This window comes from Bradyrhizobium sp. MI1.4 (assembly GCF_055811315.1).
The window spans coordinates 1-84,764 of record NZ_JBVVPP010000027.1; the positions used below are offsets into that span (position 1 = coordinate 1).

Annotated in this window: 82 protein-coding genes and 1 pseudogene; 52 read left to right on the forward strand and 31 right to left on the reverse strand. The window is 64.4% G+C overall.

The window, feature by feature from the left end; translation table 11 throughout:
- Nucleotides 1-73: 73 nt before the first annotated feature.
- The 4 genes and pseudogenes from AC0L23_RS25035 to gltX all read right to left on the reverse strand — a co-directional run.
- A pseudogene (locus AC0L23_RS25035) lies at nucleotides 74-898 on the reverse strand (ABC transporter substrate-binding protein); the annotation flags it as partial.
- A gap of 57 nt (nucleotides 899-955) precedes the next feature.
- On the reverse strand, nucleotides 956-2,134 hold the full coding sequence (locus AC0L23_RS25040) for an ROK family transcriptional regulator (RefSeq protein ID WP_198957573.1): 1,179 nt from the start codon (nucleotides 2,132-2,134) through the stop codon (nucleotides 956-958).
- Nucleotides 2,135-2,311: 177 nt separating this feature from the next.
- A complete protein-coding gene (gene gltA, locus AC0L23_RS25045) occupies nucleotides 2,312-3,616 on the reverse strand; it encodes a citrate synthase (RefSeq protein ID WP_018458093.1) in 1,305 nt (434 codons plus the stop codon).
- A gap of 169 nt (nucleotides 3,617-3,785) precedes the next feature.
- Nucleotides 3,786-5,213 carry a glutamate--tRNA ligase gene (gltX, locus tag AC0L23_RS25050; protein WP_085353254.1) on the reverse strand — a complete coding sequence of 476 codons (1,428 nt, stop codon included), beginning with the start codon at nucleotides 5,211-5,213 and terminating at the stop codon, nucleotides 3,786-3,788.
- 166 nt (nucleotides 5,214-5,379) lie between these two features.
- Here gltX and AC0L23_RS25055 point away from each other — a divergent pair, with 166 nt between their 5' ends.
- The 4 genes from AC0L23_RS25055 to AC0L23_RS25070 all read left to right on the forward strand — a co-directional run bounded on the left by AC0L23_RS25055 (nucleotide 5,380) and on the right by AC0L23_RS25070 (nucleotide 10,155).
- Complete coding sequence (locus AC0L23_RS25055) at nucleotides 5,380-7,056, forward strand: glutamine--tRNA ligase/YqeY domain fusion protein (RefSeq protein WP_018458091.1); 1,677 nt, start codon at nucleotides 5,380-5,382, stop codon at nucleotides 7,054-7,056.
- 19 nt (nucleotides 7,057-7,075) lie between these two features.
- Entirely contained in the window at nucleotides 7,076-7,462 is a 387-nt protein-coding gene (locus tag AC0L23_RS25060) for a nuclear transport factor 2 family protein (RefSeq protein WP_018458090.1), read from the forward strand.
- A gap of 84 nt (nucleotides 7,463-7,546) precedes the next feature.
- A complete protein-coding gene (locus tag AC0L23_RS25065) occupies nucleotides 7,547-7,780 on the forward strand; it encodes a DUF2171 domain-containing protein (protein WP_007610829.1) in 234 nt (77 codons plus the stop codon).
- A gap of 95 nt (nucleotides 7,781-7,875) precedes the next feature.
- The gene (locus AC0L23_RS25070; RefSeq protein WP_018458089.1) at nucleotides 7,876-10,155 is read left to right on the forward strand and encodes a ComEC/Rec2 family competence protein; all 2,280 of its coding nucleotides are present in this window, start codon (nucleotides 7,876-7,878) and stop codon (nucleotides 10,153-10,155) included.
- Between the two features lie 138 nt (nucleotides 10,156-10,293).
- On the opposite strand, the gene AC0L23_RS25075 is transcribed toward AC0L23_RS25070, so the two are convergent.
- The 6 genes from AC0L23_RS25075 to AC0L23_RS25100 all read right to left on the reverse strand — a co-directional run bounded on the left by AC0L23_RS25075 (nucleotide 10,294) and on the right by AC0L23_RS25100 (nucleotide 15,682).
- On the reverse strand, nucleotides 10,294-10,728 hold the full coding sequence (locus AC0L23_RS25075; RefSeq protein WP_018458088.1) for a hypothetical protein: 435 nt from the start codon (nucleotides 10,726-10,728) through the stop codon (nucleotides 10,294-10,296).
- 493 nt (nucleotides 10,729-11,221) lie between these two features.
- Nucleotides 11,222-11,923: a transcriptional repressor LexA gene (gene lexA / locus AC0L23_RS25080; protein WP_026233499.1), complete on the reverse strand. Its 702-nt coding sequence runs from the start codon at nucleotides 11,921-11,923 to the stop codon at nucleotides 11,222-11,224.
- A 176-nt stretch (nucleotides 11,924-12,099) separates the two neighbouring features.
- Nucleotides 12,100-13,311 carry a molybdopterin molybdotransferase MoeA gene (locus tag AC0L23_RS25085; RefSeq protein WP_018458086.1) on the reverse strand — a complete coding sequence of 404 codons (1,212 nt, stop codon included), beginning with the start codon at nucleotides 13,309-13,311 and terminating at the stop codon, nucleotides 12,100-12,102.
- Between the two features lie 238 nt (nucleotides 13,312-13,549).
- Nucleotides 13,550-13,741 carry a hypothetical protein gene (locus AC0L23_RS25090; protein ID WP_026233498.1) on the reverse strand — a complete coding sequence of 64 codons (192 nt, stop codon included), beginning with the start codon at nucleotides 13,739-13,741 and terminating at the stop codon, nucleotides 13,550-13,552.
- Between the two features lie 166 nt (nucleotides 13,742-13,907).
- Complete coding sequence (locus tag AC0L23_RS25095) at nucleotides 13,908-14,534, reverse strand: HAD family hydrolase (RefSeq protein ID WP_018458084.1); 627 nt, start codon at nucleotides 14,532-14,534, stop codon at nucleotides 13,908-13,910.
- Between the two features lie 14 nt (nucleotides 14,535-14,548).
- On the reverse strand, nucleotides 14,549-15,682 hold the full coding sequence (locus tag AC0L23_RS25100) for an alpha-hydroxy acid oxidase (protein ID WP_018458083.1): 1,134 nt from the start codon (nucleotides 15,680-15,682) through the stop codon (nucleotides 14,549-14,551).
- Between the two features lie 304 nt (nucleotides 15,683-15,986).
- On the opposite strand from AC0L23_RS25100, the gene AC0L23_RS25105 reads away from it, so the two are divergent.
- The gene (locus AC0L23_RS25105; RefSeq protein ID WP_026233497.1) at nucleotides 15,987-17,324 is read left to right on the forward strand and encodes a S41 family peptidase; all 1,338 of its coding nucleotides are present in this window, start codon (nucleotides 15,987-15,989) and stop codon (nucleotides 17,322-17,324) included.
- A 277-nt stretch (nucleotides 17,325-17,601) separates the two neighbouring features.
- Here the strand turns inward: AC0L23_RS25105 and AC0L23_RS25110 are convergent, their stop codons facing one another.
- Nucleotides 17,602-20,334: a bifunctional diguanylate cyclase/phosphodiesterase gene (locus tag AC0L23_RS25110; RefSeq protein ID WP_085353250.1), complete on the reverse strand. Its 2,733-nt coding sequence runs from the start codon at nucleotides 20,332-20,334 to the stop codon at nucleotides 17,602-17,604.
- Nucleotides 20,335-20,476: 142 nt separating this feature from the next.
- Between AC0L23_RS25110 and AC0L23_RS25115 the strand changes: the two genes are divergently transcribed.
- Nucleotides 20,477-20,578, forward strand: a complete 102-nt coding sequence (locus tag AC0L23_RS25115) for a Flp family type IVb pilin (protein WP_085353576.1) — start codon at nucleotides 20,477-20,479, stop codon at nucleotides 20,576-20,578.
- A 9-nt stretch (nucleotides 20,579-20,587) separates the two neighbouring features.
- On the opposite strand, the gene moaC is transcribed toward AC0L23_RS25115, so the two are convergent.
- From moaC to AC0L23_RS25135, 4 genes are read right to left on the reverse strand one after another with little or no spacing between them, the layout of a single operon-like run.
- Complete coding sequence (moaC, locus tag AC0L23_RS25120; protein WP_085353249.1) at nucleotides 20,588-21,130, reverse strand: cyclic pyranopterin monophosphate synthase MoaC; 543 nt, start codon at nucleotides 21,128-21,130, stop codon at nucleotides 20,588-20,590.
- A 1-nt stretch (nucleotide 21,131) separates the two neighbouring features.
- Nucleotides 21,132-21,953 (reverse strand): indole-3-glycerol phosphate synthase TrpC, encoded by an 822-nt coding sequence (trpC, locus tag AC0L23_RS25125; protein WP_085353247.1) that lies wholly within the window; start codon nucleotides 21,951-21,953, stop codon nucleotides 21,132-21,134.
- Between the two features lie 7 nt (nucleotides 21,954-21,960).
- A complete protein-coding gene (gene trpD / locus AC0L23_RS25130; RefSeq protein ID WP_085362122.1) occupies nucleotides 21,961-22,974 on the reverse strand; it encodes an anthranilate phosphoribosyltransferase in 1,014 nt (337 codons plus the stop codon).
- A gap of 14 nt (nucleotides 22,975-22,988) precedes the next feature.
- Entirely contained in the window at nucleotides 22,989-24,887 is a 1,899-nt protein-coding gene (locus AC0L23_RS25135; protein ID WP_085353243.1) for a peptidylprolyl isomerase, read from the reverse strand.
- A 223-nt stretch (nucleotides 24,888-25,110) separates the two neighbouring features.
- On the opposite strand from AC0L23_RS25135, the gene tpiA reads away from it, so the two are divergent.
- From tpiA to AC0L23_RS25150, 3 genes are all read left to right on the forward strand, one after another.
- The gene (gene tpiA / locus AC0L23_RS25140; RefSeq protein ID WP_085353242.1) at nucleotides 25,111-25,869 is read left to right on the forward strand and encodes a triose-phosphate isomerase; all 759 of its coding nucleotides are present in this window, start codon (nucleotides 25,111-25,113) and stop codon (nucleotides 25,867-25,869) included.
- Between the two features lie 157 nt (nucleotides 25,870-26,026).
- Entirely contained in the window at nucleotides 26,027-26,413 is a 387-nt protein-coding gene (gene secG, locus AC0L23_RS25145) for a preprotein translocase subunit SecG (protein WP_007590603.1), read from the forward strand.
- Between the two features lie 166 nt (nucleotides 26,414-26,579).
- Nucleotides 26,580-28,211, forward strand: a complete 1,632-nt coding sequence (locus tag AC0L23_RS25150; RefSeq protein WP_007590604.1) for a CTP synthase — start codon at nucleotides 26,580-26,582, stop codon at nucleotides 28,209-28,211.
- Nucleotides 28,212-28,215: 4 nt separating this feature from the next.
- Here AC0L23_RS25150 and AC0L23_RS25155 read toward each other — a convergent pair whose 3' ends face one another.
- The 3 genes from AC0L23_RS25155 to AC0L23_RS25165 form a co-directional block, all read right to left on the reverse strand.
- Nucleotides 28,216-28,878, reverse strand: a complete 663-nt coding sequence (locus AC0L23_RS25155) for a class I SAM-dependent methyltransferase (RefSeq protein WP_018458074.1) — start codon at nucleotides 28,876-28,878, stop codon at nucleotides 28,216-28,218.
- Nucleotides 28,879-28,981: 103 nt separating this feature from the next.
- Nucleotides 28,982-30,358 (reverse strand): sensor histidine kinase, encoded by a 1,377-nt coding sequence (locus AC0L23_RS25160; RefSeq protein ID WP_085353239.1) that lies wholly within the window; start codon nucleotides 30,356-30,358, stop codon nucleotides 28,982-28,984.
- Nucleotides 30,355-31,029 (reverse strand): response regulator transcription factor, encoded by a 675-nt coding sequence (locus AC0L23_RS25165; RefSeq protein WP_085353237.1) that lies wholly within the window; start codon nucleotides 31,027-31,029, stop codon nucleotides 30,355-30,357. Before AC0L23_RS25165 ends, AC0L23_RS25160 begins: the two co-directional genes overlap by 4 nt.
- 196 nt (nucleotides 31,030-31,225) lie before the next feature.
- Between AC0L23_RS25165 and AC0L23_RS25170 the strand changes: the two genes are divergently transcribed.
- From AC0L23_RS25170 to AC0L23_RS25180, 3 genes are all read left to right on the forward strand, one after another.
- Complete coding sequence (locus AC0L23_RS25170; RefSeq protein ID WP_085353235.1) at nucleotides 31,226-31,552, forward strand: NIPSNAP family protein; 327 nt, start codon at nucleotides 31,226-31,228, stop codon at nucleotides 31,550-31,552.
- A 125-nt stretch (nucleotides 31,553-31,677) separates the two neighbouring features.
- On the forward strand, nucleotides 31,678-32,541 hold the full coding sequence (gene kdsA / locus AC0L23_RS25175; protein WP_018458071.1) for a 3-deoxy-8-phosphooctulonate synthase: 864 nt from the start codon (nucleotides 31,678-31,680) through the stop codon (nucleotides 32,539-32,541).
- A complete protein-coding gene (locus AC0L23_RS25180; protein WP_085353232.1) occupies nucleotides 32,541-33,749 on the forward strand; it encodes an MFS transporter in 1,209 nt (402 codons plus the stop codon). Before kdsA ends, AC0L23_RS25180 begins: the two co-directional genes overlap by 1 nt.
- Nucleotides 33,750-33,779: 30 nt before the next feature.
- On the opposite strand, the gene AC0L23_RS25185 is transcribed toward AC0L23_RS25180, so the two are convergent.
- Nucleotides 33,780-34,196, reverse strand: coding sequence for a winged helix-turn-helix transcriptional regulator (locus tag AC0L23_RS25185; protein WP_026233493.1), 417 nt, complete (start codon nucleotides 34,194-34,196; stop codon nucleotides 33,780-33,782).
- Between the two features lie 110 nt (nucleotides 34,197-34,306).
- Between AC0L23_RS25185 and AC0L23_RS25190 the strand changes: the two genes are divergently transcribed.
- Nucleotides 34,307-34,609, forward strand: a complete 303-nt coding sequence (locus AC0L23_RS25190; protein ID WP_143273393.1) for a hypothetical protein — start codon at nucleotides 34,307-34,309, stop codon at nucleotides 34,607-34,609.
- A 17-nt stretch (nucleotides 34,610-34,626) separates the two neighbouring features.
- Nucleotides 34,627-35,250 carry a dihydrofolate reductase family protein gene (locus AC0L23_RS25195; RefSeq protein ID WP_085353575.1) on the forward strand — a complete coding sequence of 208 codons (624 nt, stop codon included), beginning with the start codon at nucleotides 34,627-34,629 and terminating at the stop codon, nucleotides 35,248-35,250.
- Nucleotides 35,251-35,272: 22 nt separating this feature from the next.
- Here the strand turns inward: AC0L23_RS25195 and queF are convergent, their stop codons facing one another.
- Both queF and AC0L23_RS25205 read right to left on the reverse strand, forming a co-directional pair.
- Nucleotides 35,273-35,725: a preQ(1) synthase gene (gene queF, locus AC0L23_RS25200; protein WP_018458066.1), complete on the reverse strand. Its 453-nt coding sequence runs from the start codon at nucleotides 35,723-35,725 to the stop codon at nucleotides 35,273-35,275.
- 51 nt (nucleotides 35,726-35,776) lie between these two features.
- Nucleotides 35,777-36,754 (reverse strand): Vgb family protein, encoded by a 978-nt coding sequence (locus tag AC0L23_RS25205; protein ID WP_085353231.1) that lies wholly within the window; start codon nucleotides 36,752-36,754, stop codon nucleotides 35,777-35,779.
- A gap of 174 nt (nucleotides 36,755-36,928) precedes the next feature.
- On the opposite strand from AC0L23_RS25205, the gene eno reads away from it, so the two are divergent.
- The 14 genes from eno to AC0L23_RS25275 all read left to right on the forward strand — a co-directional run bounded on the left by eno (nucleotide 36,929) and on the right by AC0L23_RS25275 (nucleotide 50,808).
- Complete coding sequence (gene eno / locus AC0L23_RS25210) at nucleotides 36,929-38,212, forward strand: phosphopyruvate hydratase (RefSeq protein WP_018458064.1); 1,284 nt, start codon at nucleotides 36,929-36,931, stop codon at nucleotides 38,210-38,212.
- Nucleotides 38,213-38,246: 34 nt separating this feature from the next.
- Nucleotides 38,247-39,380 carry a zinc-binding dehydrogenase gene (locus tag AC0L23_RS25215; RefSeq protein WP_018458063.1) on the forward strand — a complete coding sequence of 378 codons (1,134 nt, stop codon included), beginning with the start codon at nucleotides 38,247-38,249 and terminating at the stop codon, nucleotides 39,378-39,380.
- Between the two features lie 116 nt (nucleotides 39,381-39,496).
- Nucleotides 39,497-40,495 (forward strand): MBL fold metallo-hydrolase, encoded by a 999-nt coding sequence (locus AC0L23_RS25220; RefSeq protein ID WP_085353228.1) that lies wholly within the window; start codon nucleotides 39,497-39,499, stop codon nucleotides 40,493-40,495.
- 175 nt (nucleotides 40,496-40,670) lie between these two features.
- Entirely contained in the window at nucleotides 40,671-41,222 is a 552-nt protein-coding gene (locus AC0L23_RS25225) for an NADPH-dependent FMN reductase (RefSeq protein ID WP_085353225.1), read from the forward strand.
- 209 nt (nucleotides 41,223-41,431) lie between these two features.
- Nucleotides 41,432-41,749: an FtsB family cell division protein gene (locus tag AC0L23_RS25230; RefSeq protein WP_007590617.1), complete on the forward strand. Its 318-nt coding sequence runs from the start codon at nucleotides 41,432-41,434 to the stop codon at nucleotides 41,747-41,749.
- 311 nt (nucleotides 41,750-42,060) lie between these two features.
- The gene (pdhA, locus tag AC0L23_RS25235) at nucleotides 42,061-43,083 is read left to right on the forward strand and encodes a pyruvate dehydrogenase (acetyl-transferring) E1 component subunit alpha (RefSeq protein ID WP_085353223.1); all 1,023 of its coding nucleotides are present in this window, start codon (nucleotides 42,061-42,063) and stop codon (nucleotides 43,081-43,083) included.
- A gap of 29 nt (nucleotides 43,084-43,112) precedes the next feature.
- The gene (locus tag AC0L23_RS25240) at nucleotides 43,113-44,501 is read left to right on the forward strand and encodes a pyruvate dehydrogenase complex E1 component subunit beta (RefSeq protein ID WP_026233491.1); all 1,389 of its coding nucleotides are present in this window, start codon (nucleotides 43,113-43,115) and stop codon (nucleotides 44,499-44,501) included.
- Nucleotides 44,502-44,504: 3 nt separating this feature from the next.
- Nucleotides 44,505-44,807 carry a DUF5076 domain-containing protein gene (locus tag AC0L23_RS25245; protein WP_007590623.1) on the forward strand — a complete coding sequence of 101 codons (303 nt, stop codon included), beginning with the start codon at nucleotides 44,505-44,507 and terminating at the stop codon, nucleotides 44,805-44,807.
- A gap of 2 nt (nucleotides 44,808-44,809) precedes the next feature.
- The gene (locus AC0L23_RS25250; RefSeq protein WP_085353221.1) at nucleotides 44,810-45,262 is read left to right on the forward strand and encodes a nucleoside deaminase; all 453 of its coding nucleotides are present in this window, start codon (nucleotides 44,810-44,812) and stop codon (nucleotides 45,260-45,262) included.
- A gap of 60 nt (nucleotides 45,263-45,322) precedes the next feature.
- Complete coding sequence (locus AC0L23_RS25255; RefSeq protein WP_085353220.1) at nucleotides 45,323-46,672, forward strand: pyruvate dehydrogenase complex dihydrolipoamide acetyltransferase; 1,350 nt, start codon at nucleotides 45,323-45,325, stop codon at nucleotides 46,670-46,672.
- A 48-nt stretch (nucleotides 46,673-46,720) separates the two neighbouring features.
- Nucleotides 46,721-46,927 (forward strand): hypothetical protein, encoded by a 207-nt coding sequence (locus tag AC0L23_RS25260; protein WP_018458056.1) that lies wholly within the window; start codon nucleotides 46,721-46,723, stop codon nucleotides 46,925-46,927.
- A 17-nt stretch (nucleotides 46,928-46,944) separates the two neighbouring features.
- On the forward strand, nucleotides 46,945-48,366 hold the full coding sequence (gene lpdA / locus AC0L23_RS25265) for a dihydrolipoyl dehydrogenase (RefSeq protein ID WP_085353218.1): 1,422 nt from the start codon (nucleotides 46,945-46,947) through the stop codon (nucleotides 48,364-48,366).
- Nucleotides 48,367-48,511: 145 nt separating this feature from the next.
- Nucleotides 48,512-49,753, forward strand: coding sequence for a threonine synthase (locus AC0L23_RS25270; RefSeq protein ID WP_085353217.1), 1,242 nt, complete (start codon nucleotides 48,512-48,514; stop codon nucleotides 49,751-49,753).
- 86 nt (nucleotides 49,754-49,839) lie between these two features.
- A complete protein-coding gene (locus tag AC0L23_RS25275) occupies nucleotides 49,840-50,808 on the forward strand; it encodes a tripartite tricarboxylate transporter substrate binding protein BugD (protein ID WP_085353215.1) in 969 nt (322 codons plus the stop codon).
- A gap of 32 nt (nucleotides 50,809-50,840) precedes the next feature.
- Here AC0L23_RS25275 and AC0L23_RS25280 read toward each other — a convergent pair whose 3' ends face one another.
- The 3 genes from AC0L23_RS25280 to AC0L23_RS25290 all read right to left on the reverse strand — a co-directional run bounded on the left by AC0L23_RS25280 (nucleotide 50,841) and on the right by AC0L23_RS25290 (nucleotide 54,416).
- Complete coding sequence (locus AC0L23_RS25280) at nucleotides 50,841-51,227, reverse strand: response regulator transcription factor (protein WP_018458052.1); 387 nt, start codon at nucleotides 51,225-51,227, stop codon at nucleotides 50,841-50,843.
- 85 nt (nucleotides 51,228-51,312) lie between these two features.
- A complete protein-coding gene (locus AC0L23_RS25285; protein WP_018458051.1) occupies nucleotides 51,313-51,984 on the reverse strand; it encodes a response regulator transcription factor in 672 nt (223 codons plus the stop codon).
- Nucleotides 51,981-54,416, reverse strand: a complete 2,436-nt coding sequence (locus AC0L23_RS25290) for a PAS domain-containing sensor histidine kinase (protein ID WP_085384619.1) — start codon at nucleotides 54,414-54,416, stop codon at nucleotides 51,981-51,983. The genes AC0L23_RS25285 and AC0L23_RS25290 overlap by 4 nt, the downstream gene beginning before the upstream one ends.
- Before the next feature lie 744 nt (nucleotides 54,417-55,160).
- On the opposite strand from AC0L23_RS25290, the gene AC0L23_RS25295 reads away from it, so the two are divergent.
- From AC0L23_RS25295 to AC0L23_RS25305, 3 genes are read left to right on the forward strand one after another with little or no spacing between them, the layout of a single operon-like run.
- On the forward strand, nucleotides 55,161-55,529 hold the full coding sequence (locus AC0L23_RS25295; RefSeq protein WP_240543376.1) for a hypothetical protein: 369 nt from the start codon (nucleotides 55,161-55,163) through the stop codon (nucleotides 55,527-55,529).
- Nucleotides 55,526-55,714, forward strand: coding sequence for a hypothetical protein (locus tag AC0L23_RS25300; RefSeq protein ID WP_039800268.1), 189 nt, complete (start codon nucleotides 55,526-55,528; stop codon nucleotides 55,712-55,714). The genes AC0L23_RS25295 and AC0L23_RS25300 overlap by 4 nt, the downstream gene beginning before the upstream one ends.
- A gap of 57 nt (nucleotides 55,715-55,771) precedes the next feature.
- On the forward strand, nucleotides 55,772-56,071 hold the full coding sequence (locus AC0L23_RS25305; RefSeq protein WP_018458047.1) for a hypothetical protein: 300 nt from the start codon (nucleotides 55,772-55,774) through the stop codon (nucleotides 56,069-56,071).
- A gap of 91 nt (nucleotides 56,072-56,162) precedes the next feature.
- Here the strand turns inward: AC0L23_RS25305 and AC0L23_RS25310 are convergent, their stop codons facing one another.
- The gene (locus AC0L23_RS25310; RefSeq protein WP_018458046.1) at nucleotides 56,163-58,352 is read right to left on the reverse strand and encodes a lytic transglycosylase domain-containing protein; all 2,190 of its coding nucleotides are present in this window, start codon (nucleotides 58,350-58,352) and stop codon (nucleotides 56,163-56,165) included.
- A gap of 324 nt (nucleotides 58,353-58,676) precedes the next feature.
- Here AC0L23_RS25310 and AC0L23_RS25315 point away from each other — a divergent pair, with 324 nt between their 5' ends.
- From AC0L23_RS25315 to AC0L23_RS25325, 3 genes are all read left to right on the forward strand, one after another.
- Nucleotides 58,677-60,413: an adenylate/guanylate cyclase domain-containing protein gene (locus tag AC0L23_RS25315; RefSeq protein ID WP_018458045.1), complete on the forward strand. Its 1,737-nt coding sequence runs from the start codon at nucleotides 58,677-58,679 to the stop codon at nucleotides 60,411-60,413.
- Between the two features lie 105 nt (nucleotides 60,414-60,518).
- Complete coding sequence (locus tag AC0L23_RS25320) at nucleotides 60,519-60,695, forward strand: hypothetical protein (RefSeq protein WP_018458044.1); 177 nt, start codon at nucleotides 60,519-60,521, stop codon at nucleotides 60,693-60,695.
- Nucleotides 60,696-60,844: 149 nt separating this feature from the next.
- Entirely contained in the window at nucleotides 60,845-61,057 is a 213-nt protein-coding gene (locus AC0L23_RS25325; protein ID WP_085353209.1) for a hypothetical protein, read from the forward strand.
- 151 nt (nucleotides 61,058-61,208) lie between these two features.
- Here the strand turns inward: AC0L23_RS25325 and AC0L23_RS25330 are convergent, their stop codons facing one another.
- Complete coding sequence (locus tag AC0L23_RS25330) at nucleotides 61,209-61,382, reverse strand: hypothetical protein (RefSeq protein ID WP_018458042.1); 174 nt, start codon at nucleotides 61,380-61,382, stop codon at nucleotides 61,209-61,211.
- Between the two features lie 199 nt (nucleotides 61,383-61,581).
- Between AC0L23_RS25330 and AC0L23_RS25335 the strand changes: the two genes are divergently transcribed.
- Nucleotides 61,582-62,151, forward strand: coding sequence for a hypothetical protein (locus AC0L23_RS25335; RefSeq protein WP_085353207.1), 570 nt, complete (start codon nucleotides 61,582-61,584; stop codon nucleotides 62,149-62,151).
- Nucleotides 62,152-62,177: 26 nt separating this feature from the next.
- Here AC0L23_RS25335 and AC0L23_RS25340 read toward each other — a convergent pair whose 3' ends face one another.
- Nucleotides 62,178-62,399: a hypothetical protein gene (locus AC0L23_RS25340; RefSeq protein ID WP_085353205.1), complete on the reverse strand. Its 222-nt coding sequence runs from the start codon at nucleotides 62,397-62,399 to the stop codon at nucleotides 62,178-62,180.
- Complete coding sequence (locus AC0L23_RS25345; protein WP_085353203.1) at nucleotides 62,399-62,665, reverse strand: hypothetical protein; 267 nt, start codon at nucleotides 62,663-62,665, stop codon at nucleotides 62,399-62,401. Before AC0L23_RS25345 ends, AC0L23_RS25340 begins: the two co-directional genes overlap by 1 nt.
- 700 nt (nucleotides 62,666-63,365) lie before the next feature.
- On the opposite strand from AC0L23_RS25345, the gene ilvD reads away from it, so the two are divergent.
- On the forward strand, nucleotides 63,366-65,090 hold the full coding sequence (gene ilvD, locus AC0L23_RS25350; RefSeq protein ID WP_027518135.1) for a dihydroxy-acid dehydratase: 1,725 nt from the start codon (nucleotides 63,366-63,368) through the stop codon (nucleotides 65,088-65,090).
- Nucleotides 65,077-65,898, forward strand: coding sequence for a tetratricopeptide repeat protein (locus AC0L23_RS25355; RefSeq protein WP_026233489.1), 822 nt, complete (start codon nucleotides 65,077-65,079; stop codon nucleotides 65,896-65,898). The genes ilvD and AC0L23_RS25355 overlap by 14 nt, the downstream gene beginning before the upstream one ends.
- A gap of 15 nt (nucleotides 65,899-65,913) precedes the next feature.
- On the opposite strand, the gene xth is transcribed toward AC0L23_RS25355, so the two are convergent.
- Nucleotides 65,914-66,711 carry an exodeoxyribonuclease III gene (gene xth, locus AC0L23_RS25360; protein WP_007610740.1) on the reverse strand — a complete coding sequence of 266 codons (798 nt, stop codon included), beginning with the start codon at nucleotides 66,709-66,711 and terminating at the stop codon, nucleotides 65,914-65,916.
- 133 nt (nucleotides 66,712-66,844) lie between these two features.
- Here xth and AC0L23_RS25365 point away from each other — a divergent pair, with 133 nt between their 5' ends.
- Nucleotides 66,845-69,172 carry a hybrid sensor histidine kinase/response regulator gene (locus AC0L23_RS25365; RefSeq protein WP_473357478.1) on the forward strand — a complete coding sequence of 776 codons (2,328 nt, stop codon included), beginning with the start codon at nucleotides 66,845-66,847 and terminating at the stop codon, nucleotides 69,170-69,172.
- Nucleotides 69,173-69,181: 9 nt separating this feature from the next.
- On the opposite strand, the gene erpA is transcribed toward AC0L23_RS25365, so the two are convergent.
- Nucleotides 69,182-69,511 carry an iron-sulfur cluster insertion protein ErpA gene (gene erpA, locus AC0L23_RS25370; RefSeq protein ID WP_007610737.1) on the reverse strand — a complete coding sequence of 110 codons (330 nt, stop codon included), beginning with the start codon at nucleotides 69,509-69,511 and terminating at the stop codon, nucleotides 69,182-69,184.
- Nucleotides 69,512-69,645: 134 nt separating this feature from the next.
- On the opposite strand from erpA, the gene AC0L23_RS25375 reads away from it, so the two are divergent.
- The 12 genes from AC0L23_RS25375 (at nucleotide 69,646) to surE (ending at nucleotide 81,760) form a co-directional block, all read left to right on the forward strand.
- On the forward strand, nucleotides 69,646-70,854 hold the full coding sequence (locus AC0L23_RS25375; protein WP_026233487.1) for a deoxyguanosinetriphosphate triphosphohydrolase: 1,209 nt from the start codon (nucleotides 69,646-69,648) through the stop codon (nucleotides 70,852-70,854).
- A 9-nt stretch (nucleotides 70,855-70,863) separates the two neighbouring features.
- Nucleotides 70,864-72,654, forward strand: coding sequence for an arginine--tRNA ligase (argS, locus tag AC0L23_RS25380; RefSeq protein ID WP_085384620.1), 1,791 nt, complete (start codon nucleotides 70,864-70,866; stop codon nucleotides 72,652-72,654).
- A 139-nt stretch (nucleotides 72,655-72,793) separates the two neighbouring features.
- Complete coding sequence (locus AC0L23_RS25385; protein WP_085353573.1) at nucleotides 72,794-74,365, forward strand: SPOR domain-containing protein; 1,572 nt, start codon at nucleotides 72,794-72,796, stop codon at nucleotides 74,363-74,365.
- 45 nt (nucleotides 74,366-74,410) lie between these two features.
- The gene (gene nagZ, locus AC0L23_RS25390) at nucleotides 74,411-75,439 is read left to right on the forward strand and encodes a beta-N-acetylhexosaminidase (RefSeq protein ID WP_018458031.1); all 1,029 of its coding nucleotides are present in this window, start codon (nucleotides 74,411-74,413) and stop codon (nucleotides 75,437-75,439) included.
- Nucleotides 75,436-76,275 carry a segregation and condensation protein A gene (locus AC0L23_RS25395; RefSeq protein ID WP_027518127.1) on the forward strand — a complete coding sequence of 280 codons (840 nt, stop codon included), beginning with the start codon at nucleotides 75,436-75,438 and terminating at the stop codon, nucleotides 76,273-76,275. The genes nagZ and AC0L23_RS25395 overlap by 4 nt, the downstream gene beginning before the upstream one ends.
- Nucleotides 76,276-76,296: 21 nt before the next feature.
- Nucleotides 76,297-77,049, forward strand: coding sequence for an SMC-Scp complex subunit ScpB (gene scpB, locus AC0L23_RS25400; RefSeq protein WP_027567087.1), 753 nt, complete (start codon nucleotides 76,297-76,299; stop codon nucleotides 77,047-77,049).
- A 166-nt stretch (nucleotides 77,050-77,215) separates the two neighbouring features.
- The gene (locus AC0L23_RS25405) at nucleotides 77,216-77,452 is read left to right on the forward strand and encodes a twin-arginine translocase TatA/TatE family subunit (protein WP_007610722.1); all 237 of its coding nucleotides are present in this window, start codon (nucleotides 77,216-77,218) and stop codon (nucleotides 77,450-77,452) included.
- An 88-nt stretch (nucleotides 77,453-77,540) separates the two neighbouring features.
- Entirely contained in the window at nucleotides 77,541-78,095 is a 555-nt protein-coding gene (gene tatB, locus AC0L23_RS25410; RefSeq protein WP_085353196.1) for a Sec-independent protein translocase protein TatB, read from the forward strand.
- Nucleotides 78,092-78,904 carry a twin-arginine translocase subunit TatC gene (tatC, locus tag AC0L23_RS25415; RefSeq protein WP_018458028.1) on the forward strand — a complete coding sequence of 271 codons (813 nt, stop codon included), beginning with the start codon at nucleotides 78,092-78,094 and terminating at the stop codon, nucleotides 78,902-78,904. The genes tatB and tatC overlap by 4 nt, the downstream gene beginning before the upstream one ends.
- 198 nt (nucleotides 78,905-79,102) lie before the next feature.
- A complete protein-coding gene (serS, locus tag AC0L23_RS25420; protein ID WP_018458027.1) occupies nucleotides 79,103-80,434 on the forward strand; it encodes a serine--tRNA ligase in 1,332 nt (443 codons plus the stop codon).
- A gap of 94 nt (nucleotides 80,435-80,528) precedes the next feature.
- Nucleotides 80,529-80,891, forward strand: coding sequence for a hypothetical protein (locus tag AC0L23_RS25425; protein ID WP_085353194.1), 363 nt, complete (start codon nucleotides 80,529-80,531; stop codon nucleotides 80,889-80,891).
- A gap of 101 nt (nucleotides 80,892-80,992) precedes the next feature.
- Nucleotides 80,993-81,760: a 5'/3'-nucleotidase SurE gene (surE, locus tag AC0L23_RS25430; protein ID WP_085353192.1), complete on the forward strand. Its 768-nt coding sequence runs from the start codon at nucleotides 80,993-80,995 to the stop codon at nucleotides 81,758-81,760.
- Between the two features lie 35 nt (nucleotides 81,761-81,795).
- Here surE and AC0L23_RS25435 read toward each other — a convergent pair whose 3' ends face one another.
- Complete coding sequence (locus tag AC0L23_RS25435) at nucleotides 81,796-82,167, reverse strand: response regulator (protein WP_007590670.1); 372 nt, start codon at nucleotides 82,165-82,167, stop codon at nucleotides 81,796-81,798.
- 225 nt (nucleotides 82,168-82,392) lie between these two features.
- Between AC0L23_RS25435 and AC0L23_RS25440 the strand changes: the two genes are divergently transcribed.
- Together AC0L23_RS25440 and AC0L23_RS25445 are read left to right on the forward strand one after the other, a co-directional pair.
- Nucleotides 82,393-83,043 (forward strand): protein-L-isoaspartate(D-aspartate) O-methyltransferase, encoded by a 651-nt coding sequence (locus tag AC0L23_RS25440; protein ID WP_026233485.1) that lies wholly within the window; start codon nucleotides 82,393-82,395, stop codon nucleotides 83,041-83,043.
- 109 nt (nucleotides 83,044-83,152) lie between these two features.
- The gene (locus AC0L23_RS25445) at nucleotides 83,153-84,538 is read left to right on the forward strand and encodes a LysM peptidoglycan-binding domain-containing M23 family metallopeptidase (protein ID WP_018458022.1); all 1,386 of its coding nucleotides are present in this window, start codon (nucleotides 83,153-83,155) and stop codon (nucleotides 84,536-84,538) included.
- Nucleotides 84,539-84,764 lie beyond the last annotated feature (226 nt).

Below are 84,764 nucleotides of genomic sequence, written 5' to 3' on the forward strand. Positions count from 1 at the left end.
CCTGCGACAAGCAGGACTTCCACGCGATCCCCGCGGGCATGGCGACATTCGAGAAGCTGCCGGGGCATTAGGGCGCCCACCCGCCCATGATCATCATCCCCATGTCGCCGTCGACAAAGCGCTTCAAGTTGGTCGAAAAGTGCTGGGCGCCGACGTTGGGGTCCATCCAGTCGGCAATCTTGCGCACCTGTACGAAGGCAGCCTTTATCTCGGGGCCCTCCAGGGCCTTCTTGTCGAGATTCATGATGGCTGCGCGGTAAGCGGTGGGGCTGATGCCCGCCAAAGCGGCCTCGAATTTCTGGCCGTCGTCCGGGCGGGTGCCACCGTTGGCGATGGGATAGGGGACGCCGCCTGCTTTCATCTTCTCGGCGAGGTCGTTGAACTCAGCCCATGTGACGGGGACCTTGTCGGCCTTGGCCTTGTCCATCGCGCGTTTGGAGAGAAACAGCATGTTGGTGCTGTAGATCTGCAACGGCAGTGCAATCCACTTGCCCCCCGGCTTGTGCAATTTTGCAAGATCCGGAGCGACAACCTTTTCGTAGCCGGCGGCAGCGACGACGGCATCGAGATCGACGGTTGGGGCAATCTTGGACCAGGCCGCGATCTCGGGACCTTTGAGCTGCGAGCAGGCCGGCGGATCGCCGGCCATGATCTGGGCACGCAGCTTGTTCATCATCTCGGTGGTGAAGCCGGGGACGGGCGAGTGCTGCCAAACCCCGCCTTTCTCCTCGAATTTCTTGCCGAGTGCCGTGATGGCCGCCCCATCGCTACCTGCGGACCATTGCGAGATCGCAGTCAGACGCGGCTTGATCGCGCCTTGCGCGCGGGCGAATGCCGGCAGCGCGAGCGCGGCCGCAGATCCGGCGAGCAGTTGGCGCCTTGTTGTCGTGATCGGCATGGCAATTTCCTCCCGGTGTGAACTCTTTCGCGCGAGAGCCGCGCGGCATCAGGTACGTCAGGCGGCCTCGGCCGATGCGGCCGGCATGCCGCCGCGGCAAGCGAGGCAGAAAGACGCGAATGCCAGCGCCGCCCGCGGATCGTTGCCGTTCGACGGCGGCACGAAAGCGAGCGACACTTGCGCGTGTTTGCGGCCGCCCAACAGGCTGGCGTCGATCCCCTCGACGAGCGCGTTGCGATCGTCCTCGGTGAGGAGCGACGGCCAGCCGCTGATCGCGACGCCCTTGCATGGCTTCACGTTCAGCGTATTGCCGATCGCAAGGCCAAGCCGGAACAGCCGCCGGCGCAATTCCTGCCGCACGCGCGACGAGAGCGGCATCGCGGTCACCCACTCGCTGCCGAGCTCAAGCAACTCGGCTTCCGCGACGCCAAGAAGCTCGGCCAAAGCGGGAAGCGACGTATAAGCCTCGACGCAGCCATGATGACCGCAGCGGCAAATTGGTCCGTCGGCTCCGAACACCATGTGGCCGAGCTCGACCGGCTGGAGGACATCGTCCTCGACCGCGTCATCCATCCAGGTGCCCGCGACGCCCTGACCGACGAAGACGAAGAGATGCGCGCCGCTGAATGGATAATGCTCCGTGCGGCAACGGTGAAAGATGGCGTGCGCGACGACCGAATTGGTGAACTCGACCCGCACGCCGGGAAGTGTCTCGCCGAACATCTCGCTGATCCGCCCGACATCGCAGGGAATGATCGGATTGCCTGACGCGCCCAGCCGGCCGAGACCCGGAATCGAGACGCCGATCTGTGCGAGGGGGATACGTCGACGCCGCGTCCACTCGCGCAGCAATGTCATCGCTTCGCGAAACGCCCGGCCGACCGTCGCGACGGTCGGCGTCTTCGGCAGCGGCACATGCCCGGTGTAGTGCAGTTCGCCCGACAGGCCCCCGACCCCGACGCTGAGCCGCTGAGTGGTCAGCTCGAACGCCGCGAGCGCCACCGCCTTATCGAGCGACACGAGACCCGTGGGGCCACCGACATAAGGGGCAGGGCGCCGCACTTCCTCGATCAGGCCTTCGGCCTTCAGATCGAACAGGATGCGCGACAGGCTCGCTTCCGACAGGCGCACGGCCTTGGCCAGCGGCGGGCGAAAAGACCCGCCTGACTGAAGCAGGTGAGTCAAAATGGCAGCGCGCGTCTGCCGCCGACTTCTCGGCTGCTCCGGCATTTCCATCCCTGTCGTCATTCTTACTTAGAGTAAGAATTTGCGCGCGAAGCGTTGCGACGTCAAGCGTCGGCCGAGATATTGCGCCGACTTGTTGTTGTGCACGGCAGCAGGGTTGTGTCCGTGCAAAACAAAACGGCGCCATCCGGAGATGGCGCCGCTTCGAAAGCCGTGATGGGCTCGATCTTACTTCCGGTTGTTGATCGCAACGTAGTCGCGGCGGGTGACGCCGGTGTAGAGCTGGCGCGGACGGCCGATCTTCTGCTGCGGATCCTCGATCATCTCGCTCCACTGGCTGATCCAGCCGACGGTGCGGGCGACCGCGAACAGCACGGTGAACATCGAGACCGGGAAGCCCATCGCCTTCAGCGTGATGCCCGAATAGAAGTCGACGTTCGGGTAGAGCTTGCGGTCGATGAAGTACTGGTCGCTGAGCGCGATCTTCTCGAGCTCGAGCGCCACCTTCAGCATCGGATCGTCGCCATGGCCGGTCTCCTTGAGCACGGCGTGACACATCTTCTGCATGATCTTGGCGCGCGGATCGTAGTTCTTGTAGACGCGGTGACCGAAGCCCATCAGGCGGACTTCAGAGTTCTTGTCCTTCACCTTGGCGATGAACTCGGGGATCTTGTCGACCGAGCCGATCTCGGCGAGCATCGCGAGCGCTGCTTCGTTGGCGCCGCCATGGGCCGGGCCCCACAGGCAGGCGATGCCGGCCGCGATGCAGGCGAACGGGTTGGCGCCGGAGGAGCCGGCGATACGCACGGTCGAGGTCGAGGCGTTCTGCTCGTGGTCGGCGTGCAGGATGAAGATCTTGTCCAGCGCGTCAGCCAGCACCGGGTTGATCTTGTAGTCCTCGCACGGCACGGCAAAGCACATGTGCAGGAAGTTCTCGGCGAACTTCAGCGAGTTTTTCGGATACACGAAGGGCTGGCCGACCGTGTATTTGTAGGCCATCGCAGCCAGCGTCGGGATCTTGGCGATCATGCGCATGGAGGCGATCATGCGCTGCTTCGGATCGTTGATGTCGGTTGAGTCGTGATAGAACGCGGCGAGCGCGCCGACAGCCGCTACCATGATCGCCATCGGATGGGCGTCGCGGCGGAAGCCCTGGAAGAAGCGGGCCATCTGCTCGTGCACCATCGTGTGATGGATCACGCGGTCGTCGAAATCCTTCTTCTGCGCGGCGGTCGGAAGCTCCCCGAACAGCAGCAGATAGCAGGTCTCGAGGAAGTCGCCATTCTCGGCGAGCTGTTCGATCGGATAGCCGCGGTATTCCAGCACGCCCGCGTCACCGTCGATATAGGTGATCTTGGACTGGCAGCTCGCGGTCGAGGTAAAGCCCGGATCGTAGGTGAACAGGCCGGACTGGCCGTAGAGCTTGCCGATATCGATGACGTCGGGCCCGACGCTGCCGCTGTGGATCGGAAGATCGAAATTCTTGTTTCCGACCGTCAGTGTGGCGGTCTTATTGCTTGGTTTGGCGTCCATCAGAGGTCCCCGATGTATGGTGAAACGGGCCGGACCCGGAGGCCCCGATGAGATATCGCGGGGCAGGCCGGATGTTCCAGAAGGTACGGGTGAGATGGGTATATTATTGCTGTGTGCGCTGCAAGATGGCGCCACGCATGGTCGACTTACGTCGTAGGCTGGCCCTCAGCTAGTCCTTAGCCTGATCCTTAAGCCGGCCCTGGCTTTCCTGGCGTCCCAGGACGTCCAAAACCTCGAATATGCCGGGCGACGTCGTCCGACCGGTCAGCGCGGCCCGCAGCGGCTGGGCGACCGCGCCGAGCTTGAGACTATTTTCCTCGGCAAAGGCGCGCAGCGCGGCTTCCGCATTGGCCGCGCTCCACGTCTCGACTTTCTCCAGCGCGGAATGAAGCTGGCCGATCAGCTTGCGGTTCTCAGGCGTCAGCAGCGCCGCCGCCTTCGGGTCAAGCTCCAGCGGCCGGTCCGCGAAAATGAAATAGGCGCTGTCGATCAGCTCGATCAGCGTCTTGGCGCGCTCCTTCAGGGCCGGCATGGCCTTCAGGAGCTGCGCGCGCGTGGTGTCGTTTAACTTGGCCTTAAGCTCGTCGCGGCTGGGCACGACGTGGTCGAGCACGTCCTCGAACATCTTCACGAGTGATTGATCGTCGGCATTGCGGATGTAGTGGCCGTTGAGGTTTTCCAGCTTGGCAAAATCGAAGCGCGCTGCTGCGCGGCCGACGCTGGCAAGATCGAACGCCGCGATCATCTCCTCCGTCGAGAAGATTTCCTGGTCGCCATGGCTCCAGCCGAGCCGGACGAGATAGTTGCGGAGCGCGGACGGGAGGTACCCCATGGCGCGGTAGGCATCGACGCCAAGCGCGCCGTGCCTCTTGGAGAGCTTTGAGCCGTCCGGGCCATGGATCAGGGGGATGTGGGACATGCTCGGCAGCGTCCAGCCCATCGCGTCGTAGATCTGCTTTTGGCGGGCCGCGTTGATCAAATGGTCGTCGCCGCGGATGACGTGGGTGACGCCCATGTCGTGGTCGTCGACCACGACAGCGAGCATGTAGGTCGGGTTGCCATCGCCGCGCAGCAGGACGAGGTCATCCAGATTCTCGTTCTGCCAGACCACGCGGCCCTGGACCTGGTCCTCGATCACGGTCTCGCCGGTCTGGGGCGCACGGAGCCGGATGGTGGGCTTTACGTCGGTCGGGGCCGTCGCCGGATCGCGGTCGCGCCACAGGCCGTCATAGAGGCGCGTGCGCCCCTCTGCGCGCGCCTTCTCGCGCATCGCGGTGAGCTCCTCGGCGGTGGCGTAGCAGCGATAGGCCTTGCCGTCGGCGAGCAGCTGCTCGGCGACCTCGCGGTGGCGGGCGGCGCGGCTGAACTGGTAGATGACGTCGCCATCCCAGCCGAGCTCCAGCCATTTCAGGCCGTCGAGGATGGCGCCGATCGCGGCCTCGGTGGAGCGCTCCCGGTCGGTGTCCTCGATCCGGAGCAGCATCTTGCCGCCGTGCTTCTTCGCATAGAGCCAGTTGAACAGCGCCGTGCGCGCGCCCCCGATATGGAGGAAGCCGGTCGGCGAAGGAGCGAAACGGGTGACGACGGGAGAGGTCATTCTTGGCAGGGCCTATGCATTGGAGGCGGTGGTATATAACAGGACCGGAGCATAACTAAAGCCCGGCAGCGGACCGCCAGGGGTTGCTTGAGACCTTGCTTAAGCCCTTGGCTCAGCCAAGGGAATTTGGCAGAAGGGCCGCTGATTTCCCTACAGGATTTTCGTAATGACAGAACCGGTGGCGAACGAGGTTGGGCGCGATTTCATTCGTGACATCATCCAGGCCGACCTCGAGCAGGCCAAATACAAGGAGATCGTGACCCGGTTCCCGCCGGAGCCGAACGGTTATCTCCATATCGGCCACGCCAAGTCGATCGCGCTCAATTTCGGCATCGCCCAAGAGTTTCCGGGCCGTTGCCATCTGCGCTTCGACGACACCAATCCGGTCAAGGAAGAGCAGGAATATATCGATTCCATCCAGGCCGACGTGCGCTGGCTCGGCTTCGACTGGGGCAAGAACCTGTTCTTCGCTTCGGACTATTTCGACCGCCTCTACGAATGGGCGGAGCAGCTGATCCGCGACGGGCTCGCCTATGTCGATGACCAGACCCAGGAGCAGATTCGTCTCGCGCGCGGCACGCTGACCGAGCCCGGCAAGAACTCGCCGTTCCGCGATCGCACCGTGGATGAAAACCTCGACCTGTTCCGTCGCATGAAGGCGGGCGAATTCCCGAACGGCGCGCGCGTGCTGCGGGCCAAGATCGACATGGGTGCGGGCAACATCAATCTGCGCGACCCCGTGCTGTACCGCATCCTGCATGCGCACCATCCGCGCACCGGGACCAAGTGGAGCATCTATCCAAGCTACGACTATGCCCACGGCCAGTCGGATGCCATCGAAGGCATCACGCACTCGATCTGCACGCTGGAGTTCGAGGACCATCGGCCGCTCTACGACTGGTTCATCGAGAAGCTGCCGGTGCCCTCGAAGCCGCACCAGTACGAATTCGCGCGTCTGAACCTGACCTACACGCTGCTGTCCAAGCGTGTGCTGACCCAGCTCGTCCGCGAGGGCCATGTCGCGGGCTGGGACGACCCGCGCATGCCCACCATGGCGGGCATGCGCCGCCGCGGCGTGCCGCCGGCCGCGCTTCGCGAATTCGTCAAGCGCATCGGCGTTGCGAAAGCCAATAGCGTGGTCGACGTCGGCATGCTGGAATTCTGCATCCGCGAGGAATTGAACCGCACGTCGCAGCGGCGCATGGCGGTGCTTAAGCCGCTCAAGGTCGTGATCGAGAATTATCCCGAGGGGCAGACCGAGGAGCTCGAGGCGATCAACCATCCGGATGATCCCTCCGCCGGCACCCGCAAGATCACGTTCGGTCGTGAGCTCTATATCGAGCAGGACGACTTCATGGAGAACCCGCCGAAAAAGTTCTTCCGTCTGTCGCCGGGTAACGAGGTGCGGCTGCGCTACGCCTATTTCGTCAAGTGCACCGGCGTGATCAAGAACGATGCCGGCGAGGTGGTGGAGCTGCGCTGCACCTACGATCCCGCGACCAAGGGCGGCAACGCGCCCGATGGCCGCAAGGTCAAGGCCACCATGCACTGGCTGCCGGCGGCGACATCCGTGCCCGCGGAAATCCGCATCTACAATCAGCTGTTTGCCAAACCGAGCCCGGACGCCTCGAACTTCGCCGCCGACCTCAATCCGCAGTCACTGGAAATTCTCGCTAATGCCCGCGTCGAGGCATCGGTCGCGGAAAGCAATTCGACCGAGCCGATGCAGTTCGAGCGCCAGGGCTATTTCGTGCGCGACAAGGACTCGACGTCCGACAGACCGGTATTTTCCAGGACTATCGGTCTGCGCGACACGTTCGCGAAGGAAGTTGCCAAAGGCTGAAAAGAGCTGCGAGACCACAATGAGCAACGAAGCCGACGCTATCGTTTCCGGCATCATCGCGAAATGGCGCGCCGGCTTCGCCACGCTCGATGCGGCCGCGCTCTCATCGCTCTATGCGAGGAATGCCTTCTTCTTCGGCTCCAACCCAAAGCTCTACCGGGGCAGGGCCGGCGTCGCAGACTATTTCAACGGCCTGCCGCGCTGGCGCAAGCCGAGCGCGGTGTTTTCCGAGGTGACGGCGGCGCAGGCAGGTCCTGATCTGATCAATATGGCCGCGACCATCTCGTTCGATCTCGCCGGCGAACGCCCCGATTTCTCGGTCAAGATGAGCTGGGTCATCATGCGCGAGGACGGCGAGTGGAAGATCGTCAATCACCATGCTTCGTCGCAGGCGCCGCTGATCTGACGAGCGGGCACACGGCTTCGTCATTCTCGTGAGAGAACGAACGTGCTCCCCGCGCGTTGGGGTGGGTCCAACAAGGAACCCACCATGCAGAACATCGCAGAGCATATGGAAGTGATCGGCGCCGACGGCGTCCACATCGGCACCGTCGACAAGGTCGAAGGCAATCGCATCAAGCTGACCAAGAAGGACAGCGGCGAGGGCAGCCACAAGGGCCATCATCACTTCATCGACAAGGGCCTCGTCGCCGATATCGAGGGCAACAAGGTCAGGCTGTCGGCCAAGGCGGATGTGGCCGTGACGATGGAAGAGGAAAAGTAGCGGCCGCGCCCCTTCGTTCCTGATCCGTACCGCTATCCGCCCACCTGCACGTTCCGGTAGCTTCTGGCTTCGTTGCGTATCATCGAGTGCAGGGAATGGCGGAGCCGGGCCGGTCGGTACGATCGCAGGGGATCGCGGGGACGTGGCCCGCGGGCCGCGCCGCGTCCGCGGGCGGCCTCGCGCCTGCAGGCCTCGACCTCTGGACATCGCTGGCCGAGACCCTCCGCGCCTGGCTGCGCGCCGAGGCGGGCGCCGGGCGGCTGTTGCCGTGGGTGCCCGTCGCGTTTGGCTGCGGCATCGCGCTTTATTTCTCTGCCGATCATGAGCCGGTGCTGTGGGTCGTTGCCACGACCGCCATCGCGCTCCTGCTTGGCGCGGCTCTGTTGCGGCGGAGCCGGCTGTTCGCCCCGGCCATCATGATCGCGGCGGTCGCGGCCGGCTTTGCCGTCGCAACCTGGAAGACGGCGCGCATCGCCCACCCGGTGCTGGCAAGGGCGCTCTATTCGGTGTCGTTGTCGGGCTTCGTCGAGGCTCGCGACATCCGCGAGCGTACCGATCGTTTCGTGCTGCGCGTCACGGCGATGGAGGCGCAGCGCAGCGACGTCAGGCTCGAGCGCGTGCGCCTGTCGGTCCGCAAGGGCACCGCGCCGGAGGTCGGTAGCTTCGTTCAGCTGAAGGCACGGCTGATGCCGCCACTCGCGCCGGTGCGGCCCGGCAGCTACGACTTTTCGCGTGACATGTTCTTCCAGGGCATCGGCGCCTCCGGCTTCGCGATGGGCGCCATCACGGTGGCGTCGCCGCCTGAGACCGGCGGCTTACGGCTGCGTTACGCGGCCTTCATGCAAGGCCTGCGCGATGCGATCGATGCCCGCATCCGGGCGACGCTCGACGGCGACAATCGGGCGATCGCGACCGCGCTGCTCACCGGGCGGCGCGATGCGATCACCACGCCCGTCAACGATGCGATGTTCATCTCCGGCCTCGGCCACGTGCTCTCGATCTCCGGTTATCACATGGCCGTCGTTGCCGGCGTCGTGTTCTTCGCGGTGCGCGCGCTGCTCGCTCTGATCCCCGGATTGGCGGCCGGCTTCGCCATCAAGAAATGGTCGGCCGCCGCCGCGCTGGTCGCCGCTGCGTTCTACCTGCTGCTGTCGGGCGCGGAGGTCGCCACGCAAAGGTCGTTCTTCATGACGGCGGTGGTGCTGATCGCGGTGATGGTCGATCGCCGCGCCATCACCTTCCGCACGCTTGCTGTGGCTGCGCTGATCGTGCTGGCGGTCGCGCCGGAAGCGCTGGTGCATCCGAGTTTTCAGATGTCGTTTGCGGCAACGCTCGGCTTGGTCGCACTGGTGCAGATCGGCATGCCCAATTTGTTTGCCTCGCCGGACAATTCGGCGACTGCGCGCATTGCGATGTGGGGTGGGCGCGAGATTGCGATGCTGTTCATGGCTTCGCTGATTGCGGGACTTGCGACGACGCCCTATGCCGCCTTTCATTTCCACCGTGTCACGCCGTTCGGCGTGCTCGCCAATCTCGGCGCGATGCCGGTGGTCTCTGCGCTGGTGATGCCGGCGGGGCTGTTGGGGCTGCTTGCTGCGCCGTTCGGGCTGGACAGCGTGTTCTGGTGGCTGATGGGGATTGGCATCGAGTGGATGGTCGCGGTCTCGCGCTGGGTCGCGGCCTTGCCGGGCGCGGTGGGCCGCATCCCGGCGTTCGGGATCGCGCCGCTGATCGCGGCGAGCCTGGGAATCATTGTGCTCGGCTTGTTGCGCACGCCGCTGCGCTGGTCCGGCGCCCTGGTGCTGCTGGCAGCGATCCTCTGGGGACTGTCGGCGCGGCAGCCCGACATTCTGATTGCCGGGGATGGCGCCAGCGTCGCGGTGCGGGGCAGGGACGGATATCTGCACCTGATCAGGACGAACAAGGACAGCTTTCTGCTCAAGGAATGGCTCGCTGCCGACGCCGATCCGCGCGATGCGGGCAGAGCCTCGCTTGCCGATGGCGTGTCCTGCGACGAATCCGGCTGCGTGACGCCACTGGCCGACGGGAGGCTGGTCGCGCTGGCACTGCGCGTCGACGCTCTCGCGGACGATTGCAGTCGGGCCGCGCTGGTGGTGACGACTCGTCCCGCACCGCCTGATTGCGCGGCGATGGTGGTCGATCGGCAGCGGCTCGCCAGCCAGAGCGCGCTGGCGCTGACGCAGCGTGGTGACGGTTTTGTGGTTCAGGCAGTGAGGGCGAGAGGCACGAGCCGCCCCTGGTTGCCGGCCGGCGCCGGCGAGGGTGATTTCGACGGCAGCCTCGCGCCAAAGTCGACCGCGCCTCGCATCAAGGACGCAACGCCGGCGGACACCGACCTGCAAGCCGACGATTGATCTGATGGTGCGGAGCAACGCAGTGGTTCGGTGCGTCCGTTCGGATTAGCGGGGTGCAAACCACACCATCTCGCCGGCCACGGCCGGCGATGGCGATTTAATCCTGACCTCCGACTTCGTAGCCGGAGGGCGGCTCTGTCAGCCGATCGGCAGGTGCGTGACGGTCGGCTGCCTGTCGGCGGTGATCTGCGCCTTGTGCTCGCGCTCGGTGACCGACTGAGTCACCGGCAGTTGCAGCACCGTCGCGCGCTGGCCTTCGACGAGCTGCGTCACCAGCACGTATTTGCCGTCGGGGAATTCGATCGCATCATGATGGCGGTCGGGAACGTGCGGATCGATCTTGCCGAACTTGCCCACGCGGGAATTGATGGTGCGCGTCCAGATCCAGCGATTGTCGTAGCGGACGTCGTCGGCGAAGGCGAGCTCCGTCCCCGGCAGCAGGCAGACGGCAACAGACGGATCGGCTGCAGAGGCGAAGCCGCGCGTCGAGGTGCCGCGGAAGCTTGTCGTGACGATCGTCTCGCCGACTTCGGCGGGGCGCGACGCGACGGCATGTAGGCTGTAGTCACACATCGGGTGCTCCTCATGCTGGGATAGCAACCCGCGTCTCTTATCGAGGCGCAGGCCTCTATCAGAGTGGAAGCACGAACGCTCTGCTTGGTTGTGGGCAAATCTGCGGCTGGCTTCCGCAAGCCGCGATCACATTATCTTTCCCGAATTCAATAGGAACAAAGCTCGCCGCGATGCATTCGGGAGGCGCGTACGCGAACATTGCCAACTTGGCTGCAACGGCCGAACTTGACCGCTGGTCGCTGTTTCCTCGAACAACCGAGCCGCGAAGCGGTGCTGCTTGAAGCGGTGCTGCTTCGTCGGCGTGGCGAGGAGCCAGCGTTGGAGGAGGGGCCGGATAGTCTGTGCAGAACCAGAAAGGCTATCCAGCCGGAGCGGACGATGATCCGCTCCAATCTCTGACCGGCGATGTCGATCGGAAGCGCGCGAGGCGCCAAGCACCTCCGGCATGAAGTGCTTCCGATATGAAGTACTGCCGATAGAAAGACTCCCGGTATCAGTACTTCCGGTAAAGCCCGATCAGCTTGCCCTGAATCTTCACCCGGTTGGGCGGCAGGATGCGGACCTCATAGGCCGCGTTGGCGGGCTCGAGCGCGATCGAGGCGCCGCGACGGCGGAAGCGCTTCAGTGTCGCTTCCTCGTCGTCGATCAGCGCCACCACGATGTCGCCGGTATCGGCGCTCTCGTTGCGCTGGATCAGGGCCATGTCGCCGTCGAGAATGCCGGCTTCGACCATCGAGTCGCCGCGCACTTCCAGCGCGTAATGCTCGCCCGAGCCGAGCATGTCAGGCGGTACGCTGATAGTATGGCTGCGGGTCTGCAACGCCTCGATCGGCGTGCCGGCCGCGATGCGGCCCATCACCGGCACCGCGACGGGACGTTCGCCCTCGTCAGCGGGCAGGCTCGCGCTCGCACGCACCTTGCCGAGATTGCCCTCGATGACGCTCGGCGTGAAGCCGCGGCGGCTGCCAGCGGCTGCCTGGAGCTCCGGCAGCTTGATGACTTCAATCGCACGGGCGCGGTTGGGCAGGCGTCGGATGAAGCCACGCTCCTCGAGCGCCGTGATCAGGCGATGGATGCCCGACTTCGAGCGCAGATCGAGCGCATCCTTCATCTCGTCGAAGGAGGGCGGCACGCCGCTTTCCTTCAGACGTTCACTGATGAACCGCAGAAGCTCGTATTGTTTGCGCGTTAACATCTCGACCAAAGTCCCCCGGTTGATGTCGTCCGATTCCGAGACGCTGAATTCGGCCATAAGCCGCTGCATGCTCGAAACAAATCATGAACAGACACTATATGTTCGATACATGTTCCGCAACTGCTTAATTTACCGTGAACAGAGCAAAGTGCGCGGAACGCGCGTTGCGGGGGCGCTCAGACGGGGAGCCGCAACACTTCGCAAGCCGTGCCGGCTTCGGCCTTCGGCGCGAATGGTGCGCGGACGAGAAGTACCTGTGCTGCAGCGAGATTCGCAAGCAGCGAAGAGTCCTGATGATTGACGGGAACAACGACGCGTGTGCCATCGTCACGCTCCTCAAGATGCGCGCGCAGATAGTCCTCGCGCTGGTCGTTGGCGCCGACGTCGCGGCCGAGCACGGCGCGTTCACGGCGATGGTGAATCACTGAACGGCCCGACAGGGCGCGAATCAGCGGCACCATGAACAGGAAAGCGCACACGTAGGACGATACGGGATTGCCCGGCAGGCCGATCACACCCATTGCGCCGAGTCGCCCGTGCATCATCGGCTTGCCTGGCCGCATCGCGATCTTCCAGAACGCCATCGCGATGCCTTCGTCCCGCAGTGCCTGCTGGACCAGATCGTGGTCGCCGACCGATGCGCCGCCGGTCGTGATCAGGACGTCGGCGCCGCTCTCGCGGGCGCGGCGGATGCCGGCGGTGGTGGCCTCGAGCGTGTCGGCGGCAATACCGAGGTCGATGGTCTCGGCGCCCTCGCTGCGGGCGAGCGCGTGCAGGGCGTAGCCGTTGGAATAGACGATCTGGCCGTGGCCGGGCGTGGTGCCCGGCATCACCAGCTCGTCGCCGGTGGCGAGAATCGCGACCTTCGGACGCCTGACAACGGCAAGGTGCGGATGATTCATCCCGGCGGCGAGCGCGAGGTCTCGCTCGGTCAGACGGCTTCCCTTGCGCAGGAGCACGTCGCCCTCGCGGAAATCGACGCCGGCGGGGCGGATGTGCCGGCCGGCGATCGCGGCTTCCTTGATCGTGATGCGCTTGCCGGCGGCGACCGTGTCCTCCTGGATCACGACGGCGTCCGCGCCAAAGGGAACGACGCCGCCGGTGAAGATCCGCACGGCCTCGCCGGCTCCGACCGTCCCCTCGAACGGTCGGCCCGCTGCGACTTCGCCGATGACGGTGAGCTCCGAATCGATCGTCGCGGCATCGGCCGCGCGCACCGCGTAGCCGTCCATCGCCGACATCGCTTGCGGCGGCTGCGTGCGCCGCGCCACGACGTCACGCGCGAGCACGCGATGGTAGGCCTCGTCGAGGGAAATCATTTCTTCCGGCAGCGGCTCTGCACCCGCCAGCACCGCGGCAAGCGCGTCAGAAACCGGCATCAAGGCCACGGCGAAAACTCCTGCTCGGCACGTTCGGGCGAATGTTCCGCACGTCTTCTAGCCGAGCGCAGGCGCAGAGGCAAAAGCGGCTGAGCAGGCACAGTCATCCCGCCCCTTCACATTGTTCCGGAAGGCAGGATCAAGCGCGTCGCGGCATGATCCGAAGGAGGTCACAGATCGGCAGGAGAGTGGTCATGGAAGCGACGAAAATCATGGCAAGGCGAGAACGCGCCATGGCCTGAATCGATCAGCTCCCTGCCTGCCCGGGAGTTACGTCGGGCGCCTTGGATCCCTGATCCTTGTCGGGCAGCGGGTCGGCTTGGGATTTCAGGTCGGCGGCCTTGCTCACAAGCTTGGCGGAAAGGTCCGAATCTGAAGTTGTCCTCGCGAATTCAAGAAGAAGAGAGGCCTGCTTGGTGAGGTAGGTTTTGCCCAGCACGATGATGCATCCGTCCGTAGAAGTCCCAACGGACTCTAAGAGTCCGGAAGGCGGTATTCCGTTCCCGGAACTCTGTATAAAAATGCACAAAGTGATCCGGTTCCTCAATTTTTCAAAATTGGTCCGTCGGGCCGTGCCGTCGTGGGTTTCGCGACAACGGACGTCGTCAAATGCCCAATGCCTTCAATGCGTTCCCGACGTCACGCGGCGAGGTCACATGCACCGTCATCAAGCCGCGCGCGCGCGCTCCCTCGATGTTTTCGGCAAGATCGTCGAAGAACACGATGCGCCCGGCGGGCACGCCGATCGCCGCAACGACGTGGTCGAAGGCCTCCGCATCCGGTTTGCGCAGGCCGATGCTGGACGACAAATACAGCTCGCGGAAATGGCCGAGGAGGTCGGCATATTCCCTCGAGAAATGGTCCACGTGCGGCCGGTTGGTGTTGGAGAAAGCATAGAGCGGCATCTGTTTCGCTGCGCGCGGCAGCAGCTCGGCGATGTCAGGCATTTCGCCGGCGAAAATCGCGTTCCAGCCTTCCAGGAATTGCGCGTCCGAAATGCCGATTCCGAGCGAGGCTCGCAATGAGGCGAAATAGTCCTCATCGCTGATCTTCCCCATCTCGTGCAACCGATAGGCTTCGCTGTCCCGCACATAGCGCGCGACGATGGCTTCGGGCTTGCAGCCGGCATGTCCCGCCCAGCAGGCGATCGCCTTGGAGAAATCGATATCGAGCACGACGCGGCCGAGATCGAACAGGAGCGCATCCGCGCTGCCGGGAGAGAGCGATGTCACCTGCGTCCTTTCACTCAGTATCGATACGGCTCGTGGTCGAACAGCGGAAACGCGCTGAACACACTCGGCGCGTTGGTTGCGGTCGCCTGGTGCAGGCAGGATTTGTTGACCTCGGCGAACGAGGTCGCACCCAAGAGGCCGAGGCAGCGCAGCACTTCGTCCTCGAGCAGTTCCAGCATGCGCGCCACGCCGGCTTCGCCGGCCGCCGCCAGCGCCCAGCATTGCAGCCGGCCGATGCCGACGAGGTCGGCGCCCGCCGCGATCGCCTTGACGATGTCGGTGCCGCGACAGACACCGCCATCGACCATGATCTTGGCGCGGCCGTTCACGGCGTCGACGATCTCGGGCAGCACGTGCATGGCGCCGCGACCGTGATCGAGCTGACGGCCGCCATGGTTGGAGACGTAGATCCATTCGACGCCGTGATCGATCGCGATCAGCGCGTCCTCTGGCGTCGCGATGCCCTTGAGGATCAGCGGGATCTTGAACTTGTCCTTGATCATCTTCACCGTCCGCCACTCCAGACCCTTCTGGTAATCGCCCCCGGTGGCGCGCAAGCGGCTCTCGCGAACGTAGCGCTTGGCGATGTCACGTTCGCGGCGGCTGTAGTGGGCGGTGTCGACGGTCAGGCAGAAGGCGGCGTAGGCGTTCTTCTCGGCCCGGCTGACGACGTCGGCGACGAAGGCGTCATCGCCGCGCACATAGAGCTGGTAGAGCCGCAGCGCGTCGGACGCAGCTTCGGCGGTCTTTTCTAGGCCGGGCTCGGACACCGAACTGAGCATGTGCGCCGCACCGAAAGTGCCGCAGGCGCGTGCCACGCTCGCCGCACCATCCGGATCGAAGATCTCGAGCGCGCCGACCGGGGCGAGGACCACGGGCAGGCGCATCTTGCGGCCGAACTGTTCGACCGAACCTGTAACCTTGCGAACATCGCGCAGCACGCGCGGGCGGAAAGCGATCTCGTCCAGCGCCATGCGGTTGCGACGCATCGTGGTCTCGGTCTCGGCCGCGCCGACGATATAGTCCCATGCATTCTGGTTGAGGTTGGCGCGGGCTTTCCGGATGAATTCATGCAGATTCTGGAACGGCTCGGTGCTGGCGCCGAGCTCGACGTTCCTTTCCGGTTGGATGCGGGGTGCTTCGTTCATTGTTATCCTCCCGAGAATTTGAAGCCTTCCCTGATCGCCTAACCCGTCCGGGGCGCCAAAACCATCCTAAAATGGCATGGCTGCGAGGCGCGGGCCGGCCGGCCGACCCCCGTTGCGCACGAACCGGTCCTGCAACGTTGCCGAAAGTTTAGGTCCGGACCAACCGATTTTTACGGTGTACCCGCCGGCGTGGCATCCCGGCCTTGAAGAAACCAGAATGGTATTGTGAGAAGCAGGCTGGATCGCCATTTGCATGGCGGCTCCCAGCCCCACCGAACCGCGAAGCAAAAAGGCCAGCCTATCCATGCGGAAAACCCTGCTGTTTCCACTGGGCGCGCTCACCGGAGCGTGTCTGACCCTTTTGGTAGCCAGTCCGCACGGCGGCGTATGGGCGGCACGGGCGGCAGCGAGCGCGGATGACGCCTATTCCAAGCTCAATCTGTTCGGCGAAGTGTTCGAGCGGGTGAAGGCGAGCTATGTCGAGAAGCCTGACAATGCCAAGCTGATCGAAGGCGCGATCACCGGCATGGTGACCTCGCTCGATCCGCACTCGCGCTACATGAACGACAAGGCCTGGACCGAGATGCAGGAGACCACCTCCGGCGAGTTCGGCGGGCTCGGCATCGAGGTCACGATGGAGGAGGGGCTGGTCAAGGTCGTCTCGCCGATCGACGACACGCCGGCATCCAAGGCCGGCATCATGTCGGGCGACCTCATCAGCAAGATCGACGGCGATGCCGTGCAGGGCATGACGCTCGAGCAGGCCGTCAACAAGATGAAGGGGCCGGTCGAGACCCAGACCAAGCTCACGATCGTGCGCAAGGGCGCCGACGCCCCGCTCGACGTCGCGATCAAGCGCGAGATCATCCATGTGCGTCCCGTGCGCTTCCACGTCGAGAACGGGGATATCGGCTATATCCGCGTCACCTCGTTCAACGAGCAGACCACCGATGGCCTGAAGAAGGCGATCGCATCGATCACCAAGGAGGTTCCGCCGGAGAAGCTGGTGGGCTACGTGATGGACCTGCGCAACAATCCGGGCGGATTGCTCGACCAGGCCGTGTCGGTGTCGAGCGCGTTCCTGCAGCGTGGCGAGGTCGTCTCGACCCGCGGCCGCAATCCGGAAGAGACCCAGCGCTTTACCGCCCATGGTGGCGACCTCACCAAGGGCAAGCCGCTGGTGGTTCTCGTCAACGGCGGCTCCGCCTCAGCCTCGGAGATCGTGGCCGGCGCGCTGCATGACCACAAGCGCGCGACGCTGATCGGCACGCGCTCGTTCGGCAAGGGCTCGGTGCAGACCATCATTCCGCTCGGCACCGGCAACGGCGCGCTGGCGCTGACCACGGCGCGCTACTACACGCCCTCGGGCCGCTCGATCCAGGCCCAGGGCATCGCGCCCGACATCGAGATCCTCCAAGACGTGCCGCCCGAGCTGAAGGGCCGGATGGACACCATGGCGGAGTCCCAGATGCGCGGTCATCTCCAGGCAGCCGACGGCACCGAGCAGACCGGATCGCAGTCCTATGTCCCACCGGAAGCGAAAGACGACAAGGCCCTGCATACGGCCTACGACTTCCTGCACGGCCAAACCGCGAATGCGGTCGCCGCCAAGCCGGCGTCGAAGGCTGCGGTGCCGAACTAGGCGCTCGCGACGGTAAGGTGTTGATCGCCCGAGAGCGGATAGCCGTTCCCGGGCGAACTTGTTTCGGGACGCTGTGTCAGCTCGGGTTCATGGCCGCGAAGGTGGCCTCGTTGCAGCCATCGCGCTCGGCCCAGCGGCGGGCGCGGTCGCGCTCGACCAGACCTCGCCGCCGGGATGAACCCGCAACTCCAGCAATTGCATGACCTCCGCGACACCTGCGTCGTGTGTATCGAGGAGAGCTTCTGGGAATGCCGCTGCGCCGACCACGAGGTCCGAACTAGCTTGCCTCGCGGCGCCGGCCTTCCTCGCCATTACGCCGGGCGAGACGGCTGCGATGAGCTGCGAACAGCTCCAGCACCTTGTCGGCGGGCTTTGCGGCGCTGAACAGATAGCCCTGCATCTCGGAGCAGCCGAGCGCGCGCAGCAACCGCTGCTGCTCCTCGGTCTCGACGCCCTCGGCCGTGGTGGTCATGCGGCGGGCGGCCGCGAGATTGACGACCGCCTGCACGATGCTGGCGGAGCCGTCAGGGCCGGCGATGTCGTTGACGAAGCAGCGGTCGATCTTGATCTTGTCGAAGGGGAAGCGGTGCAGATAGCTCAGCGAGGAGTAGCCGGTGCCGAAATCGTCGAGCGCAATGCGGACGCCGATGGCGCGGAGTTGATGCAGGATCGCAAGCGCGGTGTCGTCGTCGCGGATCAGCACCGCCTCGGTGATCTCGAGCTCGAGCCGGCTCGCCGGTAAATTGGAGGCGGCAAGCGCTGCCATGATCTTCAGCGCCAGCGTGCCGCTCTTGAACTGCACCGGCGAGACGTTGACGGCGAGGCGGATGTCGTCGGGCCAGTTCGCCGCATCCCGGCAGGCGGTCGCCAGCACCCATTCGCCGATCTCGTTGATCAGGCCGGTGTCTTCGGCGATCGGGATGAACTCCGCCGGCGAGACCATGCCGCGCTCGGCATGGCGCCAGCGCACCAGCGCCTCGCAGCCGGTGATGCGGTCGTCCTTCAGGCTGAGGCAGGGCTGGTAATACACCTCGAGGCCGCCTTCGAGCCCGCCTTGGGCGATGGCGTGGCGCAGGTCGATCTCGAGCTGCCGCCGCTCGTGGATCTTGGCGTCCATCTCCGACTCGAAAAAGCGATAGGTGCGGCGCCCCGCGGCTTTGGCGGCGTACATCGCCATGTCCGCGTTCTTCAGGATCTGATCCAGCGCCGTTCCATGTTGCGGCGCCAGCGCGATGCCGATGCTGGCGTCCGTGGCAAGATGATGCCCCATGCAGTCGAACGGCGCCCGGATGGCCTCGAAAACCCGCGCAACGAGCTCGTTGACCTGATCCGGCGATGTCACCGCGCTCTGGACGATGGCAAATTCGTCGCCACCGAGGCGCGCCACGAAGTCCGTCGGACCCGCACACCGGTGGAGGCTCTGCGCGACCGACTTCAGGAGCTCGTCGCCGACGAGATGCCCGAGCGCGTCGTTGACGCCCTTGAACTCGTCGATGTCGATGTAGTGCACCGCGAGTTGTTCGCCGCCGGCGACGAGATCGAGTTCCTGACGCAGATGCTCGTGGAACATGGTGCGGTTGGGCAGGTCGGTCAGTGCGTCGTAATGAGCGAGATGGGTGATGCGCTCCTCGATACGCCGGCGCTCCGTGATGTCCTCATGCGTCGCCACCCAGCCGCCATCCGTGAGCGGTTCGTTCACGATCTGGATCGAGCGACCGTCGGAGGTCTCGACCACCATGGAATTGCGCACGTGGACGTCGCGCAGGACCCGTGCGACATACTGGTCCGCATCGCCGGTGAACGAGCCGGTGGCTTTGCGGTGTGCAATGATGTCGTGAAAGCTGCAGCCGGGTCTCACGATTTCGGCCGACAGCCCGTACATCTCGATGTAGCGCTGATTGCAGATCACGAGCTGCTGCGAGGCGTCGAACAGCAGCAGGCCCTGGGTCATGTTGTTGACGGCGCGGTCGAGACGCTGCTTTTCCAGCGTCAGCCGTTCCCGCGAAAGACGATGCTGCTCCAGGAGCTTGCGAACGATCGCGATCAACACGCCCGCGATGGCGAGCGCGGAAGAGGCCGCGACCGAGATCAGGATGCCGATCTGCTCGCGCCAGTCCGTCAGGGCCGTCGCGCGCGTCGTGGTGGCCATCATCAGGATCGGGAAGTGAGGCAGGGCATGTGAGGAAATCAGCCGGTCCTCGCCGTCGACGGGGCTCATGAAGCGGCCGGTAAAATGGTCGAGCCCGAAAACCCTTTGATGCGCGAACGGACCGTTCTTGAAATTCCGTCCCATCAATTCACTGGAATGGGGATAACGGGCGAGCATCGTGCCGTCCCGGTGCAGCATCGAGATCGTCGTGCTTTCGCCGAGCACGGCGGACTCGAAGAATTTTTCGAAGTTTGCCGGCTCGATGCCGCGTCCGACCACACCCATGAATTCGCCGTTCGGTCCGACGACCTTGCGCACGATCAGGATGGTCCATGCGCCAGAGATGCGACTGTAGAGTGGCTCGATCAGGACGTCGGGAGCGTCGGGATCGTACCGGAAGGTCTGGAAATAGGCGCGATCGGCAACGTTCACGTTCGGGGCCGGCCATGCCGCCGACGAATTGATCAAATTGCCTTCGGCATCGATGATATTGACGCCGCCCATGTAGGGCAGTGCCTCGATCTTCGAACGCAGCATCCGGTGGAGGTCCTGGCCGGCGAGGCGCTTGCGATAGTCCGCCGCACTGGTGATGCCGCTTGCGCGGACGTAGTCGACAAAATCCTTCTGGATGACCGCGAAATCCTGCAATTGCTGGTCGAAATGATGGGCCAGCATCAGCACGGTGTTTTCCAGCTCGCGCCCGGAGCCGCGCAGCGCACGTTCGCGGAAATTCTGCGCCATCAGCGTCGCGCCGACGGCGATCGCAGCGATCAACAGCGTGCCGCCCACCACCAGCCAGCGGATCGGTCCGCTGCGCACGAAGGCTTGGTCAAAAAGGCGACTGCCGAATCCCGTCATCATGATCGATCGTTGTCGTGCACACGCCAGGGTCAATTCTTGGCCCCGGAAACATCCGTTGGTTTACGGGAACGGAGTGGAGGCGAAGTTAGCAAGCTGGGTTAATGGGCCGTGAAGGGACCCTCGCAAAAGCAATCAATATGCGATCGAGTATGGGCTGATTGCGCTCGCGATCGTCGCCGTGGTGGACGGCCTGGGCAGCAAGCTCAATTCAAAATTCGGGTCGATCAGCGCGTCGTTGAAGTAGCAGCCGCAATCAGACGCGGTAATGGCCGGACTTGCCGCCGAGCTTCTCGACCAGATGGATGCCTTCGATGCGCACGCCGCGCTCCACCGCCTTGATCATGTCGTAGATGGTGAGGCAGGCGACCGAGACGGCGGTGAGCGCTTCCATCTCGACGCCGGTCGGGCCCGTGACCTTCACGCTGGCGCGGACGAGGCAGCCCGGCAGCGTTGCGTCTGGCTCGATCTCGACCGTCACCTTCGACAGCGCGAGCGGATGGCAGAGCGGGATCAGCTCCGCGGTGCGCTTGGCGGCCATGATGCCGGCGATGCGGGCGGTGCCGAGCACGTCGCCCTTCTTGGCGTTGCCGGACACGATCAGGTCAAGCGTCGCCCTGGTCATGACGACGCGTCCTTCCGCGACCGCGAGCCGCTCGCTGGCGGGCTTGTCCGACACGTCAACCATCCGCGCCTCGCCGGAGGCGCCGATATGGGTGAGGGCAGGGCCGCTCTTGGTGTTGGACTGGGTCTTGGACTCGGACTTGGCTGGTTTCGTCGCGGTCGGCTTGCGGGCCATGTCAGCGCGTGCCCGTCGCGCGCGCCGTCGTCTCGCGCGCCAGCAATGTGCGCGTCGCAGCGGTAACATCGGCTTGCCGCATCAGGCTCTCGCCGACCAGGAAGGTCGACATGCCGACGCGCTCGAGCCGGGCGAGATCGGCGGGCGTGAAGATGCCGCTCTCGCCGACCATCAGCCGGTCGCCGGGGATCAGCGGCGCCAATGTTTCGCTGGTCGCAAGCGTGGTTTCGAAGGTGCGCAGATTGCGGTTGTTGACGCCGATCATCGGCGAACGCAGCTTCAGCGCGCGGTCAAGCTCGACGCGGTCGTGGATCTCGATCAGCACGTCCATGCCGTGGGCGATGGCGGCATCCTCGAGCTCTTTTGCCGCGGCATCATCGAGCGCCGCCATGATGATCAGGATGCAGTCGGCGCCGTGCGCCCGGGCCTCCGCCACCTGATAGATGTCGAACATGAAATCCTTGCGCAGCACCGGCAGTGACGTTGCCGCGCGGGCCGCCACCATGAAGTCGAGATGGCCCTGGAACGAGGGCGTGTCCGTCAGCACGGACAGGCAGGCAGCGCCGCCGGCCTCATAGGCCCTGGCCAACAGCGGCGGATCGAAATCGGCGCGGATCAGGCCCTTTGACGGCGACGCCTTCTTGACCTCCGCGATCAGCGCGTAGTCGCCATTGGCGTGCTTGGCCTTGATCGCGCGCAGGAAGCCGCGCGGTGCTGCTTGCGCCTTGGCCTTCGCCTCTACCGCCGACAGCGGCTGCGCGCGCTTGGCCGTAGCGATTTCTTCGCGCTTGTAGGCTTCGATCTTGGTCAAGATGTCCGACATGTCAGGCTCAGCCGTTCGAGACCGCGATCAAATGTTTCAGCCGCGCGCGCGCCGCGCCGCTGTCGAGCGATTTTGCGCCGATCACGACACCTTCCTTGAGATCCCCGGCACGCCCCGCCACGACCAATGCGGCAGCGGCGTTGATCAGCGCGACGTCACGGTAGGGGCTCGGTTTGCCGTCGAGCACGCCCTGCAAGGCGATAGCGTTGGCGTCGGCGTCGCCGCCTTTGAGTGCACCGGCCTCGCAGCGCGGCAGGCCCGCGTCCTCCGGCGTCACCTCGAAATTCCGGATCTCGCCATTGTGGAGCGCGGAGACGAAGGTCGGGCCGGTGAGGGTGATTTCGTCGAGGCCGTCTGAACCGTGCACGACCCAGGCGGATTCAGAGCCGAGGTTCTTGAGCACTTGCGCCAGCGGCTGCACCCATTGTCGGGAGAACACGCCGACCATCTGCCGTTTCACGCCGGCCGGATTGGACAAAGGACCGAGCAGGTTGAAGATCGTGCGTGTCGCAAGCTCCACCCGGGTCGGGCCGACGTTCTTCATGGCGGGATGATGGGCGGGCGCGAACATGAAGCCGATGCCGCATTCGCGTATGCAGCGGCCGACCTGTTCGGGCCTCAGATCGATCTTCACCCCGAGCGAAGCCAGCACGTCGGCAGCGCCCGAACGCGACGATAGCGCGCGGTTGCCGTGCTTGGCCACCGGCAGACCGGCGCCCGAAACGATGAAGGAGGCACAGGTCGAGACATTGACCGAGCCGGAGCCGTCGCCGCCGGTGCCGACAATGTCGACGGCGTCCGCGGGCGCATCGACCGTGAGCATCTTGGAGCGCATGGCCGAGACCGCGCCGGTGATCTCGTCCACGGTCTCGCCGCGCACCCGCAGCGCCATCAGGAGGCCGCCCATTTGCGAGGGCGTAGCCTCGCCGGACATCACGGCGTCGAAGGCGGAAGCCGCTTCGTCACGCGACAGGCTGGCGCCGGTCGCCACTTTTCCAATGATCGATTTCAGGTCGTCCATCGCGTGCTTTCAACTCACTGGTTCGCGCCGGTCACCTGCGCGAAGGCGGCCTGATTAATCGTGGTCCCGATGTCGGTTTCAAGCTTGTTGACGTAGGACGCGACCTGCTCCTCGGTCTGCGCGCGGTCGAGACTGTCCTTCAGCTTCTTGACCGCATCGGAAGCGGCATCGACGGTGGGATCGATGATCTCGGTAACGCGGAACACGATCACCTCGGTGCCGCCGGTCACTGCCGTCTGCCCGACGCCGTCCTTGGCGATGCGGAAGGCGGCCGACACGACGGCCGCGGGCACGCTGGCGGGCGAGTCGTCCCGCTTGAAGCCGGTGGCGGTCTCGACCTTGGCGCCGATCGCGGCTGCTTCGTCGGCGAGCTTGCCGCCAGATTCGAGCTTCTGCACCATCTCGGTCGCCTTGGCCTTCAGCTTGGTCGCGATCTGGTCCTGGCGCCAGCGCACCTCGACCTGGTCGCGAACCTCGTCGAGATTGCGGTCGCGCGAGGGCGTGATGGCAAGCACGTCGTACCAGACATAGCCGCCCTTGAACGAGATCGAGTCATTGTCGACGCCGACATCGGTGTTAAAGGCCTGCGACACCACGTCGAGGCCCTGCGGAATGCCGGAGACCGGCTGGCCGCTCGGCGCTCGGCCGGAACGGTCGACGGCGTCGATGGTCAAGGCGGTGAGGCCGAGCTTCTGCGCCGCGTCGATCACGCTGGCACCGCCGCCGCGCTCGTCTTCCATCTTGTCGCGGAGATCGGCGACCTTGACGCGCGCACGCTCGGTGGCGATCTCGCGCTTGATGTCGGCGGCAACGCTCGCGTAGTTCGCCTCAGTGCCCGGCTCGATCTTTTCGACCTTGACGATCGACGTGCCGAGACGGCCCTGGATCGGCTGGCTGATTTCACCGGCGGGAAGCGCGAAGACAGCGTCTCCAACGGCGGGATCGAGCGAGGATTTGGTCACGAGCCCGAGATCGACGTCAGACGCGCTCAGTCCGCGCTCCTTGCCGAGGTCCTCGAACGACGTCCCGCTGGTGAGCCGCTCGCGTGCGGCCTGTGCCTCGGCGGCGTTGGGGAATACGATCTGCTGGATCTGGCGCTTCTCCGGCGTGCCGAGCCGGTCCTTGCGCTGGTCGAATGCTTTCTTGGCGTCCTCGTCCGACACCTCGCTCCACTTGCCGATCTCCTCCGGCGAGACCACGACGAACGCGATCTTGCGATATTCGGGCGCGCGGAACTGGACCTTGTGATCCTCGAAATAGGCGGCGAGCGCCTCCGGCGATGGCGCGTCGATGGTGCCTGCCTGGGCTGCGTCGAGCCTGACGAATTCAATGGCGCGCTGCTCGTTCTGGAAGCGCGTCAGCACGTCGAGCATCGCCTTCGGCGGCTCGAGGCCGGCACCGATCGTGCCGGTGATCTGCCGACGCAGTGAGACCTTGCGCTGCTCCGAAACGTAGCGCTGCTCGGTATAGCCGAAATTGCGGATCACGGACTGAAAGCGGTTCGAATCGAAGTTGCCGCCGACGCCCTTGAAGTTCGGGTCGTTCATGATGAGCTGGCGGATCTGGTCGTCGGACTGGCCGAGCCCGAGCCGGCGCGCCTCTTCGTCGAGGGCGGCTTCCGCGATCGTCTGCTGGAGCACCTGACGGTCGAGGCCGAAGGCGCGCGCCTGCTCAGGCGACAGCGGCCGGCCGAACTGGCGGCTGATCTGCTGGAGGCGATCAGTGTAAATCTGGCGGAACTCGTTCAACGAAATCTCGGTGCCGCCGACCTTGGCCACGGTGGATTGCCCAAAACCCTTGAAGATGTCGGCAATGCCCCAAACGCCGAAACTGATGATCAGCACGCCCATCACAATGGCCATAATGGTCTTGCCGAGCCAGTTTGATGAGGCCTTGCGCATTCCTCGAAGCATTTGGTCCAACTTGTTTGGCAGGAGGGGAACGGGAGCGCGTCTTAATGCAGATTCCGCAAAAGCGCGTCACCAAATTGATCAATCATCATAAAGTGGTGGCTTTCCCCCCGCAACCTCGGGTCTAGCGGGCTTTCGATCCCTGCGGTTAAAAGCCCCTGGTCTCTGGAACTGCCACGGGACCTCTGCTAGCGCATGAACAAACCAAATTTTGCTGGAATTTGACATGACCGATGCCATCCGCCCCCTGATCGCCGGCAACTGGAAAATGAACGGCCTCAAGGCCTCGACTGCCGAATTCGACGCCATGCTCAATGGCGCGGCAGAGGTGGCCGGCAAAGCCGAGCTGCTGGTTTGCCCGCCGGCGACCCTGATCGCTGCCTTTGCCGAGAAGGCACGCGGCAAGAAGGTCGCGGTGGGGGCCCAGGATTGCCACCCCAAAGCCTCGGGCGCCCATACCGGCGACATCGCCGCCGAAATGCTAGCGGATTCGGGTGCGACCGCCGTCATCGTCGGCCATTCCGAGCGCCGCGCCGACCATGGCGAGGGCGATGCCCTGATCCGGCAGAAGGCTGAGGCCGCCTGGCGCGCCGGGGTGACGGCGATCGTCTGTATCGGAGAGACGCAGGGCCAGCGCGATGCGGGCCAGACCCTGGATATCCTGCGCGGCCAGCTCACCGGCTCGCTGCCGGATGGCTCGACCTCCGCCAATCTGGTCGTGGCCTATGAGCCGGTCTGGGCGATCGGCACCGGCCTGACCCCGACGTCTCGGGATGTCGAGCAGATTCATGGCTTTATCCGGGAATTCCTGACCTCCAGGTTCAAGGCCGACGGCGCCGGGATGCGCATTCTCTATGGCGGCTCGGTCAAGCCCTCGAACGCGGCCGAGCTGATGGCCGTGAAGAACGTCAATGGCGCGCTGGTCGGCGGGGCCAGTCTGAAGGCGGCCGATTTCCTTGCGATTGCGCAGGGCTGCCCTAATTAGGCAGGGCCGTCCCTGGCTGGTTCAAACCACTGGTCCGGGGCTGATCGGGGGTGGCAATGCCCCGTCCGATCGTGTAACACCGCGCAACTTCAGGAAAACCCCGCGAAGCACGATTGGCCGCCGTCTCGGCGCTGTCGGCTTGTGACGGAAGGACACTATGCAGACCGTTGTCATCGTCATTCACCTCATGATCGTCACCGTTATGATCGGCGCCGTCCTGCTCCAGAAGTCGGAAGGCGGGGGCCTCGGCATGGGAGGCGGCGCAGGCTTCATGTCGAGCCGCGGCACGGCGAACCTTCTGACGCGGACCACCGCGATACTGGCCGTCGGCTTCTTCCTCACCAGCCTGTTCCTGTCCTGGTATGCCGGCTACGACCGCAAGCCGTCGTCGATCATCGGTGCGCCGGCGTCGCAGACACAGCCGGCCGGTGGCGGACCGATCGCGCCGCCGACCTCGGGTGGCATCCTGGATTCGCTGAAGAAGGCCGACGAGCAGCAGCAGGCTCCGGCACCGAGCGGCCCGCAGGTACCGCGTTCGCAATAAAACAGGGGGGCCATGCAGGGCGGCTTCTACCGTCCTGGATCAACAATCCCTATCAAGGCTCTGTCACCACTTTCAGTTCTGGCTCACCCACAGCCCCGCAAAATGTTTGGGGCGGAATACGAATCGCTTTGGCGAATCGAATTCGAGGGATTAGAGGTTAAGCCCCATGGCGCGGTACATATTCATCACCGGCGGCGTGGTTTCTTCGCTCGGCAAGGGTCTGGCTTCAGCGGCACTCGGTGCCCTGTTGCAAGCTCGGGGCTACAAGGTCCGCCTCCGCAAGCTTGACCCCTATCTCAATCTCGATCCCGGAACGATGTCGCCGTATCAGCACGGCGAAGTGTTCGTGACCGATGACGGCGCGGAGACCGACCTCGATCTCGGTCACTATGAGCGCTTCACCGGGCGGCCGGCGACCAAGGCCGACAACATCACGACCGGGCGCATTTATCAGGACATCATCTCCAAGGAGCGGCGCGGCGATTATCTCGGCGCGACCATCCAGGTGGTTCCGCATGTCACCAACGCCATCAAGGATTTCGTCCTCGACGGCAACGACGATTACGACTTCGTGCTGGTCGAGATCGGTGGCACCGTCGGCGACATCGAGGGCCTGCCGTTCTTCGAGGCGATCCGCCAGCTCAAGAACGAGTTGCCGCGCGATCACGCCATCTACATTCATTTGACGCTGCTGCCTTACATCCCGAGCGCCGGTGAGCTGAAGACAAAGCCGACGCAGCACTCCGTCAAGGAGCTGCGCTCGATCGGCATCCAGCCGGACATCCTGCTCTGCCGTACCGATCGCGAGATCCCGAAGGAGGAACGGCGCAAGCTCGGGCTGTTCTGTAACGTGCGCGAGAGCGCCGTCATCGAGGCGCGCGACGCCGACAGCATCTACGCTGTCCCTCAGGCTTACCATGCGGCAGGCCTCGACGACGAAGTGCTTGCCGCCTTCGGCATCGGCTCGCGGATTCCGCCGGAGCTGCGGAGCTGGCAGCAGATCAACGAGCGCATCCGCAATCCCGAGGGCAACGTCACCATCGCCATCGTCGGTAAGTATACCGGCATGAAGGATGCGTATAAGTCGCTGATCGAGGCGCTCTCCCATGGCGGCATCGCCAACAAGGTGAAGGTCAATCTCGACTGGATCGAAAGCGAGATCTTCGAGAAGGAAGATCCCGCGCCGTTCCTCGAGCACGTCAACGGCATTCTGGTGCCCGGCGGCTTCGGCCAGCGCGGCGCCGAAGGCAAGATCCGCGCGGCGCAGTTCGCGCGCGAGCGCGACGTGCCGTATTTCGGCATCTGCTTCGGCATGCAGATGGCGGTGATCGAGGCAGCTCGGAATCTCGTCGGGATCGAGGAGGCCAACTCCACCGAGTTCGGCCCGACCAAGGAGCCCTTGGTCGGCCTGATGACGGAATGGCTGCGCGGCAACGAGCTCGAGAAGCGCACCAACGCCGGCGATCTCGGCGGCACGATGCGCTTGGGCGCCTATCCCGCGGCGCTCAATCGCGGCAGCCGCGTTTCGGAAGTCTATGGCGGCGCGACCGAGATTTCCGAGCGCCACCGCCATCGCTACGAGGTCAACACCGCCTATAAGGATCGCCTCGAGCAGCACGGGCTGAAATTCTCGGGCCTGTCGCCCGACGGCGTGCTGCCGGAGATCGTCGAGTACGAGGATCACCCCTGGTTCATCGGCGTCCAGTTCCATCCGGAACTGAAGTCGCGACCGTTCGAGCCGCATCCGCTGTTCGCGTCGTTCATTCGCGCGGCAATGGTTCAGAGCCGCCTGGTGTAATCGCTCAGCGCGTGGCGGTGCAGTCACCTGCAAGATGCATCGGCTCCGGCGCGGCCGGCATTGACGTATCAGGCGCAAGCGATCCCGTGACGAGCTTCATCTGCGGCCGTCGCGTCAGCTTGTAGACGGCGGCCGGCGGCACGTTCAGCAGGGCACGATCCACCAGCTTTGCGCGCAAGCCCAGCCGGTCGAGCACGGGCCGCGGGATCGGACAACTCATGCCGTAGGTGAACTGGTAGAAGGCGCCGCCGGGGCGGACATGACTGAACGCGCCACCGACGATCGAGACCACCTTGCGCGTCGACATGTTGAGCAGCGGCAGGCCGCTCACGACCGCGCCGACGGGCGCGCCGTCATAGAGGCGCTCCGTTGCGAGCCGCCCTGCATCCATCCACAAGACGCGCGCGTTCGGAAAACGCATCTGGAGCACCTTCATGAAGTCGGAGCCGTATTCGATCAGCGTGAGGTCCTGCTGGCGCACGCCGCGTTTGAGCAGCTTGTAGGTGAACGCGCCGGTGCCGGGGCCGAGCTCGAGAACAGGGCCGGTCGATGCGGTGATCTCGCGGGTGATGAGATCGGCCAGCGCCGCGCCTGACGGCGCGATCGCGCCGACGCGGCGCGGGGCTGACATCCATGACAGGAAGAACGAGAGGAAATCGTTGGGCATGCGCACTCCGGCATCTTGGTTGCGCCTCGCAGGTCAGAGGTGAGGCGGCCGAACAATCGCTTGAGTGCATTGCGACAGCATTGCGTGCCGCCTGTCGATTGCGTCAATTCTCCCGGACGGGCGGCAGTGACATCCTGAAGCACGCGCCGCCGATCGCTGTGTCCGCGACCGAGATGTGGCCGCCATGCAGGAGCACGATCTCGCGCACCATGTTGAGACCGAGGCCGGCACCGCGATCGAGCGGTGTCAGCCGGTAGAACGGTTCGAATATCTGTTCGCGCTGATCGGCCGGAATGCCGGCGCCTTCGTCCGTGACCTCGATGCTCGCGGGCCTGCTGACACGAATGCCTATGGTGCCGCGGCGCGGGCCGTGCTGGATCGCATTCTGCACAAGGTTGGTCAGCGCGCGCTCCAGCGCCGCCGCATCGCCGATCGTTTCGACCGGCGTGGAGGGGGCGTCGAGCGCCAACTCGTAGCCGGCGGCAATGGCCAGCGGCGCAAGATCTGCGGCCGCGCTTTGCGCGATTGCGACGAGGTCGACGCGCGTGAAGGGATGGCCGCAGCGGTCGAGCCTTTGAATGTCCAGCAGCTGCTCGGCAAGCGTTGCCAGGCGCGCGGAATCCTCCAGCAACCGGGTCTTGTCCGGCCCCGCTGGAAGCGACTCCAGCCGCGTGTTCAGGATCGCGATCGGTGTGCGCAACTCGTGTGCGGCATCGGCGACGAAGCGCTTGTGGCGGGCATAGCCCTGGTCTAGCCGCGCCAGCGCGTCGTTGACCGCGGTCACGAGCGGCACGACTTCCAGCGGAATCCGGTCCAGCGACAGCCGCGTGCCGCGTTGATGGATGTCGATGTGCCGCGCCTGGTCCGCCGTCGCATCGAGCGCCTCGAAGGCGCGCCGCACGATCATCGGCGTGGCGATGAACGTCGCCGTTCCCATGAGGAGCAGGCCAGGCAGGGCGATGCCGAGCAGTGCAAGCGATGTCATGATCAACGCCTTGGCGCCCGTGAGCTTGCCTTGCGTCGCCGTGATGATTTGCACATTGCCGGCGTCGGTATCGACCCGCTTCAGCCGCGCCGGGGGCTTGCGCGGATCGTCCTCGAACAGCTGCCAGCCGAGCCGGGCCTGGCTGATCTGGTCGAGGCCGCTGCCGATGGCGGCGAATTCGGCCGGCACGGCGCCTTCGCTGAGCGAATGTCCCTGTCTGTCGCGGACCAGGAACCAGAGATCGGGGGTCTCGCTGCGCAATTGTTTCAGCTCGGTCGTCGGCCGCAGGACCAGGTCGCCTTGCGCGTCGCGTCCGAGCGCGCGCTGGACGATATCGATCACGCGATCTTCGTCGCGCCCGGCGATCACGAATCCCGACACGCTCAACGCCCCGACGATGACGGCAACGAGCGCCGTGAGCAGCACCGCCTGGAGTGACAGCAGGCGCCAGCTCAGCCGCGAGCGCAGGCAATAGGGATCGTGGTGCTTGCTCATGGCAGCTTTTTCAGCAGATAGCCGACGCCGCGGATGCCATGGATCTCCACGCGCGCATCGGCTTCCGAGAGTTTGCGGCGCAGGCGCGACACGTGCGTATCGAGCGCGTTCGACTGGATTTCGTCGTCGAAACTGTAGACGGCTTCTTCCAGCGCGGAGCGCAGCACGGTCCGGCCCATGCGGCGGACCAGGGCTTCCAACACGAGGAGCTCGCGCCGCGGCAGCTCGAGCGGAGCCCCGTCGATGCTTGCCTCGCGATGGCCGAAATCGAAGGCGAGGCGGCCGGCGTGCATGATGTCGGGATGCAGCCCGGCGGGCCGGCGCAGCACGGCGCGCAGTCGCGCCAGCAATTCCTCCACCGCGAACGGCTTTGACAGATAATCATCCGCCCCGCAGTCGAGGCCGGCGACCCGGTCGGCGAGTTCGCCGCGCGCCGTCAACACGATGATCGGCACGCCGTCGGCGCGCGCCCGCAGTTTCGGGATCAGGGTGAGACCGTCGCCATCGGGAAGCTGGCGATCGAGCAGGACGGCGGCGTGGACGTCGGCAGAAATGGCCTCTTCCGCCTCGGCAAGCGTGGGGGCGTGGTCCACGACCATGTCGTAGCGCTTCAGCGCCGACGCCAGCGCGTCGGCCATTTCGGCCTCGTCCTCGACGAGCAAAATCCGCATGATCCCCACCTCAACCTCAATCGCGCCATTCTAGCGGCCGTATCATTGCGGCAGCATTGCGGGAACCCGCTCTCGATGAAGCGGCTTGAGCGGGCTCTAGCCATGCACGGAACGCTACCGGGGCGGCTGAGCGGGCCTCAAGACACCGTCGGGGCCGGCCGTTATAACCGCCGGACCTGATCAGGGAGGAATATGAATGATCTACGAAATGCGCATCTATCGCTGCGTGCCCGGCCGCCTGCCGGCACTGCTCAAGCGGTTCGAGACCGTCACGCTGAAGGTGTGGGAAAAGCACGGCATCAAGCAGGCCGGGTTCTTCACGACCGTGATCGGTGAATCCAACCAGGAGCTGACCTATTTCCTGGCCTGGGAGTCGCTCGCCGAGCGCGAGAAGAAGTGGGCCGCCTTCATGACCGATCCGGACTGGATGAAAGGGCGCGCCGAGAGCGAGGCGGACGGCCAGATCGTCGGCAACATCGTCAGCCAGATCCTGGCGCCGACCGCCTTCTCGTCGGTGAAGTAGAGACGGCCGGCGCGAGGGCGTCGCGGAGAGCCTGGGCGCAACCCTGATATTCTGGGAGCCCAGGCCGAATGGGGTTGATCCGCCCTTCATCGCGGCTATGGTCGCGCCGGAACGAGGGATTTGCCTTGAGCTCTTCGACGTCAGCGGCGCCGGTCGTCACCATTGGCAAGGTCAAATTCGGCAATGATCTGCCGATCTCGATCATTGCCGGGCCGTGTCAGCTCGAAAGCCGCCAGCATGCGCTGGAGGTGGCCTCCGCGCTGAAGGAGATCGCCGCGCGACTGCAGATCGGCCTCGTCTACAAGACCTCATTCGACAAGGCCAATCGCACCAGCGCGTCGGCCGCGCGTGGCCTCGGACTTGCACAATCGCTGCCGATCTTCGCCGAAATCCGATCGTCGCTCGGCCTGCCGGTCCTGACCGACGTGCATGACGCCGGGCAGTGTGCCGAGGTGGCGCAGGCGGTGGACGTGTTGCAGATTCCCGCCTTCCTATGTCGCCAGACCGATCTGCTGCTGGCGGCGGCCGCAACCGGCAAGGTCGTCAACGTCAAGAAGGGTCAGTTTCTTGCGCCCTGGGACATGGCCAACGTCGTGTCCAAGATCACGAGCGCGAACAATCCCAACGTGCTCGTCACCGAACGCGGCGCGTCCTTCGGCTACAACACCCTGGTCTCCGACATGCGCGCGCTGCCGATCCTGGCGCGCACCACCGGCGCCCCCGTGATCTTCGACGCGACTCATTCGGTGCAACAGCCGGGCGGGAAGGGGACGTCTTCCGGAGGCGAGCGCGAATTCGTGCCGGTGCTCGCACGCGCAGCCGTCGCCGTCGGTGTTGCCGGTATCTTCATCGAGACCCATCCCGATCCTGACAGCGCGCCGTCCGACGGACCCAACATGGTGCCGCTGCGCGAGTTCGAAGGGCTGATCCGAAGGCTGATGGCGTTCGACGCGCTCGCCAAGGATTCGACCAAAGCCGACCCGCGCTGATGCAGCAAGGCGAGGCGCGGGCGCACGATCACGGCCTGCCGGCCGCGCTTTACGTCATCTCCGGTGCAAGCTTCGCCGCGGCGCTCTCCGCGCGCGCGCTCGATCCGGTGCTGCCGCACGTCGCGGAGGACTTTGGCGTCAGCATCGCGACCGCTGCCGGTTTTGCCGCGGTGTTCGCCTTCACCTTCTCGATCATCCAGCCGATCGTCGGCGCCGCCGCCGATCTGTTCGGCAAGACGCGGCTGATGATCGGCTGCCTCGCGCTGCTCGGCCTTGCCAACATCCTGGGGGCGCTCTCGAGCTCATTCTCGGTTCTGTTCGCGACCCGTATCCTCGCCGGTATCGGCTCCGGCGGCGTGTTTCCGGTGGCGCTCAGCCTGACCAGCGATCTCGTCGGTCCGGAGAAGCGCCAGGTCGCGATCAGCCGCACGCTCGCCGGCGCGATGACGGGCAATCTCCTCGGCGCCTCGGCCTCCGGCTTGATCGGCGATTTCCTCGGCTGGCGCGGCGTGCTGGCGGTGCTCGGCGCGCTGGTGATCGTTGCCTCGATCGCGGTCGCCGCCGGTTTTCGTGGCGCCAAGGTCAAGCATCCGCCGAAGACGAGCCTGTCGGCGCTGAAGGCGGGCTATCGCACCATCTTCACCAACCCGAACGCCTATGTCTGTTATGCGGCGGTGTTCATCGAAGGCTGCTGCGTGCTCGGCCTGTTTCCCTACATCGCTTCGTTCCTGTTCGAGCTCGGTCAGACCTCGCTCTCGATCGCGGGCATCGTCATCGCGGGCTTTGCGGTCGGCGGCTTGTTCTACACGCTGACGGTGTCGCGCCTGCTGCCATGGCTGGGCATGAAGGGAATGATGATCGCGGGCATGACGCTGGTGGCTTCGCAGCTCGTTGCCGTCGGCTTCGGCCTGCGCTGGGAAGTGCAGGCGTTCAATCTCATCGTGATGGGATGGGGCTTCTACATCGCCCATGGCTGCCTTCAGATGTTTGCCAGCGAACTCTCGGTCGAGGCGCGCGCAACCGCGTTGTCGCTGCATTCGTTCTTCTTCTTCATGGGGCAGACGGTGGGGCCGCTCGCCTATGGACTTGGCCTCCAGCATGGCGGCAAGATGCCGACCCTGTTCGCGAGCGCCGCGATCATGGTCGCGCTGGGCTTCGCCTGTGCGCGGCTGTTGAAACAGCGGGCGCCATCGGATGCAGTCGCCTAAAAGATGTCTAGCGCCTGACGCGGCGTATCGTCATTTAGAACCTCCTTTCCTCAGTTTATGCTTCATCTGGGAAAGCATCTTGGGGCCCCCCGCCGATAGTCTCTCGGCAATCGCACCAAGATCCGGATCAGCATTACGATATTTGCTGCCCCATAAGCCAAGCTCGGCGAGGACAGGCAGCAGATCAATGCCCGCCTCCGTAAGGCGATAAATCGCCTTCAGTTTATGCGTAGGGTCGTCATGACGGGTAAGCACGCCGCCTTCTTGCAGCGTTTGAAGCCGCTCCGCAAGCGTCCGCGATGATATCGATTCATCGGACTGCAGAAATTCCCGGAAGTGCTGTTTCCCCGCGAAAACGATGTCACGCACAATCAGCAGCGTCCAGCGATCGCCGAGCAACTCCAGCGACAGACTGATTGGGCAACCTGATCGCTGTCTTCCCGACATCCGTAGTTCCCTTTGTAAATCGATTTACTATTGACATCATTCGAGGCTGACGTCAATGCTTCCAAATGTAAACCAATCATAAAGTCTCAATGCTGGAGGAGTGGTGGAAAATGCCCGCAGATATCCATCAGGTTGCAAGCGGCGGCTTTTACATATTTCAGAAGGTGACAGAGCTCCCGGGCAGGAAACTGCGCAAAGACGTGACTTATCGATCTGTCCCGCTCGATGACGCCCGCAGCAGCATGATCGCAAACGGGATATCAGCCAGCTTCACGGAAGCGTTGATCGAAACCCCAGCGAGCTTCAATCGCCAAGAGCGATGGGCACTCGACACGCCAGCTTCAGAAAACACAACTCGAACGACCTTCAAACAATGGGCTGCTGAATCGTTCGCAGCTTCGATCCTTGCATGATTCGAGAGAATAGACCGATGCGAAAACTTATCCTTCAGATGCAGGTGTCAGCCGATGGCTTTGTCGGCTCCTACGGAACGGTAAATTGGCAGCTATGGGGTTGGGGTGACAACAACTTTTGGGATGATGAACTGAAGCGCGATTTCAATGCACACTTCGAGCGCATCGGCACGATTCTTCTCAGTCGGAAGATGCTGAATGAAGGGTATCTACGGCATTGGGAGAACGCAGCGAACCGCTACCCAACTGAGCCATTCTACGCGTTCGCTAAGCGTATCACAGAAATGAGCAAAATGGTTCCGACGAATAAGCCAACGGAGCCGGCGTGGGAACGAACCACGCTTGTCAGCGGAGATTTGCACGAGGTGGTCGGCGCCTTAAAGAGCCAACGAGGGCGCGACATTGGCGTGTTCGGTGGCGCGGGGTTTGCCGCGGCGCTGATCGAACACGGTCTCGTTGACGAGTTTCAATTCTACGTCAACCCGGCGGTATTGGGTGACGGCGTCAGGATCTTCGCGGCGTCGGGGTTCAGGAAGCTAAAATTACTCGAGGCCAAGGCTTATTCGAGCGGCATGGTTGTTAGCCGCTATACCTCGTCCCCCGAGCGAGCAAATCTTCGCGGTCGAGACCGAACGCGGTGAGTCAGAAACGGTCTCTTCAAGCTCAGCCCCGGCCGCGATAGGGCGCGACGCCCTGCTCGGGCACCCACAATCCCTTCGGCGCGCGGCCCGTCTGCCAGAACACGTCGATTGGAATGCCGCCGCGCGGATACCAATAGCCCCCGATGCGCAGGAACTTCGGCTTGATCTCGCTCGCGATGCGCTTGCCGATCATCACGGTGCAGTCCTCGTGGAAGGCGCCGTGATTGCGGAAGCTCGCGATGTAGAGCTTGAGCGACTTCGATTCCAGCAACCATTGGCCGGGGGCGTAGTCGATCATCAGATGTGCGAAATCCGGTTGTCCCGTGACCGGGCAGAGCGAGGTGAATTCCGGCACGGTGAAGCGTACCAGATAGTCCGTGCCCTTTTGCGGGTTCGGCACGCGGTCGAGCTGCGCTTCTTCCGGTGTGTGCGGCCATTCGACCGCGCGGCCCAGCTGAAGGGATTTCTTCGCCATTGTCGTCACATCCTGTTCCGCGTGCCGGGATGGACGCAAATGCCGCTGTCGTCAACCGGCGGCGACCGTCTGGATCATGACGATCCGGTCGTTGCCGGATTCGCAGCCCCAGAGCTCGCCCGGCCTCCCGTCGAGCTGGCGCACATTGGCGTTAGCCTTGTCGCTGGCGAACACGTTGAAGCGCTCGGTGGCGGGATCGAAGCGGACGATGGCGTTGGCGGAGAAATCGGTCAGCCAGACTTTGTCCTTGTCATCGACATAGACCGCGTAGGTGCGGGGACGCTCGCCGGGCAGCTTCCAGGTATTCCAGGAGTCTTCCGCGGGATCGTGCACCGAGACGTGGCCACTGTTCCACTCGCTGACCCAGATCCGGCTTTTCGAATCCGACCAGACCCGTCGCGAACCCTGGCTCGGCGTCGGCGGCTCGACCACACTGGCGCTGCCCGTCGCCGGATCGATCCTGGCAATATAGCTGCCGGCAAGCGAGGCATACCAGACGTCGCCCTTGGGCGTGACGGTGATTCCGTAGGGGCCGACGCCCTTGGGCGCCCTGAACACGTCCATCCCGCCCGCGTTCGGCTTGAGGCGGCCGTAATAGCCGGACTGGCCGGTGAACCAATAGGTGCCGTCCTTGTCGAACACGCCGCTGTTGAGATTGGCGTAGGCGAACTTCTCGGGCAGGCGGAACAGGGTGACCTTGAGGTCGGAAGGATCGACGCGGGCGATCGCATTCTGGCCGCCCTCGGTGATCCAGGGCGCGCCGTCGGGGCCGATGGTCACGCCGTGCGGGGCGGCGCCCTGGCCGAGGCTGACCGTCTTATGGCTGCCATCCTTCGGATCGAGCCTGCCGAGCAGGCCCTTGCCCTGGGCCGTAAACCAGACCGTGCCATCGGGAGCGGGAGCGAGGTCGTGCAGACCGATGCCGGAGCTAATGGGGTAGTATTTTGTCCGGAACGGGCCTTCCTGCGCAAAACTCGGGCGGGTCGCGAGGAGGGCGATGCTCGAGGCAAGAAACTGGCGGCGATTCATGGCGTTACCCCGACTGTTTCAGATTGAGGTTTTGCGCGCAGACCAGATGCGGTCAACCTTAGTCCGAGCCGCTTCACGCGTCAGTCGAAGCCCACCCTCCAAGCGTTCACATTTGCTTGCGGTCCGTGTAAGACCCGCGGCACCGATCAGCTCTAACGAACGGAAGTGCACATCATGACCGCCATCATCGACATCATCGGCCGCGAAATTCTCGATAGCCGTGGCAATCCCACCGTCGAGGTCGACGTCGTGCTGGAAGATGGCGCGCTTGGCCGTGCTGCCGTGCCGTCCGGCGCCTCCACCGGCGCCCATGAGGCGGTGGAACTACGCGACGGTGACAAGACTCGCTATCTCGGCAAGGGCGTCACCAAGGCGGTCGGCGCCGTCAACGGCGAAATCTTCGAGGCCCTGAGCGGCCTCGATGTCGAGCAGCAGGCCCAGCTCGACCAGATCATGATCGACCTCGACGGTACGCCGAACAAGAGCCGGCTGGGCGCCAACGCCATCCTCGGCGTGTCGCTCGCCTGCGCCAAGGCGGCCGCGAACTCGCTCGACATGCCGCTCTATCGTTACGTTGGCGGCACCTCGGCGCGGCTGCTGCCGGTGCCGATGATGAACATCATCAATGGCGGCATGCACGCCGACAATCCGATCGACTTCCAGGAGTTCATGATCCTACCGGTTGGCGCGTCCTCCTTTGCCGAGGGCTTGCGCTATGGCGCGGAGGTCTTCCACACCCTGAAGTCCGAATTGAAGAAGGCCGGTCACAACACCAATGTCGGCGATGAGGGCGGCTTTGCCCCGAACCTGCCGTCGGCGGACGCCGCGCTCGAATTCGTCATGAACGCGATCGGCAAGGCCGGCTACAAGGCGGGCTCCGACATCGTCATTGGCCTCGACTGCGCCTCGACCGAGTTCTTCAAGGACGGCAAATACGTCTACGAGGGCGAGGGCAAGACCCGCTCGATCTCCGAGCAGGCCAAGTACCTTGCTGATCTCGTCTCGCGCTATCCGATCGTGACCATCGAGGACGGCATGTCGGAAGACGACATGGACGGCTGGAAGGAGCTGACCGACCTCGTCGGCAAGAAGTGCCAGCTCGTCGGTGACGATCTCTTCGTCACCAACGTCAAGCGCCTCGCCGAAGGCATCAAGGCCGGACGGGCCAATTCGATCCTGATCAAGGTCAACCAGATCGGCACGCTGACCGAGACGCTCGCCGCCGTCGAGATGGCGCACAAGGCCGGCTACACCTCGGTGATGTCGCACCGCTCCGGCGAGACCGAGGATTCTACCATCGCCGACCTCGCGGTCGCCACCAATTGCGGTCAGATCAAGACCGGCTCCCTTGCGCGCTCCGATCGCACCGCCAAATACAACCAGCTCCTGCGCATCGAGCAGCAGCTCGGCAAGCAGGCGCTCTACGGCGGCAAGGCGGCACTGAAGGCGCTGGCATAAGCCAGCGGTCGGACAAGAACAGGGGAGGATCGACATGAGCGACGGCAAGAACGGCCTGCAACTGCGTTCGCTGATCAAGAAGAGCGGTGAGCTCGAAATCTCGCTGCTCGACGTGCCGACCCCCGAACCCGCCGCGGACGAGGTTGTCGTCCGCGTCGAGGCCGCGCCGATCAACCCGTCCGACCTCGGGCTCTTGATCGGCGCGGCCGACATGAGCACGGCAAAGGCTTCGGGCACCAAAGAAGCTCCCGTCATCACCGCGAAAGTGCCGGAAGGCGCGATGCGGGCGATGGCAGGCCGGCTCGACGAATCCATGCCGGTCGGTAACGAAGGCGCGGGAGTCGTGATCAGGACCGGCTCCTCGGATGCCGCGAAGGCGCTGATGGGCAAGACCGTCGCCATGATCGGCGGCGCGATGTACACGCAGTATCGCACGTTGAAAGTGCGCGAGTGCCTGCCGCTGCCGGAAGGCACCACGCCGGCCGAAGGAGCCTCCTGCTTCGTCAATCCGCTGACCGCGCTCGGCATGACCGAGACCATGCGGCGCGAGGGTCACAAGGCGCTGGTGCACACTGCGGCCGCATCCAATCTCGGGCAGATGCTGAACAAGATCTGCATCAAGGACGGCATCCCGCTGGTCAACATTGTGCGCAGCAAGGAGCAGGCCGACATCCTGCACAAGATCGGCGCCAAATATGTCGTCGATTCCACCGCACCGAGCTTCCTCGGCGATCTCACCAATGCGCTGGTCGAGACCGGCGCCACCATCGCCTTCGACGCCATCGGTGGCGGGAAGCTCGCCGGCGACATCCTCAACTGCATGGAAGTCGCGATCAACAAGACCGCGAAGGAATACAGCCGCTACGGCTCCAACGTGCACAAGCAGGTCTATGTCTATGGCGCGCTCGATGTCCGCCCGATTGAGCTGCCGCGCGGCTTCGGCATGGCCTGGGGCGTCGGCGGCTGGCTGCTGTTTCCGTTCCTGATGAAGATCGGGCAGGCGGACGGGGCCAGGCTGCGCCAGCGCGTCGTCGACGAACTGAAGACCACGTTTGCCAGCCACTACACCAAGGTGGTGTCGCTTTCCGAGGCGCTCGATCCCGCCAACATCGCGGTGTACGCCAAACGCGCCACTGGCGAAAAATTCCTCATCAACCCGAACAAATAATCGGGACGTGCGACGGCACGTCACCGAAAGAAGGTCTTGCCTTCTGAGCGAAGCCGGGGATTATTCCGCCGCCATTTGCACGCGGGAAAACCGCGGGGCGCTCAGAAGGGGACCTCATGACCGATCTTAATCGCCGCCATTTGCTTGCAGGCGCCGCCACCTTCGGTGCGGCTGCCGTGACCGGCTTTGGGCCGACCGCCGCCAATGCCTCAGTACCGCAAGCCGGCACGCAGGCGCCGGGCTTCTACCGCTACAAGGTCGGCAGCTACGAGTGCACCTCCATCAATGACGGTGCGCGCACTTTCCCGATGCCGGACAAGTTCGTCGTCAACGCGCCGAAGGAGGAAGCGCTGGCCGCTGGCGAGGCGGCCTACATGCCGAAGGGCATGGTCACGGTGCCGTTCAACCCGCAGCTCATCAACACCGGCTCCAAGCTCGTGCTGATCGATACCGGCAACGGTGTCGCCAATCTCGAGCCCAGCAAGGGCGCGGTCGGCCGCACGCTGCAGAACCTCCAGGCCGCCGGCGTCGACCCCAAGAGCATCGACGTCGTGCTGCTCTCGCATCTGCATCCCGACCACACCAACGGCATTCGTCTCGCCGACGGCGCGCTTGCCTTCCCCAATGCGGAGATCATGGTGCCAGGCAAGGACTGGGAGTTCTGGACCAGCGAGGACAACGCCGCCAAGGCCGAGTCCAACGCGATGATGAAGAACTACTTCGCCAACGTGAAGAAGACCTTTGCCGGCCTCGAATCCAAGGTGACGAAGTACGAGTGGGGCAAGGAGGTCGCACCGGGCATCACCTCGATCGCGACGCCCGGTCACACCCCGGGGCACACCTCGTTCGCGGTCGCCTCAGGCGATTCCAAGGTGCTGATCCAGTCCGACGTCACCAACATCCCGGAGTTCTTCCTGCGCAATCCGAACTGGCATGTGGTGTTCGACACCGATGCAGCGCTGGCGCAGGAAACCCGCCACAAATTCTACGACATGGCGGCCGCCGAGAAGGCGACCGTGATCGGCTTCCACTTCACCTTCCCCTCGGTCGGCCATGTCGAGAAGGACGGCGCCAAATATCGTCTGATCCCGTCGGCGTGGAATCCGACCATCTGAGCCGATTTGCAGATTTGTACCAGGGATCGGGCCGCCACTTGGCGGCCTGATTGTTTGGGCAACCGTTCAGAAACCCAGCGTTTCCAAATCCGACCAGTCCATGCACTTGCATCTATCGGTCGAGATCGCTTAAGTGCCGACCCGGCACTCCCGCTGAAGATTTCGAGGACACTCTATGGCCTACAATATCGTCACGATCGCCGGCAGCCTGCGTAAGGACAGCTTTTCGCTCAAGATCGCCAATGCGCTCGCCAAGCTCGCGCCGGCCTCGCTCAAGCTCGAGGTCATCACGCCGGCCGGCATCTCGTTCTTCAACCAGGACCTCGAGGGAGCGCCGCCGGCGGATTGGCTGTCTTTCCGCGAAAAAATCCAGAAATCGGACGGCGTCATCTTCGTCACGCCGGAATACAATCGCGCGATCCCGGGGGTGCTGAAGAACGCCATCGACGTCGCCTCGCGGCCCTATGGCAAGAGCTCGTTCAACGACAAGCCAGTCGGCATCATCGCGAACTCGCCGGGCCCGCTCGGCGGCGTCAGTGCCGCCAAGACGCTCCAGAACATCCTGCCGGGCATTTCCGGCCCGATCATGCAGCAGCCGGAGGCCTATCTGAACGGGGTGGGCGACGCGTTCGATGCCGACGGCAACCTGACCAAGGAGTCCTTGAAGCCGGTGCTCCAGGCCTATATCGACGCGTTTGCGGTGCACGTCGCGAAGCATCACGGCTGAGGCCGCGAAACCCGGGTCTCCGTCATGGCCGGGCAAAAGCGCGAAGCGCGTCTTCGCGCTAGATGTCCCGGCCATCCACATCTTTGCCAAATTGACGAAGAACGTGGATGCCCGGCACAAGGCCGGGCATGACGGCTGAGCCAGGCATTGGAACGCCAAGCGGGCGGGCAATTAGCACGCCCTTAACCAACCTGTCCCATCTTCCCAGGATGGTCTCCCGCGCGCGCCTGAAATCGATCCTGACCGGTCTTGCCCTCTATGCGATGGCGGCCGCCATCGTCGGCTATTTCGGCGTCAACGCCTATACCGGCAAATACGGCCTCAACGCCCGCCAGGAGCTCGACCAGGAGATCGTGGCGCTGACCAGCGAACTGGCGCAGCTCAAGCGCGAGCGCGCCAGGAGCGAGCAGCGCGTTTCGCTGCTGCGCTCCGCGAAGATCGACCCCGACATGCTGGACGAGCGGGCGCGCTTCCAGCTCGACTACGTCAATCCGCGCGATCTCGTCCGGACGATCCCGGCGAACTGACACTCGAGCGGCACAAGCGCCATTTGCGGGGTTTGCGGTCTGCCGCTGACTCCATCGAGCCAGCGCGATTGCGATATGCAAGCAGCCCGTTGCTTCCTGCGGCTGACGTGAGCGGGTCTGCGATCGGTATTCCACACACGATGCGGGAGTCGGGGAGCTAAATGTTGCCCGATCCGCGTCAAAGATTTTGCAATATTACGATCGCGTTGCAGTGCGGCATAATGAAAGGCGTGCCATGCCGCCGCGGTGCTTTCCAAGGGCGTTTGACTTGGGTTAGACAGGGCTGAAGTTTTCTCTGACCCGGAATTCCCATGGCCGCACCCAAGAAAGCCGCCGCAAGTACTGCACAGGACAAGACCGACGGCGGTTCGCCCCCGGAATTCACCAGAGAGCAGGAGCTCAAGGCGCTCCGCGACATGCTCCTGATCCGGCGGTTCGAGGAAAAGGCCGGCCAGCTCTACGGCATGGGCGCGATCGGCGGCTTCTGCCACCTTTATATCGGCCAGGAGGCCGTGGTGGTCGGGATGCAGATGGCCCTGAAGCCGGGCGATCAGGTCATCACCGGCTATCGCGATCACGGCCATATGCTCGCCACCGGCATGGAGGCCAAAGGCGTCATGGCCGAGCTCACCGGCCGTCGTGGCGGCTATTCCAAGGGCAAGGGCGGCTCCATGCATATGTTCAGCAAGGAGAAGCACTTTTACGGCGGCCACGGCATCGTCGGCGCACAGGTCTCGCTCGGCACCGGGCTCGCTTTCGCCAATCACTATCGCGACAACGACAATGTCAGCGTCACCTATTTCGGCGACGGCGCGGCCAACCAGGGCCAGGTCTATGAGAGCTTCAACATGGCGGAGCTCTGGAAGCTGCCGGTGATCTACGTCATCGAGAACAACCGCTACGCCATGGGCACTTCGGTCTCACGCGCCTCGGCGCAGCAGGATTTCTCCAAGCGCGGCGCCTCCTTCAACATTCCCGGCCAGCAGGTCGACGGCATGGACGTCCGCGCCGTGAAGGCCGCCGGCGACGAGGCGGCGGCCTGGTGCCGCGCCGGCAAGGGACCCTTCATCCTGGAGATGCAGACCTACCGTTATCGCGGCCACTCGATGTCCGATCCCGCAAAGTACAGAACGCGCGAGGAGGTCGAAAAAGTCCGCCACGACCAGGATCCGATCGAGCAGGTGCGCAACCGCCTGTTGGCCGCCAAGGTCAGCGAGCAGGATCTGAAGGCGATCGACGCCGAGGTGCGCGACATCGTCAACGCGTCCGCCGATTTCGCCCAGCATGATCCCGAGCCGGATGCCGCCGAGCTCTGGACCGATATTTACCGCTGAACGCGCGCAAGCTTTCTTTTGGAGCCGATATGCCAATTCAAGTGCTGATGCCCGCGTTGTCGCCCACGATGGAGAAGGGCAACCTTTCCAAATGGCTGAAAAAAGAGGGTGAGACGATCAAGTCCGGCGACGTCATCGCCGAGATCGAGACCGACAAGGCGACCATGGAGGTCGAGGCGACCGATGAAGGTACGCTCGGCAAGATCCTGATCCCCGAGGGCACCGCCGACGTGGCCGTGAACACACCGATCGCGACAATTCTGGCCGATGGCGAAAGTGCCGCCGATCTCGCCAAGGCGCCCGCGCCTGCCCAGCAGCAGAAGGCTGCCGAATCCGTAGCCCCTGCCGCCGCGAAGACCGAGGCTCCAGCTCCCAAGGCTGCGCCGGCGCCGCAGGCCGTCGCAGAACCCGACCCGGAAGTGCCCGCCGGCACCGAGATGGTGACGCAGACCATCCGCGAAGCCCTGCGCGATGCTATGGCCGAAGAGATGCGCCGCGACGCCGACGTCTTCGTGATGGGCGAAGAGGTTGCCGAATACCAAGGCGCCTACAAGGTGACGCAAGGGCTGCTTCAGGAATTCGGCGCCAAGCGCGTCATCGACACGCCAATCACGGAGCACGGCTTTGCCGGCATCGGCGTCGGCGCCGCGATGACCGGGTTGAAGCCGATTGTCGAGTTCATGACCTTCAACTTCGCTATGCAGGCGATCGACCAGATCATCAACTCCGCGGCCAAGACGCTCTATATGTCCGGCGGCCAGATGGGCTGCTCCATCGTATTCCGCGGGCCCAACGGCGCCGCTTCCCGCGTGGCCGCCCAGCACAGCCAGGATTATTCGTCCTGGTATTCCAACGTCCCGGGCCTCAAGGTCGTCGCGCCGTTCTCGGCCGCTGATTACAAGGGCCTGCTCAAGGCTGCGATCCGCGATCCCAATCCGGTGATCTTCCTCGAGAACGAGATGCTCTACGGCCACACTGGCGAGGTGCCGAAGCTCGACGATTTCGTGATTCCGATCGGCAAGGCGCGCATCGTGCGCTCCGGCAGCCATGTCACGATCATCTCGTGGTCGAACGGCATGAGCTACGCGCTGAAGGCCGCCGACGAACTCGCCAAGGACGGCATCGAGGCCGAAGTGATCGACCTGCGCACGCTGCGTCCGATGGACACCGACACCATCGTCAACTCCGTCAAAAAGACGGGACGTGCCGTCACGGTGGAAGAGGGCTGGGCCCAGAGCGGTGTCGGCGCCGAGATCGCCGCGCGGATCATGGAGCATGCCTTCGACTATCTGGATGCGCCTGTAACCCGGGTCTCCGGCAAGGACGTGCCGATGCCGTATGCCGCGAACCTGGAAAAGCTCGCGCTGCCTTCGGCTGCCGAAGTGGTCGAGGCCGCCAAAGCCGTCTGCTACAGGTAGACCATGGCGGGTCCGAAGGAGCAGCCATTGCCACCCGACGTCCTCGTCCGCGATGATGCGGTCGAGATCCTGCGCGTGTTCGTGCTGGACGGCGGGCTGTCGATGGCGTTCCAGCGGGCCTTCGACGAGCCCGACATGTGGGGCCTGCTGCTCGTCGATCTCGCCCGTCACGCCGCGCGCGCCTATGCGCGCGAGAGCGAATACACCGAGGAGGACGCGCTGAACCGGATCATCGAGATGTTCCAGGCCGAGATCGAGCGTCCCACCGACACCGGCACCACGACGCCGCGCGGGAAGGGGCACTGACCGTGGCGATCGAAGCCTATCATTTCGATTTCATGCTGGAGGCGATCCGCGAGGCGGAAGCCTCGATCGTGCAAGGCGGCCTGCCGATCGGCGCCGTGCTGACCCGCGACAACAAGGTCATTGCCCGCGGCCACAACAACCGCGTGCAGGAAAACAACCCGATCCTGCACGGCGAGATGAGTTGCCTGCGCGAGGCGGGTGCGATTTCGTTCCACGATACCGTCATGTACACCACGCTGTCGCCATGCGCGATGTGTGCCGGTGCGCTCGCACTGTTCAAGGTGAAGCTCGTGGTGATTGGAGAGTCCGTTACCTTCGAGGGCTCCAAGGACATTCTCGACAAGTTCGGCATCCCGTGGATCGACCTTGCCGACGACCGCTCCATCACCATGATGAAGAATTGGCGTTCCATCCCTGCCAATGAGCGCCTGTGGCAGGGCGACATCGGCAACTAACGTGGTCTGTTCGTCTTCGGTCCGGAGACGGATTTTTGCAAAGTTCTTCTTGAGGTCAGCATGCCCATCAACATCCTGATGCCCGCTCTTTCGCCGACGATGGAGAAGGGCAACCTCGCCAAGTGGCTGAAGAAGGAAGGCGACAAGGTCAAATCCGGCGACATCATCGCCGAGATCGAGACCGACAAGGCGACCATGGAGGTCGAGGCCATCGACGAGGGCACGATCGCCAGGATCCTCGTGCCCGAGGGCACGCAGGACGTCCCGGTCAACGACGTGATCGCGGTGCTGGCCGGCGAGGGCGAGGACGTGAAGGCGGCAGGTGCCGCCAAACCGAGCGCTTCGGCCGCACCTCCGAAAGCTGCTGAAACTCGCGCTGCTGCGCCGGCTCCTGCGCCTGCTGCGCCCAAGGCCGCGCCGGCGCCCGCCGCAGCACCTGCACCGCAGGCCGCAGCACCGGCTGCGCAGAGCAACGGCCATGCCGGCCGCGTGTTCTCCTCGCCGCTGGCGCGCCGGCTCGCCAAGGAAGCTGGCGTCGATGTTGCGATGGTGACCGGCACCGGCCCGCACGGCCGCGTGGTCGCGCGCGACGTGGAGCAGGCCAAGTCCGGCAAGGGCCTCAAGGCTCCCGCGGCGGCGCCGTCAGGTGCACCCTCGGGCGCGCCGACCATGTCGGACAAGCAGATCCTGGCGCTGTTCGAGCCGGGCTCCTACGAGGTGGTCCCGCATGACGGCATGCGCCGCACGATTGCGCAGCGTCTGACCGCGTCGATCCAGAACGTCCCGCACTTCTATCTCACCATCGACTGCGACATCGGCAAGCTGCTCGCCGCGCGCGAGGAGATCAATGCGGCTGCTCCCAAGGATAAGGAGAAGAAGCCGCTCTACAAGATCTCGGTCAACGACTTCGTCATCAAGGCGATGGCGGTGGCGCTGCAGAAGATCCCGAATTGCAATGTGAGCTGGACCGAATCCGGCATGGTCAAGCATCACCATTCCGACGTCGGCGTCGCCGTGGCGATGCCGGGCGGCCTGATCACGCCGATCATCCGCAAGGCCGAGACCAAGACGCTGTCGACCATCTCCAACGAGATGAAGGATTTTGCGGCACGCGCGCGCTCGCGCAAGCTGAAGCCCGAAGAGTACCAGGGCGGCACGACGGCCGTCTCGAACCTCGGCATGTTCGGCATCAGCCACTTCACTGCCGTGATCAATCCGCCGCATGCGACCATCCTCGCGGTCGGCACCAGCGAGGAGCGGCCTGTAGTCCGCGGCGGCAAGATCGAGATCGCGAACATGATGAGCGTGACCCTGTCCTGCGATCACCGCGCCATCGACGGCGCGCTCGGCGCGGAACTGATCGGCGCCTTCAAGCAGCTGATCGAAAATCCCGTCATGATGATGGTCTGACGCGCGGTAGAGGGGGCACCGTTGCATGTCCGTACCCGCTGGCCATGGATGTCGCTGCTGCTTGGAGCAGTCGTCGCGCTCAACCCGATTGGGCTCGATCTTCTTTACTCCGCGTTCTTTGCCGGTGAACAACTGGCACGGAACATCGCCCAGCCGGTCGTGCTGATCGCCTTGGCCGTAATGGCTTTGGCGACGATGCTCGAATGGCTGGTGAGGTCTTTTCTGATCAAGCGCCGCGCCCGCGGCGCCTCTTGAGTTGAATGGGAGCCGCCATGGCCGACACATCCTTCGACATCATCATCATCGGCTCCGGTCCGGGCGGCTATGTCACCGCAATCCGCGCCGCCCAGCTCGGCTTCAAGGTCGCGATCGTCGAGAAATCCTATCTCGGCGGCATCTGCCTCAACTGGGGCTGCATCCCGACCAAGGCGCTGCTGCGCTCGGCCGAGATCTACCACTACATGCAGCACGCCAAGGATTACGGCCTGTCCGCCGAAAACGTCTCGTTCGACCCGAAGGCGGTGGTGCAGCGCTCGCGCGGTGTCTCGAAGCGGCTGAACGATGGCGTTGGCTTCCTGATGAAGAAGAACAAGGTCAGCGTGATCTGGGGCGCGGCCTCGATCGACGCGCCCGGCAAAGTCACCGTGAAGAAGTCGGACGTCGAGGGCCCCAAGGGTGCGCTGGGCGAGGGAACGTATCAGGCCAAACACATTATCGTCGCGACCGGCGCGCGGCCGCGGGTGCTGCCGGGCCTCGAACCCGACAAGAAGCTGATCTGGACTTATTTCGAGGCGATGGTGCCGGAGCGGATGCCGAAATCGCTGCTGGTCGTCGGCTCCGGCGCGATCGGCATCGAGTTCGCCTCCTTCTTCCACACCATGGGCTCGGACGTCACCGTGGTCGAAGTGCTGCCGCAGATCCTGCCGGTGGAGGACGCCGAGATCGCCGGCCTGGCCCGCAAGCGTTTCGAGAAGCAGGGCATCAAGATCCTGTCCTCGACCAAGGTGACCAAGCTCGAGAAGAAGGCCGACAGCGTCGTCGCTACCATTGACGACGGCAAGGGCAAGCCTGTGACGACCGAGTTCGAGCGTGTGATCTCGGCGGTCGGCGTCGTCGGCAACATCGAGAACCTTGGACTCGAGAAGCTCGGCGTGAAAACGGATCGCGGCGTCATCGTGATCGACGGCTACGGCAAGACCAACATCCCCGGCATCTATGCCATCGGCGATGTCGCGGGGCCGCCGATGCTGGCTCACAAGGCCGAACATGAAGGCGTGATTTGCGTCGAGGCGATCAAGGGCCTGCATCCGCACGCCATGGACAAGAACCTGATCCCGGGCTGCACCTATTGTCAGCCGCAGGTGGCCTCCGTCGGCCTCACCGAAGCCAAGGCCAAGGAGAACGGCCGCGAGATCCGCGTCGGCCGCTTCCCCTTCGTCGGCAACGGCAAGGCCATCGCGCTCGGCGAGGACCAGGGCTTGGTCAAGGTGATCTTCGACAAGAAGACCGGCCAGCTGCTTGGCGTCCACATGATCGGCGCGGAGGTCACCGAGCTGATCCAGGGCTACGTCGTCGCCATGAACCTTGAGACCACGGAAGAGGAGCTGATGCACACGGTGTTCCCGCATCCGACCCTGTCGGAGATGATGAAGGAAGCCGTGCTGGATGCGTATGGACGGGTGCTGAATATTTGACGGGCGCGCATCGCCGCCCACCACCGTCATTGCGAGCGAAGCGAAGCAATCCAGACTGCCTCCGCGGAAAGACTCTGGATTGCTTCGCTGCGCTCGCAATGACGAGCGGAGGGATCTGTTTGCAAAACAAGAAGGAAATCACCCCATGCAAGACAACGACAACCTCACCATCGAACGCCCGACCTTCGTCACCCATCTCGAATGCGCGATGGAGGGCGATCATTACGCCGCCGACCGGGTCCACAACCTCTCCAAGGCCGGCAAGCCGCTGCTGGTGCGCTACGACCTTGCCGGTGTGAAGACGGCGCTGACGAAAGACGCGCTCGCCCAGCGCCCCGCCGACATGTGGCGCTACCGCGAGCTTTTGCCGGTGCGTAAATGTCAGGATATCGTCTCGCTCGGCGAGGTCACGACGCCGCTGATCCGGCTGCCCAAGCTCGGTGCAAAACTCGGCGGCGGCGAGATCATCGTCAAGGACGAGGGGCGCTTGCCGACCGGCTCGTTCAAGGCGCGCGGCCTCGTGATGGCGGTGTCGATGGGCAAGGCGCTCGGCATCAAGCATATGGCGATGCCGACCAACGGCAATGCCGGCGCGGCGCTCGCGGCTTATGCGACCTCCTGCGGCATCAAGACCACGATCTTCTGCCCGGCCGATACGCCGGAGGTGAACGTCAGCGAGATCGAGCTGCAGGGCGCCACCGTCTACCGCGTCAACGGCTATATCGACGATTGCGGCAAGATCGTCGGCGAGGGCAAGGCGAAAGTCGGCTGGTTCGACACCTCGACCTTGAAGGAGCCGTACCGCATCGAAGGCAAGAAGACGATGGGGCTCGAACTCGCCGAGCAGCTCGGCTGGGACGTGCCCGACGTGATCTTCTATCCGACCGGCGGCGGCACCGGCCTGATCGGCATGTGGAAGGCGTTCGACGAACTAGAGAAGATCGGCTTCATCGGCAGCAAGCGCCCGCGCATGGTCGCGGTGCAAGCCTCCGGCTGCGCCCCCATGGTGCGCGCCTATGAGGCCGGCACCGAGCATGCGACGCGCTGGGAGGACGCTCACACCATCGCGTCAGGCATTCGCGTGCCGCAGGCGATCGGCGACTTTCTCATTTTGCGCGCGGTGCGGCAGAGCAACGGTTTTGCCATTGCCGTCGACGACGATAAGATCTCATCGGCGCTCAGCGAGGTCGCGCGCGAGGAGGGGCTGTTGCTCTGCCCCGAAGGTGCTGCCACCTACGCCGCCTACAAGGACAGCCTCGCCGACGGCCGCGTCAGCAAGTCCGACCGCGTGATGCTGTTCAACTGCGCCACCGGCCTGAAATACCCGCTGCCGCCGGTCACCCGCACGCTCGATCGCCACAAGCCGATCGACTATTCGCAGTTCTAGCGCGGCATTTCGTCCCTTCAGGAACGATCCCTCTTCCCGTACGCGGGAAGAGACTAAAACAACAATGACATTGCTGGGAGAAGACAATGAAGGCCGCCTGGGCTGCGCTGATTGCTATTCTCGCTGTTGCAGGCGCCGCGCGCGCCGACGACTATCCCTCGCGTCCCATCACCATCATCGTTCCCTTCGCCGCCGGCGGTCCGTCGGATGCGATGGCGCGAGTGCTTGCCGAGCGGATGCGGACATCGCTTGGGCAGCCGCTGGTGATCGAGAACGTCACCGGCGCGGGCGGCTCGATCGGCGTCGGCCGCGCCGTGCATTCGGCCCCCGACGGCTACACGATCTCGTTCGGCCATCTCGGCACCCACGTTGCCAACGGCGCCGTCTACAAGCTCAATTACGACCTGGTCGCGGACCTGGAGCCGGTGGTGCTGCTGCCGAGCAATCCGATGATCGTCGTCAGCAAGAACGCGGTGCCCGCGACCTCGCTGAAGGAGCTGCTGGACTGGCTGAAGTCGCGACCGTCGCCGCCGACCGCCGGCACCGCCGGCGCGGGCTCGGGTAGCCACATCGCCGGGGTCTATTTCGAGAGCGTCAGCGGCATCAAGCTGCAATACGTACCGTATCGCGGCACCGCGCCCGCCCTGAACGATCTCATTGCCGGCCAGATCGACGTCATCGTCGACCAGACCTCGAACTCCATCAACCAGGTCCGCGCCGGCACCATTCGCGCCTACGCCATCACCGATGACAGGCGCCTGTCGTCGGCGCCCGACATCCCGACGGCGGAGGAGGCGGGCCTGAAGGGCTTCAACATGACGCTCTGGTCCGGCATGTGGGTGCCGAAGGGCACGCCAAAGGCGATCGTCGCCAAGCTCAATGCCGCTGCCGTGGAAGCGCTGAACGATCCCGGCGTGAAGAAGCAGCTCGAAAGTCAGGGGCTTGAGATGACACCCCAGGATCAGCTCACGCCCGAGGCCCTGGGCGCCCGCCAGAAGGCGGAGATCGCGAAGTGGTGGCCAATGATCAAGGCGGCGAACATCAAGGTGGAGTGAGCGCCGTGTCGCCAGGGCTCGGCGCCAGCGTATCACGTCTCGGTTTGATCGGAGCCGGACAGGGCCATCCGCAGACATTCAAGCAGAGCGGGCGTGGAGAACGGCTTCGCCAGAAAGCAGATAGCGCCCGCTTTCAGCGCGCGGTCGCGCACGGCATCGTCGGGAAAAGCCGTCATGAAAATGAAGGGCGTGTGGTGACCAAGGCTGCGCATGTGCGTCAAGAGCTCAAGGCCGCCCATCAACGACATCTGCACATCCGCGATCACGCAGGACGTCGTCTTCAGTTCGGCCGATTGAAGAAATTCGTCAGCGGAGCGAAAGATGTTGACCGTGTATCCCCGCGACGTCAGCAGATTATTGGTCGCAAGGCGGACTGATCGATCATCGTCGATGACGGAAATGGCCGAGGGGATTGACAAGATGATCGCTCCTGATCGGGGAGCCGCCGATCACGGTGCCGCACTTGACGAAAGTGAGCCCTTGGAGCGAGCTTGAAAAGCATACTTAGGTTTGCACCTTTCCGCCCGGGCGTGAGATTCCGAGCGCCTCCACCATTCTGACGAGATCGGCCAACGACTTGGCGCCCATTTTCCGCATGATCTGCCCGCGGTAGATCTTGACGGTAATCTCAGCCAATCCGAGCTCGGCAGCGACTTGCTTGTTCATCAGGCCGGACGCCACCAGGGCGAGGATGTCGCGCTGGCGCGCGCTCAAACCCTCGAATCGGGACCGCACTCCCGCGACCGACTCCTCGGCATTGCGTCGCTTGCGATCCCGTTCGATCGCGGCCTGAACCGCATCCAGCATGTCCTGGTCGCGCACCGGCTTGGTCAGAAAATCGATGGCGCCGCTCTTCATGGCCCTGACGGTCATCGGAATATCACCATGACCGGTGATGAAGATAATGGGCGTGTGAATGTTCGCCTTCGCTAGGTCCGACTGCAGGTCAAAGCCGCTTGAGCCCGGCAGGCGGATGTCGAGCACAAGGCAGCTGGGGACCGCCGGTGGCTTGGCTTCCATGATCTCCGCCGCGGAGCCGAAAGCCTCGACCTTGAGGCCGACGGATTGAAAGAGGTTGGTGAGCGCACGGCGCATCGATGGATCGTCGTCGACGATCAAGACGATCGGATCGTCGGAACTCGTCTGCACCGTCGCCACCTTGGGAAGGTCGGTCACGACGTGTCCTCGATCGGCAAGGGCAGGGCAATCTGGAATGTTGCTCCGCTTCCGTCATTGGGGAAGGCCGAGAGCCGGCCCGCATGAGCCTCGATGATCGATCGGCAGATCGACAGTCCCATCCCCAGGCCGCTCGGCTTTGTCGTGAAGAAAGGTGTGAAGATGCGCTCCGTCGCGCCGTCCCCGAGGCCGACCCCGCTGTCTGTCACGATCAGGAGCATGCGGCCTTCGCCGTGCTCGCTCGCCTGGCTGGAGCGGATCGCAAGCTCGCGCGGACGGTCCACATTGGCGTGCATGGCTTCAATCCCGTTCATGACCAGGTTGATCAGCACCTGCTGCAGCTGGATCCGGTCGCCGCAAACGCTGGGTAGAGCGGACGCCAGCTCCATTCGTACCGACACGGCATGGGTGGCAAGCTCGCGGCGGACGAGCGCCACCGTCTCCCTGACGAGCTGGTTCATGTCGACCGGAGCCATCTCGATCTCGGTCTTCTTCGCAAGCGTTCTGATCCGGCGGATCACCTCGCTGGCGCGATTGGCGTCCTCGACGATCCATTCCACGGAACGGCGTGCGGCATTCAGTTGGGCTGGTTCGCGGCCGAGCCATCCGATACAGGCATCCGCATTGGAGATCACGGCGGCCAAGGGCTGATTGATCTCGTGGGCGATCGAGGCCGTGAGTTCGCCGAGCATCGTGACGCGCGTCACGTGAGCTAGTTCGGCTTGCGCCTTGCGCAGTGCTTCTTCGGCCTGCTCGGCGCGGATGGCCGCCGTCACGTCGCTGCTGACGCCACGATAACCGAGAAAGTTGCCGTTCGCGTCGTGCAAGGGCTTGCCGCTGGTGCGCACGTAGATCGGAGATCCGTTGCGATCCTTGCTTCGGTAGACCAGGTCGCGAAACGGAAGGTGGGCATCGAGCGTCGCGCGATGCCGCTCCCACTTCTCGGGCTCGAGCTCGGCATCGGGTGGAATGTCCCAACGGGCGAGGCCGATCACGCCCGTGGGCACGGGACCGGCCGTGTCGGCATGTTCCGAAATCCGTGTGATACGGTGGTCCGGCCCGCTCTCCCAAAACCAGTCCGAGGCGGTTTCGGCATAGTCGCGAAATCGCTGCTCGGACAGCTTGAGCTCGTCAAAGGCTTTTTGCAGCGCTTGTCTGGCGGCAAACTGCTCGGTGACATCGACGTGGGTGCCAATGATTTCCGTGACATCGCCGTCCCCGCCGACGACGGGATGCCCCTCCGTATGGACGTGTCGTACGGAACCGTCCGGACGCAAAATCCGAAAATCAACTTCGAAAGGCTGCTTTTGCCGGATTGCCTGACGTTCCACATCGACGATCCGGCGAAAGTCTTCGGCGAGGATCCGTTGTTGGAAAGCCTGCGCCGACAGATCGATCTGGTCCGGGTTGAATCCGAACAGGCGATAGAGTTCGGCCGATCGGTAGGCAAACTCCTGACTGCGCACGTTCCAGGCCCAGCTGCTCGTGTGGCTGAGGCGCTGGGCTTCGGTCAGATAGGCTTCGCTGCGACGCAGCCGCTGTTCGGTTTCCTTTGCCGTAGTGACGTCAGTGACCGCTCCGACAAACTCGATGTGGCCGGATCCATGTCTCACCACGCGTGCCACGGAATGGAGATATTTGATGGTTCCATCGGGCATCAGCAGGCGATACTCATGGTCGAAATCGCCGACCTCACGGAAGGCCCGATCAAGGGTCTTGCTGACCGCATTGCGATCTTCCGGATGAATGCGCTGGAAAACGAAATCGAGCGTCGGTTTGACCTGCGGGTCACATTGGAAGATGCGAAAGGTCTCCCTGGACCAGACGGCCTCGCGGGTTGCCAGGCTCAGGCCGAAGCTGCCGGTGCGGCTCAACTCCTGCGCTTGGGCAAGGTAGGCCTCGCTCTGCCGCAGCGCATCCTCCGCCTCCTTGCGCTGGGTGATGTTTTCGCAGGCGACCAGCACGATCGGCGTGCCGTCGCCGCGTCGCATGGCCTTGGCGTTCTCACGGACCCAGAGAACCGAGCCGTCCTTCCGGATCTTGCGAATCTCCCAGGTGTGCGACTGGTCCACGGTTTCCAGGCACAGCCCGACACAGCGACGGACGAAATCGCGGTCCTCTTCGAAAAAGACGTTCAGCACAGATTGGCCGGTCAACTCGGCCGCCGTGTAGCCCAGTTGCGCGGCGCCAAATGTATTTACGTTGAGCACCGTTCCGGCCGGATCGACCATGAAATACATGACCGGATTGTGCTCGAACACTTGTCGCCATTGCTTCACGGCGTCGCGCAGGTCGGCATTGTCCTGCCGCCAGCCATCCCCAGTCGCGGGCTCGCCTTTCCCCGCATTGCCGAGAGATCGAAGCGCCGCAAGGCCGCCGAGCAGGAATTGCGCGGCCGAATTCCCTAGTTTTGCGATCTGGCCAGGCATCATCGCAAGCGTCCCGGCCCGCGTGGGGCAGGGAGAGTAGAGCACTTTGCGACAGCAGGGGCAATTCCCTGATCAAAGCAGGATTCCGCATCGAAAGTTCGCGGGCTCCGTGCAGCTTGCCAGCGTTGCGCCGTCTCGTTGCGAGCGGACGAAACTCCGGTAAATCACCGGACAAACCTATGTATAGGTCGCGCAATCCTAGTCATACGCTGCATTTACCTCCGTACAATTGAGCGGCCCGTCACATGGGGACTAGTCTCACCGGCAATCCAGTGGTGTCGATCGCAACGCTTGAACAGTTGAGTAGCGCGGGGTCGTGCACTCAAGAGGCCAGCTTCGCCTCCGCCGGCGCTGACTTGCCGATGATCTGGTCACGATTGAGAAGCCGCATTTCGTTGACGAACGTGATGATTGTGCATCAGCGCCCGTGGGGATCCTCGACCGTCAGAGGCGCCCATCAGAGGCCAGGAGGAGAGGATCATGTGCGATAAGCCCGAACACTCCGAGCGCCCTTCCGCCGCAAAAAGCTGCGCCGTCTGCAGCGGGAAGTTCGGCCTGATCCGGTATTATTCCTGGCGAGCGCCGCTTTGCTCCCGGAAATGTCTCGATCGCTTCAGAGCGCGCCGCGAACGCGATCGCCGATGGCTGTTTCGGTCTCAGGCGGCGTAAGCACCAGTCACCGGATCCGCTGCGTTCGGCAATTCTGTATCGGGAGGCTGCGCGTTGAACCGTTGTTGCAAGCTCCTCTTGGCGATCACGCTGCCGCTTTCGTTGATGACTGGAGCGGAGGCGGACGAGGCTGGACAGGATGGCGCACATCGTCATCCGCCTCGGGATCTGCTCCTCCACGAGCAGTTCTATTCGAGTTGGCACATGCCGGACAATCCGGTGCTGACTTGCTGCAGCAACGCCGACTGCTACCCGACCGAGATACGGCGGGTCGAGGGGAGCATCTACGCGCTGCGCCGGGAAGACGGGAAATACATCCTCATTCCGCCTCAGAAGGTCGAGCGAAACAGGGATAATCCCGACGGCCGCAACCATCTTTGCGCGCCGCCGCCGTCCGCCTCTCTCGTCGACACGGTCTACTGCTTTGCGCTCGGAGGTGCCACATGAGGTTCATATTGGTGAACGGCAGGACCCCTTTTCGCAAAACGTCCTGCCTCTGGTGCTGCGAGGAGATCAGCGGCGGCTATCTGCGCGATGCGAAGACGCTGCTGCCCTACTGCGGCTACGAGTGTTACGCGCTTCATGGCGAAGCTGCGCCGCTGATCGAGGGGCGCACACGAGCGGCGTCTTGAGCGGATAGGAGGGCGAAACGGGCGGTGGATTTGCCGTCCGGGCGAGAGGACATCGCGATGAGATTCATGTTCGTCAATCAGGAAGGGCCTCGCCACGGCGGTACCTGCAGCGCGTGCGCGCAGCCGCTGGGCGCGAGTTACGTCCGCCATGTGCCCGCTGAGCGGCGGTACTGCGACTATGATTGCTACCGTCGATATCAGCAGACGGCGGTGGAAATGCTCTGGCCTTACCGCAGTTCGCTCGAAGCGATCACGGTGTCGAGCTGGAACTGGATACTGCAGACGGGCGCGCTCTCGCGCTCGCTGACGGAAGCATTTCTGCGCGCGTACGAACCCTCTGACCACGGAAGGAGGTGACGGCTCGCCAAACGATGCGGACCCGCGCAGAGAGGTCGGTCGCAGTCACTGCATCCAGCTTCACGCCGCGTCCAGCCCCGGCGTCGCGAAGCTAGGGCGCGGCGGCTGCGGCCGATGCCGTCGGCATCGCGCCCCTGTTCGGCGTCGTAACGCGCTGCTCGGACTTCCCCGCGACGACGCTGCTGGCCTCAAACCTCGCACGATAGACCAGCACGTTCTCGATCACGCGCTGGACGTAGTTGCGCGTCTCCGACAGCGGGATGCGCTCGACCCAGTCGACCGGATCGACCTTGGGATCCCTGGGGTCGCCGCGCGCCTGCACCCATTCGCGCACGCGGCCCCGGCCGGCATTGTAGCCGGCGAAGGTCATGATCTGGTTGCCGCGATATTCCGACATGAGCGCACTGAGCTCGGCCGCGCCCATCTGCGTGTTGTAGACGGGATCGGAGACCATCTTGTCCCAGTCATAGGTCAGGCCGAAGCGCTTTGCGGTGTCGCGGCCCGCTTCCGGCGTCACCTGCATCAGCCCGACTGCGTTGGCGGCCGATTTGTCGCGCTGGTCGAACGAGCTTTCGGTGCGCGCCACCGAATAGATCACGCTGGGATCGATCGCGGGCGCCACCTGCTTATGTTCAGGGATGCCGATGGTCGGGAAGGCGTAGTGATCGAGCGCGAGCCCGCGCGCCAGCGCCGACTTGCCGACCTCCAGCATCACGCGCGCATCGTTGCGCCGGCCGGCGAGCTCGCCGAGCGCTTCGAGTGCGGCGACGTCGGTGCTCTCCTTGGCAAAATCCTCGGCGAAGTAAAACACCATGTCGCGCTCACCGACGCCGTAGAGCATGTCGGCGGCGCGCACGCGCTCGTCCGCGGGCGGCGCGTCGACTGCTGCCAGCACGGGCGAGGGCGCACGCAGCTCGATGCGGTCGAGACCGAGCCTGGCGCGGGCGAGCTGGCCGTAATAGGCGGTCGGATAGCGCGCCGCCGCCTGATAGCTCAGGCGCGCATCGGCCGGTGCGTTCATTGCCTCGGCCGCGCGGCCGCGCCAATAATGCGCGCGCGACAGCGCGATCGGATTGGCGGAGCCTTCGTCGATCGCGGCGAAATGCGTCATCGCCGCCTTGGGATCATCGAGATAGCGCAGCGCGATCCAGCCGCACATGAAGTGATAGTCGGCGCGATAGACCTCCATCGCGGGCACGGCTGCCGAGCGCACCAAATCATAGGCGGTTTTGAACTTGCCCTGGTCGAGCAGCTTTCGCGCGAGCAGGCGGCGCTCGCGCCACCAGGCGTCGGTGTCTTGCGCCGCCATCGTATCGGGCGCGGCGGCCAGGATCACCTCGGCCGCGTCGTCGATGCGGTCATTCTGGAGATGCCATTGCGCGCGGCACAGCACATAGCCGAGGTCGCGGCGCGCCTCGGCCGAAATGTCCTCCAGGTAATCCTTGGCCTTGCTGGCCTTGCCGGTGACTGCGGCGCAGGCCTTGACGATCGCGAGCGCATCCTCGCCGAGCCGCTTGGCTGCGCGCCGCGCCCCCGCATAGTCCTTGGCGCCGAGCCGCTTGTCCATGCGGGCGCGATGATCCTCGGCGGTCAGGAGATCGCGGAACGCTTGGTAGGAATCCTCCTCACTGCGCTCGGACAATTCGTCCGTGCGCCAGGCATCGCGCACGAGACGCGCGGCCCTGTCGCTGTCGCCCTCGGTCATCAGCACGCGGGCGAGCGCGAACTTGCCCTTGGCGCTGGTCGGCCGGTCCATCGTGAATTTGTGCACGGTCGCCGCGTTGGCCTTCTCCTGCCACAGCCGCGCCTCGGCGCGGCGGCGGAGCAGCGCGCTGCTCGGCCAGTCCGGATTGGCGGCGAGGAAGGCGGCGTAGCGCTTGAAATTCGCCGTGCTTTCGGAATGGCGCAGCATAAACCAGTCGGCGAGTTTCTGTCCGGCCGGGTCGGCAATGCGGTCGCGCGCCGCGCTGGCGTCCTCGGTCTTGCCCTTCCGCGCGAGATCGATGGCATCCTTCAGCGCGGCGAGATCGCCAGTCAGCGGCGGGGCTGCCGGCTTGTCCGAGGGCGCGTCGTCCTGCTTCTTCGACTTGCGCTTGGCCTCGGCATGCTTGCCGTGCCGCGCCTTGCCGGCGGAGGCGTGGCGCTGCTTGCCGGTTTTCGCCTCATGCGTCTTCTTCGGCGCGGACGATTTGTGACCGCTCTTCGCTGCCAGCTCTGTAGGGATGAAGGCCAAAGCGGCCACGGCAACGACACACGCGAGCGAGCGTAGGCACTGGTTCATTCCGTGGTCCCCCTGCGAAACCAGTACAAACCAAAGTCCGCGACGAGATGCGGCTCGAGAATCAAAACGGCGTCAAAATGGTGACACGACGTCGTTTCGCATCCTGAAGCTGTTCCAACAATGCGGCGAAATACGGATGGAGCCAGGGAACCTGTGCAACGGCGGGGCGAGCGGGTCTCTTAACCTTCATTAACGAATACGGCTCGCGCGACGGTTGCGGCGGTTCAGGACGCCTCGAAGCGGCCAAATTGCGCGTATTCCCGGCGGCAAATCCGTTGTATTGGGTTCCAAAGCCTTTCCCCTTCAGCCCATTGTCCCGCGCCCATGCCGATTTTCAACCAGTCGATCCGGCGCAAGATCGTCGGGATTGCGCTCGGCCTCATCATCCTGATGGTCGTCACCGCGATCCTGTCGATGGTGATGTCCAGCCGCGTCGGCCATCTTCTGGATGAGCTGACCGCGCGGTATATTCCGGCTTACGGCCACCTGGCGCGGTCCAATGTGCGTTCGCTGGAGCGGGCGCTGGCGATGCGGCGCATGGTGATCGCCAAAATGCAAACGCCGCCGGACGAGGAGGGCTTTGCGGCGCGGCTGAAGATCTTCAGGGAAACGGACGCCCAGGTCGAGCAGGAGGCCGAAGCCGCGCGAAAGCTGATCAACGCGATCATCGACGATGAGAGCACACCGTCGGACAACGCGGCACTCGCCCGGATCGAGACGCGCATCGAGAATGCAGTCAAGGAGCTTCGCCGCGAACTCGACGAGGAGGACGCCAAGCTGCTCCGGCTGCTCGATGCCAAGGACTTTGCGGCCACGCGCGACGTGCTCGTCCATGTGGACGCGCTCCGCGATCTCTTCACCCAGCGGATCGATGCGATCCGCGCCGAGATGCTCTCGCAGGTGTTCGTGAGCACCGCGCAGGTGATCCGCCATCAGCGCCAGGCGATCATCGTCTCGGGCATCGTGACCATCCTCGCGGCGATCGTCGGACTTGCCTTTGCGATCATGGTCTCCACCGGGATCACGCGACCGGTCCGGCTCTTGCTGGCCGGCACCCGCGAAGTCGAGGCGGGCCGCTTCGACAAGACCATCAGTGTCTCGACGCAGGACGAGATTGGCGAACTCGCCTCCGCCTTCAATCGCATGGTCGAGCAATTGCGCCAGAACGAGCGCATCCGCGAGACCTTTGGCCGCTACATCGATCCCAAGGTGGTGCAGGGGCTGATTGACCGGCCGGAGGTCGCCGTCGACGGCCAGCGCCGGGTGATGACCATCATGTTCTGCGACATGAGCGGCTTCACCGCGATGAGCGAGGGCATGACCCCGCGCGGCCTGGTCAAGGTGATGAACCACTATTTTACCGTCATGTCCGGTCCGATCAGGAGCAACCGCGGCATCATCGACAAATATATCGGCGACGCCATCATGGCCTATTGGGGCCCTCCCTTCATCGAGGAGGAAGAGCCGGCGCTGCTCGCAGGCCTTGCTGCGATCGAAATGGCCGATCAGGTGCCCGCGCTGCAGAAGCAATTGCCGGATCTGCTCGGCATCCGCGCCATGCCCGGGCTTTGCGATCTGCGGATCGGCATCGCCACCGGCGAGGTCCTGACCGGCAGCATCGGCTCCGAGCTGATGATGAGCTTCACCGTGATGGGCGACGCCGTGAACCTCGCCTCACGACTGGAGGCCGTCAACAAGACCTATGGCACCCGTATCCTGATCTCGCAGGCGACGGCGGACGCGATCGGCTCGCACCTCGGATTGCGCGAGGTCGACCGTCTTGCGGTCGCCGGCCAGAGCGCGCCGCAAACGATCTTCGAGGTGATGGGCCGGGCAGGCGCACTCACGGCCGCGCATGAGAGCCTGCGTTCTCACTACGCCGAAGGCCTCGCCGCCTATCGCGCCCGCCGCTTCGACGAGGCCCGCGCCGGCTTCAACGCGGCACTTGAAGCCGTCCCAGGCGACGGCCCCTCGCGGGCAATGCTTGCTCGTATCACGCGGTTCGAGGCCCATCCGCCGGACGAGGGCTGGGACGGCGCCTGGCGGTTGGAGCAGAAATAGTCGGCCGCGCGGGAAAAATTGATTCTACTCGATAACGATGTTCGCAGTGACCTATTTCCCGGGCTTAGGTTTGGTGTCCTTGAGGCGTTTGATGGGGACACGCCGATGACAGAACTTGAGAACAGGCTCGAACGGTTCGAGACGCTCACCGCCGAATGCGAGCTGATCGCCAGGCTCGCCACCGACAGCACCAAGCGTGAGTTTTATCTGAAGCTCTCGGAGCGGTATCGCCAGCTGGCGGTGGACATGCGGCAGGCCATAGCGAGCCAAGCTGCGGCCTGACGCCGGCAATCCGTTCTTAACACTTGGCGCGCATCCTCAATGCAGATGCGGGGACGCCTGCGGCGATTTTCCGCAGTGGAAATGCCGGCGCCCGCTGCGGTGCAGCGCGCCTCGCGAGATTGTTTTGTCGTGCCTCACAGGGCGATCCCATGCGCCTCCTTGCGGTCATCATGTTTGGACTCATGACGGCAGCCTGCAACCAGGAGCAGGAGATCACCGGCTCGACCCCGGTCTGCGCGATGCGGAACTTTACCTCCTTCAATCCCCGCGACATGACCCAGTGCGTTGCCGCCTGCAAGGCGTGCGACCACGGCAACACGGTCACCTGCAGCACGTCGTGCACGCTCAAGGGCGCCCGCTGAGCGGCTCCGCCCCTGGTTCGGGGCCGACGGTGTCTCGACGGTGTTTTGGCACCGGAACGATTCACATGGATCAATCATTGAAGGGATGGCAGGACGCGGAGTCCTTTGGAATGGGTATGCTCGATCCCGGTCGGTTCCTGGTCTCATGCTCTCACTGCGCAGCCTGGCCGATGGCCGCCAATGTAAGACGTTCGAGCTGGTCGGCTTCGCCGAACGAGGTCCGCTTCGTTTGCCCGCGCTGCCGCCGCGAGGAGACCGCGATCATCTCCGCCTCCGGCGAGTTGACGCCGATCCGGCGCGTCGACGTCCCGCCGCGCGACGTCACCGCGGCCTGGGCTCAGGCCCAGCGCCCAAGAGGGCGAGCGTAGCCCGCCGTTTAAGGAGAAGAGGGCCGAGCGCAGCCAGCTGAGGGCAAGAGGGCGCGCGTCACCATCCGTCGGGACCTCTGATGAGGCAGTTGAACTGCCGCGGGAGGTGATCCAAGCAGGTGCAAATGTGCTAGGATCGTCGGCATGAGTTCATCCATGCCCCGTCCAATCCTGCCGCCCCTCCGCGACCGTTTCCGCCTTACCCCGGTCGCGGCGCGTCTTGCGCCGCTGTTCGGCTTCGCGCTGCTGATCGTGTCATGCGCGCTGGCAAGCTTTGCATTCGCCTGTGCCACGCCGTTTGCGGCTTGCGCGGTTGTCGCCGCCGCCATGCTGCCGCTGCGTCCGGCGCTGCTCGTCGTCACCGGCGCCTGGCTGGTGAACCAGGGCATCGGCTTCGGCGCGCTGCACTATCCGATCGACCCCAGCACTATCGCCTGGGGCTTCGTCATCGGCGCTGCTGCGCTGCTATCGACCGCAGCAGCATCGACGGTCCTCCGTAGGCTGCCGCAAGGCCGCACGCCGCTGATGCTTGCGATTGCATTCGTTGCCGCCTACGCGGTCTATGAGTTCGCCGCGACGCCGGTCCTGGGCGGCGAGGGCGCCTTCACCGCCGCCATCGTGACCCGGATCGGGCTGACCAGCGCCATCTGGCTCGCCGGCCTCGTCGCCGCCTGTGAGATCGTCCGTCTGGCCGATCCGTTCGGGCGCGCGATGCGGAACGCCTGAGCGCCAACCAAGGCACTGAAGTCCGGTCATGCCGATAACCGGACCTTTGCCCAGCGCTGCAAGGCGACCGCTGTCCAAACCGTCTCGACAAACCCGAACGGCCAGGCGCCCTGGAGAAAGCCATAGACCCCGCTGAGCGCGCAGGCTGCCGCGAAGGCCAGCACGAAATGCGGTCCGCGCGGCTCGAGCGCGTAAAACAGCAGCATCGCACTGACCGACAGCAGTCCGAAGATTGTGATTGCGTCCATCAGCCGGCCGGAGGCTTCGGCTTCTTGGCGACACCGCGGGTGTGGAAGACGGCGGGCCCCATCACCGGCCACAGCGCGGCCGTCGCGGTCAGAACGGTCGCGGCGCACATTGCAGCCAGCACGGACGATCGGATTTTCAAGCCGCGCGTCCGCGATCGACAGACGATCCAGACCCAGGCGCAGACCACGACGGCGATGGACAGTTTCGTCATCAGCCCGTGCGCATGGTCGAGCACCGCGATCAGGCTGCCCACGCTGGCGAGCACGACAGCGGGTACCCTGCGCCCTCTTGGACAAGAGGGTGAAGCGACGAAGCAAAGCTCGGGCGGAATCAGCCGCGAGAACGCGAAGCGTGTCTGCAAGTTGAATCTGCATTGGCGGATGGCGATTGCTGCCCCTTGCTCCGTCATTGCGAGCGCAGCGAAGCGATCCAGAGTCTTTCCGCGGAGGATTCTGGATTGCTTCCGCCTTCGCTAAAGCTTCGGCGGACAAGTCGCTCCGCTCGCAAAGACGATGTGGAGAGAGTGTGCACAACACTTCGATCTGTGGCCTGGACGCAGCGCCCTTGCGGCGCGTCCGGACAGGCGGGGAGATGATGAAGCGCCGACTCACCTTGGCTGCGCCTCGTCGTCGCGCCGAAGTTGCAACGCAGGCACGCACCGGAAACTTGAAGTTGTGGGATTGTCCTCCCGCCGGGGGTATCGCAGTAAGCTCGATCGTGTCCTCACGGCCACGATTGTGCCGTCCGTGCAACACTCGTCACGGATTTAACCATCTTCTCTGTCCGTTCGCATCGACGCCGCTTTTTGGCCACACCCGAACATGAATAAAATCACTCGAATATTTTAGCGGCAGCGGTGATCCTGGAAGACGACGGAAATCCCCAAGGTCGATTCAAAAGGTCGATTCAAATCTTGGCTCTGATTTTTCGGGTCTGAAAGGGTTGGCCGGGGAAACTGGTTTGCGATGGACGCGAAGAGCAACATCAAGCAGAGGCTGCCGAGCCGTCACGTGACGGAAGGTCCTGCGCGCGCGCCCCATCGCTCCTACCTCTACGCCATGGGTCTGACCACCGACCAGATCCACCAGCCCTTCGTCGGCGTCGCCTCGTGCTGGAACGAGGCCGCGCCCTGCAACATCTCCCTGATGCGCCAGGCGCAGGCGGTGAAGAAGGGCGTCGCAGCCGCCGGCGGCACGCCGCGCGAGTTCTGCACCATCACCGTGACCGACGGCATCGCCATGGGGCATGACGGCATGCGCTCCTCGCTGCCGTCGCGCGAATGCATCGCCGATTCCGTCGAATTGACGATCCGCGGCCACGCCTATGACGCTCTCGTTGGCCTGGCCGGCTGCGACAAGTCGCTGCCGGGCATGATGATGGCGATGGTCCGTCTCAACGTGCCCTCGATCTTCATCTATGGCGGCTCGATCCTGCCCGGCAATTTCCGGGGCCAGCAGGTGACCGTGCAGGACATGTTCGAAGCCGTCGGCAAGCACTCGGTCGGCGCAATGTCGGACGAGGACCTCGACGAGATCGAGCGCGTGGCGTGCCCCTCGGCGGGTGCCTGCGGCGCGCAGTTCACCGCCAACACGATGGCGACCGTCTCCGAGGCGATCGGGCTGGCCTTGCCGTACTCGGCCGGTGCTCCGGCACCCTATGAAATTCGCGACGCCTTCTGCATGACCGCGGGCGAGCAGGTCATGGAGCTGATCGCCCAAAACATCCGGCCACGCGACATCGTCACCCTCAAGGCGCTGGAGAATGCCGCCGCCGTGGTCGCCGCGTCCGGTGGCTCGACTAATGCTGCACTGCACCTGCCGGCAATCGCGCACGAGTGCGGCATCAAGTTCGACCTGTTCGACGTCGCCGAAATCTTCAAAAAGACACCGTACGTCGCGGATTTGAAGCCAGGCGGCCGTTATGTCGCCAAAGACATGTTTGAAGTAGGTGGCATACCGCTTCTGATGAAGACGCTGCTCGACAACGGATTTCTCCACGGTGACTGCATGACCGTCACCGGTCGAACGATCGCCGAAAACCTCAAAAGCGTGAAGTGGAATCCGCACCAGGACGTGGTGCACCCGGCAGACAAGCCCATCACCGTCACCGGCGGTGTGGTCGGTCTGAAGGGCAATCTGGCGCCAGAAGGTGCGATCGTGAAAGTCGCGGGAATGTCCAACCTCAGGTTCACCGGTCCGGCCAGGTGCTTCGACCGTGAGGAGGATGCTTTCGAGGCCGTCCAGAAGCGCACCTACCGCGAAGGCGAAGTCATCGTGATCCGCTACGAGGGGCCGAAGGGCGGTCCCGGCATGCGGGAAATGCTCCAGACCACCGCGGCGCTGACCGGCCAGGGCATGGGCGGCAAGATCGCGCTCATCACCGACGGCCGCTTCTCCGGCGCCACCCGCGGCTTCTGCATCGGCCATGTCGGGCCGGAAGCCGCCATCGGCGGCCCGATCGGGTTGCTGGAGGACGGCGATATCATCGAAATCGACGCGGTCGCCGGTACCCTTAACGTAAAATTGAGCGACCAGGAGCTTGCCCAACGCAAGACCAAATGGACCGCTCGCGCGACTAACCACACGACGGGCGCGCTCTGGAAATATGCTCAGCAGGTTGGACCAGCGGTCGGTGGGGCAGTGACCCATCCGGGCGGCGCGCACGAGAAACAGTGCTATGCGGACATCTAGGCGTACCATCGTTGCGTTTGTGTTGGGGGCTGCCGCGCTGGCCGCGCCGGCTCTCGCCTTTGACGGCGCACCCGTCAGCCAGAAGGATGCGACCATCCCGGTGGTCACGACCTTGCCGGGCGCAGCAGGCAAGGTGCGCAATGTACCGCCAGTCGTGCCCCAGGAAACCTCGCTCAGCGCCCTGCAATATGCCGCGGAGGGTGGCCACCCCATCGCGCAGTGGAAGCTCGGCCGCATGTACGCCAATGGCGACGGCGTCGCCCAGGACGATGTGCGTGCGTTCGAGTATTTCACCCGCATCGCCAACGCGCACGCCGAAGACAGCCCGTCCGCGCCGCAGGCGCAGATCGTCGCCAACGCCTTTGTGGCGCTCGGCCGCTATTATCTCAGCGGCATCCCGAATTCGAAGGTCAAGCCGGACCAGGAGCGGGCGCGGGAGATGTTTTCCTATGCCGCGTCCTATTTCGGCAATGCGGATGCGCAATACGATCTCGCCCGCCTGTACCTGAAGACGCCGGACGCTTCGCGCGAGGATTTCCGCTACGGCGCGCGCTGGCTTGGGCTCGCCGCGCAGAAGGGCCAGCACGAGGCCCAGGCGCTGCTCGGCCAGATGCTGTTCAACGGCGACCGCCTGCCGCGGCAGGCCGCCCGCGGCCTGATGTGGTTGACGCTGGCGCGCGACAGCGCCGGCAGCGACGAGACCTGGATCAAGGAAAACTACAACCGCGCCTTCGCAAAGGCCTCCGACGACGATCGCGCCATGTGCCTGCAGATGCTGGAGCAATGGGTGCAGGGTCGACGGGAGTGATGGGTTGAGGCGGCCTCACGCCGCCTCAAGATCGAGATCCGCCCACACCGGCACGTGGTCCGACGGCTTCTCCCAGCTGCGCACATAGCTGTCGATGCCGACATTGGCGAGCCGGTCGCTGGCCTGTGGCGACAGCAGAAGGTGGTCGATCCGCAGGCCGTGGTTCTTCTGCCAGGCGCCGGCCTGGTAGTCCCAGAAAGTGTAGAGCCCGGGCTCGTCGGTGACGGCCCGAAGCGCATCGGTCAGGCCGAGGCCGAGCAGGGACTGAAAACTCTCCCGCGTCTCGGCCTTGAACAGGGCGTCCTCGGTCCAGGCGGCGGGATTATGGACGTCCCGGGCATGCGGGATAACGTTGAAGTCGCCTGCGAGGATCAGCGGCTCCTCGGTCTTGAGGCGCTCCTTCGAATACTCAAGAAGCCGCGACATCCATTTGAGCTTGTAGGGATATTTCTCGGTGCCGACCGGATTGCCATTGGGCAGATAGAGGCAGGCGATGCGCAGCACGCCGGACTTGAGCGTCACCACGCCTTCGAGGAAGCGAGCATGGGCGTCCTCGTCGTCGCCGGCCAGCCCCGACTTGGTCTCGTCGAACCGGAGCTTCGAGAGCAGAGCGACACCGTTGAACGTCTTCTGGCCGTGGGTGACCACGTTGTAGCCGAGCGCCTCGATCTCCAGCCGCGGGAAGGCCTCGTCGACGCATTTGATCTCCTGGAGGCAGACGATGTCCGGCTGGCACTCCTTCAGCCAGGTCAGGAGGAGATCGATGCGCTGCCGGACCGAGTTCACGTTCCAGGTGGCTATTCTGATGGGCATCTTGGCGGCTCCGGGCAGGGGCCATGGTTAGAACAAAATGCAAACGCGCCCGTCAAGGACGCTGCGAAATCTCCCACAAAATTAACCCGGCTTAAGTCGGGCCCGGGCCATTGATCGTGAAAAGGTTTTTCGAATGGGACGGCCGAACAAAGCCATGAAGCGAACCGAGCCCCGCGACGGGTTGATCGGCGCGTTCCTGTACTGGCTCGGCGGCTACGAGATCGAGGACGGCCTGACCGCCGGTCTCAGCGAGCGCGAGCTGAGCCGCATCCGTGCCAAGCAGATCGACGCGGTGATACGCCTGATCCCGGTGACGATGGCCGTCACCATGCTCAACGTCGCCGTTGTGCTGATTTTGTTCTGGGGTCGTGGCTGGAACGACTTTCTCGCGATCTGGGGCATGACCCTCGCGACCGCCGCCTCGCTCGCGGTGCGCGCGTGGCGGCGCTCCCACCAGAGCCCGGCGCAAGAAGTCTCGCCCCGTGCCGTGCGGCAGATGTTGCGGCAGGCGTTTTTCCTCGCCGCAATCTGGGGCACGCTGCCGGTCGCGCTGTTCAGCCGCATCGAGCCGACCAGCCAGCTCATTCTGGCCTGCCTTATGGTCGGCATGATGTCCGGCGGTGCCTTCACGCTCTCGACCTTCCCGCGTGCGGGCCTTGTCTATCTTGCGACGACGACGATCGCCTGCGCCGGTGCGTTGCTGTTATGCGGCACCGGGCCTTACCTCGTGACCGCCGTGTTCCTGCTGCTGTTCGCGTTCTTCATGGCGCGCAACATCGTCTCGCAAGGCAATCTGTTCCTTGGCAATCTCAAGGCCCAGCTTGAGCTCGAGCGCCAGACCGAGATCATCTCACTATTGCTGAAAGATTTTCAGGAGAACGCCAGCGACTGGCTGTGGCAGACCGACGCCGAAGGGCATTTGGTCGACGTGCCCGAGCGCTTCGCCGCGGTCGCACAGCTGCCACTGCCCTTGCTGAAGGGCTCGCATTTCGCCGACGTGCTCGACATGCTGTGCCCCGAAGACAAGAGCGCGGCCTACAATGTCGTCGGCCTGATGGAGCACGCCGAACCGCTGCACGAGATGAACCTCAAGGTCGTCGCCGGCGGCGAGGCGCGGCTGTGGTCGCTCACCGCGAAGCCGGCCTACGACCGCGACGGTCAATTCCTCGGCTATCGCGGCTTCGGCCGCGACGTGACCGAGCGCTGGCGCGCGGAAAAGGCCGAGGCCGAGAGCCGCGCCAAATCGGATTTCCTCGCGGTGATGAGCCACGAGATCCGCACGCCGATGAACGGCGTGCTCGGGCTTGCCAGCATGCTGCTGGAGACAAAACTCGATCCGGAGCAGCACGAGGCCGTCACCACGATCCGCGAGTCCGGCGACAATCTCCAGCGCATCCTCAACGACATCCTGGACCTCTCCAAGCTCGAGGCTGGACGCTTCGCGTTCGAGGTGATCGACTTCGCGCCGCAGGCGCTGGTAGAGACATTGGCGACCGTCGTGCGCGCGAGTGCCAAGAGCAAGGGGCTCGCGGTCAAGGTCAAGCTCGATCCGAACCTGCCGCCGACGCTGCGCGGCGATGTCGCGCGTATCCGCCAGGTCCTGCTCAACCTCGCATCCAACGCGGTGAAGTTCACCGACCAAGGCGAAGTCACGATCGCAGCCGTCTGTCAGGCCCGCCGCGATCTGCTCGCCACCGTCGAATGGAGCGTGACCGACAGCGGTATCGGCATCGCCCCCGAGAAGCTTGGCCAGCTCTTCTCCGACTTCGCGCAGGCCGACGCCTCGATCAGCCGCCGCTTCGGCGGGACCGGGCTTGGGCTTGCGATCCGGCGCATCATCGAACAGATGGGCGGCACCATCCGCGTCACCTCGACGCCGGGCGAGGGCTCGACATTCAGCTTCACGCTGGTGCTGCCCTGGAGCCAGGAGAAGGCATCCGACTACATTGCCGACCGCGACGAAGCCGACTACCTCAAGGCGCGTATCGCGAGTCTCGACCGACCGCTGAGGGTGCTGATCGCCGAGGACGACGCCGTCAACCGCATGGTCGTGAGCAAGATGTTAGGGGCCTTCGACGTCGAGCTGCGCGTCGTCACCGACGGCGTCGAGGCCGTCGCGGCGGCCTCGGAGGAAGACTACGATCTCGTGCTGATGGACGTGCGGATGCCCGACATAGACGGCCTTGCCGCAACCCGGGCGATCCGTGCGCAAGGTGGCCGATTCGAATCCTTGCCGATCATCGCGCTCACCGCCAATGCCTTCCCCGAGGACGTCAAGATCTGCCGCGAGGCCGGCATGTCGGACTTCCTGGCCAAGCCGCTACGCAAACCCGCGCTGCTGGCGGCGCTGCTGCGCGCGCTCGATGGACATGTGATGGCGGGAGACGCACCACTTCAGCCGGAGCTCATGTCGGTCGACGTGGAGTGGACGGACGAGGAAAGGCAGATGACCGGCGCCTAGCCGGCGACGTCAGATCGAGAAGCTGGTCCCGCAGCCGCAGGACGCCGTGGCGTTCGGATTGTTGACGCGGAACGAGGCGCCGATCAGATCGTCGACGAAATCGACCTGCGACCCCGCCAGGAACGGCTGCGAGGCGGAATCGACCAGCACCACCGCATTGTCCTGCTCGATCACGAGATCGTCGTCAGTGCGGGCACGGTCAATGTCGAACTTGTACTGGAAGCCGGAACAGCCTCCGCCCTCGACCGAGATCCGCAGCATCGCGCCAGACCCTTCGCCCTTGAGGATCTCCCCAATCCGGCGTGCGGCCTTGTCACTGATGGTCACGTCAGTCGTCATCGTTCGTCTCCGATAGGCCCGCGGTCACACCAAGGTCACCTGAAGGTCACGTGCCCTATTCAGTTGGTATCCCGCGTCCGGCATAGTTAAGTGCCACCATACGCAGAATCAAATGGATAGAGACTAAATTCGCCGTGTCCGTCGGAATGGCTGCCCCCCACGCGCCCTATGCCTGCGATCCCGAGCGCAGTCGCGGCCGATTGGTCGCGGAACCGCCAAGCCGGACCCGCAGCCCGTTTCGACGGGATTGCGACCGGGTGATCCATTCCACCGCGTTCCGCCGGCTGAAATACAAGACCCAGGTGTTCGTGTTCCACGAGGGCGACCACTACCGCACCCGGCTGACCCATTCGCTGGAGGTGGCGCAGATCGCCCGCGCGCTGGCCCGGCAGCTCGGGCTGGACGAGGACCTCACGGAAACCCTGGCGCTCGCCCACGATCTCGGCCATCCGCCGTTCGGGCACGCCGGCGAGCGGGCGCTGGACGCCTGCCTGAAGGATTTTGGCGGCTTCGATCACAACGCCCAGACGCTCCGCGTCGTTGCGGCCCTGGAACAGCGCTATCCCGAATTCGACGGGCTCAACCTGACCTGGGAAGCGCTGGAGGGCATCGTCAAGCACAACGGCCCGCTGACCGATCGCAGCGGTGCGCCGGCCGGGCGTTATCGCGAGCGCGGCGTTCCCGTCGGCATCGCCGACTACATCAAGATCTATGATCTCGAATTGTGGAGTTTCGCCTCGCTGGAGGCACAGGTCGCCGCGATCGCGGACGACATCGCCTATGATGCCCACGATATCGACGACGGTCTGCGCGCCGGCCTGTTTCACCTCGACGACCTCAAGGTGATGCCGCTGACCGCGGAGATCATCGCCGAGACTTCTGCGCATTACCCCGATCTCGAAGACGTCAGGCGCGGCGCCGAGCTGGTGCGCGAGCTGATCTCACACTTGATCGGTGCCGTGTTCGCCGAGGCCCAGATAAACCTTGCCGCCGTGAAACCGCAATCCGCACAGGACGTGCGCCAGCAGAGCCGGGCATTGATCGCATTCCCCGCCGCGGTCGCCGAGGAGGAGGCCGCCATCAAGCGCTTTCTCTATCAGCACATGTACCGCCACAAGCGGGTCATGCGGGTGATGGGCGAGGCGGAACAGATCCTGTTCGACCTGTTCGCAAAATACCTCACCTCGCCCGGCGAGCTGCCGCCGGAATGGCTGGTCGGGGCGGAGGCGGACAATGAGGGCGACCGGGCCCGCCGGATCGGGAATTTCATTGCCGGAATGACCGACCGTTTCGCCCTGACCGAGCACCAGCGGCTCTTTGACTCGACCCCGGATTTGCGTTAGGCGGCGCCCATGCCCGACACATCCTCAGCACTGCACCTGTTCGCCGACGTGCTCGCACGCGTGCACGCGGTCTGCCGCGCGCTCGCGGCGGAAGCCAACTGGCCCGAGGGCATCGATTTCTCGCGCGTGGTGGTCGAGCCGCCGCGCGATGCTTCCCATGGCGACATGGCGACCAACGCAGCCATGGTGCTTGCGAAAGAGGCAAAGGCAAAGCCGCGCGACCTCGCCGAGCAGATCGCCGAACGGCTGCGCGCGGACCCGTTGATCGCCAAGGTCGACGTCGCAGGTCCAGGCTTCATCAACCTGACGCTGGAGCCGGCCGCATGGGCCGAGGCGCTACGGACCGTGCTGCGCGAGGGCGCCGATTACGGCCGCGTCCGCGGCGGCTCCAAGGTCAACGTCGAATATGTCTCCGCCAACCCCACCGGACCGATGCATGTCGGCCATTGCCGCGGCGCCGTGTTCGGCGATGCGCTGGCGAGCCTGCTTGAATTCGCAGGCCGTGACGTCACGCGCGAATATTACATCAACGACGCCGGCGCGCAGGTCGACGTGCTCGCCCGCTCCGCGTTCCTCCGGTATCGCGAGGCGCTCGGCGAAGACATCGGCGCGATGCCGGAAGGCCTTTATCCCGGCGACTATCTGAAGCCGGTCGGGCAGGCGCTGGCGCAGGAGCACGGCGACAAGCTCCTCGCCGTGAGCGAGGGCGCGTGGCTACCGACGGTGCGCGCCAAGGCGATCGCGATGATGATGGACGAGATCAAGGATGATCTCGCCGCGCTCAACATCCGCCACGACGTGTTCTTCTCCGAGCGCTCGCTGCAGGACGCCGGCAACAACAAGGTCGCCGAGACCATCGATTTCCTGCGCGCCAAGGGCGACGTCTACCAGGGCCGTCTGCCGCCCCCAAAGGGGGCTCCGGCCGAGGATTGGGAAGATCGCGAGCAGTTGCTGTTCAAGGCGACCGCCTATGGCGACGACGTTGATCGCCCGCTGGTCAAGTCGGATAGTTCCTACACCTACTTCGCCGCCGACATCGCCTACCACAAGAACAAGTTCGACCGTGGTTTCGCGGAGATGATCGACGTCTGGGGCGCCGACCATGGCGGCTACATCAAGCGCATGCAGGCGGCGGTGAAGGCGACCACCTCCGGCAAGGGGGCGCTCGACGTCAAGATCGTCCAGCTGGTGAAGTTGCTGCGCAACGGCGAGCCGGTGAAAATGTCCAAGCGGAGCGGGGACTTCGTCACCTTGCGTGAGGTGGTGGATGAAGTCGGCCAGGACGCCGTCCGCTTCATGATGCTCTACCGCAAGAACGACGCGGTGCTCGACTTCGACCTCGCCAAGGTCATGGAACAGTCACGCGACAACCCGGTGTTCTACGTGCAGTACGGCCACGCCCGCGGCCACTCGATCTTCCGCAACGCCCGGGCCGAGGTGTTCCCGGAACTCCCGGAGGAAACGGAAAAGCGCATCGCCTGGCTGGGTGAGTCGGCGGTGGAACGGCTGTCGGACCCGGCTGAACTCGACCTTCTTAAGCGGCTCGCAATATTTCCGCGCATGCTGGAAGCGGCCGCAACCGCCCACGAGCCCCACCGAATTGCCTTCTATCTCTATGATTTAGCCAGCGAATTTCATGCACTTTGGACGAAGGGGCGCGATTTGCCCTATTTACGCTTCATTATCAATAATGATGCAGATCTAACGAAGGCGCGGCTGGCCATGGTCCAGGGCGTCGTCTCTGTCCTGGCATCGGGCCTCGCCATCCTCGGCGTCCATGCTCCGGACGAGATGCGGTAGTTTGGGGCGAACTACTTAAGGGATTTCGGGGGTAACCGGCAGAAGCCGGATCGCTTAGACTTGGTTGAAAGCCTTGTGGGTCGAAAGCCGCGCCTTGGTCGAGGGGCGCGCGGCTTTCCCGAAGGGACGCATCATCACGATGGCCGAACGATATCAGGACAGACCGTTTCCTTCCGATGACTATCGCGGTGGCGATCAGCATGGGAGGGCGGAGAGCGGTGATCCCTTGGCCGAACTTGCCCGCCTGATCGGGCAGACCGATCCGTTCGCAGCGCAAGGGCGGCCGGGCGTGCACCCGCCTGCAGCACCTGCGCCTGCCCAGAGCTATCAGGACGACGACTATCGCCAGGACGATGGCCAGCAGGACTATGCCGAGCAGGCCCCGCCGCCCGGGCCACCCTCATGGATGCGGCGCGCCAATGTGCAGCCGCAGACGGTGCCAGCTGAGCCTGCCTATCCCGCTTCCGTAAACCCGGTTCATCCACTGCATCGTTATTCAGCCCAGCCGACTGCGCCCGAGCCTGAACCTGATTATCGTCAGCCGCAGGCCTATCCGGATCAGGCCTATCAAGCTCGCACCCATCAGGGGCAGGCCTATCAGGATCAGGCATATCAGCAGCCCGATCAGGCTTACCAGGAGCAAGCCCACCAGCAGCCCGATCCGGCGCGCTACGACGAGGCGCTCTACGGACGGCTGGAGGCGGGCGAGCAGGACTATCAGCGCGATCCCGCCTATCCCGACGATCCTTACGCGTTCCAGAGCGACTATCCCGAGGCCGATCTCGACGAGCCGAAGAAGCAGCGCGGCGGCATGATGACCGTCGCGGCGATCCTGGCCCTTGCCGTGGTCGGGACCGGCGCTGCGTTCGCTTACAAGACCTATGTGGGCTCGCCCCGCAGCGGCGAGCCGCCGATCATCAAGGCCGACAACACGCCGACCAAAATCGTGCCGGCGCCGTCGGACTCCTCGGCCAAGGTACCGGACCGCATGGTCACCGGAGATGGCGCCGAGAAGATCGTGCCGCGCGAGGAGGCGCCTGTCGACGTCAACGCCAAGGCGGGAGGTCCCCGCGTGGTGTTCCCGGCGCTGAACCAGAACGCGAACCCGCCGCCAGTCGCGAGCGTGTCGCCGTCCAGCATTCCGCTGTCGAGTGCGGGCCCGAATCCGAGCAACGGCACGCTGCCGAACAATTCGCCGCGCGCGATCAGGACCGTGGCCGTGAAGGGCGATCAGACCGACGCCACCGCGTCGCAAGCGGCCACGGCCGCGAAGCCGACAGCTCTCCCGAAGCCCGTTGCGGCACCAGCTGCACCACGCACGCCGCCGACCTCGGCCAATGCCAGTGCCAATCAGCCGCTCTCGCTTGCGCCGCAATCGGCGCCGGCCGCGGAGCCACCGCAGCGGATGGCTGCGACCAATCCGACGCAAATTGCGCCCGCGAGCAGCGGTGGCGGCGGCTACGTCGTGCAGGTCTCCTCGCAGCAGACCGAGGATAGCGCCCACGCCTCGTACCGGGTGCTTCAGAGCAAGTACGGCAGCGTGCTTGGCTCCCGCGCACCCGTGGTCAAGCGGGTCGACCTGACCGACAAGGGCAAGGGAATCGTCTACCGCGCCTTCGCTGGGCCGTACGGATCGCTCGAAGAGGCGAACCAGGCCTGCAACAGTTTGAAATCCGCTGGCCTGTCTGCCTGCTTCGTCCAGAGGAATTAACGGCCGTTTCCTTGACCCTCTCGCGGGTCAGGGTTAATCGGCCGTATGAGCACGCGGGCCTTCATTACCGGCGTTTCCGGAACGGAACTAACCGCCGCCGAGCGGGAGTTTATCCGCAGCGAACGCCCGTGGGGCTTCATCCTCTTCAAGCGCAATGTCGAGACGCCGGCTCAAGTTGCTGCACTCGTTGCGGAATTGCGGGCGGTTGCGGGTTTCGCTGATGCCCCTGTCCTGATCGATCAGGAGGGTGGGCGGGTGCAGCGCCTGACGCCGCCGCATTGGCCGGTCTATCCGCCGGGCGCTATTTTCGCAGGCCTCTACGATACTGATTCGGCGCTCGGGCTGACCGCGGCGCGCCTCAGCGCCCGGCTGATCGCGTGCGATCTCGCAGATCTCGGCATTACCGTGGATTGCTTGCCGCTGGCCGACGTGCCGGTGGCTGGCGCCAACGCCGTCATCGGGAACAGGGCTTACGGCACCGAACCGGGAAAGGTCGCCGCGATCGCCCGCGCGGTCACCGAGGGCCTGGAACAGGGTGGCGTGTTGCCGGTGCTCAAGCACATCCCCGGCCATGGCCGAGCTACGGCCGATACCCATTTCAATCTGCCGACGGTCGACACGTCGCGCGACGAACTGGATCGCACCGACTTCGCGGCATTCAAGCCTTTGGCGGATTTGCCGATGGCCATGACTGCACATGTTGTGTTTAGCGCGGTCGACCCCGCCCATCCGGCGACGACATCTGCGACAATGATCGCTGAGGTGATTCGCGGCGCAATCGGGTTCCAGGGTTTGTTAATGAGTGATGACGTGTCGATGAACGCGCTGTCGGGCAACATCGCCGAACGGACCCGCGCCATTTTTGCGGCCGGCTGCGACATGGCCCTGCATTGCAACGGCAACATCGAGGAAATGCGTGAGGTCGCCGGCCAGACACCCGAACTGGCGGGCAGGGCGCTGGAGCGGGCGAACGCCGCGCTCGCTGCGCGTAAAGGACCGCAACCGTTCGATCGCGCGGCCGCGCGCGCCGAACTGGAGGCATTGATCGCACGGGCAAACACGGCATCGGCATGACCGCAGAAATCCTATCGTTTGAAACCGGGCGGCCCGCAGAGCTCGCCGAGGGTGAGCCGGCGTTGGTGGTGGACGTCGAGGGTTATGAAGGTCCGCTCGACCTGCTGCTCGCACTGGCGCGGCAGCAGAAGGTAGATCTCGCCAAGATCTCGATCCTGGCGCTCGCCGACCAATATCTCCACTTCATCGAAGCCGCGCGAAAGATCCGCCTCGAGCTCGCCGCCGACTATCTCGTGATGGCGGCATGGCTCGCCTTCTTGAAATCGCGTCTGCTGCTGCCGGAGCCGCCGAGTGCGGAAGGCCCGAGCGCGGAGCAGATGGCGACGGCGCTCGCCAACCGCCTGCGCCGGCTGGAGGCGATTCGTGAAGCCGCCAACCGGCTGATGAACCGGCAGCAATTGCTGCGCGACATCTTCCCGCGCGGCGAGCCCGAGCAGATCGCCGAGATCAGGCATCCGAAATACACGGCAACGCTCTATGACCTGCTCACCGCCTATGCCGCGCAGCGCCAGTCGCGCGTGCTGGCGAGCGTGCATCTGGCCAAGCGCACGGTGTGGTCGCTCGCCGAGGCGCGCGCCACGCTGGAGCGGCTGGTCGGCAGCATCAGCGAGCAAGACGATTGGGGCGTTCTCGACGATTTTCTGCTTCAGCATGTCGCCGATCCGACGCAGCGCGCGACGGTGCTCGCCTCGAGTTTCGCGGCTGCGCTCGAGCTGGTGCGCGAAGGTCAGCTCGAGCTGAATCAGAAAGAGGCGTTTGCGCCCATCTATTTCCGGAAGGGGCGCCCCAAGCCGGTCATGGACGCAGCTCCTGCGCCCGATGCGCCGGTCGCTTAAGTGCAACAAGGAGAATCTGCCATGGCAAGCCTGGCTGAAGTGCGGGTAGAAGAGGCCGAGCCGATGGAGAACGAGTCCCAGGCACGTCCCGAAGAATTGCGGCTGCTGGAAGCGCTGCTGTTCGCTTCGAATGAACCGCTGGATACCGCGACGCTGGCCAAGCGCATGCCCGAGGGCGTCGACGTGAAGGCCGCGCTCGAGCAGTTGCAGGCCGACTACTCCCTGCGCGGCGTGAATCTCGTGCGGGTCGCTAACAAATGGACCTTCCGCACCGCGGGCGATCTCGCCTGGCTGATGACCCGCGAGAGCACCGAAACCCGCCGCCTGTCGCGCGCCGCGATCGAGGTGCTGGCGATCATCGCCTATCACCAGCCGGTGACGCGCGCCGAGATCGAGGAGATCCGCGGCGTCGTCACCTCGAAGGGCACGCTGGACGTGCTGCTGGAAACCGGCTGGATCAAGCCGCGCGGTCGTCGCAAGACGCCGGGCCGTCCCTTGACCTTCGGAACCACCGAGGACTTCCTGTCGCAGTTTACTCTGGAACAGCTCGGCGATTTGCCGGGCCTGGAGGAGCTGAAGGGCACGGGCCTGCTGGATTCGCGCCTGCCGACCGGATTCAGCGTGCCGACGCCGTCGGATGACCCGACTTTGCGGGAAGACGAGGATCCGCTGGAGCCGGGCGAGGACCTTGATCTGGCGCTGGCGCCCGCGGTCGAGCCCGAGACGCCGCCGGAAGGCGGCCATGAGGGGGGCGAGGGTGGCAGCGAGGACTGACGTCCCGGCCTTTTACCGGCCGCCTGCGACCAGTTAACACTAGCAAAATTACGTAGCGCCAACAGCGAATTGGCGCTGCCTTGGTCCTTGTTTTTGACACCTGCCAAGCCTAGGTTTCGGTGAAGATCGGCCGGTCCCCGGCCATGCGCGTTTGGAGGGTTGCAGGATGGGTTCACTCAGCATTTGGCACTGGGTCCTGGTGATCGCAGTGGTCCTGCTGCTGTTCGGTCGCGGCAAGATCTCGGATCTGATGGGCGACGTGGCGCAGGGCATCAAGGCGTTCAAGAAGGGCATGCAGGACGACGACAAGGTCGCCGACAAGCCCGAGCCGGCCAAGTCCATCGAGCACAACAATGCCGCGCCGACCGCGGCACGGTCGGACGTCGGCAGCAAGGCCGTCTGAGCCAGAGAGCACGCGAGACGCGGGTAGCGGACCCGATCCTGCGCGCGAGGGATTGGGCCGGCTGCGGCTGGCGTGAACGGAAGACCTCATGTTCGACATCGGGTGGAGTGAACTGGTCCTGATCGGGGTCGTGGCCCTGATCGCCATCGGCCCGAAAGAGCTGCCGGGCGTGCTGCGCATGGTCGGGCAGTGGATGGGCAAGGCGCGCAAGATGGCCGCCGAATTCCAGGGCCAATTCCAGGAAGCGATGCGCGAGGCCGAAATGGCCGACCTCAAGAAGAGCTTCGACGAGGTCAAGGAAGCGGCTTCCGGCTTCGCCGGCAACAATTTGATGACCTCGCTCCAGAAAGACGTCAGCGACGCGCTCCGCGTCGATGCGCTGGACAAGCCCGCCGAGACCTCGATCTCCACCGCTGTCGAACCGTCGGCGACTTCAAGCGAAGCGCTGACGACGCCCACCACGCCGGAAGCGCCGACGCCGGAGACCTTCGTGGAAGCCGAGGCACATGCGGCCGTGAACGAGCCGCTCGCCATCACCCGTGAGGTCGAGCAGGCGCAGGTCGCTCAAGGTTCGGGCACGCAAGATTCCGTCACCCAGGACACTGCGCCGGCCGAGGCGATTAAGGACGCCAAAGCGTCATGAGCGCCGCCGATATCGAGGCCAGCAAAGCTCCCCTGATGGACCATTTGATCGAGCTGCGTTCGCGGCTGATCAAAGCGCTGCTCGGCTTCGGCATTGCCTTCATCTTCTGCTTCTTCTTCGCCAAGCAGATCTACAACGTGCTGGTCTGGCCGTTCGTGTGGATCGCGGGTCCCGAGAACTCGAAATTCATCTACACCGCGCTGCTGGAATATTTCATCACCCAGCTCAAGCTCGCGCTGTTCGGCGCCGGCTTCATCTCGTTCCCGATCGTCGCGACACAAATCTATAAGTTCGTCGCTCCCGGACTCTACAAGCACGAGAAGCAGGCCTTCCTGCCGTATCTGGTCGCGACCCCGTTCTTCTTCGTGCTGGGCGCAGCACTGGTCTATTTCGTCGTGCTGCCCATGCTGGTCCGCTTCTCGCTCGGCATGCAGCAGGCCGGCAGTGACGAGACCGCGCAGATCCAGCTGCTGCCCAAGGTCGGCGAATATCTGTCGCTGATGATGTCGCTGATCTTCGCCTTCGGCATCGCCTTCCAGCTTCCGGTGATCCTGACGCTGCTGGGGCGCATCGGCATCGTCACTTCTAAAATGCTGCGCGAGAAGCGCCGCTATTTCATCGTCGTTGCCTTCGTCATCGCGGCCGTTCTGACCCCGCCCGATGTGCTCAGCCAGTGCTCGCTCGCGATTCCCTTGCTCGCGCTCTACGAGGGCTCGATCATCGCGGTGGGAATTGTGGAGAAGAAGGCTGCAGCTTCGCAAGCCTCTAGCGGCACCGACGTATCGACGCCGGCCAATCCGGCAGAGTAGGGCGCCCCATACTCCGGTGTCATTCCCCGCGAAAGCGGGGAATCCAGTACGCCGCGGCCTATGGGGAATCAGTGATGTTTCTGGAATACTGGATCGGCCGCCTTCGCGGACGATGACAGCCGGGGGTGGGGGAGCAGCCAATTTGATAAAATAAAAAAAAGGGTTTTGAGGGGTGGGAAAAGCCCCCGGGCCAGGGGCATGCACGACATCAAATCGATCCGCGACAACCCGCAAGCCTTCGACGCCGGCCTCGCACGACGCGGCCTGAAGCCGATGTCGGCGTCGCTGCTTGCGATCGACGAGACCCGGCGTGCGGCGATCCTGGCTTCCGAGCAGGCGCAGGCGCGGCGCAATGCGGCCTCAAAGGAAATCGGCGATGCCAAGAAGACGAAGGACGAGGCGCGCGCGGCGAAGCTGATGGCGGAGGTCGCCGAGCTCAAGACCACCATGCCGGAGCTCGAGGCGACCGCGAAGGCTGCCGACGAGGAGCTCGCCAAGGAGCTGGCGGCGATCCCCAATCTGCCGCTCGGCGAGGTGCCCGATGGTGTCGACGAGCACGGCAATGTGCAGCGCCATGTCTTCGGCAACAGGCGCAACTACGCGTTCGTGCCAAAACCCCATGACGATCTCGGCGCCGCGCTCGGTGACATGGATTTCGAGACCGCAGCGAAGCTCTCCGGCGCGCGCTTCGTCGTGTTGAAGAAGGGACTGGCGCGGCTCGAACGCGCGCTCGGCCAGTTCATGCTGAATCTACACGTTGACGAGCACGGCTATACCGAGATCAATCCGCCGCTGCTCGTGCGCAACGAGATCATGTTCGGCACCGGACAATTGCCGAAGTTCGAGGACGACCAGTTCTGGGCGATCAAGGGCGAATTGCTCGCCGCGCCCGACCATGAGCGGCTCCGGACCGAGCGTCTCGGGATCATTCCGACCGCGGAGGTGGCGCTCACCAATCTCGTCCGAGAATCCATCCTCGACGAAAAGCAGCTGCCGATGCGGCTGACTGCGCTGACGCCGTGTTTTCGCGCGGAGGCGGGCGCCGCAGGGCGCGACACCCGCGGCATGATCCGGCAGCACCAGTTCACCAAGGTCGAACTGGTCTCGATCACGACGCCGGAGACGAGCAAGGACGAGCACGAGCGCATGCTCGCCTGTGCCGAGGAAGTGCTGCGACGGCTCGAGCTGCATTACCGCGTGATGACGCTGTGCACCGGGGATATGGGTTTCTCGTCGCAAAAAACCTATGACATCGAGGTCTGGATGCCGGGTCAGGGCGACGGCGGGGCATTCCGCGAGATCTCAAGCTGCTCGGTTTGCGGCGATTTCCAGGCCCGCCGGATGGACGCGCGCTCGCGCGGCCCCGATGGCAAGCCGCGGTTCGTGCACACGCTCAACGGCTCCGGCACAGCGCTAGGCCGCGCGTTGATCGCCGTGATGGAGACCTATCAGCAAGAGGACGGCTCGATTGCGGTCCCCAGCGTGCTCCAGCCCTATATGGGCGGGCTGAAGGTGGTCGCACGCGACTAGGCGTGCCGCCAATCTGAAACGGAGAAACGTTTGGTTGCGAAGATCGGGCGGCCGGTTATCCTGCCGGCCACCCGACAACGCGAACCGATCGTTCATGGCCTTGCACCGCGATATCTTCTGGGTCGGCAGACAATGGGCGGTGACGGGTGCCGGTATCCAGGCCGTCGATCAGCGGCTGCGTGGCGTGCTCGACATCGCGATCACGCGGCTCTGGGACGACGATCTGGTCCAGAGCCGGCGGGCCAAGCCCGGTGTGAATGCAGCCGATTTCGACCAGGCGCTAACGCTGGCACGTGACCGCTTTCCACAGGCGCCGGTGCCGGACCCATTCGTCGCGCAGCTGGAGGCGCTCGGCGTGATTGAGGCGCCGATGGTGAGCCCGGTCGTGCCGGCGATGAGATTGCACGCGGAGGGCCGGCTTGCGCGCTTTCTGCCGCAATGGCGAGTTCGCCGATAACCGCCAAGCCGGCGACCAGGTGCCGCCCGGTCGGCCGGTTTGCCTGATCGGCCCCGGCCGGATAAGACGGCTCAGACCCGCTTCAGGAATCGACCTTTCCCATGCGCATTCTCTGCACCAATGACGACGGCATCCACGCCCCCGGCCTCAAGGTCCTGGAGGAGATCGCGCGCGCATTGTCCGATGACGTCTGGGTGGTCGCGCCTGAGCTCGACCAGTCCGGCGTGTCGCATTCGCTGTCGCTCAACGATCCGCTGCGCCTGCGCGAGGTCGGTCCGCGGCATTTCGCGGTGCGCGGCACGCCGACCGACTGCGTCATCATGGGCGCGCGCCACATCCTCGGCGCCAAGCTGCCCGATGTCGTGCTGTCCGGCGTCAACAAGGGCCGCAACGTCGCCGAGGACGTGGTCTATTCCGGCACCATCGCCGGTGCGCTGGAGGGCACCATCCTGGGGCTGCCGTCCTTCGCCCTGTCGCAGGAGTTCAGCGTGGAGACCCGCGACCGGCCGCTGTGGGACACGGCCCGCAAATTCGGGCCCGACATCCTGCGCAAGGTGATCGCCGCCGGCATCCCGAAGGACACCGTCATCAACGTCAACTTCCCGGCCTGCGCGCCGGAGGATGTGCTGGGCATCCGCGTGACGCGGCAAGGCAAGCGCAATCTCGGCTTCCTTAGGATCGACGAGCGCAGGGACGGCCGTGGCAATCCGTATTTCTGGATCGGCTTCGAGCGCACCGCGATGATGGATACGCCGGCCGACGGCACCGATCTCGCGGCGCTCCGCGAACGCTACGTCTCCGTCACGCCGCTCAGGCTCGACCGGACCAACGAGGCGTTTTCCGAGGCGCTGAGTGCGACGCTGAAGTAAGTCCGACGCTGAAGTAATCCGACCTGGAATGGGGCCTAGCCGCCGCGAAGCGCGGCTTCGATGGTCTTGCCGAGGGCGTCGAGCTGAAATGGCTTCTGAAGCGCCGGCCGATCGCGGTACTGCTCGGGCAGGCCCGAGGAACCGTATCCGGTGGCGAAGATGAACGGGCAGCCCTTCGCCTTGATGACATCGGCGACCGGCGAGATGACCTTGCCGTTGACGTTGACGTCGAGAATGGCGATGTCGAACTCGGTTGCCTGGGCGAGCCGCATGGCTTCGGTGATGTCGCCCGCCTCGGCTGCGATCTTGTAGCCAAGCTCTTCGAGCATGTCCGCGACCATCATCCTGATCATCACCTCGTCTTCGACGAGGAATACAGAGCGGCCAGTAAGCCCCGTCGCGGTCATGGTCGAGTCCTTGCCCATTGCCAAAAACGTTCGCAGATAACATGAATCGACGCAATGCGCGTTTCGACGAACGGATGCCTGAAAATGGCCATCGCGGCTCGCCCGTTGCAAGCCAATTTATGGTCAACTACGCCATCCGAAGCCTATCATGGGTTCCCTGAGCCGGAACAGGAATCTCGCGCCCGGGTTGGGCGTCCCGGACCGCAAACACAGCACAAGCAGGCAATGACCCCCCATCAGCACCCGCCGGAAAAGATGATGTTTCAGCTCACGCTGAGGCGTCGGGGCATCAGCGACCAGGCGGTCCTGAGGGCCATGGAGGAGGTGCCGCGCGATCAATTCGTCGACGACGCCGATCGGGACGGCGCATATCGCGACAGCGCGCTCCCGATCGCCTGCGGGCAGACCATCAGCCAGCCCTTTGTCGTCGCCTACATGACCGAGCAGCTCCAGCTTCAGAAGAAGCACCGCGTCCTCGAGATCGGCGCCGGCTCGGGCTACCAGGCGGCGGTGCTGTCGCGGCTCGCCGGCCAGGTGTTGACGGTCGAGCGCTACCGCAAGCTTGCGGATGCCGCACGTATCAGGCTTGAAAAACTCAACTATCACAACGTCGAGGTGATGCTGGGCGACGGACTCAATCTGCCCCCCAATATTGGCCCGTTCGATCGCATCATCGTCACGGCCGCGATGGAGCAGCTCCCGGAGAACCTGGTCGAGCGGCTGGAGGTGGGTGGCATCCTGATCGCGCCCGTCGGCCCGCATCAGGGGGTGCAGACGCTGATCCGGCTGAGCCGGACCGAAGCCGGGATCGAGCGCAAGGAACTCGTCGAGGTCCGCTTCGTGCCGGCGCTGCCCGGCGTGGCGCGGGAGCTGTAGAATTCCAGATTGGCTGCGCTGCCAACATCTTATTGGGAGGGTTAAGCCGTTATTTACTCGGCGCGTGTTTACTTAAAACACCAGTTCTGTTGCGTACGAGTGAGTAACCATGTCCGTTGCCGCCGAGTTGCTTTACTCGCGCCGTGTGCCGCAGGTCGCGGTGCTGGCGCTGATCTCCTTCAGCTTCGCAGGGTGCAGCGCCGACATGTCGTCGCGCATGTCCCAGTCGAACTTCTCCAATCCCTTCGCGCAGGAATCGACCGGTTCGGTGCAGCAGGCCCCGCCGCCGCAGCGTGAGTTGCCGCAATATTCGCGGCCGCAGACGCAGTCCGGTTATTATCAGTCGCAGCCTTTGCCGCCGGCGGTATCCACGCCGCAATCCTACCCCGTTGCAGCAGGCGGTGTGTCCGGAGGCGGACGCGGCGTGGGCTCCTACGCACCCCCGGCGCAGCCGCATCTCGAGACCACGGCCACCGTGCCGCCACGCTCGGTTGCAGCCGCCCAGCCGGTCGGCGGAACCAAGATCATCGTCGGCACCAGCGATACGCTCGACCTGCTTGCCAAACGCTATCGCGTCACGCCGCAGGCGATCCTCGCCGCCAACGGCTATAAGGGGCCGCGCGCGCTCTCGCCCGGCCAGCAACTGATCATTCCGCACCAAGCTACGGCGGCTGCGCCCGCGCCGCTCATGGCTTCCGTTGCCGCTGCCCCAGCGCCCGCTGCGAAGCCGGTTGCGGCCGTTGCCGCGCCGTCAAGCACGCACTTCGTGAACCACGGCGACACGCTCGCCAGCATTGCCCGCAAGAACCATATCTCGGCGGCCGAATTGGCCCGCGCCAACGGCCTCGATCCCTCTGCAAAACTCAAGCTCGGCGCCAGGCTGGCCGTGCCCGGGGCCAAGACCGCCGCTGTCGCAGCACCGCTTGCCGCGGCTCCGGTCGGAGCCGCTCCCGTCGCGGGGACGCTGCAGCCGGTTGCTGCCGCGCCTGCGCCCGCCACCAAGATGGCCGCCGTCGCCGCGCCGGTGCAGAGCGCGCGCCTGGCCCAGGCCACCGCCAACGTCGAAGACAAGGCCGCGGACACTCCCGCGAAAGCTGCGGAGACCACCAGCGCGCTGCCGACTTTCCGCTGGCCGGTGCGCGGCAAGGTGGTCACGAGCTACGGCGCCAAGACCAATGGCAAATCCAACGACGGCATCAATCTCGCGGTGCCCGAGGGCACGCCGGTCAAGGCGGCCGAAGACGGTGTCGTTGCCTATTCCGGCAACGAGCTGAAAGGTTACGGCAATCTGGTCCTGGTTCGGCACTCCAACGGCTACGTCACCGCATATGCCCATGCGAGTGAGCTGATGGTGAAGCGCGGCGATACCATCAAGCGCGGCCAGGTCATTGCCAAGTCGGGTCAATCCGGGGAGGTGGCGTCGCCGCAGCTCCACTTCGAGATCCGCAAGGGATCGAGCCCGGTTGATCCGCTTCAATTCCTGAACGGGGCGTGATGAGGCCTACATTGTCTCCCAACTGAAGCTGTCGTCGCCCCGCGTGACCCGGCGCTCCACTAAGCCCCGGCGTATCGGCGTGAGCCGCCCCCGCGCGGGGTTATGGATACCCCCGCCCCGGGGGGAATTGGGCCGGGGCTTCCCCCTGCACGACGGCGGCACTTAATGCCACCGCGTTCCAGACAACGGCCGCCTACGCCGCATCCACCTTCAGCACCCCGCGCCG

Excerpts from the sequence above, each read along its gene's own strand:
- AC0L23_RS25040 (WP_198957573.1), bottom strand. The coding sequence starts at position 2,134 with ATGGAAATGCCGGAGCAGCCGAGAAGTCGGCGGCAGACGCGCGCTGCC.
- gltA (WP_018458093.1), bottom strand. The coding sequence starts at position 3,616 with ATGGACGCCAAACCAAGCAATAAGACCGCCACACTGACGGTCGGAAAC.
- gltX (WP_085353254.1), bottom strand. The coding sequence starts at position 5,213 with ATGACCTCTCCCGTCGTCACCCGTTTCGCTCCTTCGCCGACCGGCTTC.
- AC0L23_RS25055 (WP_018458091.1), top strand. The coding sequence starts at position 5,380 with ATGACAGAACCGGTGGCGAACGAGGTTGGGCGCGATTTCATTCGTGAC.
- AC0L23_RS25060 (WP_018458090.1), top strand. The coding sequence starts at position 7,076 with ATGAGCAACGAAGCCGACGCTATCGTTTCCGGCATCATCGCGAAATGG.
- AC0L23_RS25065 (WP_007610829.1), top strand. The coding sequence starts at position 7,547 with ATGCAGAACATCGCAGAGCATATGGAAGTGATCGGCGCCGACGGCGTC.
- AC0L23_RS25070 (WP_018458089.1), top strand. The coding sequence starts at position 7,876 with ATGGCGGAGCCGGGCCGGTCGGTACGATCGCAGGGGATCGCGGGGACG.
- AC0L23_RS25075 (WP_018458088.1), bottom strand. The coding sequence starts at position 10,728 with ATGTGTGACTACAGCCTACATGCCGTCGCGTCGCGCCCCGCCGAAGTC.
- lexA (WP_026233499.1), bottom strand. The coding sequence starts at position 11,923 with ATGTTAACGCGCAAACAATACGAGCTTCTGCGGTTCATCAGTGAACGT.
- AC0L23_RS25100 (WP_018458083.1), bottom strand. The coding sequence starts at position 15,682 with ATGAACGAAGCACCCCGCATCCAACCGGAAAGGAACGTCGAGCTCGGC.
- AC0L23_RS25105 (WP_026233497.1), top strand. The coding sequence starts at position 15,987 with ATGCGGAAAACCCTGCTGTTTCCACTGGGCGCGCTCACCGGAGCGTGT.
- AC0L23_RS25110 (WP_085353250.1), bottom strand. The coding sequence starts at position 20,334 with ATGATGACGGGATTCGGCAGTCGCCTTTTTGACCAAGCCTTCGTGCGC.
- moaC (WP_085353249.1), bottom strand. The coding sequence starts at position 21,130 with ATGGCCCGCAAGCCGACCGCGACGAAACCAGCCAAGTCCGAGTCCAAG.
- trpC (WP_085353247.1), bottom strand. The coding sequence starts at position 21,953 with ATGTCGGACATCTTGACCAAGATCGAAGCCTACAAGCGCGAAGAAATC.
- trpD (WP_085362122.1), bottom strand. The coding sequence starts at position 22,974 with ATGGACGACCTGAAATCGATCATTGGAAAAGTGGCGACCGGCGCCAGC.
- AC0L23_RS25135 (WP_085353243.1), bottom strand. The coding sequence starts at position 24,887 with ATGCTTCGAGGAATGCGCAAGGCCTCATCAAACTGGCTCGGCAAGACC.
- tpiA (WP_085353242.1), top strand. The coding sequence starts at position 25,111 with ATGACCGATGCCATCCGCCCCCTGATCGCCGGCAACTGGAAAATGAAC.
- secG (WP_007590603.1), top strand. The coding sequence starts at position 26,027 with ATGCAGACCGTTGTCATCGTCATTCACCTCATGATCGTCACCGTTATG.
- AC0L23_RS25150 (WP_007590604.1), top strand. The coding sequence starts at position 26,580 with ATGGCGCGGTACATATTCATCACCGGCGGCGTGGTTTCTTCGCTCGGC.
- AC0L23_RS25155 (WP_018458074.1), bottom strand. The coding sequence starts at position 28,878 with ATGCCCAACGATTTCCTCTCGTTCTTCCTGTCATGGATGTCAGCCCCG.
- AC0L23_RS25160 (WP_085353239.1), bottom strand. The coding sequence starts at position 30,358 with ATGAGCAAGCACCACGATCCCTATTGCCTGCGCTCGCGGCTGAGCTGG.
- AC0L23_RS25165 (WP_085353237.1), bottom strand. The coding sequence starts at position 31,029 with ATGCGGATTTTGCTCGTCGAGGACGAGGCCGAAATGGCCGACGCGCTG.
- AC0L23_RS25170 (WP_085353235.1), top strand. The coding sequence starts at position 31,226 with ATGATCTACGAAATGCGCATCTATCGCTGCGTGCCCGGCCGCCTGCCG.
- AC0L23_RS25180 (WP_085353232.1), top strand. The coding sequence starts at position 32,541 with ATGCAGCAAGGCGAGGCGCGGGCGCACGATCACGGCCTGCCGGCCGCG.
- AC0L23_RS25185 (WP_026233493.1), bottom strand. The coding sequence starts at position 34,196 with ATGTCGGGAAGACAGCGATCAGGTTGCCCAATCAGTCTGTCGCTGGAG.
- AC0L23_RS25190 (WP_143273393.1), top strand. The coding sequence starts at position 34,307 with ATGCCCGCAGATATCCATCAGGTTGCAAGCGGCGGCTTTTACATATTT.
- AC0L23_RS25195 (WP_085353575.1), top strand. The coding sequence starts at position 34,627 with ATGCGAAAACTTATCCTTCAGATGCAGGTGTCAGCCGATGGCTTTGTC.
- queF (WP_018458066.1), bottom strand. The coding sequence starts at position 35,725 with ATGGCGAAGAAATCCCTTCAGCTGGGCCGCGCGGTCGAATGGCCGCAC.
- AC0L23_RS25205 (WP_085353231.1), bottom strand. The coding sequence starts at position 36,754 with ATGAATCGCCGCCAGTTTCTTGCCTCGAGCATCGCCCTCCTCGCGACC.
- eno (WP_018458064.1), top strand. The coding sequence starts at position 36,929 with ATGACCGCCATCATCGACATCATCGGCCGCGAAATTCTCGATAGCCGT.
- AC0L23_RS25215 (WP_018458063.1), top strand. The coding sequence starts at position 38,247 with ATGAGCGACGGCAAGAACGGCCTGCAACTGCGTTCGCTGATCAAGAAG.
- AC0L23_RS25220 (WP_085353228.1), top strand. The coding sequence starts at position 39,497 with ATGACCGATCTTAATCGCCGCCATTTGCTTGCAGGCGCCGCCACCTTC.
- AC0L23_RS25225 (WP_085353225.1), top strand. The coding sequence starts at position 40,671 with ATGGCCTACAATATCGTCACGATCGCCGGCAGCCTGCGTAAGGACAGC.
- AC0L23_RS25230 (WP_007590617.1), top strand. The coding sequence starts at position 41,432 with ATGGTCTCCCGCGCGCGCCTGAAATCGATCCTGACCGGTCTTGCCCTC.
- pdhA (WP_085353223.1), top strand. The coding sequence starts at position 42,061 with ATGGCCGCACCCAAGAAAGCCGCCGCAAGTACTGCACAGGACAAGACC.
- AC0L23_RS25240 (WP_026233491.1), top strand. The coding sequence starts at position 43,113 with ATGCCAATTCAAGTGCTGATGCCCGCGTTGTCGCCCACGATGGAGAAG.
- AC0L23_RS25245 (WP_007590623.1), top strand. The coding sequence starts at position 44,505 with ATGGCGGGTCCGAAGGAGCAGCCATTGCCACCCGACGTCCTCGTCCGC.
- AC0L23_RS25255 (WP_085353220.1), top strand. The coding sequence starts at position 45,323 with ATGCCCATCAACATCCTGATGCCCGCTCTTTCGCCGACGATGGAGAAG.
- AC0L23_RS25260 (WP_018458056.1), top strand. The coding sequence starts at position 46,721 with ATGTCGCTGCTGCTTGGAGCAGTCGTCGCGCTCAACCCGATTGGGCTC.
- lpdA (WP_085353218.1), top strand. The coding sequence starts at position 46,945 with ATGGCCGACACATCCTTCGACATCATCATCATCGGCTCCGGTCCGGGC.
- AC0L23_RS25270 (WP_085353217.1), top strand. The coding sequence starts at position 48,512 with ATGCAAGACAACGACAACCTCACCATCGAACGCCCGACCTTCGTCACC.
- AC0L23_RS25275 (WP_085353215.1), top strand. The coding sequence starts at position 49,840 with ATGAAGGCCGCCTGGGCTGCGCTGATTGCTATTCTCGCTGTTGCAGGC.
- AC0L23_RS25290 (WP_085384619.1), bottom strand. The coding sequence starts at position 54,416 with ATGATGCCTGGCCAGATCGCAAAACTAGGGAATTCGGCCGCGCAATTC.
- AC0L23_RS25300 (WP_039800268.1), top strand. The coding sequence starts at position 55,526 with ATGAGGTTCATATTGGTGAACGGCAGGACCCCTTTTCGCAAAACGTCC.
- AC0L23_RS25305 (WP_018458047.1), top strand. The coding sequence starts at position 55,772 with ATGAGATTCATGTTCGTCAATCAGGAAGGGCCTCGCCACGGCGGTACC.
- AC0L23_RS25310 (WP_018458046.1), bottom strand. The coding sequence starts at position 58,352 with ATGAACCAGTGCCTACGCTCGCTCGCGTGTGTCGTTGCCGTGGCCGCT.
- AC0L23_RS25315 (WP_018458045.1), top strand. The coding sequence starts at position 58,677 with ATGCCGATTTTCAACCAGTCGATCCGGCGCAAGATCGTCGGGATTGCG.
- AC0L23_RS25320 (WP_018458044.1), top strand. The coding sequence starts at position 60,519 with ATGACAGAACTTGAGAACAGGCTCGAACGGTTCGAGACGCTCACCGCC.
- AC0L23_RS25325 (WP_085353209.1), top strand. The coding sequence starts at position 60,845 with ATGCGCCTCCTTGCGGTCATCATGTTTGGACTCATGACGGCAGCCTGC.
- AC0L23_RS25335 (WP_085353207.1), top strand. The coding sequence starts at position 61,582 with ATGCCCCGTCCAATCCTGCCGCCCCTCCGCGACCGTTTCCGCCTTACC.
- AC0L23_RS25340 (WP_085353205.1), bottom strand. The coding sequence starts at position 62,399 with ATGGACGCAATCACAATCTTCGGACTGCTGTCGGTCAGTGCGATGCTG.
- ilvD (WP_027518135.1), top strand. The coding sequence starts at position 63,366 with ATGGACGCGAAGAGCAACATCAAGCAGAGGCTGCCGAGCCGTCACGTG.
- AC0L23_RS25355 (WP_026233489.1), top strand. The coding sequence starts at position 65,077 with ATGCGGACATCTAGGCGTACCATCGTTGCGTTTGTGTTGGGGGCTGCC.
- xth (WP_007610740.1), bottom strand. The coding sequence starts at position 66,711 with ATGCCCATCAGAATAGCCACCTGGAACGTGAACTCGGTCCGGCAGCGC.
- AC0L23_RS25365 (WP_473357478.1), top strand. The coding sequence starts at position 66,845 with ATGGGACGGCCGAACAAAGCCATGAAGCGAACCGAGCCCCGCGACGGG.
- erpA (WP_007610737.1), bottom strand. The coding sequence starts at position 69,511 with ATGACGACTGACGTGACCATCAGTGACAAGGCCGCACGCCGGATTGGG.
- argS (WP_085384620.1), top strand. The coding sequence starts at position 70,864 with ATGCCCGACACATCCTCAGCACTGCACCTGTTCGCCGACGTGCTCGCA.
- AC0L23_RS25385 (WP_085353573.1), top strand. The coding sequence starts at position 72,794 with ATGGCCGAACGATATCAGGACAGACCGTTTCCTTCCGATGACTATCGC.
- nagZ (WP_018458031.1), top strand. The coding sequence starts at position 74,411 with ATGAGCACGCGGGCCTTCATTACCGGCGTTTCCGGAACGGAACTAACC.
- AC0L23_RS25395 (WP_027518127.1), top strand. The coding sequence starts at position 75,436 with ATGACCGCAGAAATCCTATCGTTTGAAACCGGGCGGCCCGCAGAGCTC.
- scpB (WP_027567087.1), top strand. The coding sequence starts at position 76,297 with ATGGCAAGCCTGGCTGAAGTGCGGGTAGAAGAGGCCGAGCCGATGGAG.
- AC0L23_RS25405 (WP_007610722.1), top strand. The coding sequence starts at position 77,216 with ATGGGTTCACTCAGCATTTGGCACTGGGTCCTGGTGATCGCAGTGGTC.
- tatB (WP_085353196.1), top strand. The coding sequence starts at position 77,541 with ATGTTCGACATCGGGTGGAGTGAACTGGTCCTGATCGGGGTCGTGGCC.
- tatC (WP_018458028.1), top strand. The coding sequence starts at position 78,092 with ATGAGCGCCGCCGATATCGAGGCCAGCAAAGCTCCCCTGATGGACCAT.
- serS (WP_018458027.1), top strand. The coding sequence starts at position 79,103 with ATGCACGACATCAAATCGATCCGCGACAACCCGCAAGCCTTCGACGCC.
- AC0L23_RS25425 (WP_085353194.1), top strand. The coding sequence starts at position 80,529 with ATGGCCTTGCACCGCGATATCTTCTGGGTCGGCAGACAATGGGCGGTG.
- surE (WP_085353192.1), top strand. The coding sequence starts at position 80,993 with ATGCGCATTCTCTGCACCAATGACGACGGCATCCACGCCCCCGGCCTC.
- AC0L23_RS25435 (WP_007590670.1), bottom strand. The coding sequence starts at position 82,167 with ATGACCGCGACGGGGCTTACTGGCCGCTCTGTATTCCTCGTCGAAGAC.
- AC0L23_RS25440 (WP_026233485.1), top strand. The coding sequence starts at position 82,393 with ATGACCCCCCATCAGCACCCGCCGGAAAAGATGATGTTTCAGCTCACG.
- AC0L23_RS25445 (WP_018458022.1), top strand. The coding sequence starts at position 83,153 with ATGTCCGTTGCCGCCGAGTTGCTTTACTCGCGCCGTGTGCCGCAGGTC.